Origin of the sequence: Paenibacillus sp. DS2015, from assembly GCF_050433705.1 — a bacterium.
In the GTDB taxonomy this organism is placed as follows: domain Bacteria; phylum Bacillota; class Bacilli; order Paenibacillales; family Paenibacillaceae; genus Paenibacillus_AQ.
Genome location: NZ_JBNPWS010000004.1, coordinates 1 through 115343, shown reverse-complemented (window position 1 = coordinate 115343; position 115343 = coordinate 1). Strand labels below are relative to the sequence as shown.

Genomic DNA, 115343 nt, shown 5'->3' with positions numbered 1-115343 from the left:
CTTCGAGAGCGGAATGGATGATGTCATCTTCGCTTAAGTATATTAAGTCATACCCACGGCAGGAATCATTTATATCTTTTGCTGAGGAGTTACCAGCAGAAGATTTATTCCCGCTTACACCGTTGAAATCGGCTGCTGCTGCCGTTCTATCTAGTAACCCGCTGGCTTTGCAATACGGTGATCCAGAAGGGTATACCCCACTGCGTGAATGGCTTAGAGCGGAATGGAGACTACATAAAGACGTAGAAGTGAAGGTAAGTGAAATTCTACTTACGACAGGTAGCCAACAGGCGATGGATCTGCTTGCGAGAGTGTATGTTGATCCAGGGGATACGGTGCTTGTGGAGAATCCTACGTCCCCGGGATGTCTGCAAATATTAAGGATGCAAGGTGCAGATATAATTCCTGTAGAAGGGAATGAGGACGGAATTCGGGTCGAACATTTACTTCAACAGATTGAAGCTCATCATCCTAAGCTTCTCTTCGTTGCTCCCAATTTTACGAATCCAACAGGTGTTCTCTGGAGCATAGAAAGACGCAACGAGGTACTTGAGTTATGTCGGAGACATAACATTCTCATTGTGGAAGATGACTCGTATGGTGATCTCCATTTCATGAGTGCGAAGGATCCCTCTTTTATGGTGGAGAGTTATCCCTCTCTCTTTGCCTTGGATGGTCATGGAGTTGGTGGACAAGTATTGTATGTAGGTTCGTTCAGCAAGACCGTAGCTCCAGGACTTCGTACGGGCTGGGCGGCAGGTAATCGCCAGCTGATTGAAGTTATGGCTGCAGCTAAACAGCTGGCGGATTGGCAGTCTAGTAACCTGAACCAGAGGCTTCTACATCAGTTACTGGAATCGACATTATTCGATTGGAATAAACATATAGTCCTTCTAAATCGCGAATATAGTATTCGTCTGAAATTAATGAACGAGCTCTTGAAACGCCCAGCCTGGAAAGGTATCCATTATACGCTTCCTGCTGGTGGAATGTTTTTGTGGGTGCAGCTTCCTGCTGGACTGCATAGTGAGTCACTATTGAAGTGCTCAATTGGAAAAGGAGTTAGTTTCTTACCGGGCACTCTTTGTTATGCGGGGGAGGGAGGAATGGATCGCATCCGTCTTAATTTTACTCATCCAGGCCGAGATGAGTTATGGCTAGGAATGAATCTGATTAGTGAGGCAATTCATGAATTCACAGCGCGAAGTTAGTTGGATTCGGAATCTCCAAGAGTCAGGAGTTCTGTGAGTGGGATAGGGTTGGTGGAGCGTGGTTCTAACACGTTTACATATTGTTCTAAGGCTGCAACGCCTACTTGTGTAAGAACATATCGTCCTCGTGAAATTCGTTCAAACCATCCATAGTAATTATTCTGAAGGATGGAGGAGGCAGTACTTAGTCCCGTGAGATTGCGTAAATAAGCAGGGGAGACTCCAGCAGGATCAACATCTCTTAAGGAATGGGCAAGACGTAGTGCCTTCTCACGGTACGCGGTCACCAATTTCGCGCGATTGCTTCCTCCCGTATTGTAGTCACCGCTTCGTTCATGGAATTCTTCAATGAGTTGTGTCTTCCGACGTTTATTGTTTTTTGGATACGTTAGGGCTGCATTAGGGTGTGTAATCATCTCGACAATTGGTTTTTTGGTCTTATAAAAGGTGATGGTGATGAGTCCGAGTCCAAGGCGCTGACATAGATTGGTTAGGTCACCCCAACGTTGATTGACCGCTCCACGCTTTGCGCGACTCCGTTCCACAGCCAAATATACATTCGAACTTAATTTCAGGCGTTCTAACCCTTGCAACAGTAGCGAGAGGTTGAACGTCTTTTTCATTTCAACGATGAGAGGCTCAGGTAGATCATCTCGCACGCCAACGAGGTCACAGTGTCGGACTTCTCCCTTGATAACATATCCTTGTTGCTCAAAAAACTTTTTCAAAGGGTCATACAGCTCGGTCTCATGCTTGACGGCCATATCCGGTCCCCCCTTTCTTATGAATTAAGTACAGCATAAGGCTCTTTATATATTACCACTTTATTGTCGTCTTGCTAGCACACTTTGTACAATCCATTCGAGCCAGCGCCAAGGGAGTATAGACTTCATCCATAACATGAATTGTGCATCCCTACCCACAGCATAACGTAGTTTGGGTGACCTTCGATTCAGAATAGTTGTGATTTTACGTGCGACTTGATGAGGCTCAGGAGCAGATTGACTTAGCTGAGACGCGTATCTCAATATGGATGATACTTGATGATGATAGGGACCGTCTTGAGAAGGAACATATGCTTCCGTAATGCCTTTCTTCCAGATGGGTGTCCGAAATACCCCAGGTTCCAGAATGACAACCTGTATACCATAGGGATGAACCTCTAATCGTAGTGATTCACTGAAGCCTTCTAAAGCAAATTTAGAAGCTGAATAAGGAGCATAAATCGGGATGCCAATGACGCCGGCAACGCTACTCATGTTCAAAATGAGCCCTTTACCTTGTGTACGCATGACAGGCAGTACTAATTGAGTTAAAGCTACCACACCGAAGAAATTTGTCTCCATTTGTCGATGCCATTCAGATAGAGGGATATCCTCAATCGCTCCTGCAATAGCTAGTCCAGCATTGTTAATGAGTACGTCTATACGCCCGTACGTATGGATTAACATGTCTAGAACTTGTGTTCTCTCATCAGAGTTTGTGACATCTAACTGAATGCAATGAATAAGCGATAGATCAATACCCAGACTAGTAGCTGCTTCTATTAAAGACTCAGCCTTAGCAAGCTCTCTCATGCAAGCCGCAACGAGATAGCCTTGAGCGGCTAGCATCAGCGCTGTTTGTTGTCCAATACCTCCAGATGCACCCGTTAGCAATACTACCTTTCTACTCTCAGTTGGCATGTTAGGATCTCCTTCTTGTGGTTCCATTTCGGCATTTTTCAAGGGTTAGCCAATAGAATTCCCTGTAACGGGTGATAAGCCATCTACCTCGTACCTTCTTTCAATACGACGAAGTTTTCGCCCAATGAGATTATCTGTATATTCCGTAAAAGAAATCGTGGGAGCTTCACAGGCCAGCTTATGACAGAGCTGATTCAAGGCAATGGTGATAGCCATTTGTGCCTTCTCAATAGATAGTGTTGGTACACGAAGTGCAATTTCGATGTGATGGGTATCCCACTGGATCATGGTATAATCCTCAACATCAGAAGAAGAATGTACAATAACACGTGAGAGGAAATCTGGAAACACAGGTATAAGAGATGAATTTGAGATATCCTTAAAGTAGAATACATCATCACAGCGCCCTTCAATGGAGGAGAGGGCGGTATGCTGTGAGCCACATGGACACTGAGCTTGCTCTGTGAGTATGTCATCAAGGCGATATCTGATTATGGGCTGAGTCGAACGTGTGAAATCGGTTATGATAGGCACGAATTTCCCGAGTTTGCGATCTACATATTCTTTCTCAATGTGAACGATATCTTCATTTAAATGAAGGGTTCCATGTGAGCACGTAGCTGCGAGGAAACCTTCTGTACATTGATAAATTTGGTGAACCTTTTGATGAAAGGCTTCTTCGATTCGAAGTCGATCGAGGGGATCAAGTACCTCAGCAACGGAAATGACTTTGGTCGGTGTGATCTTTAACTGCTTGTTCATCATAGCATCCGCAAGCATTCTCAAAAGAGAGGCTGGGGCAATTAATAGTGTTGGTTTATAGGTGTTCAATCTAGTGATATGTTGTTCCATATCATCTAGAAGATCATAGAATTCGAATTGCAGGCGTCCTCCGGATACAGATCCATACAAGTTGCTATCAGCCCGAAGGAAGAAGGCAATTCGTTCACTGTGTAACAATGATTTTGGAAGGACCTTAGCGAGTACGGTACCCGCCCAAGCATAACGTTCCTGTTCCCCGACAAGAAAGATGCCCCGATTGCCCGATGTTCCAGAGGATAAGCCGACCGTTATACCATGAATGGACGGCTGAAAGTCACGAGTCTGTTCAGCCATAAGAGCTAACTCAAAGGCTTCCTTCTTGGTGATTCCAGCTGTATTAAGTTGATCGAACCCGTTCATCATCAATTTCTTGTCGATGATCGGAAAGCTTCTCCAAAGTGACGTAGGGATATCTTTCCATAGTTCTCGATAGAAAGGAGAATGTTGGCGAACCCAATCTAGGTGTGTCGTTATTTGGTGTTCCTGCCATTGTTCTAATGAGTGTCTTGATTTATAACGGCGTCCATATCGAGTGGCCATATAATGTTTGATTACAATCCATTTGGAATTCATAAGGTTGCATCTCCTTGAATATATCGTTCCCAGATATCAAGACAATGGGAAGGTACAATTTGTAGTGAAGGGTACTGCTGATGAAGTTGATGCACACGTTCAAATGAATCATCGTGAGCCTTAGAGTCAGCCATAATAAGACGAGATACAGGATGGGGCAGACGATGCTCATGGATGGCACGAGTAGACCAAGCTGCATCTGCACATAAGAAATAATTCTCTGATGTTGTGGAGACAAATAAGCCAATTTGTCCAGTCGCGTGTCCCGAAATATCAACGGCGATGATACTGCCATCACGGAACAGATCATGACCTTGTTCAAAGGGAAAATCACTAGGAAAGGGGTGTACTAGCTTGGGTTGGATTGGAACGGAACGTTCCTCGAAATCCTCAGGTAACAGTCCAGGGAGATAGCCTGCTCGTAATGCAGCTAACCCACGTAAGTTTTTAACAGCATCATAGGCACGAGGCAGATACAATAATTGTGCATCCGGGAAATCACGTAAGCCCGCAATATGGTCAGCATGGAAATGGGATAAGATGATGAATTTAACCTGATTCGGTTCTATTCCTACGATTCTTAATTGGTTAGCTGCGCTATCCCTACTCTGATATCGCACGGGTGTAATTCGGGCATAAATGGAAGCTGGAAATCGACTTGTTTCTGTAAAGAAATGTTCAGAATAGCCCGTATCAAATAGAATAACACCGAGCTCAGGATGTCTAATCGTCGCGAATCCAGCTGGATATTTACTTGGACGAAAGGACCCCCCCTTAATGGTTACGAATTCAGGATGAAGGCAATATCCTGCACTATGTAAGGTTAACTTTATATTCTTTGTTGTTAGTGAGTTCATTTGGCTTTCCACCATTCTGCAAAAAGACGTATTCCTTCTTCCATATCAATTCGAGGACTATATCCCAGCTGATCTCGAGCTAAAGAGAGGTCCAGTGTCTGATGCTTCGCAAGGACGCCTACGGTATATCTAGTAAGCAAAGGTTCACGACGGCTGGAGCTGATTCGAGATTTCCACTCTAGTATCGCTGCTAGTCCATAAGCAATTGGATATGGCATGTTTCTAAGGTTAAGGGGTTGATTTAGTTCAATAAATAGTTGCCTAAGTACGTTAATTAGAGTGACAGGTTCCCCATTAGAGATATTGTAGGCTTGTCCACAAGCCTTTGCTGGAGCAAGTGCACATAGAATTAAGGCATCGACGACATTATCTACATAGGTCAGATCAAGTGTGATATTCCCCGCACGGAAGAGAGGCACACCACCATGATTGTTCGCTTCAATCAGTCTGGGTAGTAAGGTCGTGTCGCCCGGACCGTAGACCGCTCTTGGTCTAATGATTACTGTACTCAATCCTCTAGCATGAGCGTTCCCCACTTCTAATTCTGCTTTTCTTTTCGTGTCGGCATATGCATTAGCAGGTCTACGAGGGAGGGGGGCTGTTTCAGAAATACCCAACCGATCGGTGTAATTGAAATAGATACTTGGTGTGGAGACATGTACTAAACGCTGAATATCGTGTATTTCACAACCTCGTATGACATGTTGGGTACCCTTAACATTAATGTCATAGAAGTCACGGTATTCTCCCCAAGGGGAAGAGAGGGCGCCGCTATGAAAGACGGTATGCTGGTTCTTACAAGCTTGACTTACGCCAGTCTCATCTCTCAAATCACCCTCAATAAATGAAATACCCATCTTCTCAAGTTGCTCCCCAACAACTTTATTTCTACCGAATACCGTAACATTCCACCCCTGTTCTTGTAAGGCAATAGCCAACCTTCGACCGATAAATCCAGTACCGCCAGTAATAAGCGCACTTGTCATCTTCAATCTCCATTCCATTCAATATCATGAGTTGAAGCTTCTAACATTGAAATGCTATATTTACGACTTACCCGTCGAGTTTCTTGCAAAATTCGGAATTGCTCACGAAAAGGATGTGGGTCGATAGCAGAGTACACTACATCACGACTTCTTTTATATGCTTGATACCACATTCGTAACTTGTGGGGACCTAGGTTGGATACAACCCCAAACGAAAGCATAGCTAGCTTAAGCATTGCTGTTGAGTTAGAGCTTGGTGTAAGCGGTAAGGAATTCGTTGACAACAGATGTGGTCCAACAAAGGCAAGGTCTAAGTTATCCTGGGGTCGGAAAAGATGAATCCCGCTTGTTGCCCGTGGATTGCATTCCAAGGGATATAATGTTCCGTCTGCTGTCTGAATAAAGTCGAAGGCAATCTGCCCATTGGATTGATATCTCTGCACGAATTGTTCTACCCAATGAAGTAGCTCAGGATGATCGACAAATTCAAAATAAATGCTAGCACCTCTGCCTGCTGTGAAATCTGATTTATAGGCGCAATGGGCCATGACTTTCCCATCATGAATAACGCTGTAGGAACATAGGACTTGCCCATGAATGAAGCGTTGTGCTATCCATGGATGAGAAGGTGATAGCGAACGCCCGACCTCGGTGATGACTTTATCATTCGATCGTTGTGAACGTGAAGGGTGGATCATCTGAATCCGAGAAGCGAACCTCGAATAAACAGGCTTGAGTATGGTTTGTTTATTGAAAAAACCAGTCTCACCTAACGCCTTCATTTCCTGCGAGGTATGTATTAATCTAGTCTCAGGTACATCGAAACCCATCTCTTGTACTAACTTTATAAATTTCCATTTATGATGCAGTATGTCGAGTCTCTCGATTGGTTCAGAAAATATTTTACAGCCGGTAATGAAACTTGTAATGTGCTTGGAGATATGAAAAATTTCTTCACAGGTTGGAATAAGCATATCAATCTCATATTGATGCACAATATTCTGTAAATCACGAATGTAAGCCTCAGGTTGCTCATTCGGTTTAGCGACTTGAAAACTCTTGATTACCGAATTGGAGACTCGGCATAAATGATGATGTACACTTTCTGCTACATATACATGATGACCTGCTGTAGCGAATATTCTGGCGAGGTCGAGTGTAGCCGGTGCTCTTCCTCCAGTGAGTAGTATATTCATTTTGGACGTACCGGTATGATTAGTAGTCAATAATCATGCCTCCTAGAGATAGACCAGCCGATGTTCCTAGGAGCATGATTCGATCTCCACGGTGAATTCTTGATTGGACAATGGCTTCATGAAGACCCATAGGGATAGATGCTGCGATTGTATTCCCATGATCCGGTGTAATATACATTAATTTATCCTTAGGAATACCTAATTTACGACTAATAAGTTTCATTGCCATGGCGCTCCCTTGGTGGGGAATGACTATTTTCATATCTTCTATTCGAGAATCGGCTTCGGCTAGAAGTTTGTCGACGAACGTAGGCATTTTCTTGTAAGTCATTTTGAAAATTTCTGGACCATCCATATCAAATAAGTAATCCTCTGCGTTGTCCACAGCATATTGTTTGGCATGAAGCTTTGTGCCACCGCCACGAATTTCCGATAAATGAGCCCCATCTCCGTAGGTTTCCATACCAGAACTAAGAATGGCTGAACTAGAATGTTCATTAGAACGACCCACAATCACGGCCGCAGCTCCATCTCCGAATAGGGTAGCACTCTCTTTGTTATTGTAATTCAATCCAACTGAAGCAATCTCGGAAGAAACGATTAGAACTTTATTATATCTACCTGCTTCGATCATGTAAGAAATAACATCTAAAGCTACGACAAAGCTAAGACAAGTTGAGTTAATATCGAAAGAAGGAATGCCAGAAGTTCCTTGTCCCATAGCCCTTTGAATAAGAGAGGCCATACAAGGGAGGGGTTGCTCGGTTGTCCCACTTGCAGAAATAATACAATCGATATTCTCAAACGTTAGATTGGCGGCTTCAAGTGCTGCATGTGCAGCATGTGCACCCATGGAGGAAGCGGTTTCAGTACCTGCGTAATGGCGAGTATGGACATCAGATTTACGCAGCACCCATCCCGAAGGGACATTTAGCATGGTATCCATTTCCTGTGATGTAACAGTCTTACTAGGCAAATATTTACCCGTTCCAAGAATAGATATTTTACGTGTGTTCATGGTGAAACCTCCAATATCATGTGATGTATGTATTTACCCATGTTTGCTGTTTATGAATTTATGCTCAGGCTCTCTATCAAATACTAAGTGATATCTATGATTAAATCTATAGATTGTATATCAAAAGAAATAGACTAACTAAATTTAATCATGCATTTCACAAAAGCCCAACTATAGATGTTGAAAAAAGAGGTCAACTAATCCTACTTTCCTGCATAGGTATGTAATACACTTTTAAACGCTATGGGGTTAACCCTTGACACATTTTTTACAACGATTAGAATCGATGAATTTCATTGCATTCTTTCTAAATCGTCCATTGGTAAACGTACGGCGTTTAATGGATGTCGTAGCAGATTATCCTTGGTGATGCCAGTTCATAACATAGTCATAGGAGGTAGCAATCATGGATATTTTCGAACGCGTGGCTGCATATCGGTCAGAGAGCGGACAGTTAGAGTGGAGTGGCACATTTAAACAATATATTGATTTGCTACGCATTGATCCCACTCCAGCCATGACTGCGCATGCTCGTGTGTATGAAATGATCGAAGCATACGGCGCAGAAGTGGTAAATGGACGTAAACGGTATAAGTTTTTTGAACAGGAGATTTTTGGATTAGATCGTGCGGTTGAGAAGCTTGTGGAAGAGTATTTCCATTCCTCTGCGAGGCGGCTAGATGTTCGTAAACGTATTTTGTTGCTAATGGGCCCTGTTAGTGGTGGTAAATCAACATTAGTTACACTCTTGAAACGTGGATTAGAAAGGTTCTCGAAGACAGAAAAGGGCGCTGTGTACGCAATTGAAGGCTGCCCGATGCATGAAGAACCTCTACATCTCATTCCGTTCGATCTGCGGTCTGAAGTAGAGAAGGAGCTTGGGGTTAGGATTGAGGGAAGCCTATGCCCTTCTTGCCAAATGAGACTGAAGACAGAATACGGTGGAGATATTGAGCAGGTGCGGGTAAACCGTGTAATCATCTCTGAAGAGGGCCGTATCGGGATTGGCACATTCAGTCCTTCTGACCCGAAATCACAAGATATAGCTGATCTTACAGGGAGTATAGATTTCTCAACCATAACGGAATTTGGTTCGGAGTCGGACCCAAGGGCCTATCGTTTCGATGGTGAGTTGAATAAAGCGAATCGTGGTTTAATGGAGTTCCAGGAAATGCTGAAGTGCGATGAGAAATTTCTGTGGAATTTGTTATCACTGACACAGGAAGGGAATTTCAAGGCAGGAAGATTCGCGTTAATTTCGGCGGATGAAATGATTATTGCGCATACGAATGAATCGGAATATAAGTCTTTTATATCTAACAAAAAGAATGAAGCGCTGCAATCACGGATGATTGTTATGCCTATCCCGTACAATCTGAAGGTGTCGGAAGAGGAAAAAATTTATGCGAAATTAATAGGTCAAAGTGACATGAAACATATTCACATCGCCCCACATGCGCTTAGGTCCGCTGCAATATTCTCTATTCTGACAAGACTTAAAGAGACGAAAAAGCAAGGCATGGATCTCGTTAAAAAGATGCGTATGTATGATGGGGAAGAAGTGGAAGGATACAAAGAGGCAGATCTTAAGGAAATGCAGAATGAGTACCTAGAAGAAGGGATGTCAGGTGTCGATCCTCGATATGTCATTAACCGGATTTCGAGTGCACTCATTAAGCAGGACACACAGTGTATCAATGCTCTAGATGTATTACGAGCCATCAAAGACGGGCTAGATCAGCATGCTTCCATTACGAAAGAGGAACGAGATCGTTATCTTAACTTTATCGCCGTTGCACGTAAGGAATATGATGAGTTAGCTAAGAAAGAAATACAGCGAGCCTTTGTTTATTCCTATGAAGAGTCGGCTAAAACACTATTTGAGAATTATCTGGATAACATAGAAGCATTCTGCAATTGGTCTAAAATTCGTGATCCGCTTACCGATGAAGAGATGGATCCGGATGAAAGATTAATGCGTTCCATAGAAGAACAGATTGGCGTATCTGAGAATGCCAAGAAAGCATTTCGAGAAGAAATTCTAATTCGCATCTCTGCATACTCACGTAAAGGGAAGAAATTTGAATACAACAACCATGACAGACTTCGGGAAGCCATCGAGAAGAAGCTTTTCGTAGATCTCAAAGATATCGTCAAAATTACAACATCAACCACGACACCTGACGGAACTCAGCTGAAACGAATTAATGAAGTTAGTAAAAGACTCATTGATGACCATGGGTATTGCCCTGTATGTGCTAATGAATTACTACGATATGTTGGTAGTTTACTTAACAGATAACAGACGAAATATAGCTTGAAATAAAGAGAATCCATATAAACTGCCTTGGGGAGTAAATTCTCTAGGGCGGTTTTTATTAGTACTAAATAAACAAATTTGGAATACTTTTGTTAGTTCTATCACTCTATAGATTTATAGGTTATAATGAGTAAACATAGGCTATTAAGCGGTTGCAGAAAGATGAGAAAGAGAGTAGGTCGAGATGAAGTGGCATCTATATATGATGTAGCAAGGGAAGCAGGCGTGTCTGTCGCAACCGTCTCCAAAGTAATAAACCATTATTCGGATGTTAGTGATAAAACAAGAAAAAAAGTTAAATTAATCATTAAGGAACTAAGATATCAGCCGAATGTAGTAGCAAGAGGACTTGTAAAAGGACGCTCATGGACGGTTGGCGTCTTAATCAACATTTCATTTACGAATCCATTTGTATCGGAACTATTAGATGGAATTAAGACAGCTTTGGAACACAGTGGTTATGATCTCATGCGTCTCTCTACGCGTCTAGATGACCCGGATTATTCTTTTATTGATCATTGTCAGAGTCGTAATTTAGATGGTGTCATTGTGTTTGGAGTAGAACGTGAGAACCCTAGTATGGAGCAACTGGTTCATACGGATATGCCCGTCATGTTCGTGGATACAGCACTTGTAGGTAATCGTGCAGGTTATATTACGACAGATAACCAGAATGCTATAGAATTAGCGGTACAACACTTATATGATCTGGGCCATCGACATATTGCCTATATTTCAGGTGAGTTGGGCCATGCAGTGGCTAATAGTCGCTTTGAAGGCTATAAACAGCAACTAGAGAAATTAGGTATTTCTTATGACAAGTCGTATTTGAAAAAGTGTGACTATTCGTTTGATGGCGGAGCTATCTCCATGCGAAAGCTACTTTCTTTACCTATTCCACCGACAGGAGTATTATGCACCTCGGATATGGCTGCATTTGGGGCAATTCATGAAATTGAAGAGCACGGGCTAAATGTCCCTGGAGATATTTCAGTTGTAGGATTCGATAATACATACTATGCACAGGTATTTAAGCCTGGATTGACGACGATTAATCAGAATATCCACAATATCGGCGTTAGAGCGATAGAGTCCCTGATCACGATGATTGAGAATTCCGAATACTTGCCACCGATCCTAACGGAGCCGTCGAATCTCGTTATTCGTCAGTCGACAGGAACTCCAAGGTTACCTTGAGCTCCCAAAAGGTGAGTCCATGATAGTAACTAGGAATGTTTTGTCTCTGAAATCTATACAAAATCCCCTTTAATATCACTTATTTATGTGATATTGAAGGGGATTTTGTGGTTTTAGCTTTATATAAATTTACGATGATGTTTCGTACCATCATACATGAAAATAGCCTTCTTATCTTCCACTACGGTCTCTAGATGAACACTTTTCCCCCATAGTTTATAAACATAAGGGAGTGTACGTTCCATGTATTTGAGATCAAGTTCAATACCTTCATATTGATGCTTCAGCACCAATTCGCCTGTGCGCATATAGTTAGCATCTTTTACGACTAGATAAGGACTTCCCCCGTTAGTTTTGGCGAATACCATTTGATCACGTATGTTTTCCCATGATTTATCTGTGATTTTCCATTCGGGTCCTTTTTTCTCGAAGATGTATAGGTCGAGGTCTTCTGTTAAATTTTTGGTTAAATAGTTACGCAAGAATGAAATGTCAGAATCGAATTCACGAACCTCAAACATTTTTTCTCGGCCCTGACCTGGTTTACGCCCGGGTATTTCTAGTTCCTTCTTGGTAGGATGTTCCCACCGATGCTCGATATCTTCAAATATTTTGAGTCCCAAATAGTAAGGGTTGAGGCTCTGCTGTGAGGGCTGTACAACGGATGAATTGAGCTTAGCGAACTCAATGGTTTCCTCACTCGTAAGATCTAACTCGCGAAGAATACGTTGATGCCAGTAGGAAGCCCAGCCTTCGTTCATGATCTTTGTTTCCATTTGTGGCCAGAAATATAACATTTCATCTCGAAGCATACTCATAATATCCCGTTGCCACTCTTCGAGAATTTCCGAGTACTCTTGAATAAACCAGACGATATCCTTTTCTGGCTCAGGTGGAAATGTTAATTCAGCTAATGTTTTTTTGATATGAGATTCTTGAGGTTCATCGATCTTCCATATATCATCATACTCACCAGGAGGGGTGCTAGACTGACGGGGATCGCGTTGCTCTCGAATTTTTCTCTCTATATACCGTTGTTTATCAAGGCGCTGTGGTTTAATGATCTGTGGATCGACATGCTCTTGAATGCCAAGAACGGCATCTATGAAGGATTCAACTGCTTCAGTCCCATGTTCCATTTCATAACGACTAATCCGTTCTGCTGTAGCCGACATACTCTCTAGCATATTGCGATTAGAAGCTGAGAAGCGAGCGTTATTCTTGAAAAAATCACAGTGTGCGAGTACGTGGGCGACAATGAGTTTATTCTGAATTAAAGAGTTACCATCTAGAAGAAAGGCATAGCAGGGATTTGAATTGATAACAAGCTCATAAATTTTGCTGAGGCCGAAGTCATACTGCATCTTCATTTTGTGAAAGGTTTTACCGAAACTCCAATGGCTAAAGCGTGTTGGCATACCGTAGGCTCCGAAGGTATAAATGATGTCTGCGGGACAAATTTCATATCTCATGGGATAGAAATCTAGACCAAATCCCACAGCAATCTCCGTAATTTCTGCAATGGCGCGCTCTAGACCCGCCACCTCATCCTGATGCATGTGATCCCCCCATTTTATTGAATTCAAAATGCTTCTTATCATATATATGTAAGAGTAGAAGGGTTATGTGAAGAAGTGGGCCAGATATGCTTTAGGAAGAATTAATGAGCCGAAGATTCATAAGTGGCTTGTTGAGATAGATGATTTATAGGACAAAAATAGCCTAACCCACGAAAGATTCTGTTTGTGGGTTAGGCTATTCTTCATCAGGCTCAATTCCCCAAAACACATAATGAGACAGCCCAGTATTTGCAAAGTAACAAGCATCGACATACACTTCACGAAGATCCTCGTCAATCCTATAAATAATGATTATATTGCCGATTAATACCCAGAAGTAGCCGTTAAACTCAAAACCAGGGAAGTCTGAGACTCCGTCAGCTTTGTATTTTGGCTCATCAGCTAAAACAGCTTTTGAGCGTTTAAATACATTCATGGGGTCAACCTTAAACTCCTTCATTCGCACCAATGCTACCCGTGCATAGGTGGTCCAGAGAACTTTGTAACGGTCATGTATCATTTTCAACCTCATTTAGCAATTTCGCAAACTCTTCCTCGCTGTCATTGTATGTGGAAATGCCATCTGTACGATCCTTTTGAGCATGCTGAAGTTGGGTCAGAACGCCTTCGTCTTTAAAGATTACTGAGGTCATTCTTTTCTTTTGTTTATCTGTAAATGTAGGGTGCTCATCTTTCCTTTGCAGCATAACGTTGAACCCAAAGTTTTCTTCGATTAATTGGACTAGGTCTTCAAGCTCAACGTTAGATTTGTCCCTAAAGCTTTGCTCCAATTGTTCTTTTGAAATGGACATTCTGCTCACCGCCTTTTTGTCATTATAACATTTTATAAAATCTAATTCTTTAAGAAGTTGTAAAATGTTATTATAGACTTAGGAAATTTTTCCTATGCAGCATTTTACATTTTAAGAATAAATCATCCAGAGGTGAAGAAATGAACAATAGCAATTTCACTTTCTTATCGAACCATTGGAACATTCTATCCAATCTTGCCGAAATGGCGGAGCGGAACGTTTATATTGACCCGAATACCTCTCTGATAAAACTTCGTATGTTTGGAGAGACGATAACGAAATACATATGTGCAATTGAAGAACTGCAATTATTAGAGAGAGCGACTCAAGACGATAGGCTCAGACAATTGAAGCAAGAAGATCTTCTGACAGAAGAACTACTGGATATTCTTCATGCAATTCGCAAAATAGGGAATAAAGCCAATCACGAAGAGGGGATTTACGGAACTACGGAGGAAGCCAAGGCTTTGCTGAACATGGCCTTTCGCTTATCCGTCTGGTTCATGCAGGTGTATGGGGAGTGGGACTTCTTAGCTCCCGAGTATGTCGAACCTTCTAAAGAGGAGGACTCACAGAATCAGGAGCAGCTTGAGGTGCTGGCCGCTTCCTATGATGCCAAGGTACAGCAGCTGGAACAGGAATTGTTGAAGCTTACTCAGCAGCAGGATTCCAAAACCTCAGATGAGAAACAGAAACGTCATTCCAAGGCTAGACAGCTGGGCAGTGCGTTAAAGTTTACCGAGGCAGAGACTAGAGTCATTATAGATGATAAGCTTCGTCAAGCTGGCTGGGAATCAGATACATTACAACTCCGTTTTAGCGCAGGGACTCGTCCTGAAAAAGGCAGATACCTTGCTATAGCAGAATGGCCGCTGAAGAACGGTTTTGCAGATTATGCCTTGTTTTATGGTATGGAATTTATCGGTATCGTTGAAGCTAAACGACAGGGCAAAGATGTACAATCCGACATTGAGCAGGCCAAGAAATACGCCTCCTATGTGATTAAACATGGCGAGGAAGTTATTCATGGGCCGTGGGGGAACTATCAGGTGCCGTTTCTTTTTGCGACCAATGGACGCCCATACTTGAAGCAGCTTGAGCACAAGTCGGGAATATGGTTCCTCGATGCGCGTAAGCCTACGAATCATGCCAGAGTATTGCAAACGTGGTATTCGCCTGAAGGTCTAAAAGCTCTTTTGCAGCAGGACATAGATCAGGCGACAAAAGATCTCCGCGACGAATCACTGGATTATCTGCATCTGCGTGAGTATCAGGAGAATGCAATTTTATCGGTAGAACACGCGATAGAAGCTGGACAGCGCAAAATTCTTGTAGCCATGGCTACAGGTACAGGCAAGACAAGGATGGCTATAGGTTTAATCTATCGACTGATCAAACATAATCGTTTTAAAAGAATCTTGTTCCTGGTCGATCGTTCCGCATTAGGCCGTCAGGCTGAGGCTGCGTTTAAGGATTCTAAGCTGGAAAGCTATCATTCGTTTACTGAGATTTTTGAACTTCAGACGCTGGATGACAAGAAGCCCAATGCGGAAACGAAGGTACAGATTGCGACCGTTCAAGGTATGGTCAAGAGACTCTTTTATAGTGATGACGACAAAGGCATTCCTTCCGTAGATCAGTACGATTGTATTATCGTGGATGAAGCCCACCGTGGCTATACGCTAGATAAGGAAATGACAGAGATTGAGCTGGAGTTTCGAGATCATGCCGATTATGTGAGCAAGTATCGGAAGGTTCTGGATTACTTTGATGCTGTGCGTATCGGATTAACGGCTACCCCAGCCCTTCATACCGTTGAGATTTTTGATAAAGCAATCTATAACTACTCCTACCGTGAAGCAGTAATTGATGGATATTTGATCGATCATGAGCCGCCTATTCAGTTTGAAACAGAACTAAAAAAGAACGGCATCAAGTGGCAAATCGGTGAGGAAGTGGCAGTCTATAATGTGGATTTAGGAACCGTGGAGAAAGAAATGTTGGAAGACGAGGTCAGTATCGAAGTGACACAGTTCAATAAGACGGTGATCACGGAGAATTTCAATCGTGTGGTTCTGGAGGCACTGACTGAATATATCGATCCCGAAGCGGACGGCAAGACCTTAATCTTTGCAGCAACAGATGATCATGCGGACATGGTGGTTCGGATGTTTAAGGAAGAATTGGAGAAGAAATATGGTCCTATAGACGATGGTGCAATCTTAAAGATTACAGGTTCGATCAAAGACCCACTACATGCCATTAAACTCTTCAAAAATGAACGGTTTCCGAACATCGTGGTCACCGTGGATTTGCTTACGACTGGAATTGATATCCCGAGTATCTCCCATGTAGTCTTCCTACGGAGGGTCCGTTCCCGTATCCTATATGAACAAATGTTGGGACGGGCTACCCGCCGCTGTGATGAAATCGATAAGGATCATTTTATGATATATGATGCTGTAGGTATCTATGAGTCGCTTAAACCATATACGGACATGAAACCTGTAGTGACGAGACCACAGGTCTCCCTTGATCTCTTGGTCGATGAGCTAAAGCAGATGAAGAGTGAGCATCACATGAAATCACATCAGGAAGAGATCGTTGCAAAGATGCAGCGAAAGAAGCAGCGCTGGACGCCTCAGGATCATGAGGATTTCAAAGCTCTATCTGATGGGAAGAATATTGATGAGTTTATTGATGAGGTGAAAGGGACAAGCGCTGAGCAGGTAAGTGAAACGTTACTGCGCAAGCCGCAATTACTGCAATTTATTGAAGAGAATCGGGGACGGCATAATCGTCAGTTCATCTCGGATCACCAAGATAAATTGATTGGAGTTACACGCGGTTATGGGGATGCAAACAAGCCAGAGGATTATTTGGAAGGATTCAACGATTTTATCCGTGAGAACATTAACCTGATTCCAGCACTAAATATCATCTGCACACGCCCAAATGATCTGACTCGGGAAGAGTTGCGGAAGCTTCGTGTGGCTCTGGATCAGAAGGGATTTACGGAAAAAAATCTGCAAACTGCATGGCGCGATGTGAAGCAACAGGACATTGCCGCAGACATCATCAGTTTTATCCGCCAGCAAGCGCTTGGGGATCCGCTGATCAGTCATGAAGAACGGATCGAGAAAGCGATGAGGAAAATTTATGAGATGAGGGTTTGGCCAAAAGTGCAAAAAGACTGGCTGAAACGGATTGAGAAGCAATTGCTTCAAGAATCGGTCTTAGACCCTAATCCTGAAAAAGCATTTGATGTGGAACCTTTCCGTAGCAAGGGTGGCTATAAGCAGTTGAATAAAATTTTTGATGGTCAATTGGACCAGATTGTTGCTACAATAAACGTTGCGCTATATCCAACCAGACTGAAGGAGCAAGCTTAAAAAATGAGAAATCAGGAAATTGTACAGAAGCTTTGGAACCTGTGTAATGTACTGCGTGATGATGGCATCACGTATCACCAATATGTAACAGAATTAACGTACCTTCTTTTTCTTAAAATGATGAAGGAGACAGACAACGAGGGTATTCTGCCTGAGCAATATCGCTGGGATTCGTTAAAGGAACGTCACGGCTTAGAATTAACTAATCATTATCGCCAACTGCTACTTGATCTTGGCAAAGAGGGCAACGAGATTATTAAGCAGATTTATATGAATGCCAGCTCTAATATCGATGAACCTAAGAATCTGGAAAAAATCGTGCGTTCCATTGATCAACTCGATTGGTATTCCGCCAAGGAAGAAGGTCTTGGGGACCTTTATGAGGGATTGCTAGAGAAGAATGCGAGTGAAACCAAATCAGGGGCTGGTCAATATTTCACACCGCGTCCATTGATAGATGTAATCGTGAAGCTGGTTGATCCACAGCCAGGTGAACGCTGTAATGACCCTGCCGCAGGCACGTTTGGTTTTATGATTGCAGCGGATAGACACATTCGCAGTAAGACGGATGAATATTTCGACCTTGGAGAGAAGAAAGCGGAATTCCAAAGAAATGAAGCTTTTACAGGGGTAGAGTTAGTTAAAGACACTCACCGCTTGGCGATGATGAATGCGATGCTCCATGATCTTCATGGGGAGATCATGCTTGGGGACACACTTTCCGATCTCGGGAAAGGCTTGAAGAATTACGATGTAATCATGACCAACCCACCGTTTGGTACCAAACAAGGCGGAGAAGGACTCACTCGTGATGACTTAACATTTACGACATCCAATAAGCAATTGAACTTCTTGCAGCATATTTATCGGGCGCTAAGGGCAAACGGGAAAGCCCGTGCTGCCGTTGTTCTACCTGACAACGTGTTATTTGAAGGTGGAGTTGGAGCGAAGATTCGTGCTGACTTGATGGACAAATGCAATCTGCATACAATTCTGCGTTTGCCTACGGGTATTTTTTATGCCCAAGGGGTAAAAACCAACGTGTTGTTCTTCAGTCGTGAGAAAGCGGACAAGGACAACACCAAAAATGTTTGGGTGTATGACCTGCGTACAAATATGCCGAAATTCGGAAAACGTACACCTTTGACTTCGACACATTTTGATGCGTTTGTGGAGGCTTACAGGGCTGAGGATCGGGGTAGTGTGCAGGATGAAAGATTTAACATGTTCTCACGCGAGGATATCAGAAATAAGGAAGATAGTTTGGATATTGGTTTGATCGCGGATGATTCATTGTCTGCTTACGATAATTTACCAGATCCAATTGAATCGGCGGAAGAAGCCATTGCTAAGCTGGATGAAGCGATGACATTGCTTCTGGAGGTTGTGGCGGAGCTTAAGGCGGTTGAAAACAAGCCAGAGTATGCTGCTAGAGATCGACAGGATTTATTGCAGGTTGCAGAAGCGCGTGGTGAATATAAGCATGAGTAAGAATAAAGGAAAAACGGCTGAGGAGTTACTGCAAGAGGTGCTGGTGCCTGAGGAGGAGCAGCCTTATAGGGTTCCTGAGAATTGGTTATGGGTAAGATTGGATTCTATTTTTAAGCAAGTAAATGAACAGATTGATCCGACAGGAACTGAAACGTATATCGGCTTAGAACATCTGAAAAAAGGTGGGGGTATAGTCAAGCGTGGAGACTCAGAGGATTTAAAAAGTAAGAAGGTTGTTTTTAAAGAAGGAGATGTATTGTACGGTAAACTTCGGCCATATTTAAATAAACATGCTTTTGTGAATTTTAACGGGGTAGCTTCGACAGATATATTGGTTTTCCGTAATGAAAATGGGGTATTATCCAAATTACTGGATTTATATTTTAGTTTAAATCATGTTATTGAATATGCCAATATGAATAGTAATGGTATTAATTTACCTCGTGTATCGCCTAAGGTTATCGGAAATCTACCTTTTCCACTTCCACCAGTTAATGAACAAGTACGAATTGCCGATAAAGTTGAAGGGTTCTTGAATAAAATCAATCAAGCCAAACAATTAATCGAAGAAGCCAAAGAAACATTTGAACTTCGTCGAGCGGCAATTTTGGATAAGGGTTTTAGAGGGGAATTGACGAAGAAGTGGCGGGAAGAAAATAAAGAGGTTAGTGCCGTAGAAATAAATTCAATTTCTTCGAAATTAAAACCATTGACTTATGAAGAACTACCTTTTGAGGTTCATGGTTCATGGAATTGGTACAAGCTTGGGGAAATCTTGAAAATAACCTCAGGGGGTACTCCAAGCCGGACAAATGCAGAATATTATAATGGGGATATTCCTTGGGTTAAAACAGGCGAGATAAAATGGAATGACATTTTTGATTGCGAAGAGAAAATATCAGAAGACGCAATAAAAAATAGCTCTGCCAAGTTACTTCCTGAAAACACTGTATTAGTCGCTATGTACGGGCAAGGATTAACAAGAGGCCGAGCAGCGATTCTTCGCAAGATTTCTGCTTGTAATCAAGCAGTCTGCGCATTGTTACCTAATGAAAATGTTGATCCCAAATTCTTGTTTTATTATTTTATGGAGGGGTACCACCGTTTCAGAAAAATAGCTCAAGGTGGTAATCAAGAAAATCTAAGTGCTTCATTAATTGCGAACTTTACTATCCCACTTCCTCCAATTGAAGAGCAGTTGGCAATTGTAAGTTATCTAGATGAAATTTTTTCGAAAGAGAATAATATCTCTGCTCTTATTTCTTTTGAATCTCATTTGGACATCCTTGTTAATTCCATCTTGAATAAGGCTTTTCGTGGAGACTTAGGAACTAACGATATTAGTGAAAAAATTAGTTTTAATGAATTACTAGACCACAGAATAACCCGCGCATAGCACGGGTTATTCTGCTATAAAAACTTCCAACTAAGCTGCTTCCCATCATGGACACGATTTTACCTTCGCGTGAATACCGCAACACTTACTTTTACATCTTGGATCGGTATATCGTGTCCTATAAGGTGCAGGATAAGGGTGAGAGATTCGTTATCACTTCGTTCAAGCACGACGCGATGAACGCAATCTTAAATATTGAATCACTTCAACCGGCTCCCAAGTGAGCCTTTTTTTGTCCCAGAATTTAAGCACCTTAGCTGACCGAAGCCCAGCCTTCGTTCATGATCTTCGTTTTCATTTGGGACCAAAAATATAACATTTCATCTCGAAGCATACTCATAATATCCCGTTGCCACTCTTCGAGAATTTCCGAGTACTCCTGAATAAACCAGACGATATCCTTTTCTGGCTCAGGTGGAAATGGTAATTCTGCCAATGTTTTTTTGACATGAGATTCTTGAGGTTCATCAATCTTCCATATATCATCATACTCACCAGGAGCGGTAGTAGACTGACGGGGATCGCGTTGCTCTCGAATTTTTCTCTCTATATACCGTTGTTTATCAAGGCGCTGTGGTTTAATGATCTGTGGATCGACATGCTCTTGAATGCCAAGAACGGCATCTATGAAAGACTCGACTGCCTCGGTCCCATGTTCCATTTCATAACGACTAATCCGTTATGCTGTAGCCGACATACTCTCTAGCATATTGCGATTAGAAGCTGAGAAGCGAGCGTTATTCTTGAAAAAATCACAGTGTGCGAGTACGTGGGCGACAATGAGTTTATTCTGAATTAAAGAGTTACCATCTAGAAGAAAGGCATAGCAGGGATTTGAATTGATAACAAGCTCATAAATTTTGCTGAGGCCGAAGTCATACTGCATCTTCATTTTGTGAAAGGTTTTACCGAAACTCCAATGGCTAAAGCGTGTTGGCATACCGTAGGCTCCGAAGGTATAAATGATGTCTGCGGGACAAATTTCATATCTCATGGGATAGAAATCTAGACCAAATTGCACAGCAATCTCCGTAATTTCTGCAATGGCGCGCTCTAGACCCGCCACCTCATCCTGATGCATGTGATCCCCCCATTTTATTGAATTCAAAATGCTTCTTATCATATATATGTAAGAGTAGATGGGTTATGTGAAGAGAATATAGGGATTTCAATCCCATCTCCTGATGAGAAACAGCCTCGGTGTGATACTGATCATGATCTCATGCCGCTCCTTCACCGACTAAGGTTAGTCTGTTTTATCTATGTTCACAGGAATTTCCCTCGTTGAGATATTACGCATGTGTTACAATATGTTGTGGTTTGTTAAACGGAAGAAAGTTAAACAGAAGAGAATGCTGTACAGGAGGAAAGAAATGAAACAAGGATCGTTTATTGCCGTTGAAGGTCCGATCGGAGCAGGGAAAACAACACTCGCTTCGATGCTATCTGATGAATTAAATATCCCGATCATTAAAGAGATTGTCGAGGCTAATCCATTTCTTGATAAATTTTATGACAATATAGATGAATGGAGCTTCCAGACGGAAATGTTCTTTCTCTGCAATCGCTACAAGCAGCTTGAAGATACTAGATCGCAGTATATTGATCAGGACAAGCCGGTTATTTCCGATTATCATATTTATAAAAATCTTATTTTCTCTGAACGAACACTAAAAGGGGTTAAAAGGGACAAATATCGTCAGATCTACCATCTGCTCACAGATGATTTACCCAAACCCAATATTATCCTCTATATTAAGGCGGATTTAGAGACGTTGTTACAGCGGATTAAGAAACGCGGACGCTCCTTTGAACAGACGATGGATACAGCTTACTTGCAGCAATTAGTGGAAGATTATGATGATGCGATGACATTGCTGGCACAAGATGATTCCATAACGATGATAACCATCGACGGAAATTTAATTGATTTTGTCGAGAATAGAGAGCAGTTCATGCAAATTGCTTCAAATGTAAAGGAGTTCATTTAATGAATAAATACAACATACCTCCCAATGCGCTGATCACGGTAGCTGGAACAGTTGGGGTCGGGAAGTCTACATTAACAGCTGAATTAGCCAAACGTCTTGGCTTTAGGACATCGTTGGAACAAGTCGATCATAACCCTTATCTGGAGAAATTTTATCATGATTTTGAAAGATGGAGTTTTCATTTACAGATTTATTTCTTAGCCGAACGATTTAAAGAACAAAAGGGTATTTTTGAAGCAGGGGGCGGATTTGTTCAAGACCGTTCTATTTATGAAGACACCGGTATTTTCGCAAAGATGCATGCAGATCAAGGAACCATGTCTAAAACAGATTATGAGACGTACACAAGCCTGTTCGAGGCTATGGTGATGACGCCGTATTTTCCACATCCGGATGTGCTTGTCTATCTTGAAGGGAGTCTGCCCTCCATTCTTACCCGTATTCATGAGCGCGGACGTGAGATGGAAATTCAGACTGATCCGTCTTATTGGGAACATATGCATGGCAGGTATTCAACTTGGATAACTGATTTCACGGCATGTCCTGTGCTGCGGCTAAATATTGATGAGTATGATGTTCATAATTCTGATTCTATGGACCATATTATTGAGAAAATCAGTAAGGCAATTACCCAGAAGAATGTGTGCCATTCATAAGGAAATGGAGTCTGGATTACGCTACAGTACGAATTAAGCCCTTGGTCCTCCCAATAGGAGTGCTAAGGGCTTTAATCATGCGGCAGGAGCGTAATTATGCCTCTTCACGTTTACGAAAAAAAGTTTTTAAGGCTTGGTATACCTCACCTTTTTCTTTAATGACATAATACATGAAGGGGTCGAGCTTAATATTTCGATAGGATGACATGAGAGTGCTACTACGATTATATTGGTTGACTTCACCATAACCGAACATATTACATACCTTCAAAAGCTCACCGATCAACTTCACGCACCGGTCGTTATCCGAAGTTAAATTGTCTCCGTCAGAGAAGTGAAAGGGGTAGATGTTATATCTTGTAGGAGGGAAGCGTTGATCAATGATATCAAGAGCCTTCTGATAAGCGGATGAACAGATCGTACCCCCACTCTCGCCACGATTGAAAAACTCCTCTTCAGTTACCTCTTTAGCTTCTGTATGGTGAGCGACGAATACAATTTCAACCTTCTCATATTGACGCCGGAGGAACCGAGTCATCCAGAAAAAGAAGCTACGAGCACAGTATTTCTCGAATGAACCCATGGAGCCTGACGTATCCATCATAGCGATGATGACAGCGTTGGAATCAGGAGTCACTACATCTTCCCATGTTTTGTATCTAAGATCATCGGGGTTAATGCCATGAATACCGGGATCGCCCGCTGAAGCATTTCGGCGTAAGTTCTCTAGAATGGTTCTTTTTTTATCGAGATTGGACATCATGCCTTTCTTGCGTACATCATTAAAAATAACGGTGGTCGTCTCAATCTGGTCCTTTTCCTTCTGTTTTAAATTAGGAAGCTCCATCTGTTCGAACAGCATATCTTCCACGTCTTCAATACTCACTTCAGCTTCCATAATATCCTGTCCGGGTTGGTCGCCAGGTTTCTCGCCACCTTTGCCTGGCTTTTGGGCGGGGTCGCGTCCGAGTATATCTCCAACTTGGCTGTCTCCATCCCCCTGCCCAACGTGTTTTTGCTTCTGATAATTATACACAAAGCGATATTCGTCCAGACTTCGGATGGGCACCTTAATAATTTGTTTACCGTCAGACATGATGATATTCTCTTCGGTAATCAGATCAGGCAGATTCTGCTTAATCACATCGCGCACCTTTTGCTGATGACGGACTTGATCTTGGTACCCTTTGCGGTGCAGGGACCAGTCTTCTTTTGATACGACGAAGCTATATGGATAGCGTGATTCCGGCATGTTAGGCACCTCCGTTATGGTATGTGCTCGGCACAGTATAGTCTGTTGTAAAGTATATTCATGTGGAGGGACGATATGTGATGGTGAAAGAGAATTAATTAGAGGAATAATGGATTGCATGAAATTTTCGAGATCCAAAAGAGGGCTCCTTCATGATCGGAGACCCTCTTTGTGTGGCGTTGATAGAACACATTCACCCAAGCTTTAGTGATTGTGAAAGGATTTCACGATGTTTAACTGTTTGTTCTTGGGGTGCCATAGATGAAGAGGTTCACGGTACTGTGATTGACAGTGGTCAATAATTGCGTCAAATGTTAGGACGAAAGTTTCAACTCCTTTATATAGCGGTTAAGAATGATCAGAACGAACCCTAGATTATTCGATTTCCTATTGATAATTGAACTGAAGGACTGAGAACAAACGGATGTGTTTGTTCTCAGTCCTTTTTGAAACCATGTATGAAAGGACAGGTGTTGATCTCTGTTTTCATAATAAGGTGGGTCTTTAGTTCATTGTATTAATAAAACTACCTATCGGAGGAATGACCATGATTACAACATCAATAGAACAAATAAATCAGATCTCGAGTTACACGGGAAGATTACTTAGAGATCGTTTTGGAAAAGGACCTGAATCGGTCAATGTCTCGCTTAATAAAGAATGTATTACGATACACATTAGAAATTTTATCGGGCCTGTTGAGAAATTTTTACTAAGTAAGGAAGAAGAGCAGGCTTTTAGATATACAAGGGAATTACTTATGAAGTCACTGCTGCCGGAACTGTCAGCTTATTTTAATAATGAACTAGGCATTCGAATTGAAGAATTATATTACGATTGGGGAATACATAACGCGTCGGGTGTGATTGTTGGATTGTTGGCTGAACATAAACATAGTTCTAATCATTATGAGGGTATGGATGAAGTGCATAGACAAATTATTAAGGTGACAGGAAAGGTTCAAAAAGAGCCAGAGCGCATTTACTCATGGTGGGTTAATCCCAAAACATTAATTATTGTACGAGAAGGAATTTTAATTATTATTGAAAAAGAACTGATTGGCTTAGGATTTGAGCAGACACTCCGAACAACCAAAAGAAAAATGGAGAAGAAATATATTGAAGAAGATACGAATTTGGGCCTTGTAGTTGGGAAAGAAGTAACTGATATATATGTGGATTGGGACTTTGAACGTGATAAAAGTGTGATCACATATACTTTTTCTTAGAGAAAATAAACATATAAAGCTTAGCCATAATACGATATAATATGGGTTATTGTATAAAGTTGGTTATACACACGTTCTTCGTTTAAAACTGGAGATGCAATCTCATACCAATAGGTGGAAATGAGTCAGACATTGAGAAATGAGCTGAACATAAGCCAAAGAAGGAGCAGATATGCTCTTTCTTTGGCTTTTTAGTTTTTATTATAGAGAGGGGAAGCTATGAGTACATATAAAATATTGTGTGTGGAGGATAATTCGATCAACATGATTCTAATGCATCATATCTTCAAAAGAATATCCCATGTCGAATTATTGGAGGCAGAAACTGCAGAACTTGGGATTGAAATCGCCATACGAGAACAACCCATTGTTATCATTATGGATATTCAGTTACCTGGAATACATGGGTATGAAGCACTGCAATATTTACAGAAGCATGAGCGAACGAAGCATATCCCCGTTATCGCTGTGAGTTCATTTGCTATGAAGACAGATATTGAGAAGGGTCTGAATGCGGGATTTAAGCAATACATTACGAAGCCAATTAATATAAAAAGGTTTACGCAAATGATTGAACAGTTCATCTCTGTAAACAATGAAGATATGAATATTTAAATAAAGAGATTATAGGATATTTTTACTATACATAATCCCGATCGTATGAGGTCCGCAGTGACTAGAAATAACACACCCAGCTGTTGCTAATGCGACTGTAGCACCCGTCTGTTGCTGTAAGGAAGTTTGTAATACAAGAGCATCTTTCTCAGCAAGGGAATGAGCGACAAAGATGAGATCAGTATCTATCTGTTCTTTTTTCTCAAGTACATTTAGAAGTAACTGCTCAACAGCCTTCTCGCGTTTACCTCGCACTCTATTGGCAGGTATCATGAGACCGTTAGACACTTTAATAATTGGACGAATTTTCAGGAGGCTTCCGATGAAGTTCTGCATACCGGAACAGCGTCCACCTTTGTGTAAATATTCTAGTGTATCAATGACAAACTCCGATTCTATTGTAGGTCTCACAGCATGTAATAGATTTACAATCTCATCTAAGGTGCGACCGGCTTGGGCAGCATGAACCGCTTTCATAATCAATAATCCGATACCTGAAGATAAGTTGAGTGAATCAAATATGGCGATGCTTCCTTCTGGTAATTCCTCGACTGCAATGCATGCATTCTGATAGGTTGAGGATAATTCAGAAGAAAGACAAATATACAAAATCTGATCTCCTTGGTCTATATATGGCGTAAAAGCCGTCAGGAAATCAGTAGGAGAGGGTGCAGCAGTCTTCGGTAGGTTTCCAGTTTCAGACACTCTTTGGTAGAGCTGTGTTGGTGTAATATCGATACCATCTCGTAGAGACTCATCTCCAAAAACGACATAGAGTGGAATAATATCAATGTCATATTTATGTATCCAATCACTAGGTAGATCGCAAGTACTGTCAGCAAATATCTTAATCTTTGGCATGATACCCTCCCTAGTCTTATGTTGTTGCGGTTGCGGAAATAACACTGATCACGAAGAATGCTGCAATAATAACAAGAATGATACTATTCAGGATTAAACCCATAATAGCTAATACTTTCTTTCTGTTCTTTAGTGATACACCAATAATACCTAATAGAGTACCCACGAGATTACTAAGTAACATTACAATAAGAATGATACCTAAAGTGGTTAGGTTCGTAACCAGGTCACGAGTAGGGGACCCAACAAAACCTGTACCACTAGAATCTAAATAAGGACCAATGATAGCACCGGCGACGGCCACAATTACGATATACCCTAACAAGCTAACAAGACTAATAATAAGAGAGGCAATTCCGGGTCCTGAATGTTTCAATTGAAGCGGAGGTTGGAAACTCAACGTTGGATTAAAATGTTCATTCTCTACATAAGGTTGTTGTTGTATATCGTGTGACTCATGTGAATCCATATTCTATCTCTCCTTATACATACTCAATTCTTGATATTCACAATTCTAATTAATACTCTTCCATATTTGGATATAAAAATCAAGGGTTGTTCATTAATAATGTACTTAGATTCCAAGGTGTTGGCAAACTTGAAGCGTATGAGTTAGTATATGGTACAGAAGTTGTCAGATAAGTTTGGAAAGGGGATAAATTGCTGTGCAACGTACATTTATTCAATGGGGAACAGTTTTAATGGCTCTTTCAGTAGCTATAGGTGCTTTCGGAGCCCATTTATTGGAATCTAGAATCGGTCAGGATGCGTTAGAGATATATGAGACGGGTGTTCATTATCATATGATCCACGGAATAGCATTAATTCTAGTCGGATTGGCTGCAGGACAATGGGGTGAGTCTAAGAAACTCAATGTAGCAGGTTGGATGTTTATGGTTGGGGTCATATTGTTTTCAGGTAGTCTTTACGTATTGAGCATTAGTGGGATTACAATGTTGGGTGCGATCACTCCATTGGGTGGGGTTGCCTTCATTATTGGTTGGCTTTATTTCATGGCAGATGTATTTCGTCGAGATAAACATAGTTGAAAGTATATAAATAGTTAATATGAAAAGAGGACCCTAGGGTCCTCTTTTACTGTTCTACCGGGTATCAAATTCAATAATTTCGTTGAGCATGAAGGAGTATACTTGCTTTTCGTCCACATGATAAACATTAATTAATTGATGTTCTTGATCGTAGTTTAATATTCGACATGGAATACTCTTAATTTGCCCCTGTAGATTCGTGGTCATACGAACTAAACGATTGTCTTGAATACAAAGCTTAATCCACTCTGTAGGATCATCAGTATACATTGAGGATGATTCTACAGTCGAAGGAACTATCGCTGCGTTAACTTTAGGTTGGTTTTCTATTATAGGGATAGGCGCTTTGAAAGCCTTCTTTTCACTGCTGATAGGTTTAGGCTTTAAATTATTTTTAGAAATTATTGATTTTTTCTTGGTTTGAATCAGACTTTCGATGATTTCTCCAAGCTCTATGCCAGATTTTACTCGAAAATCAAGTACATCTTCATTTTTGTTGATCATTTCTAGCAATAATTGCAAGGCTATCGCATTTGATTGTTCTTTAATCAGTATATCCACATTGAATAAGTAACCGCTATCTTCATTTCCTTGTTTATTATTCATAATTCCCCCAGCTTAGTGAAATGTTCAACAGCAAATAAACTATACCATTAAACTGGAATAAAAAATAGTCCTTTCGGCGTAGGACTAGCGTTTCCTTTAAATTATTCGACATATTTCGCAAAATAACTTTCGCACCAATGCATTTTGTCCCGAATATGAATAATGTTATGTAGAACATCAGGAGGTGCCAGGCTATGATCAATATTGTACCTATTGTTATCGAAGATCAGACATTGGTTGGAGTCGAAGTGAAACTACCCAAAACAACATTACTGACTATCAATACTTCAAAGGGGTATATTATGTGTGGTGCTTTAGATGTGAATCTATTGAATGAGAAGCTTGCTGACCGACAGATTATTGCAGGCAGAGCTGTAGGCGTAAGAACTCTTCAGGATTTACTTGATGCGCCACTTGAATCCATTACTTTGGAAGCTGAGAAGTTAGGGATCACAACGGGCATGTTAGGTAAAGATGCACTATTGAGAATGTTATGATTTTTTTTAAAAAGACCAATTCATTTGAATTGGTCTTTTTAATTTTTATGAAGTTTGAGTATCTGTAAATATGGCTGCTAAATTTTGTCGGAAAGGGGCTCTGATGATTCCCTTTTCAGTAATAATAGCTGTTACATATTCATTAGGGGTGACATCAAATGCAGGATTATATACTTTTATTCCCTCGGGAGCCGTTCTTTTGCCGAAACCTTCCGTAATTTCTTCCGCGGGTCTCTCTTCAATTGGAATATCATCACCTGTCGCTGTCAATAAATCAATCGTGGAGAGCGGGCAAGCGACATAGAATGGAATACCGTGCGCTTTAGCTAGAACAGCTACACTATAGGTACCTATTTTGTTAGCAACATCGCCATTGGCAGCTACGCGGTCCGTGCCGACAATGACAGCTTGAATCCAACCTTTATTCATGACCATACCGGCCATGTTATCGCAGATGAGTGTGACATCAATACCTGCTTGTTGAAGCTCAAACGCTGTGAGTCGTGCGCCCTGAAGGACTGGGCGAGTCTCATCAGCATACACTTTCAAATGAATCCCTTGTTCATGTGCAAGATACATAGGAGCAAGAGCCGTACCGTATTTGGCTGTGGCTAATCCACCGGCATTGCAGTGTGTTAATACTCCCATACCATCGTGAAAGAGGGGAAGAGCGTGTTCTCCAATAAGTCGACAGACCTCTTCATCTTCTGTTTGTATAGCATGAGCTTCAGATAGCAGCAACTCATTGAGCTGGAGTATCCCATGTCCTTCCTGCACAAGCGAAGTCGCCTTGTCTTTCATACGATCAAGTGCCCAGAACAGGTTTACTGCTGTAGGCCGAGAAGTAGCTAGATAACGACTAACCTCTATAATGTGATTCAGCCAGGCTTTGAGATCGATGTCATTGTTGTTAGTGCTAATGTTTCGTGCACCAAGGACAATACCATAGGCTGCCGCAATTCCGATCGCCGGCGCGCCTCGGACTTTCATCGTATGGATAGCATCCCATACCTCTTCGGCTGTATATAAATTCAACATAATAATGGAATCAGGAAGAAGACGTTGGTCTAGAAGAATTAGATGATCTTCGCCCCATTGAAGAGACGATAAGGGTTGTTGTGAATTTGTTTGGTTATTTGAACTCATGAGTAACTCCTTCTGTTGTAACTTGAGATGTACTCTTAGCGATTAGAATTAGGTCTTGAATAGAATTGATATTTCGATTGCTAAGAACGAGCTGTTTACCTATAGACAATGCTTTACGCTGAGCCGTCTCACGTGCTGTATCGTTACTGATGTTGTCGATATCAACGACGTGGGATAGTCCCACGATACGCCGAATGATTTTGCAACCTGCAAAACCAACGGTATCTTTTAGAATCTGGGCAACATATATATCTTGATAACCAGGAGTTTTAGCCATCACATCTTGTACATCTTTGTTCCAAAGTGTACGAAAGTGTGATTCAAATGAATTCCAAGTCTTCTCTACCATAAGTAGCAGGGAGGATTGTTTTTCTTGAAGAGCAACTTCATCTTTAATCCAACCAGGTTGGGCAGTGTAATTTAGGAGTAAATTAGCAATGATCGCACCGATATCAAATCCCATTGGACCATAATAGGCGAATTCGGGATCAATGACCTTCGTAGACTCCTGTGTTACAAAGATACTACCGGTGTGTAAATCTCCATGAAGAAGCGCTTGTGTCTGGCTTAGAAACTTCTGGCGAAGAAGAGCTACTTCAAGATGAAGAGCTTGGTCTTCACGTAGGGCAAATGCCTCGTCAGCTATGCTGTCAGCATAATTGTTGTTGTCGGATAGCTGATAGGGATCTTCAAAGATGAGATCCTCCGTTATTTTGCACAGATCTGGGTTTGTGAAAATTTTAACTTGTTGTTTTTTTTGCTGTGGATTCATGTTGAGATCGGATGTATAGAATAATGTGTTAGCAAGAAACCTACCTATATGTTCTGTGAACAGTGGATATTCATTTCCCTCAAGTAGACCCTTGCGCATGATGACATGATCGCTAAGATCCTCCATCACTGTAATGGCCATGGATTCATCATAGGCATAGACCTCAGGGACAAGATCAGGACATAATTGATGCTGTTTAATCAGGGCCTCGCGTTCAATACGAGCACGATCCAGTGATAACGGCCAAGATTCTCCTACGACTTTCGCATAAGGAAGGGCTTGTTTGATAATGATACTCTTATGGTTTACTGGGTCTGTAATGTGAAATACTAAATTAAGATTTCCATCTCCAATTTCGGAACATTGAAGGGTAGCAGCATTATCAAAGTATCCGGATAGTGTCTGGGCATAGGTAATTGCTTCATTAACAGTTAATGGGTGATAAGTGGACAAAAAAGTCACCTCCAGAATGAATGATGGATCATAAAAACCAACTCAGTTACTTGGTAATTAAGTATAACGGAAAGTAGAATGGTTTTAAACTGTTTTGTTGGAAGGTTCTTGTTTCACACTCTATTGTAAAGGGTAAATATAGTTATAAGAGATTGAGTGAGAGTAAGAAGTCTACACAATATTATGACTACTTAGTTTAAGGTTCTAACATTAACTTATACTTATGGAAAAGGAAGGGATTACAATGGCAAAAACAACGTCAACTAAATTACAAAATGAGACTTTACAACAGGCACTGAACCAACAGGTCGCAAATTTCAACGTGTTATATGTGAAACTTCATAACTTTCACTGGTTTGTTAGAGGTGAACAGTTTGTAACGCTACATGCGAAGTTTGAAGAGCTCTATAATGATGTAACATTAATAATGGATGAAGTAGCTGAGCGTTTGCTAACTATCAAAGGTAGTCCGTCTGCAACAATGAAGGAATATCTTGAACTGGCAACGATTCAAGAAGCAGGAGGCAAAGAGGATGCTCGTAAAATGGTGCAAGCTATCATTGAGGATTTCGCTACTGTAGCTGAGGAGTTAGATGAGGGTATTACCCTTGCAGAAGATGCTAAGGATCATCCTACGGTTGACATGTTCATTAAGATCAAAGGCGATCTTGAAAAACATATGTGGATTCTTCGCTCGTTATTAGGTTAAGTATAAACATTGAGAGTTTGTTTCAATATATAGAAGGAGGCTTGGCTGATAAATGCGGCCAGGTCTTTTTTTCTTTATCGAAAAATAAGCGGAAGTCGTTGTACAAATGGGAATGTAGCTTATAAAAATTTGATAAGATTAGTCAATTATAATAAAATTAAATGATAATCATTGAGAATCAAGACGAAGTAGTTTAGAATGAGTATAAACACACTTGAAATCGGGGGCATTGTCCCTGTTAATATATTTCCGGTTTCTACAAAATATCGAATATGGGTATAACATCTATATAACGGAGGGAAACAAACATGGCAACAAATTTCGTCATTGAAGGTCTTAAAGCATCAATCGAGGGTAAAGAAATACTGAAGGGAATCAACCTTCAAATTAAGGGTGGAGAAATTCATGCAGTGATGGGACCGAATGGTACAGGTAAAAGTACACTCGCTTCTGCGCTAATGGGACATCCTAAGTACGAAGTAACAGCAGGTTCAGTAACTTTAGATGGTGCAGATGTGCTTGATATGGCAGTAGACGCACGTGCACGTGCGGGTCTTTTCTTAGGGATGCAGTATCCAAGTGAAATTTCGGGTGTTACCAACTCTGATTTCCTTCGCAGTGCTATTAATGCACGTCGTGAAGAAGGTAGTGAAATTTCTTTGATCAAGTTCATTCGTCAAATGGAAGCCAAAATGAAGGAACTAGAAATGAATCCTGAATTTCTTCACCGTTATTTAAATGAAGGCTTCTCAGGTGGAGAAAAGAAACGTAACGAAATTCTACAAATGATGATGCTAGATCCCAAACTTGTCATTCTTGATGAGATTGATTCCGGCTTAGATATTGATGCATTGAGAATCGTAGCTAATGGCGTAAATGCAATGAGAAGTGAAGATCGTGGTTTCCTTGTGATTACCCACTACCAACGTCTACTAAACTACATTAAACCTGACTTTGTACATGTCATGATGCAAGGGGTTATTGTGAAGTCTGGTGGTCCAGAATTGTCTGAACGACTAGAAGCAGAAGGCTATGATTGGGTAAAAGAAGAACTTGGTATTGAAGATGAAACTGTAGGTCAAGAAGCGTAAATATAACGGAAGGAGGACAACGATATGACAACACAAACCATTCTTCCGGTTGACGCCGAAAGCCTGAAAGTAATCTCCAAGCGTAATAATGAACCGGATTGGTTAACAGAATTACGATTCAAAGCATTGGAATTGGCGGCTCAGTTGGAATTACCAAAGCTTGAGAAGACAAGAATAGACAGATGGAATACACAAGCTTACGGAAAGTATCAGGAAGCTACTGTGATTCAGTCTTTGGATGGAGTTCCTAACTCTATTCAAGATTTAATTAAGGATCATGAAGCATCTGGTAGCCTTATCGTTCAACGTAATTCAGGCGTGGTTTACACTAAACTATCTCCTGAATTATCTGCACAGGGTGTTATCTTTACAGATCTTCACACTGCAGCTAGAGAACACGGAGAATTAGTAAAGACTTATTTACACAATGCTGTTAAGAGTGATGAGAATTCCGTTACAGCATTACATGCAGCACTTTGGAATGGAGGTGTATTCCTCTATGTTCCTAAGAATGTAGAAGTAACAACTCCGCTTCAGGCTATATTCCTGACAGATGAAGCTCAAGCAACATTTGCACCGCATATACTAATTGTGGCAGAGATGAATAGTTCAGTCACTTATGTTGATAACTATGTGTCTGGCGAGCTAGATGGAGATATACTTCATAATGGAGCTGCGGAAGTATTCATTAAAGCTGGAGCTAAAGTCCGTTATGCATCTGTTCACCAATTGGGTGAGTCTGTTACAGATTTAAGCTATCGTCGAGCTGTAGTTGAGAATGATGCTTCTATTGAATGGATCGTTGGTGAAATGAACAGCGGAGATACGATGAGTAACACGAATTCGATTCTTAAAGGAAATGGTTCCACGACAGATGCTAAAGTTATTGCTGTCGGATCAGGTGCGCAGAAGTTGAACTATACGACACAAGCACAACATTTTGGCAAAAGTTCGACTAGCCAGATGATCACTCGTGCTGTTATTCGTGAGAAGGCGACTGCCATCATTAATGGGATTACGAAGATTGAGAAAGGGGCCAGCAAATCCGATGGTCAGCAGACAGAGAAAGTATTAATGCTGAGTCCAAAAGCACGTGGAGATGCGAATCCAATTCTACTTATAGATGAAGATGATGTAACAGCAGGGCACGCTGCTTCTGTTGGACAAGTGAATCCTGAACAAATTTTTTATCTTATGTCTCGTGGGATTTCACGTTCTGAGGCTGAAGCGCTAGTTATATACGGCTTCTTAGCTCCAGTGGTATCACAAATTCCGTTGGAAGGATTACAGGCCCAACTTCAGTCATTAGTTGAAAGGAAGTTAGGACAATGAATAATGTAATCCGGGAGCAGTTCCCAATATTGCAGCAGGAGATCAATGGACATCCGTTAGTATATTTGGACAGCGCGGCAACTTCTCAGAAGCCGCGTGTGGTTATTGAGGCACTGCAGCATTATTATGAACGGGATAATGCGAATGTACATCGTGGTGTGCATACACTCGGTAGTCGTGCTACAGATGCGTATGAAGGTGCGCGGGAGAAAGTTGCCAAATTCATTCATGCTCGTAGTACGCAAGAGATTATTTTCACTCGTGGAACTACGACAGCTCTGAATATGATTGCTTCTTCTTATGCTCGAAGTGTCTGCGGTGAGGGTGATGAGATTGTACTTACTCCTATGGAACACCATAGTAATCTCATTCCGTGGCAGCAAGTAGCTAAAGCTACTGGTGCTACTTTGAAATATATAGCATTACAACCTGATGGATCAGTCGATTTGGCAGAAGTTGAGAAGGTGGTTACAGCTCGTACTAAGATTGTAGCTATTGGCTATGTCTCGAATGTCATGGGCGTCGTGAATCCTGTCAAAAAAATCGCTGAAATTGCTCATCGTAACGGCGCAATTATCGTTGTAGATGGAGCACAAAGCACCCCTCATATGGCCGTTGATGTTCAGGACTTGGATTGTGATTTCTATGCCTTTTCGGGTCATAAGATGTGTGGACCGACTGGCATTGGGGTATTGTATGGTAAGAAGGCGTTACTCGAAGCCATGGAACCTGTAGAATTTGGTGGAGAAATGATCGATGATGTTGGGCTCTATGAATCGAATTGGAAGGAACTCCCTTGGAAATTCGAAGGGGGGACTCCTATCATTGCTGGAGCTGTGGGCTTAGCAGCGGCGATTGATTTCCTTGAGGAAGTTGGCATGGATAATATTGAACGCCATGAGCGTAAGCTTGCAGCATATGCGATGGATCGTTTATCTGAGATTGAAGGCATTACATTATATGGTCCACGTCATCGTGAAGTAGGCCTTGTTACCTTCAATTTAGCAGAAGTTCATCCGCATGACGTAGCAACTGTATTAGATGCAAGTGGAATTGCGATTCGTGCGGGGCATCATTGTTGTCAACCGTTGATGCGTTGGTTAGAAGTGAACTCTACTGCTCGTGCTAGCTTCTACCTGTACAATACAGAAAACGACGTTGACAGACTCGTTAGTGCCTTAATTCAGACAAAGGAGTACTTTGGCGATGCAACTTGATGATTTATACCGTCGTGTAATCATGGACCATTATAAAACTCCTCGGAATAAGGGAACTTTTGAAGAGGATGCTGTAACGATTAATTTAAATAATCCGACTTGTGGAGATCGAATCACACTTCAACTCAAGCTTGAAGACGGAATTGTTCGAGATGCTAAATACTCTGGTGACGGGTGCTCGATCAGCATGTCCTCTGCTTCTATGATGACAGCTGCTGTGAAGGGTAAGACTTTCGAAGAAGCACAAGATTTAGCAGCACGTTTCTCAGCTCTTATGAAGGGTGAAGATGTGCAGTTCGACGAATACGAGGATATAGAAGCCTTATCTGGAGTGAACAAATTCCCAGCTCGCATTAAATGTGCAACCTTAGCTTGGAATGCACTGCGTAAAGGAATAGACGATCAGAACAAATAATGTAAGGGAGGCTGAAATCATATGGCTAAACAATTAGAAGAAGTAGAAGAGTATCAATACGGCTTTCGTGATGAGCATGAATCTGTATTTAAATCAGGAAAAGGTTTAACTCGCGAAATCGTGATGGAAATATCCAAAATTAAAAATGAACCAGAATGGATGCTTGATTTCCGTCTAAAAGCATTGGAGCAATTCTTCAAGATGCCAATGCCTAAATGGGGCGGCGATATGGATGACTTGGATTTCAATGAAATCCAATATTTCGTTAGAGCTTCTGATAAGCAAGGAAAGACATGGGAAGAAGTGCCTTCTGAAATTAAAGAAACGTTTGATAAGCTAGGTATTCCTGAAGCTGAGCAGAAATTTCTCGCTGGTGTATCTGCACAGTATGAATCAGAAGTGGTATACCATAGCATGCAGAAGGACCTTGAAGATCAAGGGGTTATCTTCATGGATATGGATACAGCGCTAAGAGAACATCCTGAAATCGTGAAAGAATATATTAGTACTATAATTCCAGTAGCTGATAATAAGTTTTCTGCATTGAATAGTGCTGTATGGTCAGGTGGTAGCTTCATCTATGTTCCAAAAGGAGTGAAATGTGAAGTGCCATTGCAGGCATACTTCCGTATTAACTCTGAGAACATGGGACAATTTGAGCGTACACTCATTATTGCTGACGAAGATAGCATGGTGCATTATGTAGAAGGATGTACAGCTCCAATCTACAGTACGAATTCCCTTCATAGTGCCGTGGTAGAAATTATCGTTAAGAAGAATGCACGCGTTCGTTATACAACGATTCAGAACTGGGCTCCAAATATCTATAACCTAGTGACTAAACGTGCTGTAGCTGAAGAGAATGCAACGATGGAATGGGTTGATGGTAACATCGGTTCCAAACTGACGATGAAATATCCAGCAGTTGTCCTTAAAGGTCGTGGAGCTAAAGGTATGGTTCTTTCTATCGCTGTTGCAGGTAAAGGCCAGCATCAAGATGCAGGAGCTAAGATGATTCACTTAGCACCTGACACCACGTCTACAATCGTCTCGAAGTCGATCAGTAAGCATGGAGGAAAAGTAACTTATCGTGGTCTAGCTTCCTTCGGTCGTCAAGCAGAGGGCGCGAAATCTAACATTAAATGTGATACGCTAATTATGGATAACCTATCTACTTCAGATACTATTCCATATAACGAGATCATGAATGATAATATTACACTTGAGCACGAAGCGACTGTATCTAAGGTATCAGAAGAACAATTGTTCTATCTGATGAGCCGCGGACTTACCGAAGCGGAAGCGACTCAAATGATCGTTATGGGCTTTATCGAGCCATTCACAAAAGAACTTCCAATGGAATATGCAGTTGAAATGAACCGTCTGATCAAACATGAGATGGAAGGGTCTATCGGGTAATTTTGTACAACTAAAGTTTTATTCTTACTCTTAGAAGTAACATAAATACGTGTCTGTAGTGACTTTCACACTCTAGTGTCTAAGCTGCTCGGACACGTATTTTAATTTGCGTAGGCTTTGAAAAGTAATCAATATGGAATATTTGATCGGTACATATTAAAGTTTGGAACTTTACAACTTCTACACCGTATTGTCATCATAGGAAAAATGAACCATTTTTTGGATGCTGAAAAGGTTGATTAGGATCAACGGTCCATATCTTAGGTCTTATTTTTGAGCGAGCAAGGAGCACTGGAATTGCAGATCGATCCTATGTGCAGGTATTCGAAGTATTCATCTGATCTTGCCGAAGTTAACTAGACTTTAGCAGATTTTGATAAATAAAAATGTTAATATAGGGGGAATTAAATTGGAAGAGATCAAAAAGAAAAAAGCATGGTATAAAAAATGGTGGGTGTGGCTCATTATCATCGTGGTGATAGGTGCTATAGGATCGATGAACAGCGAAGACAAAGCGGACAAGCCTGCAGCAGTTGAAAAACAACCTGAATCTGAACCCGCTAAAGAGCCTGCTACTACAGAGCCTAAGAAAGAAGTCGAACCAGTAGAAAAGGTAGAAGAGGTAGATGAGCAAGAAGATAAAACGATTAGTAAAGTCGGAGACAGTATAAGCACCAAGAACTTTAAGCTTACAGTTGAATCATTAAATAAACTAGAAGGAAATGATTTTAACAAACCTGCAGATGGCAACAAGTTCGTAGAAGTCGTTGTACTTATAGAGAATATCTCAGATAAGGATTACACCGTTAGTTCATTAATGATGTTTAATGCGTATCAAGATGGTTTTTCAATAAACGAATCGATAGGTGCGCAGATAGCTGATACCACTATTCCTACGCTTGATGGCGCATTAGCGGCGGGCAAGAAACTTAAGGGTAAACTAGCTTATGAATTACCCAAGGACTGGTCAGAACTTGAGATCGATGTTGACTTGACCGCTTTAAGTTTTAGTAGTGAAGGGGAAGTTAAGATAATTCTGAAGAACAAATAACATACCACACATTAGGTCCTGCCAGCGGCGGGGCCTTTTTACTCGTCGTATCGACGTGTCACGTACACGATCAGGACCTGAGAAATTCAATAGTTTTTTATCCCTATCTATTGTTATTCATAGAGACGTTAGTATAATGAGGTAACACGGTGATTAGGTAAAGGACAAAAGTAACTAGATGAGGGGCAGACAAATGAAACGAATAGCAATCGTAGGCAGCAGCGGGGGAAACCTGTTTAATCTGGGGGGGAAAGACCCGCATAAGTTAATTGGAGAAATCGTTGCACAAAGCAATAGTGCTGGTCTAGAGATGGGCGTGGTGCAATTTATAGCAGCGGCAGAATCTATGGATATTGCAAAAGAGAATACGAGAGCAGTGTTGTATGGATGGGATTCAGCACAAAATAGCCTAAAAAACAATTTTGAGGGATTACTGAAAGATACGAACCAGGCGTCAGTAGCACTCGATGCTGAGATTGCTAGTCAAATCCGAGCAGGTCTCATCGATGGTGTTATAACCATGAGCGCCGACCCAAATCATACGAATAAACAAACGATTATAGCAGCTGCAGAGAAAGGAATACCACTTGTGGGTACAGGTGGGACATCTATGGCTCTGATTAGTTCCAAGGGAGTGAACGTCATTGCTACATCTGGGACAACTGGAACGACGAACCGGACAAGAGCGGTATCCTTTATTCAATCATTGTGCCAATATTGGGGAATGAAGTATTATCCTGTTCTTGGTAGCTCCCAATCACCTGATCCATCGGCAGCCGAAAAACCTTGGAAGAAAATCAATCTAAAAGGTATTATGCAATCTTCCTTACCAGGTTTTATTGCTATGGCTATTGTACTTGCGCTCAGTCAAATTCCCGCTTTAAAAGGATTAAGTGAAGTGTTTGATTTGTTGCTAAAAGCATTACCAGTAGTTCTAGCTGTCATTGCTGCGAAACAGATTTCTGATTTGGACGAGGTATCTATTGTAGCTGGGGTTATTGCAGGAACACTTTCTATTCAAGGGGGTATTATCGGCGGCATCATTGGTGGTATCGGGGCTGGATTACTTGTTCACTACTTCTTTTTAAAATGTGTACAATGGCGTTTCCCGATGACGACCGTGAATATTGTGGCCGGAGGTCTAGCTGGTCTAATATCCGGGCTTATCATGTATTTCTTGATCGCTCCGTTTGCGTTGCAGTTGGGGGAATTCATCAAGTACATCATTGACCTGGCGATATCATTCAATCCTATTGTAGCAGGAGTTATTGCGGGTCTTTTGATCTGGCCAGCTATTCTTGGAGGTGTCTACCACGCTGCTATTCTTCCTATCGTTTTACTTGAAATGGAGAAAACAGGAAATAGCTTCTTAGGAGCTATAGATATGGTTGGTTTGGTTATGGTATCCGCGGGAATTACACTAGCTAACATTATAGCACCTAGAGATAAAGGAGAAGCAGCGGTAGCTACTCCTGGGTTTCTTATTAATATGGGCTTCGGGACTTTTGTTGAGGCAGCATATCCATTCATGTTTTCTAATAAAATGGTCTTTGCAGGTGCGATCTTTGTGTCTGGTGTAGGAGGGGGACTCGTGGGCGTGTTTAACGTTCGTGGCACCGCTTATGTCCCTTCATTTATGGGACCCTTTCTGTCTAATAACTTAATTGGTTTTACTACCTCGATGTTGGTGGCTCTGACTCTATCCCTACTGATTACGTTGGTAGCTAACAAAACCGTAAAGAACAAGAAACAAATAGAACAGAATGTATAGGTAAATCAATCAGAATGTTTATAAAAGAGTGTTACACAAGAAAATAAAAGGACTCTCCACTGTTATCATATCTGATAGCCGGGGGAAGTCCTTTTATTAATATTATATACATCCTACATCAATACTTCATTAATAGATAAAGATCGCTCAATAGATAAATCAATAAAGGTCGTATCAATCTGTACTAGTGGGCGGAAATAATCGACTGGATTTGTCATAATGATGATTCCTGACTGGCCAGATGAAAGTAATACCTTCTTGCCAATAAAATTAGGAAGCATATGTCGTATAAAAGCTTGTGTAGGTCTAGGAGCGAGTTTGCCAAAGCTAAGATTATGAATTTCCCGTAGAACAGCTAGAAGCTCCTGTTTCGATTGGTACACTCGCTTTGTTGTCATTGCGCTGTATACATCGGCAACAGCTGTTATTTGTGAGAATGGATGTATTTCATGCTCTGATCGTTGGAGAGGATATCCGCTACCATCGTCACGTTCGTGATGTTGTAATGCCACAAGTGCAGTCGTAGCATGTGAGGTGGATTCACGAATGATCTCATATCCATAAGTCGTATGAAGTTTTATTTGTTCAAACTCTTCTGGGGTTAATTTTCCAGGTTTATTTAGAATCTCAATGGGAATTCTAGATTTACCTATGTCATGTAAATAGCCTGCCTTACTAGCAATATAACAATCCTCTGGAGAATAGCCAAGCCAAGAGGCTATGTAATAGGATAGCATACCAACTTGCATAGAATGGTGATATGTATAATCATCTTCTTGATCAAGTGCAAGTAATAAGGATACAACATCGGTGTGACCGTTTAGTTGATCGACTAAAGGTTCAAGAATATCATCAACCATGCCATCATTCACTTTACCCGTGTTGGATGCTTCAAGGAAAAGGCTTCCAAAACCCTGTACAACTTGAGATAATTGAGGTTTAGTCTTATAGAGATAATCTTGAAGTGCAGCTGATTCTCTTAGAATTTCATCTTCTGTAACAGGCTCGACGTCGACATAGTCGATACTGTGCTTAACAAGTTGACTAATACCGTCAGCCTTTAATACAGTACCTTTTGATAGGACATGTAATCCAACTCTATTAAACGTGTCCGATAGTAACGTATCACCGGGTTTTAAATCTGTTACATGAACTCTCATTTAGTATAAGTCCCCTTATCAATAGATAGATAGTATTACTAATGATATTATCAGGAAAATACTGGATTAACAATGTTTTTTCATTAATTTTTAGTAGGTAAAGTTGGGTCCCAGTGCCCTTGTGGACCTTTCCACTCTGACCCATCATCCCAGATTTCCTTCTTCCATATCGGGACTGATTGTTTTAATCGTTCTATGGCATATCGACTTGCTTCATAACATGTATCTCTATGACCTGTAGAGACCGCAATAATAACACTAATTTCTTTAATATTAACGGTACCTACTCTATGGGAGATGGCACATTGAATACCGGGCCACTTGACTTGCATCTCTAAGCCTATGTTCTCTAATGTACTGAGTGCCATTGGAATATAGGCTTCATATTCTAAATGAACTGTACGTTGATCGCCGGTCATTTCTCTTGTTGTGCCAATGAATGTGAGGTTGGCACCATGATTATGATTAAGCACTTTCGTCGTAACTTGTTCTATTGAAAGGGGTACCTCTGTTATGACATACATGTCATTTGAGGAACTCTGAGTTAATGGTGTGTCTGACTGACCATCCCCACCAGAGACTGGAGGGATTAACGCTATCTCATCCTTGTCAGTAATGAGATCATGACCTGATGCATATTCCTGATTAATAGCGACAAAGGAACTTGCGATTTGAGAAGTGGCTTGAGGATAGGATGTAGATAGAACTATTTTGAGTTGTTCAGTAGTAATAGGTAGCTCAATGATGTTATATTTCAATAAAGAGGTCCCTAAATTCTCGGCTAGACCAGCGAAGAGTCTAATTGTAATTTGCATTTTTATTCACCTCATGCATGTCTGATATTTCCTTAAATATACCATAACCATCATGAAAATGTTATGATAACGTACTAGAAGAGCCTTCAGTACAGGTGCCCACAATTAGCTCAGAGGAAACTGTGCTCTCTGTAATTAATGTAGAGAGGGGATAGCACAAGATGGCTTTGGATCATAACGGACAATTAACCATTTTGCATACAAATGATATACATAGCCATTTTGAAACGGTGGGCTCTATCGCAGCGTTGATTAAGCGGGAGAAATCTATGGCCATAGAAGATACAGTTTTACTTCTTGATATAGGGGATCACATGGATCGAATGGCGATGGAGACTGAAGGAAGTATGGGACAGGTTAATACAGATATTCTGAATCTTACAGGATATGATGCGATAACGATCGGAAACAATGAAGGACTAACCTTTACTCCAGATGTCCTAAGTCTTGCATATGCTGGATTGTTATGTCCTATTGTCTGCTGCAATATCCGAAATGTAGAGGGGGAAACGACTCCCTCTTGGATGGAAAACTATACAATCTTATCAAAGGGCGGTATTACTATAGGTATTACTGGAGCAACTGCTCCATATGATAATTTCTATAAATTGATTGGTTGGAGGGCTCTTGAGCCTATTTCTGCTCTAGAGGAACAAATTAAATTTCTTAGACCACAAGTGGACGTTGTGATCGTCTTATCCCATTTAGGACTACCTACGGATCGTTTATTGGCAGAGCAGGTTGCAGGGATTGATCTTATTTTGGGAGGGCATACACACCATTTGCTGGAAGAGCCTTTATTTGTTGGGGATACAGCGATTTGCGCGACAGGAAAGTTTGGACAATATGTAGGGAAAGTTAAGATGGAACGAGATCAGGAAGGGCTGTTCAGAGTCATGTCTGGTCAGTGTATACCCGTTGATCTTTCGCTTGTAGAAGAGACGATTAGTGAAGCGCTTATGATACATCAGGAGCAAGCGAAGACGGCCTTAAATCAAACGATTGCTGTGACGGATCGTGCCCTACCATTAAATATGGATGCTCAGGAATCTCCTTTTGGAAATGTACTGGCTCAATCGTTACGTTACTTCACAGGGTGTAAGCTTTCTATGGTGAATACGGGACAACTGCTTGGTTCACTTCATGAGGGGGAGATTACCAAAGGGCTTTTACATCGTTTATGTCCTTCGCCTATTAATGCGAGTGTTCTCAAACTAAAAGGCTCCGACATTCGATATACTCTTGAACAGAGTTTGTTACCTGAGTTTACGGAAAAGAGGATTATAGGGTATGGTTTCCGAGGGAAGGTTCTAGGTAGTATTGCCCTTGATGGTGTCGAAGTCTTGTACGATAGTCGACGAATCCCTTATGATAGAATTATTGAAGTTTATGTACAAGGTGAACGGTTAGTCGATGACAAGGATTATGAAGTAGGTACGATTGACATGTTCACTTTTAGAGTGGGTTATGAGAAAATTGCAGATGGGCATGATGCAAGATACATTCTGCCAGAGTTATTAAGGGACATCCTTCACATGGAGCTCCAGCGGCCGGGAAGTCTTGATGAAGGTTATGAATCGAGATGGATTGACGTATCTCAAACATCATGAAAAAGCGAGATGGGATAGTTATTGTTATTCAATTTAAGTTTCAGTTAGGGAGGAAGAAATGGATACTATTGCAGCAATTATCCTTGGTATTGTGGAGGGAATAACGGAGTTTATTCCGGTCTCTTCAACAGGACATATGATTCTGACATCCAAAGTGTTAGGGTATAACGATCAAGATGAAATTATGAAGACTTTTGAGATCGTCATTCAATTAGGGGCGATACTTGCTATTGCCATTGTGTATTGGCGCCGTATTTTGAATCTTCTAGGTTTAAATCAGAAGAAATCTGTGAATGCTGCAAGACCAAGTTCTAAGCTTAATTTGATTCACGTGATATTAGGGATTTCACCTGCACTTATTGTTGCCTTTTTTGCACGTGATTTTATCAAGAGTTTATTTAATGCGAATACGGTAGTATGGGCGCTTGTTGCAGGTGGTATTTTCATGATTTTTGCAGAGTGGTATAATAAAACAAAAGCTACGATTACGGCAGAAGATATGGATGAGATGACTTATAAGCAAGCTTTATATATTGGATTGTTTCAAATTATCTCGGTCCTTTGGCCAGGGTTCTCCCGTTCAGGATCTACCATTTCAGGGGGGATGATTAGCGGGGTAAGTTACAAAGCATCAGCGGACTTCTCCTTTTTGATCGCAATTCCAATTATGTGTGCTGCATCCGGATATGAGTTACTTGATACTTATAAAGATTTCAATAGCACTAATATTGGCTACTTTGCCATTGGATTTATCATTTCATTTGTTGTTGCTTACGTAGTAGTATTGGCATTTATGAAACTTATTCAAAAAATTAGACTAACGCATTTTGCGATATACAGATTTGTGCTAGCTGCCGTTTTTTGGATTTTTATATTGAACTAATTCATCAATCTCTGACACTAGAAATGGTAACGGGTGAGCAATGAATGACGAGATGAAGTACGAGCAGCTATTGGTTACCAGTTTCATATCTAGGGGTGATGTTGTGTGCGGTTATTACCTGTTCATATGCTGCAGCAGGGGATGAAGATTGGAAAGAAGATATATAGTGAAGAAGGTTTAATTTTATTAGCTGAGGGAGTAGAATTAAGCTCTCCCATTATTCGTCGCTTAAAGGAACTTGATATAGGATATATCTATATCCAGGACGCCATGACGGAAGATATTGAAATTCCAGAGGTGCTTCATGAAGAGACTAGAAGAAAAGCGCTGCAAACGATCCGCGTTCAATTTCAGTCCCTTTCTAGAACATCTACGATTACTAAAGGGGGTCACCATTTAGGTAAGAGTTTCTCAGGAATGATGGACTCCATCCTAGATGATCTAGGATCTCACGATGTTTCCATGATCATGCTGACAGATATGAATATGACAGATCATTATTTATATAAACATTCATTGAATGTATGTGTGTATACTTTAATTCTAGGTATCTCATATGGTTACAGTCGAGATCAGTTATCTGTATTAGGTATGGGCGCTTTACTCCATGATATCGGCAAAACTCAAACATCGCAGAAGTTGTTGTTTAAACCAAGCAAGCTGAGTGATGAGGAATTTCAACAGATGAAAGCTCATACTGAAATTGGGTTCAAAATATTGAAAGATGAGCCTAACATTCCTTTGTTGTCAGCACATTGTGCACTACAACATCATGAACGTCTCAATGGGACGGGGTATCCGCAGGGACTCAAGGGCTCAGAAATTCATGAATATGCTCAGTGGCTTGGGCTGACGGATTCTTATGATGCTATGACATCCCATAGGGTCTATCGTCCAGCTATGTTACCTCATCAAGCGATGGAAGTCATGTATGCAGGATCAGGTACACTCTATAATCAGCAGAAATTGGAGCTGTTTCGTGATAAGGTAGCTATTTACCCTCCGGGAATGTCTGTAAAGTTAAGTACCGGTGAGACGGGGGTTGTCTCTAAAATAGACATTAATATGCCGCAACGGCCCGTAGTTCGTGTTATGACTAACGCATCTGGGGAATCGTATAAAGCTCCTTTTGACTTGGATTTGACTCAGGTTCTATCGGTAGTTGTTACCCATGTTGGGGACATAGAATCTTGATTAATGGATTAGGTGGACTGGGGTAAAGAAAACTTATGAAGTATCGTTAGATAGAAAAACCATTTCAACGGTGGGGAATATTTATATTTCTCTATCGCTGTCCTGTCGTTGCGACATGGTTTTTTTTGCTTTCTTCGTGATATGATTATTTCAAAGTTATATTTGTGGTTAATTAAAGAAATAAGGTGGAAAGATATGATTTCGGATAACAAAACGCTTCAATTGCAGAAAATGTCGCCCAGCTATGATCCATGGGATCCCATTACTTCTCTTCGCACTTATGGTAAACACGTATTAACCAGTGTAGAAATGACCGTTACTCACCTCTGTAATATGCGCTGTGAGCACTGTGCCGTTGGAGATATGCTAGTGATGAAGGAAGCGCCCTATATTCAATTAGATGCTATGTTGAGACGTTTAGATGAAGTTGAGCATCTAGAGACGATAAGTATGACGGGAGGAGAACCCCTTTTCAGTAAAAAAACTCTTGATGAGGTTATTGTACCTCTTCTTAAATATGCTAAAGATCGTGGAATCAAAACGCAAATAAATTCTAACCTGACCTTGGGAATGGATCGTTACGAGAAGCTGCTTCCGTATCTTGATGTTATGCACATTTCATTTAATTATTTAAATGGTGATGATTTCCATGAAGTAGGGTTTGCCAATAGTGGACATCCTGTAAGTAAGCAAGCAGCATACCGCTTATATGATACTATGATCGATAATGCTCGTAAGCTTAGTGAAGCAGGGATGTTTATTTCGGCTGAGTCCATGATTAATTATCGCACACATACGAAGTTAGACCAGATACATCAGTTGATCGTAGATATGGGATGTGTAAGGCATGAAGTTCATCCTATGTATTCATCTAATTTTGCATCGACTCTCCCGGTGTTATCGTTGAATGAGGTTAGAGTAGCCATTCATAAGTTATTGGATGCAAGAGATCAGAATATATGGATGTTGTTTGGGACGTTGCCGTTCTATGCTTGTAGTGGTCTTGAGGAAGATAGAATGTTATTACGTCGTCTATTTCAACAAGAGAATATTACAGTTCGCAATGATCCAGATGGTCGGAATCGTGTAAATGTGAACCTTTTCTCGGGAGATGTTTACGTCACTGACTTTGCTGATATTCCGTCATTTGGTAATATAAGGAATCAAAAGCTTGATGATATCTTTGATCAGTGGACGTATGGTCATCCATTGAATCAAAAGGTTAACTGTCACTGTGATGCGGTCTCCTGTTGTGGTCCAAATCTTATTGTGGCAGACATGTATTATAAAGATATTGACTTCAAGACAAGAAAAGCAAACAGATTATAGAAATGAGGCGTTACTATTGCATGAGTTTGCATTCGGACAGCTAGCATTAAATTTATTTCTAGTTCTGCTGCTTGTAACTCTTAATGGGGTATTCGTTGCAGCCGAGTTTTCACTTGTGAAAATGCGCCAAACTCGACTCACACAGCTTGTCAGTGAAGGAAATCGTTTGGCGGGTTATGCACTCAAGGTAAATAAAAAGCTAGATGCATATCTATCTGCGACGCAATTTGGAATTACGCTTAGCTCATTGGGACTTGGATGGATTGGAGAACCGGCGATTTCTGAACTATTGGTCGAACCCATCATGTTTAGACTAGGTGTTGTAGATACAACATTAATCACAACCGTATCGGTAACGATTGGTTTTGGTATTATTACCTTTTTACATATCGTGCTAGGCGAATTAGCGCCTAAATCGATTGCTATTCAGAGAACAGAACAGACAGCCCTGCTGCTATCTGCTCCTTTGATGTTTTTTTATAAAGTGCTGTTCCCATTTATTTGGGTGTTGAATGCATCTGCTAATGCCCTTTTACGCATTGTTGGTATTCATCCTGCTAGTGAGCTTGAAGCCGCACATTCTGAGCAGGAGATTCGAATTCTGATGGATCAGAGTGCTCGAAGTGGTGTGATTGATAAGGATGAAATGAAGCTAATGGATAATATCTTTGAATTTTCAGATTTATTGGCAAGAGAGGTTATGCTTCCGCGTACAGATATGATCTGCTTATATGCTAACATTAGCTTTGAGGAGAATTTGAAGATCATTACGGAAACGAGACACTCTAGGTATCCTCTGGCCTTAGAAGATAAAGATCACATTGTGGGTTTCATACATATCACTGATTTATTATTGGCAGATGAAGTGCATCAAGCAGATCTCTTATCCATGGTTCGCCCTATACTAAATGTGCCAGAATCGATGGAGATTAGTCATGTGCTTCGATTAATGCAGAAGAAGCACTCGCAGCTGACACTTGTAGTAGATGAGTATGGAGGTACTGCGGGTATGCTCACCGCTGAGGAAATATTAGAAGAAATCGTTGGAGAACTCTATGATGAATTCGAAGACGAACGACCGGATGTAGAGATGAACGGCGATCAGATTTCCGTCGATGGACGGATGATGATTGAAGATGTTAATGATCTGACAAGTGTGATCATTGAGGATCATGAAGTGAATTCCATCGGAGGATGGCTATTCAAAGAGTTGGAGGGGAATCCCTCCAAGGGAATGAGTGTACAAGTCGGAAATATGATATTCAAAGTAGAGGAATCAACTCGTCTTCGAGTGACACGTGTGACGATTCAACGTGCTCCTAAGATTGATGATACAATTGAAGAAGGATCCATTAAGGAGTAAAAGAGATCTAACTATTTCGTGCATGATGTTAACCCTTTTGTTAAGAGGAATAATCCTCGGGCAGAAGGGTTTTTTTTGTTGTGTTTTGATTTAATAGTTCATTTTCTGGGCGCGTGTCATATGTTAATAAAGAAGAGTGTAATCGATGGAGTTAACAACTATAAAGGAGGACTTCTGTTGAACCCTGAGGTACGTAGGTATAAGCCTTTTGTCAGTCCGTTTGACCCATGCCCACCATTACCATTCAAGACTTATGTAGTACCACCCAATCAGTATGTTGTTTTTCAGCCCGCTGATCTACCACAATACAGTTTGCCGGAAGCTTTGAGATTAGGAACGTTATGGCCTGCATACTACAGTCCATATACTTCTAGACGTACACAAAGGGGGGAAAAGATTGATGGAACCCACAGCGTGTGATAAGCAATATTATGAGTGGCTAGAGCAACTACAAGTGGTGGATTTTGCACTTGTTGAACTCAATTTGTTTTTGGATACGCACCCCAATGATCTTAGAAGTATTGAGCAATTTAATCAACTTGTGCAAGAACGTAAGAAATTAGCGAAAAAATTTCAAGAAGTATATGGTCCTCTTCAGAATTTTGGTCGTGCATTTTCTAAATATCCATGGGAGTGGTCACAAAGCCCTTGGCCTTGGCAAGTTTAGAAATTAACGGAGGTGACGTTCGTTCATGTGGGTTTATGAGAAGAAGTTACAATACCCAGTTCGAGTTAGTAAATGTGATCTTCAGATGGCAAAATATTTATCGGAACAGTACGGCGGAGCTGATGGAGAACTGGCTGCTGCATTACGTTATTTGAATCAACGGTATACTATTCCCGATAAAGTGATAGGGCTTTTGACTGATATTGGTACGGAAGAATTTGCTCATCTCGAGATGATCGCCACGATGATCTACAAGTTAACGAAAGATGCGACAGTAGAACAACTGATGGCCGCTGGTCTCGGTGCCCATTATGCGGCCCATGATAGCGCACTATTCTATGAGAATGCAAGCGGCGTCCCTTTCACGGCAGCCTATATTCAAGCCAAGGGTGACCCTATCGCCGACCTTTATGAAGATATAGCCGCAGAAGAGAAGGCTCGTGCTACATACCAGTGGCTGATCGACATGACTGATGATGTGGATTTGCAGGACAGTTTGAAGTTTCTACGGGAGCGTGAGATCATTCATGCGATTCGATTCAGGGAAGCCGTAGAGATTATTAAGGACGATCGGCAAGAGCAGAAGGTGTTCTGAGGAGAGCATATCAAATGATGAAAAGAGAAGTCGCGCTACTATATGCGCGGCTTTTTTGTGTGAAGTTGTGTTCCCTGCAAATAAGCTCCATAGGAAAGAGCCGCTGTTCAATGAGGGCTGTTTGATCGTGAAGACGGAAAGCCAGTGGCAAGGTACTTAAACTTGATATTACACAGAAGGGTTAGCATTTATTTAAACATCCAGTAGAAAGGAATAGCTTCCGGGATTGAGGATCGGATTTGAAGAAAGAATAATGTCCTTTAGAGGGGTATCTCGGGTTACTCTTGTTATACTCATACTTTTTACTTCGGATGGGCGTTCACCCAAGATGCAACGGCTTCGAACACCGTTTTGTGGTCACTACAGTGGCAGACCAGATGGCCGCTTTTTTCTATCATAAGCAGTTTCTTATTCATCGAACCTAGGCGTTCATGAAGGAATGGCCCACTTTTAGGCTTGACCAGATGATCCGAGGCTCCCTGAACGATAAGTACCGGTGACTTCACTTCTTCATATATGTCAAATGACTCATTAACAATTCGATAAAATTCACGCGTGGCTCTCAATGGAGTCACAAGGAAATTACGGACATATGCCTTCAGCATATGTACATCTAGAAGCGTCTTCATGATCTCAGGTCGATTCAAAGGAAACACAGGAGTGGATAACATCGTAATCGTGCCAATCCTACTACTATATTTAACCGATAAGTGTGCAGCAATTAACGATCCGGTTGAGAATCCGATCAGATGCACTTCGTTATACTCATCTAACAAGTTCAACAACTCATGCTCTGCGCCTTCAATCCAATCGGCTCTACCGGCGCTAAGCATGTCCTTTCGACTCCCGCCATGCCCTTTTAAAGTGAAAGTTCGCGTCTTACATCCATGCTCTTGCAGAAAATCGGCAAGGGGCGCAATCTCATGCTCACCTCCAGTAAATCCGTGAATCAGCAAACAGACAGTCACAGCTAATCCTTCTTTCTATTGATATAAGTGCTTTGATTTCTTTATTGTACTTTAAAGTTGGCTAACTCATCCATTGAATTTAGGGTATTACCCTGACGTTGAAATGTGTTTTCCACGGTTATCATTTCTGGAATCAAGATTAATGTATCCTATTGTCCTTTGAATCTATACACGAAATAAAGTAACTTCTTTAGGAATGTCAGAGGTTATAATTAAAATAGGGAAAATTCGAAGAGATTCTTGTCCTTACAAGAGAGGATGCAGATAATGTGAACAAAACAGATCGATTGTTAGCCATCGTACTTGAGTTACAACGCAAGGGGGTTTTACGAGCTGAGGATTTGGCGGTTACATTTGAAACAAGTAGGAGAACTATATATCGAGACATTCAAGCCCTTAGCGAAGCAGGAGTACCTGTCGTGGGTTCGCCTGGACAAGGGTATTCATTAATGGAGGGATATTTCCTTCCTCCCTTAAGCTTTACGGTGGAAGAAGCTGTATCATTGCTGATCGGAACAGATTTCGTTCAACAAAAGTTTGATGTTAGTTACGGTGCAAAGGCTGAAACCTCCCGAAGGAAAATAGAAGCTATTTTACCGGAAGGAGTTCGCAAAGAAGTATCTAGGGCGCGTACAACCATCCGCCTCTTAGCCACTGATGAATCTGCGAATAAGGGTTGGGAGAAAGAATATATAGAGATATTACGCTCTGCTATATTAGAGGAATGTAAGGTGAAGTTCTGTTATTCGAAAGCGATCTCTGAAACCGATGGAAATCGTCACAGTGTGCGTACGGTTTCTCCCTACGGACTAGTGCTTTTAAATGGTTCATGGATGATGATTGCAAAGTGTGATTTGCGGCAAGAACTTCGCCATTTTCGAGTATCAAGAATGAGCGATCTTTTGGTTCTGACAGAACGATTCAAGTATCCGTCCGATTTCATTTTACAGGATTATAGACCCTCTGATGATCGTGACTTACGTGTGCGTATTCAAGCGGACCCAGACATTGCACATCTATTAGTAGAGTCGAAAAACTTTTATATGGAGGAACTAGTGAATCACCAGAATGGTTTGGTTATGACATTTCGTGTCCGCCAAATTGAGGAGTTACTGCCGTGGGTGCTTAGTTGGGGAGCGGATGTCGTGGTGCTTGAACCGGAAACACTTAGGAGTCGAGTTCGAGAAGAAGCTGTAAAAATGATGAAACGCTACTGACACTACTGACATAATGTTGTCATTAGCGTTTTTATATAGTAAGACTAGTTGATGAAAAGGGGTTGTATAAAGGAAATGAATACATAAATAAGACAAGATACTCTTAGAGTAGCTTGTCTTATTTATCGATGATTCTATATTACGATGCGCAACCAGCGCATTCAACGTAGTTATCGCCTACTGCTTTACTAATACTCAGAAGTTGACCCATTTGAATATTTTCCTTTGACGTAAACTCGTAATCAAATGCAGTTTCTAGAGCAAGCTCTTGAGCAGACTCTTTACTGTTAGCAAACACGCTGATTTGTTCTTCTTTTCCTGTAGATAGAACTATATAGGCAAAGGTATAACGAAGTAGTTCATTATCCATTTCTATCACCTCCCTCTACATTGTACACTTATTTTTTATGGATTTGCTACTCCATATATCGATGATTCTTTATTTTGTTTTTTTTCATGGACATTTCTCTTGTTTAACAACATTGCATTCACATACTCCGAGTAGGCACCTCTGTGCCCGTCCGTTCATAGAGTATAGGTAAATACCTATGCGAAGGAGCAAATATCATGATGCAGTACACGTACGGTACGCCTAATTATGCTACAAGGTCAGCGGGGGGCCCAACAGTGCATAGAGAGCATATTCTGGATAGTGGACGTGCAGATGTAACCGGAGACGGTGTTCCTGATGAAGTATGGTTGATAGGAAATCAACAGGATGAGAACAGTCCATTCATTACTGGAATTTCACTTTTAATTAAAGATGGTGCTAGCTCTAAGAGTTACCGGATTTCCCCAAGTGAGAATGCGGGTTATAACCCTCGCTTATTTTTAGGTGATTTTACTGGGGATCGCATCTCAGACATCTTAGTAACCATTGAAAGTGGTGGATCTGGCGCCACAACGTATGATTATTTGTATTCCTTGGTGGGAGGGAAATCGCAACTGCTATTTAACTCTGAATCCTATAATGATTACTGGAAGTACAAAGTGGATTATTTGAATGGTTATAGGTTGCAATTGACCAATACGAATACAAGGCGAGTATATATATTGGATATTACATCACGTGGCAAAGATTATTTGAATGAAATCTATAACCCAGATGGAACCTTGAAAGCCCCCATAGAGGGTTTTGTAGATCCGCTCAGTGGTTTATATCCAGTTGATTTTGATCGAGATGGAATATACGAACTGATGGCGATGCAAGGGGTAAGCGGCCTTTATCATGCGGATCGGTTTGGTTATGTGACGAATATACTGAAATGGCAGAGCGACGGTTGGAAATTACAGGATCAGTGGTTCTCGATATATGGAACAGTTGTCTAACAGGCTAACATTCTACTATATCATTTTAAAATAACAACTGAATTATTGAGGGTGTTGGTGTTCCAAAAGCCATGTCTCCTTAAATAAGTTCTTCATGAATATGTTATTATATAAGAATTAAGGATGTTAGAGCGGGCAGGCAGTATGAACGTACCGCTTATAACCGTTCATACTGCCTTTCTTATTTTTGCTCAGCAACCTTGAGTGAACTAAAATAGAACCTATGATGAGAAACATATTCGGGTACTGTTGGCGGATGACGAGCCCGTTATTATACGGGGACTGAAATAACTGCTTTCCTGGGATCGATATTAATCGGGATATTCACGACTCAAGGAAACAGGTCAAATTTATTTTTGTAAGCGCTTATCAATAATATACATATGTACGGTAGGCACTCCAATATGGAGCCATGGATGATTTAGTCAAGCCAGTCAATAAGAATCAGCTCGCAAAAGTAGTTAGCAGGGCTAGGGTAGAGGGTGATCATAAATGTCAGAGTTAACGGGTATTAAGAGCACTTATAAGGAACGACAAAAAGAAATCATAGTTAGAATAGCGATAGAAGCAGATCGTCAACAATTGCTAGAGAGTGGATTATGGTTCCACGATGATGTACGCAACAACTTTTATTATGGTTCTTATCTTTTCACAGCCGCTATTGATACTACTTTAGAGCTCCCTTTTAATCGTGATGATGCAAAAAAGAAGGCACAGGATGTGCTTCTAGAGACCCTATTGCTGCAGAACAGGCAGCATGGAACGGTGTTGTACGGCCATTGGCCACTCGGTTTAAATCCCGTGCCGAGAGAAGCTACTCCTCATGGGCTGCCCGTAGAAATTATGGGTAGCTTGATGGCTTACTTCTACAGGGAGTACGGCGGGTTATTGAACGATCATCTGCGTGGTGCATTTAATACAGCCTTGGGCCACATCTATCGCAGTGATTTCTTCCGTAAGCCAGTGATAACCTTTAATCATCATGAAGCGAAATATACAGCGGCAAAATTAGTCTTTGGAACAATGTTCGATGATGAGCTTCTCATAGAGGATGGCAGACAGAGCCTGAAAGACACGTTGGCATATATCCGTTCCAAGGGGATGCCGGAATATGGCAGTCTGCCGTGGTTCTGGCATTGGGTGCAGGCGTTTACTTGCGCCTTGGAGCTTGTGAGCACAGAGGATGTTGATCTACAGATAGGTCTTAAGGAGATGCTTGATCACCTGTGGAATGTACGTTCACAGTTTTATCTCCGGGGAGCCTGGGTAGGCGCACATTCCAGAGGGTGGCCGCATGATGTACCGGGGGATAGTAATGTGCTTCATGATTATGTACAGTTTGGTGATTTCAGATTGCCTGAAGCTATGCCGCGGACTGAATACGCAGGACTCTTGTTCTATGAGGCCCATGAACTGGTTCGAGCAGTTGCAATAGATCGTCGAGTACCTGTGGAAGTAACAAAGCTAACTCAAAAGGTCATTTCTGAAGCTACAGAAGCGCAGCCACTGCTTCATTCCTATGCTTATATTACGGAGGACTTTGCAGCCGGAGGCATGTGGGAGCGGGTAGAGGAATTTGATAATGAGCAATTACGCTGGGCTTTCTCACTACCAGTGAGCGGGGAGGGAGGAGCTAATCAGTTATTTTTCTTCCATCCTGGTCAACGATATAATGAGGGGGACCCTCGGCATCAAAGCCGTTATGCAGAGGTTCTCTTCCATAAGAATGTCATTATCTCATTGTATCCGGTACCTGAAGGAGAGGTTGATTCAATAGTTGGCGTACTTCCTAAGGGAGAATGGAAAGAGCAGCCTAAGGCTATTTTCGGTCATGTAGATCAGGCCTACTTCGCCATTTTCTTATCGCATTCATACCAGTTGCAGGAACGTCCCGGATATGTAGAAGTAACAGTCAAAGGAATGCCGGGTGGAGTTGTTGTGGAGGCTATGAGTGTGAAGCAGGCAGCGGAGCTTGGCATTGAGGGGCTGGATGCGTTTATAGAAGCCTTAAATCTTAAAGCCCCGAAGTTTGAAACAGAGAATTCATTAGAAGTGCAATATACTGCCTTAGCAGGTGAACAACTGCAATTGAACCTTAGCGAGAAGGAGTCATCGCAAGCTTGGCTTAACGGAATCCAGATTTCATTAAATAACTACTCCGTTTAATCGGCATTAACTCATGCAAGATCGGAAGTCAGGAACGCGGCATTCGATTCATTCCACTATATGAGGTGAGGGATGAAGCGGATTCGGTTTACATTCCGATACCATGTACCCTGTTATGGTGGGGGTACCCTATGATGGTTTATTTCGGAAAACGGCTATGAGATCCTTAAAAGGGGACCTCATAGCCGTTTTTTGCTTTAACTAGATCTCTTTAAAAAACGTATAAGAGGCTTTAATAACCGCATTTCAATAAACAAATAGAGCTTTATCATTGAGAGATAAGAAGAAGACAAATGGTCTTTCATACCGAGTGATTTTGATGTGTCTGCTGATCGTGTGCTTACCCTCATAATTTTTATTTTCTTCGTAAACCTGTGTTCTAATGATGAATCAGTCCACTATTGTGTTCTCTTTATTTGGTACTGTTTCGATACGATGAAGGTGAAACGCCGGTGTTTTTTTTGAAGTATTTAGAGAAATGTGCCAGCTCCATCCCTACTTGATCTGCAATATCAGAAATGCCGGAAATTGAATAGGACAGCAGTCTTTTGGCTAACTCCATACGTTTTAGCTGGACGTATTGCATGGGGGGGACGCCCATGAATTTTTTGAAATAAGGAATGAAATAATTCGGATGCAAGTGTACGAGCTCTGCTAATTCTTCGACATTCATCGGATCACCTAGACGTTCATCTATGTACTGGAGAACATGTGCCAAGTTGCTCTGTTCACTGGTCTGTATGAATTCTTCCATGAAATCAGTATAGCCTCCGGATTCCAGACATAAGGCCAATAAGTTAAGGAAAGAGGCCTGAATACGCAGTGTGGAGAGAATATCCTTGTTACGAAACTGCTGAATCATGTCTGAGAAGATCGTTCGCACAGAATCTGGATCAGGGGGTTCACTGATATATAACTTGTTAGCAGAGTGGAACAAAGGCCATTCACCAATACGTGCATCAAAGTGGCAATAATAACGGGTATAAGGATTATCCAAAGAAGTATCCGTTGTTTGTGTGGTGCCAGCGGGCATGATCATAAGCTGATTGGGCTTAGGATAGTGAGTGATTCCGTTTAGGGTCACGCTCCCTTCTCCGCTATCTATGAAATAGAACCGGTTGAAGGAAGGAGTCTCCAGGGTACGGTTCCATCCTGGATATTTACTGCTGAGCTGGGCATGCGTCACTGTCACATTTAGATTTTCGATCAGGTGGTTTGTAAGGCCGAATGGATTATTCACTGTCTCACTCCTTGAAAACGTTCTCATTTTATTATAACAGACTTCATTTACCTGAAACATCTTATTTATTTACAAAATAATCTTAACAACGGTCATGTTCATGATCTGGAAAGGGGTATATCCTCTTAATATAAACTCATAAAGGGAAGTGCTCAGAAATGGAAAAAGTCCGTTATGGCATTATTGGAATTGGAAATATGGGTAGAGCTCATGCTGTTAGTCTCCTAAATGAAATTAAGGGTGCTGAACTGACTGCAGTATGTGATATAAGTACGGAACGGCTGGAGTGGGCGAAAGAGCATTTGCCAGACCATGTGATGAAGTACAGTAGCACAACTGATTTATTTGAATCCCAAACCATAGATGCAGTATTAATATCTACGCCACACTACGATCATCCGACACTTGCCATTGAAGCCTTAAGTTATGGATATCACGTGTTAGTGGAAAAGCCTGCTGGTGTATATACAAAGGCAGTGCAGGAGATGAATGATGCTGCCGCCAAGTCTGACCGGAAATTCGGGATCATGTATAACCAGCGCACCAATCCTCTCTACCAAAAGCTGAGAGATCTTATCCAATCAGGAGAATTGGGAGAGATTCGCCGCACGAACTGGATTATTACCAATTGGTATAGAACACAAAAATACTATGATTCCGGAGGCTGGCGGGCTACATGGGCTGGTGAAGGCGGCGGGGTGTTACTTAACCAAGATCCGCATCAACTGGATTTATGGCAATGGACTACGGGGATGATGCCGAAGCGCGTTAGAGCCTTCTGTCATTTTGGTAAATATCGAAATATTGAGGTTGAGGATGATGTAACCGCTTATGTAGAGTATGAGAACGGTGCTACAGGGTTATTTATTACAACTACGGGTGAAGCTCCAGGAACCAATCGGTTTGAGATTACAGGGGACAACGGAAAAATTGTCGTAGAGGATGAAAAGTTGACTTTTTGGCGTTTACGTACACCAGAGCCGAAATTCAATGCTGAATTTACGGCGGGAGGTTTTGGCAATCCGGAATGCTGGAAATGCGAAATCCCGGTGAAGGAAGGCAAGGGCGAGCAACACATAGGAATTCTACGGAATTTTACAAACGCCATATTGCACGATGAGCCTTTGCTTGCACCGGGTGAAGATGGGATTCTGGGCTTAACCCTTTCCAATGCCATGTACCTTTCAGCATGGACTGATAATTGGGTGGAGCTGCCTATCAATGCTGATTTGTTCTATGAGAAGTTGACTGATCAAATTAAGGGCTCCACTTTTAAGAAAGAAAACGTTGAGAATAAGACCTTGGATGTAACGGGAACGCATTAAAAAAAAGGGAGATGATAGAACATGGAACAATCAACAATCGCAGCTCAAATGTATACCTTACGAGATTTCACTAAGACAGCAGAGGATCTTAGATCTTCTTTTCAAAAGCTAGCTGCCATCGGCTATCAAGCCGTTCAAATCTCAGGAATTGGACCCATAGATCCACAGTTGGTAAAAACCTATGCCGAAGAATCTGGTCTTACCCTATGTGCAACTCACGTTCCGTGGGACAGATTAGTGAATGATTTGGATGCGCTTGCGCAGCAACATAAGTTATGGGATTGCAAGTATATTGGACTGGGAGGCTTGCCACAGGAGTATCGAACGAGTCTCGAAGGGTATCGAACTTTTGCAAAGCTGGTTTCCGGGATCGCACGCAAGTTAAAAGAAGAATATGGATTACAATTTATATATCATAATCATGACTTTGAATTTGAACGCTTTGATGATCTCACGGGAATGGATGTACTTTTGAACGAGACGGATCCGGAATTTGTCGGATTTGAACTGGATCTGTATTGGGTTCAATCAGGCGGAGGGAATCCGGTCGAATGGATTCGCAAAGTGAATGGCAGAATGCAGGTTGTGCATCTGAAGGATATGGCAATCGTTTCTAGGAAACAAGTTTTTGCGGAAATAGGGGAGGGAAATATGAACTACAATGAGATTATTGACGTGTGCCGTGAGACAGGTGTGGAATGGTATGTTGTCGAGCAGGATGTGTGTCGACGTGATCCTTTTGATAGTTTAGAGATCAGCCTTAATTACTTACTTCAGAGAGTGTAGGTGGATATCTATGAGCCGAAATGATGGGATGCATTATGCTCCCAGTCATGAAACTAAGCCGGTAGTTGGCCCGGGAGAATTCGTTATTGCTGCGATTGCGCTGGATCACGGACATATCTACGGAATGTGCAATGGACTTGTAGAGGCAGGCGCTCAGTTAAAGTGGGTTTATGATCCTGATCCTGTAAAAGTAAAAGCCTTTATAGCTACGTATCCGGGTGTTAAACTTGCCCGCTCTGCTGAAGAAATATTGGAGGACCCTGAGGTTCGTCTGATTGCAGCGGCAGCTATTCCCGCGGATAGGAGCACGCTAGGTCTAAAGGTCATGGCACATGGTAAGGATTATTTCACGGATAAGACCCCCTTTACTACACTTGCGCAACTGGAAACAGCACGGCTTCAAGCTGGCATAACGAAGCAAAAGTATATGGTCTATTTCAGTGAGCGGTTGCATGTGGAGAGCGCGGTGTATGCGGGTCAGCTTATACATCAGGGGGCTATTGGTCGTGTTCTTCAGGTTATCGGGATCGGACCCCATCGGTTAAATGCGCCAAGTCGTCCGAAATGGTTCTTCGAGCGTCAGAAATACGGAGGTATTCTATGTGATATCGGCAGTCATCAAATTGAGCAGTTTCTTTATTATAGTGACTGCAAAGATGCCAATGTGCTCCATAGCAAGGTTGCCAACTATAATAATAGTGCTTACCCTGAATTTGAAGATTTCGGAGATGCGACGCTTGTAGGCGACAACGGTGCGACACAGTATTTTCGCGTGGATTGGTTCACACCGGCCGGTCTGGGCACGTGGGGGGATGGCCGCACTATTATTATGGGGACTGAAGGCTATATAGAACTTAGAAAATACAGTGATATCGGCCGTTCAAACTCTAAAGATCATGTGTATTGGGTAGATGGAAACGGTGAGCACTATGAGCAAGTTGAGGGTAAGGTCGGCTACCCCTTTTTTGGGGGGTTGATTCTGGATTGTCTGCATAGGACTGAATTTGCGATGACGCAAGCCCATGTCTTTAAAGCAGCGGAGCTATGCCTTAAGGCACAGGTCCAAGCTATCAATCTTACACCAGCTACATTAAGATAACGCGTACAGCATAGAAAGAAGATCGGATGGTGCATAAGATGAATGAACTTGGAGCGGCCATCATAGGCTGCGGATCTATATTTCCTCTCCATGCCAATGCGATAGCTGGACTTGAGGGCATAAAGCTGCTTGCGGTTGCAGATAGTGATATGACGAAAGCAGATCAGGCAGGAGTTGAATATGGATGCCTAGCAACACACGACTACAGAGATATTCTGGACAGAGAAGATATTAAGGTCGTACATTTGTGTACCCCCCATTACCTTCATGCGGAGATGGCTATCGACTTGTTAAATGCCGGGAAGCATGTACTGACCGAGAAGCCATTGGCGGTAGATCTCCCCTCAGCCAGGAGAATGCTGGAAGCAGCAGAACACAGTAAAGGGCAGCTGGGAGTCGTGTTTCAGAACCGCTATAACGATCCTTCCTTCCGCATGAAAGAGATGATAGAGTCGGGTACATTGGGAAATTTGATCTGCATGAAGGGAATCGTTACCTGGCATCGCAATGATGCTTATTATAGGGATAGTACCTGGAGAGGGGCTTGGGATACAGAAGGCGGCGGTGTACTAATCAACCAGACGATCCACACACTGGATTTACTTCAATGGTTTGGTGGAGAGATTGCATCGGTGCGGGGCAGTGTGACGACAGATGTTCTGAATGGGGTTATTGAAGTAGAGGATACGGCCCATGCATGTATTGATTTCAGTAATAACGTCAGAGCAGTATTCTATGCTACCAACGGTTATCTCGTTAATTCACCGGTTGAGATGGAGCTGATTTTTGAACAAGGGACTCTTTTATTACGTAGAGATTGCCTTTATCTCTGGAAGGATGGCAAGGAGACCTTATTATGTGAGCCTTTTTCTGATATTACTACTACTGTAGGTAAATCTTATTGGGGGACAGGACATCGTAGACTCATTCAGGATTTCTACGGACATGTTAGAGAGGGTAAGGCGTTCTGGCTGAATGGGCATGAGGGGATAAAGGCATTAAAACTTGTCTCGGACATCTATAACTCATCGAATCGCACAAAGCCACAAGAAAAATGAAAGAAGAAGGGGCTCACTCTACTTTGAGGGGCCTTCTTCTTTCGTTTGCAAGCCTGGCATGGTTCCGTTATCATTAAACCATATACATAGTTAGAAGGGATGAATTGGAGTGGAAGATAAGATGAAATTAACGAAGCCTGAAGCCATGATCTTTGATATGGATGGTACTTTATTTCAGACAGAAACGGTATTGCTACCTGCATATCATGAAATGTTCAATATTCTTCGTAAAGAAGGATTATTTATAGGGGCTACCCCTCCTGAGGAAATTATTCTGAGTTGTTTAGGTATGCTTCTGGAAGATATCTGGAAAAAAGTAATGCCGGGTACAAATGAGGTAACACGTCGCCGGGCCGATGAACTATTACTGCAACTCCAGCTTGAGTATTTAAGTCGTAATGATGGGACATCACAATTGTATCCTAACGTTGCAGAAACATTGCAGTCACTCAAAGATCAAGGTGTGAAATTATTTGTAGCTAGCAACGGGCTTGAACATTACGTTAAGGGTGTTGCTCAATCACACGCATTGACACCTTTGTTTGATGATCTATATAGTGCTGGAGAATATAATACGCGCTCCAAGGTTGACTTGGTAGATATTCTATTAAAGACTCATCATATTCAATCTGCATGGATGGTAGGTGACCGTTCTTCAGACGTAGAAGCAGGGAAGAAGAATGGGCAATTTGTTGTAGGTTGTCAATATGCAGGATTCGGTGGAGATGAAGAACTAGAGGGTTCGGATGAGATCATCACATCTTTTGAACAGCTCTTATCTTTGTATGAAAGAGCAGATTGATCTGTTGATCAATCTGCTCTATTCTTTACTTATTCACTCTCTTCCTTTTCCGATTTCTTTTCTTTTTCTTCTGGAATAGGGGGAGACTTTTTTCTATGGTATACCCACAGTGCATATTCTAGGGGCGTGATAATAGCTCGCCTATAAATATTCTTTTGTCCACTTTTAGCAAATACCTCTCTGGCTGGTTTGGGGTTTACTTCTAGTAGATAGACATCCCCATTCTTATTAATGGCTAAATCAAGTGCAAGCTCACACAATGCGCCATAAGTTGCTTCTAAGTAAGCCGCAGTTTCTAGTCCTAGTGTTTTAGCTTGTTGTTTGACTTTTAGCCTTTTATTCTCTTCGGGAATCCACTGTGCAAGAAGGATATCCATAGAGACCGCCTTCCCACCTCCATGTAGGTTAGAGGTAACGCTCCGCATCGCCCCTACACGTCCAGCAATTCCGGTTAATGCCCAAGCTCCATCTTTATTCTTCTGAACAAGCATGCGATAGTCGTGGACACGTCCATTGGGTAACTCAACAGGAATTCCTTCCTGAATGAGATATCGATCTTTCATATTCCAAGTATGAAGAATAGAGCCTAGACGAGCTGAATGGACCTTTTGGGGCGTGATAATCTTTCTCTGTTGGTTACGTCCTTGAACGTAATAGTGATTAGAAGAACCCTTTAACTTCTCGATTCGCAGAATTCCACGTCCACCCGTACCATTCACAGGCTTTAGATATAGGATCGATTTGGACTTCAGCATGGCCTTGGCATCGGATAAGTTTTTGAACATTTTGGTTTCAGGTAAATGTTTTCTTAAGTCCGCTCGTTTAGATAGAACCTCATGAATCGTCCATTTGTTGCGTAACGGACGATTCAAGAATAGCAGGTGATTGTAGGTTTTGCGGAATTCCAACAATTGTTGGAACCTGTGGCTATGCTGAATCCGACAACGATCATAGATCATATCGGGAAAATCACGCCACTTTCGATACCATTTCTTTCGCTCTGGGTCATACATCAAAGCATAAATATTTTTTTTAGTATCATTAACATCCATAGGAGTGAATATATAAATGTCGAGGCCTAACTTTGCTCCTTCGATAATCATGCTCTGGTAAACCGGTCGTTCCTCTAGCTGTTTATTATCATTGAGGTATAACGTTAGAATACCTAAGACGGGGTATGACACTTCGGTTCACCTTCTTGGATAGAAGTAGTTGCAGAATAGTGATGCTACGTTTGGCGTGCTAAATATTGGCTGTATTGAAAAATTTGTTCTAATGATCTTTTACGAATGTGGGATTCATCAAACTTCATGGGTTTAGCGTTGGCCTCAAAGAACCAAATTCTTCCTGTGTCATCAATGCCTAAATCCATTGACATTTCGCCTAAATCAAATCCAGAGGCCTTTTCAATCTGACGAGCAATGAGTAGGGAGGAAGTTTTTGCACGATTCATGATGGTGGTCTTCATGTCTGGCCCGAATAAAGTCGAGAGTAGTTTCTGTGGATTCTCAATACTTCCCCCTCTTGGAACATGTGTTGTAATGCTCCTCGAACCAGCCATTCTAGCGCCTATTCCTGTAATTCCCCATTGACCTTTGCCCGTTTTTTGAACCAGAATTCGAAGATCGAAACGACGATTATCTACAGTGGCAAGCTCAATACCTTGTTGGATAATATAAGGAGAGGTCCCGGTTTCCTTTTTGAGTCGAATCCAGAGTCTTTTCATGCTAGCCGCTTTATACGTAATGCTGTTTGTATTGCTTTGAATTTTTAGTCTATAGGGTAGCGTTTTTCCACTTTGATATTTAAGCATCATGATGCCTTTTCCGGCTTTTCCACTCTCAGGCTTGAGATATAAGAAGGAGTACTTTTGAAGCATTTTGGCTAGGGAACTTTCTTTACTGAGTTTCTTCGTCATGGGTACCAAATAGTCAGTGGACTTGGAGGCTTTAAGCCATTTGAAAAGATGCCATTTGTTGAAAAAATAAGGATTATAGAGACGGATATGGGGATGTTGTAAACAAGCACTAATTTTATGCTGAACAGCAGGTCTTTCTTCATCTTCTCGTTGAGGAATGCGATTGTAGATCACTTGAGGTAATGGGAAATACTGCGATTCCCAGTCTTCACCGCTCGTATTCAGGGTATATCCTTTGACCATATGTGCGGATAATTTCAGATCTCGAACCGTGACAACATAGACAGGAAAGCCTAAGTTCTTTCCTGTACGTATAATATCCTCAAAGTTAGCGTAGTTTCCTCTAAACCCTTTGATCGGGTCTGGCATGGTCAATATGGCTACAACGGGTTTGTTGTCCTCAACATATCGCCCATTCACAAGATATCCCTCCTGCGGAACTTGCTTAAGTATAAGCAATGTTCCAGGATATGTTCGACAGAGGCTTTCCCCTCATTTCTTAGGGAGGGATGATTGAATATGGAGCGACCCGGTTTCGCATTGGCTTCAAACATCCAGATCTTCTCGTCTTGGTCAATTCCTAAGTCAAACCCGATTTCGCCAAGAAGATGCTGGTGATGGAATTCGATAGCTTCTGCAAGGGCGATCGCTACTTGCTTGGAATGCTTCAATACTTCCTCTGATTTAGAACCGAAGGTACGACTAAGTGCTTGCTCAGGTGTCATGAGCGAACCACCATTTTTTAAATGTGTGGTTACACTACCGCGTCCGGCTTTTTTAGCTCCGACGCCCACGACGACCCATTGATTGCTACCGTTCTTATGCATATGGAAGCGGAAATCAATAGGACAGTTGTCTATCTCGATCAGACGTATACCTTGCTGAATGACATACCCATGCAATGTTTTTCCGTGTCTGGATTGGAGCATCCGCATAAGACTGTTGAAATTACTAAATCGTAGGAGTACATTCTCCGTGCTTTTACGATAGCGGGCGAAATAACCACGTTTGGGTAGGTAAGTTAGGCGATAAATCCCTTTGCCAAGACTGCCGCCAGAAGGTTTATAATAGACAAATTGATGCCGATCCAACATATCTTTTATTTTGTCTGTGCTTGGGTTCATGATAGATTCTGGGACATAACGATTAACCGTATTATCGTTCTCAATTAAGTTGTAAATATCGGACTTGTTAAAGAAACTCCAATTGAAGAAGGGGATTTTTTTGCGAGCAAATCTCTCCCTCAATTGATGCATAGTCCCGCCTGTTTCTGCTTTTCGGCTCGGTAGCCGGTTGTATACTACGTCAGGGAGAGGGACAACCTTACGCGTGAATTGACCCGATTCACTCAAGAAATATCCGCGGACATTTTCTTGACTCCAGTTGATATCTTTCGGTGTAAAAACAAAGATGTAGCACTTCTTATTTCCTTCCCTAAGCAACTGTTTGATAAAGCCTGTTCTTGAACCGAAGGGTTGGTTAAGAGAGGTCGTCATGCCATCAGATAGAATACCGACAAGAGGACCAATCTGGAATTCATTCTCCTCCAAGTTACGTACATAAACTCCACCTGATTTAGGGACATGAATGTTGTTGCGCACACCCGACCCTAGATAGAGGTGATTCCCGGATTTATTTATCGTTTTGAGCGCTGCTGGAACCACATTTGTACCTAAGCGAAGCTGAATTCTTTTTTTGTCAGATAGCTTTAGACTTTTCCTTAGTGTATTGGAAATGTAGACGACTTTCTCGGGCTGCTGCGAAAAATGAACGTTGCAAAAAGTCAAACTCATGAATTTACCCTCCTAAGTTGTCGAAGCAATAAATAACGGGCGTAACGAAGCGGATTCTCTGCTGCCAGAACTGCGCTACGGGGATCACCTATATGATTAAATGAGGTGCGACCCGGTTTAGAGTTCACTTCAAGAAGCCAAGTATTTCCTTCGCGATCGATACCGAAATCGATGCCAAGTTCGCCCAACCGACCATAATAATTTTCTAGTATTGGTGGGATATCCCTCGATAGTTTGTGTAGAACAGCCACCATCTGCTCGGCTTGTGCATCTCCAAATTCCTGAATTAAGAAGGGCAAGACGGAGGTTGCTGCTCCGCCACCATGCAGGTTAGAGGTAATCTCGCCCGTGTTTCCTTCACGTGCTGCCATACCTGTAAGCATCCAATTTCCATGCGCCTCTTTCTGCATAAGCACACGTACATCGAAAGGATGCTGCTGCTTGTTATACAGATGTAAGTAGGGTTGAATGATAAATGGCGTTTGCTTAATAAAATGCTGAATCCATTCGAATCCATCTCTACGCTTTATAAACTTACGCAAGAATGATTTATTGTGACGATCGCGACCGTGAATAATAAGTAACTCTGTCTGACGATTGTCTAGCCGGATATGAAGAGTTGATTTACCTTGTGAACCTGCTTGGGGCTTCATAAATACTTGGCCCTCATAATGAAGTAGATATTTCTCTAGAGACCTGGGTCCTGAGTAGGGAAAAGTAGGGGGGAGATAGGGATGAATGTTAGGGTCTTGTTTCAGTACGTTATAAACTTTGTATTTGCCGGGTAATCCTCTAGCCCACATCGTGCAAGATTTCCTTCTTGAGGCACTAGCAAGCACCTTTGAAGCTGCATCCTTAGGGCTTCCTTTGTGATAATGAAACCGATCATAGACCATATCTGGCCATGGGAACTGGGCTTTTATCCAGCGACCCTGTTCATATTTATATCCATGTATGGTTGATTGATCATCGAGCACTCCCTCTGGAGAGAATACAACGACCTGTATGCCGTACTTGCCACCTGCAAGGCTTAGATTACGACAGAACTGTTCCTCCGTGAATGGAGGATCCCCGAGTTTACCACAACAGTAAATCCCTAGCGTGCCGATTATAGTAGGAGTCATGACCGTCTCCTTTAAAGGTCTGACAAATAACAGCAATACTGAATGAGCTGCCTGACAGAAGGTCTTATTTTTTGTTCGTTCAGGGGGGTGTTATCGTTCTTAGATGGCTTAGAATTAACCTCTAACAACCATATTCGCCCTGTAGTATCCATCGCTAGGTCGATCCCTAGCTCACCGAAATGCTCTGGGATGAGAGTGTCTAGGCCCGTAGCTATTTGTAAAGCGGCTTGATGTAAATTGGCATAGGCTGAGTTCTTGGAAGCTAAGGGCATATTACTTTTATTAACAGCTTCTTTCACGTTACTGAGACTTCCGCCTCGAGCTAAGTTGGATACGAAATGGTTGCCGCCAGCTATTCGAGCTACGATGGACGTGATATTCCATTTACCTGATCCGTTCTTCTGCACTAAGGCTCGAAAATCGACTGGACGCTTACCGTGGTCAATCAGATTGAGACCTTGTTGAATTTGATACCGTGTACTTTTCATTTTTCCTGAAATGCCGGAGAATAACTTGGGAAGATTGGCATATATTTGCCTGTGAGTCCCGCCCACACTGGTGGATAATGAATGAAAAGTACCGTTAGGTTGTTTGGAAATACGAATAATTCCCTTCCCGAGACTTCCGCGAACTGGCTTGAGAAATACGACAGGATAACGAGTGCACATTTTTTTCAGCACTTCATAACCATTTAGGGAATAAGACTCTGGCATAAAGCGTGTGAGAGAAGAGTTTTGCTTTAAATAATCGAAAACCTCAGTCTTATCTAGAAATTTCTCATTAAAAACATGGCCTCCGTGCAAGGATTTTACTTCTTTCATGAAATGCTGTACGCTTGATTTATTCTCTAATTTTCGTGAAGTCAAGCGGTTGTTCACGACATCTGCGATAGGCATTTCAGTCACACGCCAGCCATTGTCATAGATCCAGCCTTGAATTGTGCTGTGATTTGGGTTGATCTGATCCGGTGTGAAAAAGTAAACATAGGCGCCTTGCTTCTTGCAGGCATTGACCAGTTCTCGACAGAACAGGGAGATGGAACCAAATGGTTTATCAGGTGTGTCAGGGTAATCACGACTGATCATGACGCCGATTAGCGGTCCTATACGAAGCGTCCGGCTTCCTGCGTTATATGAGATTCTCAGAATGGGGGCAGAGTGAATACCCATTTGGCTAGATAACGTTGTACTGATCCTCATACCCGTGAACTTAGGAATAGGTGAGACGATAATCTCCTGTCTGAAGGAACCAAATGCTAATTGCAGAGGGCGGTTTGTGGGAATCTTCCACAGTTTAATAAGCCTCTCGCCGAGCAAGATCGTATGTTCTTGCACAATGCCCGGTTTGAACATATGGACCGATATCTTTTTTTTGGACATCGTGGATCTCCTTCCAACAACAACTTGATGTCTTGAGTCAGATATGGACTGTATCTGAACATTGCATGTAATTCATCATATGAGGACATATATCCCTTGGTGATTGACCATTTTTCGAAATGAAGAGGAATTCAAAGGAGGAAATATACGAATGAATATTTATGACAAAGCACATGATCTAGCTAAGGCACTTAAAGAGAGCGAAGAGGTTACAGAAATTAGCTCTGCTATGAGCATAATTGAGACAGACCCTGAAGGAAAAAAAATGCTTGAGGATTTCCGTGAGCGCCAGATGGAGCTTCAACAACGCATGATGTCTGGAGATATGCCTTCACCAGAAGAGATGGAAAAGATGGAGAAGACGTTTGATGTCCTTACACTGAACCTCAATATCCGTCGATTGTTCGAGGCTGAGCGTCGTCTTAGTGTCATCATTGAGGATGTGAACAAAATCATCTCAGATAGCCTTCAACATGTATACGGACCAACGATGTAAGATGTGATTCTGTTATTCTTGTAAATCTTCTCTCATATTTCATCTGGACTCTTCATAGAATAGAAATATAGATTCAAGATGAAGGAGTGTTATGGTGGATGAAAAAGAAAGGGAAGTTCAAGAATTTCTTGTACATGCTGTTGGCATTAGGAATGTTATTGTATGCTATTCCGAATCTATCCTTTAGCACAGGTAGTGGATGGATTGCCGCATTTGGTTTCGTATGGGTGCTATTTGCTTTTTTGGTGATTGGAGCTCATCTTCATTTCATTCTAGGCGTAGATGAGGAGAAGAAGAAAGCACTTGATCGGATTAGAGCGGCAAAGCTTGCAAAGTGGCAATTGAGCTGGCCTGAAGAACCTGAGAAAAGTAAGAGTGTATAAGAGGTTTCGGCCATTGTTATATGGATATTTGTAGCAGCTCTTTTAATTCAAAGAGCTGCTTTTTGTCATTAGTATTTTATAGGAATAACATGATATAATGAGTACAGTATAGTACAGATTTGAGGGTGGGAGTGTAACAGATGGAGAGCCGAGACGACACGATTACTAAGCATGAACAGTTGCTACAGCACATCGAAGGATTAAGAGTGGGAACGAAGATATCGGTCCGCAAACTGGCTAAAGAAATGGGAGTCAGTGAGGGAACTGCTTATCGCGCAGTCAAGGAAGCAGAGAACCTTGGCATTGTCATCACGAAAGAGCGTATTGGTACCGTTCGGGTTGAGAAGAAGCCTCGTAATATTTCTGAGCAATTGACCTTTGCAGATGTGGTAGATATTGTAGAAGGTCAAGTGCTTGGGGGTGCTGATGGACTCCACAAAAACCTGCATAAATATGTCATCGGGGCGATGAAAATTGATGCGATGGTACGTTATATCGATGCAGGGAGTCTGTTGATCGTGGGTAATCGTGATGATGCTCATTCGCTAGCGTTGGAGCAAGGAGCAGGCGTATTAATCACGGGTGGATTCGGAATCAGTCGTGAAGTGAAAGTGCTTGCCGATCAATTGGGATTACCTATTTTCTCTTCTCGACATGATACATTTACCGTAGCCTCCATGATCAATCGTGCGATATTTGACCGATTAATTAAGAAGAAAATTATGATTGTTGAAGATATTGTTGGAAATAAGCCGAGACTCAATTCTCTCAAAATATCAAGTACCACTGCAGAATGCAAGGCACTAGCAGAACGGACATCTGAACAGAGATTCGCTGTTACAGATGAATGGAATCGCGTGATTGGAATCGTTAATTTACGAGATGTTAGTGATCTACCGGATGATCATAGTATAGAGAAAGTTCTGATTCGGAATCCCATTACGACAAGCTTGCAGACATCGCTCGCATCGGCAGCTCAGATTATGATGTGGGAGGGTATTGATTTCTTACCCATTGTGGATCGTAATCGTAAATTAATAGCTACGGTTCTACGTAAAGAGGTATTGCAGGCGATGAGAAACGCTCAACAGCAGCCACAACTGGGTGAGACCTTTGATCATCTGATATGGAATGGTATGGGTGAAGAACGGGATATGGAAGGGCAGTTGTTTTTTCATGGATTTATAACTCCCCAGATGGCAACGAATTTAGGGACAATCTCTGAGGGTGTGTTATCTAGCGTGATGACACAGGCAGCTTGTAAGTCTGCCAAGGATATTTCAGGTAATGATTATGTGCTGGATAACATGTCAACATACTTCGTACGTCCCGTACAGATTGAAGATCCAATCGTGATTATGCCTAGACTACTCGAAATGAGCCGTCGGACCTGTAAGTTGGAGATTGAAATTACACATCAAGATAGCCTCGTTTCCAAGGCAGTGATGATGTTACAGTCGATTGAACATGGATAAAATTCCAACGCTAAAAAGCCCACATCATCCTGATTTAGGAACGATGTGGGCTTTTTAGCACGTGATGAGATGTTGATGGACCTCTACCTTATATATTCGTTTTCTGATTCGCATAGAAGCCACGATTTCGAATACCCGCGAAGATATTAAAGGCACCTAGGATCAGGAATAAGGCCTCAACAATAATAGCTGGCGTTGAGCCTTTGAATATAAACATGAAAATAATGGACAGAATAACGAGCATAACACCCATAAGGATATTCATCTGCGCACCATACATCCCGCGCTCTGTAGGATTTGAAGAACGGCGTGAACGAAGACTAAAGTATGCTGAAGTGGCACAAGAGGCAATTAATAATATAAACAATAGATATTTAATAACAGTAATCATATCATGTGGCTCTCCTTAGATCATCGTTAAATTTATTTATTATTTTATCACGATTAAGCTAGGAACGTACAGAAACAGTTATTTCGACCCAAACTTGTAATACACCTTCCAAGATCAGCATGGTTTTGATCTGAATTTCATATTCTTTATCACGCACTGTGTAGATTTTTCCATTCAGTAAAGATCTTGTGATTTTGTTATCTGTGTCAATTTCGAATACACTACGTCCCCTTAATACGTCCAAGTCGTTGCTGAGCTTGAGTAGAATCTCTTTTACAACAATAGAATCTAGTGGGGGGTCTTGCTGCTCAGCGCGAGCTCTAATTTCTTTGATCACTGTTTGTTGCTTATTATATTTCTTTAAAGTTTTAATATCTTCTTCGTACTGCTCTATTTGAATTCTTAAATCTTGATATTTGAGCCATAGATTATTATAACTAGCATGAAATATGCCATTATACATAACACTTCCGATGACCATACCTAATACAAAGATAGACGCCAACTGTGAAAAGGGGCGGAATCGCTTAAATGGGGGAACTCGCATTTCTAATCCCTACCATTACATATCCACTTCACTAATTCACTGCCCATATGTGCACCTAGAAAAGCAAATAGGAGATAGAGAATCTGTTTGATTGCTGGAGATAGGTTTCCTCCCAAAAAATTGCTTTCAATGACGCGCATGGGATCAATGGTTCCGCCCACAGCGGCAGCTAACGCCCATATTTTAATACGATCCGCTATATCGAGCATGGTGTGTGTAGGAGGCTGCAGAGAAGCTACGGCCCCTATACCACCCAACATGGCTCCTCCGAATACAATGCCGAAGGCAATGAAGAAGTCCAATATGGCTTTGGTTAAAAAAGTGCTCATGAATCGTTCCCCTTTCCTAGTGCGGAAGGTTACTCATACCGCCTGTCCGAGTGATCTTAATATTCTATTCTATGGGCGCTACCTAGTGGATTATGATAAAATAAGAGAAAGAAATTGAACTATCAGCGAAATGGAGGAGTGACATGGCTTCTTTTGTTCATCTTCATGTTCATAGTGAATATAGCCTCCTGGATGGAGCCGCACGGATAACAGACCTCGTGCAGCAAGCTGTAGATTACGGGATGACGACACTGGCATTGACGGATCACGGAGTCATGTATGGCGCTGTTCCGTTCTACAAAGCATGCAAGGCCAAGGGGATTAAGCCTATTATTGGTTGTGAAGTCTATTTCACTTCAGGATCACGTAAAGAACGAGGCAGCCGTAAGGATCAACCTATTCATCACTTAATATTGTTAGCCAAGAACGAGATCGGTTACCGCAATTTAATGAGATTATGCTCTATTGGGCATTTAGAAGGTTTTCATTATAAACCTAGAATAGATTTAGAATCGCTTAGGAATTATAGCGAAGGTATTATTTGTCTTAGTGCATGTCTGGGAGGAGAAGTTCCTCAACATTTATTGCATGGTAGGTACGAGGAGGCACGTAAGGCGGCCTTGCGTTACCAAGAGATTTTTGGCGAAGATTTCTACCTTGAGTTACAGGATCATGGATTACCTGAGCAGAAAAGAGTGAATCCCAGCTTAGTTCAACTCAGTGAAGAGACAGGAATACAGCTCGTAGCGACGAACGATGTGCATTATCTACAGCGTGAGGATGCGGAAATGCAAGATGTGTTAATCTGCATCGGTACTGGCAAGAACGTTGAGGATGAGGATCGACTAAGAATACCTACAGATCAGTTATATTTCAAAAGTGGGGAGGAGATGTCCCGCTTGTTTCCGCATATTCGGGGGGCTATTGATAACACGCTAGTAATAGCGGATAAGTGTCATTTAGAGCTTGAATTTGGCAAATATATTTTACCTGAATATAATCCGATCCCTGATGGCCTAACTTCAGCGATGTATTTACGTAATCTGTGTCTAGCGGGACTTGAGCAAAGGTATCAAGGAACTATTCGTTGGAACGAGGCGGAGAGTAGGGCAGAGCTTGAGCAACGTCTATCCTATGAGCTTGGAGTCATTGAGAACATGGGATTTGCGGATTACTTCCTTATTGTGTGGGACTTTATATCCTATTCGCATAAAAAAGGGATTGCTGTGGGTCCTGGACGGGGCTCCTCAGCGGGAAGTCTTGTGGCCTATGTGCTTCAGATTACGAATGTTGACCCTATGAGATATAACTTACTCTTCGAACGTTTTCTTAATCCTGAACGAATCAGCATGCCTGATATTGATATTGATTTCAGTGATGAGCGGCGCGATGAAGTGATCGAGTACGTCGTTGATAAATATGGGAAAGATCACGTAGCTCAGATTATTACATTCGGAACGATGGCAGCGAAGGCTGCGGTAAGAGACGTAGGACGAGTATTGAATGTTCCCTATGGCGAGGTAGATAGAGCGGCTAAGCTTATTCCGAATCAATTGGGTATTCATATTGCTCGTGCCATGGAGTTGAGCGTAGAGCTCAAGAAGCTTCATGATGCGGGAGGCAGAGTTGGCAGTATGCTGGATATGGCTATGAAGGTTGAAGGGATGCCACGCCATGCTTCAACGCATGCCGCAGGTGTCGTGATCTCTCGGGATCCTTTGACGGATGTGGTCCCTCTGCAAGTCGGCAGCGAAAAGACCGCCTTAACCCAATATTCAATGGAACATCTGGAGAGTATCGGGTTGTTGAAAATGGACTTTCTAGGATTAAGAACACTCTCTATTATTGAGCGGTCCATGCGATGGATTAAAGAAATGACAGGAAATGTCCCTGATTTCGACCAAATTCCCGATAATGATACACTCACATATAATATGCTGGGGCATGGAGATACGACAGGGGTATTTCAGCTTGAATCTAGCGGAATGAGACGTGTATTGAAAGATCTAAAGCCCACAGAATTTGAAGATATCATTTCTGTGCTAGCGTTGTACCGTCCGGGTCCGATGGAGTTCATTCCTAAATATATTCAGGCCAAGCACGGGTTACTTGAAGTGGAGTATCCGCATGAAGATTTAAAACCTATTCTAAAGGATACCTATGGCATCATCGTTTACCAAGAGCAGATTATGCAGATCGCTTCTCTAATGGCTGGTTTCTCGCTGGGTGAATCGGATCTGTTGCGACGTGCTGTATCTAAAAAGAAACGTGAAGTGCTTGACCGAGAACGAGGTCACTTCGTAGAAGGAAGCCTAAATCAGGGATATGTGGAAGAAGAAGCTAACCGTGTATATGATATGATCGTCAGGTTTGCTGATTATGGCTTTCCACGTGCACATGCTGCTGCATATGGTGTATTGGCATTCCAGACGGCTTATCTAAAAGCACATTATCCAGTCCAGTTTATGGCATCTATGTTGACTGCTGTAATGGGGAGTCATCGTAAAGTTGCTGAATATGTGCTGGAGTGTCGCCGAATGGAGATTGGCGTTCTCTCACCCAATGTGAATGAAAGTGGTGTACTCTTCACCCCGGGACCTGGACATATTCGATTCGGACTAGGTGCCGTCAAGAATGTGGGTACGCAAGCTGTTGAGAATATAATCATTATTAGAGAAGAGAAGCCATTCGAGAGTATGATGGATTTCTGTCGTCGTATTGATCTGCGCGTATGTAATAAACGTGTCATTGAATCTTTAATTCAGGCAGGTGCATTCGATACGTTACCTGGACATAGAGCACAGCTTCTTGCCATGTTGGATGAAACCGTCGATGCCGCTTTGAAATGGCGTAAAGAACGAGATGACTTACAAATTCAATTGTTTGATTTCGTGGAAAGTGCGAATTGGAATATTGAATATCCTGATATTCCTGTATTTAGTGCGGGACAGCAGCTCGAGTTGGAACGTGAATTACTCGGACTATACCTTTCAGGACATCCTTTGGATGATTATGATCTTCAAATAAATGAAGCGGGCGTAGATCGCTTAATGGATCTTAGTGAAGTGCCCGATGATTCCAGAGTCATTGTGGCAGGCATGGTCGTCTCGACCAAGGTTATTATGACGAAGCAAGGCAAAGCGATGGCGTTCATGGATATGGAAGACCAGATTGAGCGCTGTGAAGTGGTTCTTTTTCCTGAAATATGGAAGAAGAGCGCGGCATGGGTTGAGAAAGGGGCTTTGCTTGGATTGCGTGCTAGAGTGCAGCAACAAGATGAGGGCTTTAAGTTGCTGGCAGAAGAAGTAGTGCCACTAGATGCAACGGCCTTTCAGCAATTGGTGAAACGGGGGGCGTCTACTCGCACAGCGGGAACAGCTCCATCTGGAAAGACGACGTCCTCTGCGCAATCAAGAGTTAAGGATAGGGTAGTTAAAGCTAGCTCTAATTCTAATAACAGACCAGTTACGGAGAATGTTACTAAGGGTGGTTCTGTCGAGACTCCTGCCACACAAGCTACAACTAACACTGTGAAAGAACAGAAAAATACGGCTGTAGAACAACGTGTATTTGTTAAGATTGAAGCGCAGGCAGAGAACCCTGAGCTACTTACACGCTTGAAGAAGTTACTCCAGCAGCATCCTGGTTCTGTAGCGACAGTACTATTTTATGAACAAAGTCAGAAGTTGCTGGCGCTTAGTGATCAATATCGTATCGAACCTTCTAAGCAACTGATCCATGAGATGGAACAAATGTTAGGTGAAGGAACGGTACGAATAAAGTAACGATAATGATTGGGCGCTACGCCAATACTGATTTTGAATATAATATGAACATTTCAGACCCCTCTCGCATACACTTAGGAACACCTAAGGACAACATACTCACAGTGGACAAATCTAGTAATAGGTGTTTCCAAATGAGATACTTACGGGAGGAATGACTATGTCATATGCAATAGCTGAAGCTATGCTTAAATCTAGAGGAGTTACCATTGAGGATATAGCGGAGATCGTATATAGACTTCAGATTGTGTATCATCCACAGTTAACGGTAGAAGAATGTTTGCTCAGCGTGAAATCAGTCCTAAATAAACGTGAAGTACAATATACACTGTATACAGGAATTGCCCTCGATCAGCTAGCAGAGCGTAAGCTACTGCCACAGCCTCTTCAATCCATCATGGAAGCGGATGAACCCCTTTATGGCGTTGATGAAACGTTGGCCCTCGGTATTATTAATGTGTATGGGATGATTGGACTTACAAGTTTTGGTTATTTAGATAAAGAAAAAGTAGGCATTATTGATAGACTAAACAGTAAAAAAGATGAGATTCATGTATTTTTAGATGATTTGGTGGCTGGTTTGGCTGCTGCTGCTTCAGCGCGAATTGCACATCGATATGAAGGGGCGACCCTATATTTAATATCTGATGATGTTGAAACAGGCCTGAATTAGGTCTTCTCTGTTGCGGAAAAAAAGATAATTATGGTATCATGAGTTCATTATATGAGCTTGAAAAAATGAGATTAGGGGGCATTTGAATTGTGGACGGTAATCTACATCGCGCCTACCGCTAAGGTTGCGGATAGGATTCAGACCAAGTTAACAGAAGAAGGATTTTTGGTTCAGAGCCGTCCTATCAACCTGTCCAAACAACAATTTGAGATTTTGGTTCCTTCTGGAGAACTAGAGGAAGTTCAGGAAGTGCTAAATTCGATTTTGCAACCGTAGCGATATTTATAGGATTCTTAGAATTGTGTATAATAAAGATTTAAGGGAAAGAACGGCCAACAAATTAACGGCTGGAGAGGTGTAGTGGTGTGTTTAAAGACTTATTTCAGAAGAAAAGAAAATACGCGACCATTCCTTCAGAACGTATGGGACGGGATAGTAACGTAGAAGGCGAACGTCCAAAACGGGAAGTTCCGGAAGGTCTTATGAGCAAATGTAGTAAGTGTGGCACAATCCAGTACAGTAAAGAACTGGAGAAGAATTTGAAGGTTTGTGCTACCTGTGGCTATCATATGCGTCTAAATGCTATAGAACGGATTCAGATCACGCTAGATCCAGAAGGATTTGAAGAGTTTGATAGCCATATGATCTCTGTAGATCCACTTCAGTTCCCAGGTTACGCGACTAAGCTTGAAGAGCAGGCGATGAAATCGGGTCTGCGAGAAGCAGTCATTACGGGACAAGGGACTCTTTCAGGATACGCTGTTATTGTGGCAGTTATGAGCTTTGACTTTTTCAGTGGAAGTATGGGTTCAGTAGTTGGGGAGAAGATTACCCGTGCTATTGAGGCAGCTACTGAAAGACAACTTCCACTCATTATTTTCTCAACATCTGGTGGTGCTAGAATGCAGGAGAGCATACTCAGCCTAATGCAAATGGCCAAGACAAGTGCGGCGCTTGCACGTTTTAATGAACAGGGAGGGCTTTATATTTCTGTTATCACTGACCCCACAACGGGAGGCGTGTCTGCTAGTTTTGCTATGCTTGGTGACATTAATATCGCGGAGCCAGGGGCTGTATTTGGCTTTGCAGGACGACGTGTTATTGAACAGACCATTCGTCAAAAACTTCCAGACGACTTCCAAACAGCGGAATATAATTTGGCTCACGGCCAATTGGATTTAGTGACTCACCGGAAAGAGATGCGTGCAATGCTCGCAAATCTTTTGGAATTTCATTGTTTGAAAGGGGGTATTTAAATGGCAGGAGAGTTGCCTTTTGAATTACCTCTACTCGAAATGCGCAAGAAGATTGATGAACTAAAGACATTCGGGCAAGAAAAAGAAATTGATTTCACGGATGAGATTACCAGGCTAGAAGAACGATATAGCGTGCTTGAGAAAGAAATTTATTCACAAATTTCCGCACCTCAAAAAATGCATCTCGCAAGACATCAACAACGTCCAACATCGCTAGACTTAATGCAACTCATATTTACGGACTTTATTGAGTTACATGGGGATAGAATGTTTGGGGATGACTTAGCTATTGTTGGAGGAATCGCTAAACTGAATGATATTCCTGTAACGGTTATCGGACAACAGCGAGGCAAGGATACGAAGGAGAATATTGCCCGTTTCTTTGGAAGCGCACACCCCGAAGGCTTTAGAAAAGCACTTCGGCTTATGAAGCAAGCGGACAAGTTTAAGCGCCCGATTATTACTTTTATTGATACTAAGGGAGCGTATCCTGGGAATACTGCTGAAGAGAGAGGTCAATCTGAGGCCATAGCGCAAAATTTACGGGAAATGTCGATTTTAGGCGTGCCTGTTATTTGTGTGATTATTGGTGAAGGTGGAAGTGGTGGAGCCCTTGCCATGGCTGTGGGCAACCGTGTGCTGATGCTAGAGCATGCGATCTATTCTGTTATTTCTCCTAATGGAGCAGCTTCGATCCTTTGGAAGGATGCTACTCGAGCTGATCAAGCAGCACAAGCCATGAAAATTACGGCTCAAGATTTGCTTCAACTTGAAGTGATTGAAGATATTATTCCTGAACCTCAAGGCGGAGCACATCGGGACTATGTCGTAACAGCGGATGCAATTAAAAGTAGCCTAACTCGCCATCTGGAAGAGCTCTCCACGATGGATACAGAGGAACTGAAGGAAGATAGATATCTTAAATTCCGCAAGTTAGGTAAGTTCGCTTTTGAACAGACCTTACCCACAGATCCGACTGATCCTCAGCCTTTAATTAATGAGTAGTATGACAAATTTCCTATACAAATTGATGTTTCTGTAGTAAATTTAATAGTTGAAAAGATGATAAAGAGAGATAACACAAAAACGGAGGAAAATCCTTAATGCGCAAAACTAAAATTGTATGTACTATCGGTCCTGCTAGTGAGTCATTAGAAAACACCAAAAAATTGATTCTAGCTGGCATGAATGTAGCTCGCCTGAACTTTTCTCATGGTGACTTTGAAGAACACGGAAATCGTATCAAAGTCATTCGTCAAGCATGTAAGGAACTAGGCAAGACTGTTGCCATCCTGCTTGATACTAAAGGCCCAGAAATTCGTACAGGTAAGCTTGCAGTAGAGCCGATTGAACTGGTACAGGATGAATACATCACCCTGACAACGGAAGAAATTTTGGGAGACAAAGATCGTCTTTCGATTACTTATTCTGAACTTCCAGGAGATGTACAAGCAGGTTCAACTATTCTTATCGATGACGGTTTGATTGGTCTGACAGTTGTAGAAGTTCAGGGAACTGAAATTAAATGCCGTATTGTCAATGGAGGTACGATTAAGAGCAAAAAAGGCGTTAACGTACCCGGTGTTAACATTTCTCTGCCAGGTATTACAGAGAAAGATGCTAATGATATCATTTTTGGTATCGAACAAGACATCGATTTTATTGCGGCTTCTTTCGTTCGTAAAGCTTCTGACGTTCTTGAAATTCGCGAATTGTTGAACCGTCACAATGCAGGTCACATTCATATTATTTCTAAGATTGAGAACCAACAAGGTGTCGATAATCTAGATGAAATTCTAGAAGCTTCTGACGGTTTAATGGTTGCACGTGGAGATCTAGGGGTTGAAATTCCAGCTGAAGAAGTACCTTTGGTACAGAAGAGCATGATTCAAAAATCCAACCGTGCAGGAAAGCCTGTTATCACGGCTACCCAAATGTTGGATTCCATGCAACGCAACCCACGTCCTACTCGCGCTGAAGCGAGTGACGTAGCCAATGCTATTTTTGATGGAACTGACGCTATCATGTTGTCTGGTGAAACAGCTGCTGGTAAATATCCGGTTGAATCTGTATTGACAATGTCCCGCATTGCTGAGAAAGCAGAATCTGCACTTAACTACCGTGATCTTTTCTTGAAACAAAGTACTGCTCAAGAAACAACAATCACGGAAGCAATCAGCCAATCTGTTGCTATTTCAGCATTAGACTTGCACGCTAAGGCGATTATCTCTTCAACAGAGACAGGCCATACGGCTCGTGTTGTATCGAAATATCGTCCTGAAGCGCCTATTATTGCTGTAACGACAGAAGACCGTACAATGCGTCGTTTGGCTCTTACATGGGGAGTTACTCCAGTTAAAGGTTTGCTAGCTTCTACAACGGATGAAATGTTTGACTATGCTCTTAAGGGTGGCCTTGATTCCGGTCTTGTTAAAGAAGGCGATCTAGTTGTCATTACAGCTGGTGTTCCGCTTGGTCGTTCAGGTTCCACGAACCTTGTCAAAATCAGCGTAGTCTAGGATAAACTTAAATTTACTGTTGAAATACAGTTAGATATGTAAAAAAGTAGCCCAATGGGGGCTACTTTTTTTTGAATTCTAAAACGTATATGTGCTATCTACAGACTGTATGGGGCGTCTTTCAAATGAGCTTTTTCGACATGATAGGGTGCCTTCGATGAGCCGAGTGGAAAATTACCTCTGGAAACGTTATGATTTGTTATACGGACTTAAGTAAGGGAGGAATCCTCATGTTGAAATGGATCGTATTAGCCATCATTATGATCCCAGCGGTTGAAATATTTGGAATCAACTGGGTTGCAGATAGAATTGGAGGAACTAACACACTATTGTTGACGATTATGACCTCAGCAATCGGAGTTGTGATGATGCGTTTTGAAGGCCGTAAGGTACTTGAAAATTCTAGGGCTCAGATGAATTCGGGTCAAATCCCGGGTAGAAATGCGGTAGATGGATTGTGTGTTTTTATAGGAGGGCTCTTGTTAGTGTTACCTGGGTTTGTGACTGATATCATCGGATTTACGATGGTATTCCCACTTACTCGGCCGTTGTATCGCTTTATCGTTCTGAAATGGATCAAGAAAAAAATGGATAGTGGTAAGATGACAATTCACCGGAGACTGTAAGAGTTCATTTACTTTCACGTTATCGTAATCTTCCCCCAACAATATAATTACGAAGATCTCTAAACACATTGGCACTATTGAAAGCATTGATAATTATGATAATCACAGGGCCTATTAATAGGCCCAATACCCCGAATAACTTAAGTCCGACGAACATGCCAATAAGTGTTGCCAAAGGATCCAGACCTACGCTGCTTGCTAGAACTTTGGGCTCCATAATCTGTCGAACAACCATTATGACTAGATAAAGAATAGATAATCCGATACCTAGAATCATATTTCCGCTCAGAAGCGTGTAAATGGCCCAAGGAACTAATACAATACCTACACCTAGATACGGTAATAAATCGACCAGACCGATCATGAGGCCAATGGTAAATGCTGAGGGAACCCTGAGAATAAGGAGTCCGGTCATCACAGTTACAGCGGTGATCGAAATGAGAATAAGCTGTGCCCGAATGTATCCATGAAATGCTTTTTTGAGATCACTCCAAATCTCGCTAATCGGTTTGCGTACTCTCGGCGGTACTAAACCAATGAGTCTCGCATTATGTTGATCCCAGTTTTTGCTGAGAAAAAAGGTGGCGAGAAGGATGATGACCAGAATAGTTCCCATAGATGGTAAAGCTGAGATGAATCCAAGCACTATATTAAAAAATCCTGTGATAAAGTCTGTTACTGCTGTACCAACCGTTTGTGTCGTTTTACTAATGTTAGTATTGATAGCGTTCTGATAGTTGGGATTGTCGGTGTAGAAATTATTAATTTGCTCTATGATACCCTGAATATGGGCGTTATCTGTCCATGAGGTAAAAAAGTCCCGCCATGTATCGGTGTGTAAATCAAAGGTCTGGCTTAATCCGATTAATTCTTTAACTATTCGTGTCACTGCTGCAGATAAAATGAGGATAGCCCCTCCAAAGGTAATGAATATAGAGATGATGACAGCTAGCCATCGTGGAAGTTTTATTCTGCGGTGGATAAAGCTCACCAACGGATGGATGAGATAAGCGATAAACCAAGCGATCACGAAGGGGTATAACAGAGGGAGAAGCCAGTAAATGGCGAATCCTAAACTAACAGCAGCTACACATACCCATATCCCTCTTAAAATCCGTTTGGTCATCACTTTGTCCACGAATCACCCTCCTTTTTAATTGGAATTATATAACAAATTAAAATGAATGTAAAAATACAAATTTATTGTTCAATCTATTCTATTGAAAAGGGTTACAAAAAAATATTTATAGTAACGATAAAACAATTTAATGCGATAAAAGGCGACTTCAATGTTCACATATCAGACAAAATCCAGTATGATAATTAGAGGTTCCATCGTTTGGCAGCAATTTTAATATATTAAAATGTAAATGTTTTCATGGTTATTGAGTCCTCGTTTAAATTCCGTTTTTACAAAAGGAGAGATGTACGATGACAGCTACCAAAGGATTGGAAGGCATTGTAGCCGCAACTTCTTCCATTAGTTCAATTGTGGATGGTGTTCTTACATACCGAGGCATAGATATAGATGACCTTGCGGAACATGCGAGCTTTGAAGAAGTAGCTTATTTATTGTGGTTCGGTAAATTGCCTAGCGCTGCTGAATTACAGAAATTACAGCAGGATCTGGATACCTATGCTCCGATTCCTCAGCACCTTATTGAACAAATAAAGTTATACCCTAAAGATGCAAATACAATGGCAGCGCTTCGCTCAGCTGTATCTGCACTTGCCTTGTATGACGAAGAAGCAGACGATATGAGCCGTGAAGCCAATGAGAAGAAGGCTATTAAATTGCAAGCGCAATTGCCAACGATTATTGCTGCACTTTCTCGTATTCGCCAAGGTAAGGAACCCGTAGCTCCTAAGAAGGGGTTAACCATTGCGGAGAACTTCCTCTACATGCTTAGAGACGAGCTACCAGATGAGACTTCGATAAAGGCTTTAGATCAAGCGCTAGTATTACATGCCGATCATGAGCTTAATGCTTCTACCTTTGCTGGACGTGTTACTGTAGCTACACTCTCTGATATTTATTCGGGTGTTACATCGGCTCTTGGAGCACTCAAAGGACCTCTACACGGTGGAGCTAATGAAGCCGTTATGAAGATGCTTGAAGAGATCGGAACCGTTGATCAGGTTGAGAGCTATATTCAACAAAAGTTAGACAATCGCGAGAAGATTATGGGATTTGGTCATCGTGTATACAAAAACGGAGATCCACGTGCTAAGCATCTTCAGCAAATGTCGCGTGAGCTTGGTGAAATGAAAGAAAATATGAATCTATATAACATGTCTATAAAGATCGATGAAATGATAACGAACCAAAAGGGATTGAGACCTAACGTTGATTTCTATTCCGCGTCTGTGTACACTCAGTTAGGTATCGAGCGTGAGCTGTTTACACCGATATTTGCTATTAGTCGTGTATCCGGATGGACCGCACATATCTTGGAACAATGGGTAGATAATCGTATTATTCGTCCACGTGCAGAATACGTAGGTTTGTCAGACCAAAAATATATTCCTATGGAGTTACGTTAAATTTAAGATAGAATGACAAGAGCAGGCATGTCTTGCAATGATAAATAAAACTTTTAAGGAGGAATTTATTTAATATGTTTAAACTTGAAAAGTACGAACTTCCTACTGAGGGAGACAAGATTGAAATTCAAGATGGGGTACTGAAAGTTCCTAATTTCCCGATCATTCCATTTATCGAAGGTGACGGCACAGGCCGTGACATCTGGAAAGCTTCCAAGCGCGTTCTGGATGCAGCTGTAGATAAAGCCTATGGTGGTTCTAAGAAGATTGCTTGGTATGAGGTTTTTGCTGGTGAAAAGGCATTTAATAATTATGGAGAATGGCTACCGAATGATACACTTGAAGCAATCCGTGAATATATCGTAGCGATTAAAGGACCTCTAACAACACCTATTGGTGGGGGAATACGCTCCTTGAACGTGGCGTTGCGCCAAGAGCTAGACTTGTATGTATGTCTACGTCCTGTACGTTATTTCAAAGGTGTTCCGTCTCCAGTGAAACGCCCTGAACTTGTGGATATGGTTATTTTCCGTGAGAATACGGAGGATATTTATGCAGGTATAGAGTATCAAGAAGGTTCGGAAGAAGTTAAGAAAGTGATTAAGTTCCTACAAGATGAAATGGGAGTAAACAAAATTCGCTTCCCGGAAACATCTGGTATTGGGATCAAGCCAGTATCTAAAGAAGGATCTAAGCGTCTTGTACGCGCAGCAATTGAATATGCAATCGAGCATAACCGCAAAACAGTTACACTAGTACACAAAGGTAACATCATGAAGTTTACCGAAGGTGCATTTAAGAACTGGGGATATGAAGTGGCTGAACAAGAGTTTGGCGATAAAGTATTCACTTGGGCTCAATATGACATCATTAAGGAAAAAGACGGCGAAGCGGTAGCTAATGCGGCTCAGAAGGAAGCAGAAGAAGCGGGCAAGATCATCGTGAAAGATGCGATTGCAGATATCGCTTTACAACAAGTGCTTACACGTCCTACGGACTTCGACGTTATTGCTACACTTAACTTGAACGGAGATTACTTATCCGACGCACTAGCAGCACAAATTGGTGGTATTGGTATCGCTCCAGGAGCAAATATCAACTATGTAACAGGGCATGCCATTTTTGAAGCTACGCATGGTACTGCACCGAAATATGCGGATAAAGACCTTGTGAATCCAGGTTCTGTTATTCTATCCGGAGTTATGTTACTTGAACATTTGGGATGGCAAGAAGCTGCTGACCTTATCTATAAAGGAATGGAAACATCGATTAACAAGAAGACAGTTACTTATGACTTCGCCCGTCAAATGGAAGGCGCAACAGAAGTGAAGTGTTCGGAGTTCGCAAACGAAGTCATTAACAATATGTAATCTAGGGGGCTAAATGACTCATGGGTTTGAAACGGAATAAGATTTCAGTAGTAGGTGCCGGATTCACCGGTGCAACGACAGCACTAATGTTAGCACAGAAGGAATTAGGCGATGTTGTACTCATTGATATTCCTGCACTTGAGAATCCAACTAAAGGTAAGGCACTGGATCTGATGGAAGCGAGTCCTGTACAGGGATTTGACAGTCAGATCACAGGGACTTCCAATTATGAGGATGCCGCTGATTCTGATGTCGTTATTATTACAGCGGGTGTTGCTCGTAAGCCAGGCATGAGCCGGGACGACCTAGTCAATATTAATGCTGGAATCGTGAAGTCAGTCTGTGAGAACATCAAGACCTATGCACCGAACTCCATTGTGATTATTCTGAGTAATCCCGTTGATGCTATGACTTATGTAGCTTATCAAGCGTTAGGATTTCCTAAGAATCGCGTTATCGGACAATCCGGTGTGCTAGATACGGCTCGTTATTGTACGTTCATTGCACAAGAACTTAATGTTTCTGTAGAAGATGTACGTGGTTTTGTTCTTGGGGGTCACGGGGATGATATGGTACCTCTTGTACGCTATTCCAGTGTTGGAGGGATTCCAATTGACACACTAATTAGTGCAGAACGTATCGAAGCCATTGTTCAACGAACGCGTGTGGGTGGCGGGGAAATCGTCAATCTTCTAGGAAACGGAAGCGCATATTATGCTCCAGCTGCTTCGCTCGTACAAATGACAGAAGCGGTATTGAAGGATAAGAAACGAATTATACCGGTTATTGCTCTACTTGAAGGAGAGTATGGATACGATAACCTATTTATGGGTGTACCGAGTATTCTGGGCGGTAATGGTATCGAGAAAATCTTTGAATTAGAATTAACATCATCTGAGAAAGCAGCCTTGGATAAATCTGCTGACTCCGTACGGAATGTCATTAAAGTGCTAAGTGCATAGAGTTAAAGTAGTGAAACCCTCTCGGTCGATTTTTAGACTGAGAAGGTTTCTTTTCTTTTATTTATTAGTTTAGTATAATAAGAAGTGATTGATATCACATAAAAGAAATAAGGAGGCGTAAATATGGATTCAGTGATGTATTTCGTACATATTTTGGGGGCACTATCAGTAGGTTTCTATTTGCTATTACCATTCGTAGTTGCGAAAATCTCTAAGTTGTCGTTGCCTGCTCAAGAAGGAAGCGCTGTCGCAATTCGTAGCTTGAATGTGATTGCTCAAATTGGACTATTGGTGCAGTTCATTTCGGGCGGTTATATGATATCTAAGGGTAATTACACGGTTGTATGGATGATTGTTGTATTCGTATTATTAGTTGCTCTATTTGCTGTAAGTGGCATGATGAGCAAACCGTTAAAGTCAGCTATTGCAGGGATTAAGCAAAATAAAAGCATTGCAGTAGAAACAGGTAAACTACGTACTATGAGTACTATCGTCGCAGTGTGTATGCTAGCTATGGTATATTTCATGGTATTTAACCAAGTCATTTAGTACATTATTTGGAATTTGGATTATAGTATAAGTGTGAGTACAAAAACTCGATTTTTTGAGCAACCTCTATTGGGGAATTAAAGGACAGTCCTAGTCGGTCTATAAGATCTTAGGACGGTCTTTTTTTTATGCCCAATTTCCTGATATATAGGAAATAAGGCTGGATTAGTCATCTATGGAATTTGAGTTGGTAAGTATATTAAACCTCACTTATGCCATCCTAAATTAGTATGCATATGAAAGGAGATTGAAACATGCCAGCCAACCAACCTACGAAGAAGACCTTACCTCCGCAGCATCAGAATGAGCAGCCCGGAATTGAGAGTAAGATGAATCCACGTCCGCAGTATGAGGACAAAGAGTATAAGGCTGCAAGTAAGCTAAAAGGTAAAGTCGCTTTAATTACAGGCGGAGATAGCGGCATTGGCCGAGCGGTAGCGGTTGCTTTTGCCAAGGAAGGCGCAGATCTAGCAATCATGTATCTAAATGAGCATGACGATGCGAAGGAAACGAAGCGTCAAGTCGAACAGGAAGGTCGCAAATGCTTATTAATAGCAGGTGATATTGGAGATGAAGATTTCTGTAAATCGTCTATAAAGCAAACGATTGAAGAATTAGGCCAACTAGATACGTTGGTGAATAATGCAGCCGAACAACATCCTCAAGGTCGTATTGAAGATATTAGTAAGGAACAATTAGAGCGCACATTCCGTACTAATATATTTAGTATGTTCTTTCTAACTAAGGCTGCGATGCCGCATCTGAAGAAGGGCAGTACAATTATTAATACGGCTTCAATTACAGCATACAAAGGCAATCCTACACTCATCGACTACTCCTCAACGAAGGGAGCTATCGTAAGCTTCACACGGGCTCTTTCAATGAATGTTATCGAAAAAGGTATTCGTGTGAACGCCGTAGCTCCGGGTCCAATCTGGACGCCGCTCATTCCATCTACATTTGATGAGCAAAAGGTGAGTGAATTCGGATCAACGCAGCCTATGAAGCGTCCTGGACAACCCGAGGAATTAGCACCGGCTTATGTCTATTTAGCATCTGATGATTCTTCTTATGTTAGTGGACAAGTTATGCATGTGAATGGCGGGGAAGTTGTGAACGGATAGTATTTACAGAGTAGAATAACTCAGGATTAACCCAATAGAGACCCTGACCATGAAGTATGGTTAGGGTCTATTTTGAATCGGAATAATACAATGCTGTACAAGTGACTCGATTAATGATGTGCTATTATACTACAGTAGAAGAAATGATGATGAATACATAAACAGCATGAGAAAGGATGATGAAGTTCGTGAGAAGTTGGGGGTTGTCTTTTAGTAAGGGCTACGAAAAATATATGTTTCTCATTATTCCAGCATCGCTTATTATTGGATTTATATTAAGTCATTGGCTAATGCCCTTCGTTTCGTGGTCTCCTTATATATTTGGTTATGTCACGTTCGTTATGGCTCTTGGCTGTGGGATTGAGCATCTGAAATGGGTGGTGAAACGACCGGCACCTATGATATTAACCATTATATTAAGTCATGGGGTTGCCCCATTGTTAGCTTATGGGATAGGTTGGCTATCATTCGGAGCTCACTCGGATTACACGGTAGGCTTAGTCCTGTTTACGATTATTCCGCTCGGCGTTTCCTCTGTGTTATGGGTGGGACTATCCCATGGACATGTTCCTCTCATGTTAGCCATGGTAGTGCTGGATTCTGCATTAAGTTTGTTAGTGGTTCCAGGACTTATCGAAGCTTTCTTTGGCACACAGATTACATTTGACAGCGTGAAGTTAATGAAAGATCTGCTAGTCATTGTTGTTCTTCCCACCGTGGTTGGCGTTACGTTATATGAAATATCTCGTGGTAAGCTTAAGGAGAAGACGGCTCCTATAGCCATTCCTTTGTCCAAACTTGGATTCACTGCGGTTGTTATGTTGAATGCTGCTGCTATTGCCCCTCACGTGACACAGTTAAAGCATGATATGGTGCTTGTGATCCCTTCCGTTGTGCTTGTGGTTGGATTAAGTTACATTCTAGGCTTCTATGGATCGAACCTATTACGTAAGCCTTCTAGAGAAATAAAAATAACCCTATCTTATGCTTCTGGCATGCGTAATATATCACTGGGTATGGTCATTGCGATGACTTATTTTTCTCCCAAGGCATCTGTTCCAGTCGTGCTAGGCATTATGGTTCAACAGCCGTTAGCCACTCTTTTTCATGCCTGTGTAAAGAAATGGGTTCCATCGCATTCGGTTTCACAACCGACAGTTAAGACGATTGAAACGAATAATTAAGCTAAGGGAGAATGATAACATGAGACCCTTTCGTTCTAGGCTAACGTTTATTCTGATGATTATGATTGGAGTAACCATACTTGGAGCCGGTATAGTGATGGGTAAAGTATTTAAAGATTCTCATATCGAAGTGCTTGAAGATAATATGTACAGGGAAATTATGCTTCTGAGTAGCACATTTGAGTTCCACTCTATCGTGGGGGAGGAAGCTGTACAATATTATTCAACTGAGGCTCGGAAAATTGGTGATCAAACGAACTCTAGGGTAACGTTTATTGATCACAATGGTGATGTCATTGGTGATTCTGAGAGTAATGCGGATCAAATGGATAATCATAAAGGACGAAAAGAGATTCAATCAGCAGATAAGAAGAATATTGGATACTCAATTAGATACAGCTCTACACTAGGACAAGACATGTTATATGTAGCTGCACCTGTTAAATCGGGTAATCTATATGATGGGTATATTCGATTGTCTGTAAGTTTGAAATCCGTGGATGAGGGCATGAGACGTGCCTGGACGCTTGTAGCCGTATGGCTAATCGTATTATTCGCAGTAGCAGCCATAGTTAGTTACCGTGTGGCGGGCAGCCTTACCTCTCCACTCGAAAAAATAACCAAGGTCGCCAGACGCTTCTCTCATCTGGATTATACAGCTCGCGTTAAAGTGGAAAGGCATGATGAAGTAGGGCAATTATCTCATGCAATCAATATTATGGCGGATAGTCTCCAGACACAATTGAAGATTATTCAAGATAATGAGGATTTACTACAAAGTGTATTGGATAACATGACCGGCGGTATCGTGATGATTGATGATAAAGATAACATTGCCATGGTAAACCCATTTGCCGAGAAGACGCTCGGTATTAGAAGTTCACAGCTGCTAGGTAAATCGTATTTGGAGATGAAGCAGCATTACGAATTGTCGAAGATTTTTAAAGCAGGGGTCAGCCATCGTGAGCCTATTCATGAAGAACGCACCTTATATAATCCGGATGAGAAAATCATACGTTTGGATGGTGTTCCGATGAATGCAGGGGATGGTCCATATAAGGGCATGTTATTCCTATTTCAGGATGTGACTGCCATACGGCGATTAGAGAATATGCGTAGTGAATTTGTTGCTAATGTGTCGCATGAGTTAAAGACACCTGTAGCAGCTGTGAAGGGGTTCTCTGAGACATTACTCGCTGGCGGCGTGAAAGATGAGAAGACGGCGAGATCCTTTTTACAAATCATATATGATGAAAGCGAAAGATTGAATCGATTAATTGGTGATATTCTAGAATTATCTAAAATTGAATCTAAACGAATTCCACTTTCGTTCTCACCTGTTCATCTCTCTTCATTTGTCGCTTCAATGTTAGAGATGATGGAAGCTGTTGCCGAGAAAAAAAGGATTAGTCTACAAGCGGAAGTACCTGAAGAATTGTATATGGAAGCAGATGAAGATAAATTACGGCAAATATTGATGAACCTTTTAGCTAACGCTATTAATTATACCCAAGATGGAGGTAGAGTTAAGGTGGTTGTGGAACACCATGAACGGTCTGAAGAAGAGGAGACGATTTCTTTTACCGTTACCGATACAGGCATGGGGATTCCCAAAAAAGATTTACCACGTATATTCGAACGATTCTATCGGGTAGATAAGGCTCGTTCACGAATTTCAGGGGGGACAGGATTAGGCTTATCTATTGTGAAGCATCTTGTCGATTTACATCAGGGTTCATTATCCGTAGAAAGTGAGCTTAATATTGGTTCTTCCTTCAGAGTAGAATTGCCCATGCTGCAAGACTCGGAATAAGATGCGGATGACGCGTAAAGGAAAGATAACATTTATTATTAGAATTTACACTCTGTTAACATTGTGGTGATATGATGTGGATGTTAGGATTAACTAAGTTTATTTTAAATGGGGGTACCGCATGTCACAGCGATTATTGGTAATTGAGGATGAGCCTACATTAGCCAGATTACTATCATATAATTTATCTCAAGAGGGCTATGAAGTGACGATGGAAGACCATGGGTTGGTAGGTTATGAGCGGGCATCACAGGAGTCATTTGACCTGATATTGTTGGATCTTATGTTGCCTGGAATGAATGGGTTTGAAATACTGAACAAACTAAGAGGACAAGGTGTTGTTACACCTATCATCATTTTGACAGCTAGGAATGCTGAGGAAGAAGTTGTTCAGGGTCTTAAATCAGGAGCAGATGATTATATTACGAAGCCCTTCGGCGTTTCGGAGCTCTTAGCTAGAGTTAGTGCAGTGATGCGGCGAGTCTCTGGACGGATTGAAGATGAGAAGAATGCAGCTGATTCAACCTCATCTATGATCTCTTTGGGCCAACTTGAAATATTTCCCGAGAAATATGAAGTCATGTTGGGAGGATTGAGTATCAATTTGCGCCCAAAGGAATTCGAAGTATTGCTATATTTAGCGCGTAAGCCGGGCGTAGTTCTTACAAGAGATGATTTAATGAATGAAGTATGGGGATTTGATTATATTGGCGGACAAAGGACAGTGGATGTGCACGTCAGTTCACTCCGTAAAAAACTTGAGCTAGATCCAGAATCGGTACACATTGACTCCATTAGGGGTGTGGGGTACAAGTTAGTTGTTAATAAGAAAAGAAGCTCTCATCATTTGACGTAAATGATGAGAGCTTCTTTTCTTGAAATCTTTGAAATCTTTGAAATCTTTACATTACAATTCATGCGCTTTAACATTCCGATAATCATGATCTGATATATTTCATTTAATGCGTGTTCAAAAAGTCGACTTTTCAGCACCGAGAAGATTGGATGAAGCAAGGGAGTGAGGAGCGGAGCGTAGGCAGTACCTACGTGAGCACCGGAAGGACCGGCTGAATTCAATCTTCGACGTCGATTAGGCCACTTGAAATGCTTCGTGATCAAAAGATGACTTTTTGAACAACCTCATTTAGTTAATGGATTATGAAGATCATAGCGATCTTTTAACACTAATGTATTTTACAATGATACCCTGGGGGAGATCGTCATGACACTCTTACTAGTAGAAGAGGTACGGAAGACTGCTAAGAAAGATAAATTAGATACAGAGCATAGGAAGGATATTCAGATCATTACAGAGAATAAAAATGAAATCGAACAACCTGTGATGTCTTCTGTAGCTATTGATACCTATTCCCGAGCTGTAGCAACGGTGAATTCGGAGACTACTTGTCGTAATGTGATGAATATACTACGCGATCGCCCAGAGTACCCCTGTCTAGTTATAATAGATGAGGATAACAGGCCTAAGGCACTCGTAATGAGGGACGCTTTTAACCGTAGGTTGATGGGACGATTTGCAGCTGATCTATATGAGATGAGGCACATTCATGCATTTGCTAACTACGAGGCACTAGTGATGGATATTCGTGAATCAGCAAGTCAGCTTATCGAGCAAGCGTTGAACCGACCCGAGAAACATTTTTATGACTGTGTGATTTTAGTGGATCAGGGTCAATTTAAAGGTGTGTTAACGGTTCAAGATTTAATGATGGTCTCAGGGCGCTTGAAATTCGAAGCAGAGGAAAGTCGCAAGTTAACAGTCAAAGACAACTATGGTCATGTAGAAAATATAGAAGCTTCTCTTCTTCAAGTAGCTGATGCTGCAAATAGAACGATTATAGAGTGTAGAAATATGAAAGAATGGTCGTTAACGGGGAAGACTAAGTTAGAAGAAGTGCAGCAATCCTATAACAGTGTTGTAGAAAGTCTTACTTCTAGGCAATATCAGGTGAGTAAACTACTGCAGGATGTAGGTGTAATATCTAAATTAACCCAAGACATAGCCGAGGTAGCGGGTAGAAGTGGTCTTCTAGCATTGAATGCTACGATTGAAGCAGCGCATGCAGGTGAGTATGGACGAGGATTTCAGGTTGTCGCGAGTGAGGTTAGAGTTCTTGCACAGCATACGCGCCATCTAGCTGAAGATATTTCAAGTTTATTAAATAACATTAGAAGTATCGCAATCGAAACCAGCGAGTCGACCACAATAGGTATGTTACAAATACAAGAAAGTGCGATGGATGTAAGCGAGGGAAGCCGAATTTTTGGAGAAATGGAGCAGGTGGCTTTATCCGTTGAGTATGCTGGGGAAGTGGTTCATCAACTGGCTGAAGCAACAGCCAAGCAAGCTGCGAATGTACGAAAAGAGCTTGGTAATGATTGTATGGAGAAGTAGTCGCGCTATATTTTACACACAGTTTACAATTCAGGGGCACAGCATTTACATATGAGCTTTAAAATGAAGGATATAAATATAACGTAATGAATAAGGAGACACGAACCGCAAATGGAACCTATTATCCACATTAAGCAATTAAATCTATTCTACGAAGCTTACCACGCTTTAAAGGATATAGATCTTGATATTCCAGAAAAAACGATAACATCATTTATCGGCCCCTCTGGTTGTGGTAAATCCACTTTGCTACGTACGTTGAACCGTATGAACGATATGATTAATGGAACGCAAATTGTAGGTTCTGTGAAGATCAGTGGCAAAGAAATATATGGGGATGATGTTCATGTTGAAGCGCTACGTAAGCAAGTGGGTATGGTATTTCAACAGCCTAATCCTTTCCCAAAGTCTATATATGATAATGTAGCATACGGCCCTAGACTGCATGGTGTCCGGCAGAAGGCGGAACTGGATGAACTTGTAGAGCAAAGTTTACGTCAGGCGGTTCTGTGGGATGAAGTTAAAGATTATTTAAAAAGATCAGCTTTAAGCCTCTCTGGGGGACAACAGCAGCGACTATGTATTGCTCGGGCATTAGCGGTGCAACCGGATATTCTCCTTATGGATGAAGCAACCTCTGCACTTGACCCTATCTCTACACTTAAGATTGAAGAGTTAGTTCAAGAACTGAAGGAGGATTACACCATCGTAATGGTTACGCATAATATGCACCAAGCTGCTCGTGTCTCAGGACGAACTGTATTTTTTCTTAATGGAGAAGTGGTGGAATCTAACGATACAAAGGTTCTTTTCACGAATCCTGTAGACTCACGGACGGAAGACTATATCTCAGGTCGTTTTGGATAAGATGATGTAGCAACTAAAAGAATGAATTCAGGACTAGAATGTATATATAGTAAGAACAGATATAACGAGAAGGGAGATTATTATCCACATGATACAGAGAAAAGAGCTAGATCATAACTTAGGAGAGCTTCGCACACTTCTGCAAAATATGGGGGAGCATGTGATTGCTGCCTTAGAAGGTGCTGTGACAGCGTTGAATACGTTGGATACAGTCAAAGCTCAACAAATCGTGAAAGATGACGCTAAATTGAATGCTATGGAAGAACAGATTATGGAAATTGGTTCACGTTTGATTGTGACTCAGCAGCCCGTTGCGAAAGATTTAAGAAGAATCTTGGTATCCTTCAGAATTGCTAGTGACTTGGAGCGTATGGGGGATTTAGCTCTTGATGTAGCTAAAGTTACGATGCGTTTACAAGGACAGCAATTAATTAAACCACTCATTGACATCCCACATATGGCTGAGCTTGTGAAAGTGATGACTGTAGAGGCTATTACTTCATATTTAGACGAGAATACAGATCTTGCTTACAAAATGGCACAGGATGATGATCAAGTAGATCATCTCTACAGTCAGATGATTACGGAGTTGTATGGAATTATGATAGACCACCCAGATTCCATCTCACAGATTATGTTACTTACATTAGTGGGTCGATATATTGAACGGATCGGTGATCATGCAACCAATATTGGAGAAAGTGTGGTCTATCTTGTCACAGGCCATCGTCCAGATTTGAACCAGTAGTGAAGAATGACACCCAGAGGCTGTGCCAAAGGTCTAACAAGACCCTAGGACAGTCTCTTTTTTGACTGAAAATAGATGGATTTTTCTCTATTTGCATAGTCGTATGTTATCATGAAATAAGGATGTTCTTAAAAAGGGAAGGTGCTTTATGGACAAGTTAATTCTTATTGATGGAAATAGTATTATTTATCGTGCATTTTTTGCAATGCCACCCCTTACCAATACAAAGGGACTACATACGAATGCTGTGTATGGATTTACAAACATGCTTTTACGGCTCATTGAAGACTATAAACCGACGCACATGATGGTCGCTTTTGATGCAGGGAAAGTTACTTTTCGACATAGCGATTATGAGGAATACAAAGGGGGACGTCAAAAGACACCACCTGAACTATCTGAACAATTCCCTTTGCTTAAGGAACTATTACGTGGATTGGGTATCGCACAGTTTGAACTTCCTGGATATGAAGCTGATGATATTATCGGTACGCTTTCTCTAGAAGCAGATAAGGCAGGACGGCAGGTGGTGGTCATCTCAGGCGACAAGGACATGTTCCAGCTAGCATCTGAGAACGTTCAGGTAGGGCTTACTCGTAAAGGAGTAACAGATATTGAACTCTACACACCTGAGAGCATTCAAGAACGGTATGGTTTACAGCCTCATCAAATTATCGATTTAAAGGGATTAATGGGTGATCCGTCAGATAATATTCCTGGCGTTCCGGGTGTTGGAGAGAAGACCGCCCTTAAGTTGTTACATCAATACGGAACAGTTGAGGAAGTCCTTGCGAATACACATGAGTTAAAGGGAAAAATGAAAGAGAAAATGGAGATACATGCGGATGATGCGACGCTCAGCAAGAAACTGGCTACGATTTTCCGTGAAGTACCGCTGGATGAATCACTGGATGAAATGGCATTTACAGGCCTCAAGGAAGAGTCGGCAGGTCCAGCGTTGGCCAAATTAGAATTTAAATCATTGCTTGAACGTTTATCTTTCTCCGCTGGTCATGCTGAGGGGGAAGAGGGTGCGGATGCCCAACCAGCGATAGATGTTGACGTTACAGTCATTACGGTAAGTAATATGAATGAGATACTTGAACGGTTACCAGAGGTTCAGGTATTACATGTAGAGACTCGTGGTGATAATCCGCATCGTGCGGAGGTTATAGGGATTGCATTGTCTACAGAGGATCGACATTATTATATTCCCTTTGAGCTTGTGAAATCGAGTCAAGCGGAGCCAATCATGAACTGGTTACAAGATGCTAATGCGCCGAAGCGAGGATATGATCTACATCGGATGGATCTTGCATTACATTGGCATGGCGTACCTTTTGCAGGGGCTTCCTTCGATATCCAGCTTGCAGCATATATACTGGATCCAACGGAGGCTAACCAGACGGTAAGTGACTTAGCAGCGAAATATGGTCTGTCATCCATGGTCGCTGACGAGGATGTGTTTGGTAAGGGTGCGAAATACAAAGTACCGGATACGGACATTCTAAGCAAACATATAGCAAGCAAAGTGGCTACGTTACTTAACATTATTCCGAAGCAGGAACAAGCTCTAAGTGAGAATGAGATGAGTTCATTGTTTCATGATCTGGAGATGCCGTTATCACGTATCTTGGCAGATATGGAGAAGCAAGGCATTGCAGTCCACGCTGAAGAATTACAACAGTTAGGTAAGGAGTTTGAAGAACGAATCAGCGAACTTACGGAACAAGTTTATAGAATCGCAGGGGTAGAATTTAATCTTAATTCGCCTAAGCAGCTTGGAGAGATTCTGTTCGTGAAGTTAGGTTTACCTGTCATTAAGAAGACAAAAACAGGGTATTCCACGGATGCGGAAGTATTGGAGAAGTTAGCTCCTTACCATGATATTGTTCAACTTATATTGAATTATCGTACGATTGCGAAGTTACAGTCTACTTATGTAGAAGGTCTTCTGAAGGAGATATCTCCGAAGACCGGTAAAGTGCATACGTATTATCGGCAGACCATTGCTGCAACCGGTAGACTTAGCAGTCAATTTCCGAATCTTCAGAACATTCCAATTAGACTTGAAGAAGGACGCAAAATACGTAAAGTCTTCGTACCCTCTGAACCTGGCTGGTCCATTCTAGCGGCCGATTATTCACAGATTGAACTGCGTGTATTAGCTCATATTTCGGATGATGAAGGTTTGAAAGATGCATTTATCCATGACATGGATATTCATACGAAGACGGCAATGGATGTGTTTGGAGTCACAGCTGAAGAGGTAGGAGCCGACATGCGTCGCTCCGCCAAAGCGGTTAATTTCGGTATTGTTTATGGAATCAGTGATTATGGTCTATCACAGAACCTCAATATTCCTCGCAAGGACGCTGCGAAATTTATTGAACAGTATTTCGAGGTGTTCCAAGGTGTACGTAAATATATGGGTGATATCGTAAAAGTAGCCAAAAATGACGGTTATGTCACAACGTTATTGGGTAGACGACGTTATTTACCAGAGATTAATGCTAGTAACTTCAATATTCGTTCTTTTGCAGAACGGACAGCGATGAATACGCCTATTCAAGGAACAGCGGCTGATATTATTAAGTTAGCTATGGTACACATGGATCAGGCACTCTCAGACCGGAAATTGAAAAGCCGCATGCTACTTCAAGTACACGATGAATTAGTCTTTGAAGTGCCTGCAGATGAGCTAGAGTTGATGAAATCATTGGTACCAGAAATCATGGGCCAAGCCTTGAAACTTATTGTGCCGTTGAAGTCGGAAGTTAGTTATGGAATGAACTGGTATGAAGCCAAATAAACACCCTAAATGCTTCATATTCCGTTATAATGGTCAAGAGGTGATGACAGCATGCCGGAATTACCGGAAGTAGAAACGGTTAGAAGAACCTTGAATCAGTTAATCAAAGGTAAAAAGATTGATCATGTAACGGTACACTTGGCGCGAATTATTCAGCGTCCTGATGATATAAAGCAATTTGAAATTATGCTTGCAGGACATACCATTGTCGAAGTAGAGCGACGTGGGAAGTTCCTACGGATCATAATGGATGGTCTGATACTGATCTCCCATTTACGAATGGAAGGACGATATGGTCTCTTTACGAGTTCGGACCCTGTAGCTAAACATACGCATGTTATCTTTCATTTCAATGATGGTACAGAATTACGTTATAAGGACGTACGTCAATTCGGAACGATGCATCTGTTCAATCCAGGTGAGGAATTTCAACTCCCCCCTTTGTCCAAGCTTGGACTTGAACCATTGGAGGAGTCCTTCACGCTAGAACAATTCAAAGCCGTGCTAATAGGTAAGAAGACGAAGATAAAGTCTGTTCTGCTAAATCAAGCATATGTGGTTGGGATTGGGAATATCTATGTGGATGAAGCGTTATTCAAGGCGGGAATTCACCCGGAACAAAGCGTAAATTCCTTGACGGATTCGCAATTTGAACGATTACACAATGCTATTGTAAGCACACTATCGGAATCGGTGGAAGCTGGCGGTTCTTCTATTAAGTCTTATGTGAATGGACAAGGAGAAATGGGCATGTTCCAGCATCAACTTCAGGTGTATGGACGACAGGCTCAACCTTGTGAGAATTGTGGTTCCATGATCGAGAAGACGATTGTAGGAGGGCGAGGAACGCATTATTGCCCTAAGTGCCAGCTGTACAAGTAAATATATAGATGGATGTGCACCCCCTCGATTGTTCTTCCATATAATAACGGAAAGAATATCAACTGGATGCGGATGATTACCGGGTAAAGTCGAATGTTCCGGGAGATCCGCTTGAGACAGGGAGGGGACCGGGGTGCTCAGTCACATGGTTTCAATGATGTTATTGGCTTTCGCGCTTAGTTTGGACAGTTTTGGCGTAGGTATTACATATGGTCTGAGGAAAATGAAAATACCCCTGCTTTCGATTATCATCATTTCGCTGCTTTCTGGAGTGATCATTTTCTTGTCGATGCAGGTGGGCGTTCTTCTCAGTCATGTAGTGTCGGGAGCAGCAGCATCTGCCGTAGGTGCTATTATTTTGATTGTCATGGGATCGTGGTCACTAGTGCAATTACTGATGCAGAAAGAAAAAGGCGTTGTTGCTGATACTGCGAAACCGAATAACATTGTGCATCGTCAAGCAGAGGAAGTCATTGAAATACCTGTATTCTCTCTTGAAATTCGTAAATTTGGACTTGTGATTCAAATATTGCGGACGCCATCATCAGCAGATGTGGATAAGTCAGGAAGTATTTCGGGTTTTGAAGCGATGTGGTTAGGTATTGCGTTGTCCCTTGATGCGTTCGGGGCAGGACTTGGAGCAGCTCTTTTGGGTTTTTCCCCACTATGGACGGCTGCTGTTATAGCTGTGTTCAGTGGAAGCTTCCTAGTCATGGGAATGAGAGCGGGATTCCGCTTCGCAACGAAGTCATGGACACGTCATGTCACGGCATTGCCGGCGTTAATGTTAATTATTATGGGAATAATGAAGCTGTTATGAGGTGAAATCATGCATATCGGGTTAACCGGCGGTATAGCCACAGGTAAGAGTACCGTGTCCTCACTTCTGATCAAGAAAGGGGCTATGCTTGTTGATGCGGATGTTATTGCTCGGGAGGTTATGCTCCCGGGTCATCCCGTATTGGCGGCAGTGGCTGAACATTTTGGACAAGTTATACTACAAAGTGACGGGACACTTGATCGGAAGAAGCTCGGTAGCATCGTATTTAGCGATCCTGAAGAACTTAAGGCTCTAAATGCTATAAGTCATCCAGCGATTCGTCAAGAAATAAGAACAAGAATGGTGACATTGGAAGAGAATGATCCAGATCGGCTGGTTGTGGTAGATATTCCACTACTGTATGAGTCAGGGTATGAGTCTGTAATTCATGAAGTCATGGTTGTCTATACCCCTCGTGCCCTTCAGAAGGAACGGCTCATGAAGCGGGATCAATTGGTTTCTGGACAAGCAGATCTGCGTCTGGGGGCTCAAATGGATATTGAAGATAAGAGAAATAGGGCCGATTGGGTCATTGATAATAGCCACAGCTTAGTGGACACAGAGCGACAAGTGGATGAATTCTGGCTTCGAAAAGGTCTTGTATGAGGCTGTTACGTAAAAAGAGAGTCTTGTTACTTCTTTTTCTGTCCTTTGTCATACTCCTTTTTTTCAATACGAATTGGATGTCTTGGTTCTATCCGATCTCTTATAAAGAAGAAATTATTGAACAAGCTGAGATGTATGAAGTCGATCCATTCTTAATTGCCGCTATCATACGAGCGGAGTCTAACTTTAAGCCAGGTAAAGAGTCGAAGAAGGGTGCACTTGGCATTATGCAACTGATGCCAGATACGGCTAAATGGGCTATGGAAATGGCCAAGCTTCCTGATGTGTCTTTGGATCGTATCAAGCATGAAGTGAGGCCTAATATTCAACTGGGTACCTGGTACATTTCTTTCTTATCTAAGCAATTTGATAATAATAGGACATTAGCTATTGCAGCCTATAATGCAGGTCAAGGAAATGTACGAAGTTGGATGGACAAGGGTCTGTGGGATGGTCAAGAAGAAACGATTAAGGAAATTCCTATTGGTGAGACTAGGCATTATGTACAACGTGTATTATATTATTATGAGAAATATACCGATATTTACGATGAATTCTAATTGAATATGACAAAAAGTGTTGGTGCGGCTTCTCAGCCTGACCCAACACTTTGCTTGTTAGTCTACATTGATTATTTAAATTGACCAGCTAGTTGTTGTTCACCAATCGTTACTAAGCGTTTAGTGATATAACCTCCGATGGAACCATTCTCGTAAGAAGTCATATTACCTTGATATCCGTCTTGAGGAATGCTAATTCCTAGTTCTTGAGCGATTTCGTACTTCAATTGTTCTAGTGCGGCAGTAGCTTTGGTTACAACTAAGTTGTTGGAGTTGCTTGTGCTCATTATCGTTCACCTCCTCGCTGTTGGTAAAAGTATTATGTGTCATAAATACAATCTTCATAACCTATAAGATATACTTAATTTATGGAAAAAAAGTAATTATTTTGATAAATCCAACGAAAAGGAAGTGAAACACCTAATGAAATGCCCATACTGTGATTATGCGGGTACCAAAGTGCTTGATTCACGTCCAGCGAATGAGAACAAATCTATTCGTCGCCGACGCGAATGTGAGCAATGTAGTCGTAGATTCACTACATTCGAGAAAGTGGAAGAAACACCACTGATCGTCATTAAGAAGAATGGTAACCGCGAAGAATTTAGTCGTGACAAAATACTACGGGGGTTAATCCGTGCATGCGAGAAGCGCCCAGTGTCCGTGGAGCAACTTGATATGATTGTATCTGAAGTGGAGAAGGCGCTTCGTAATACCGCTGTAGCCGAAGTAGATAGCCAGCAAATAGGTGAGCTCGTGATGCTAGAACTTCATCCTGTCGATGAAGTAGCATATGTTCGTTTTGCCTCTGTATACAGACAGTTCAAGGATATTAATATGTTCATGAAGGAACTGAAAGGTCTTCTATCCAAAGGAACATTCGAGGAATGAGAAGTTCACGAAATTTATGAAATACATGCAATTAATTTGATATGACAATGAATTTCTGGCGAATTATTGAGGGTTGCTGAATGTAATGGAACCTTGGCTCGAGTATAAGCAACGTTGATTTATCTCGGGAACTTAGCTCAGCTGGGAGAGCGCAACGCTGAAAGATGGCGTCACTGGCAGTGATTTAGGTCAGGGCTGAGGGTCTCCAGGTTCCCAAGGTTCCCAAGGTTCCCAAGGTTCCCAAGGTTCCCGAGGTTCCAAGTCCCCAGACTCCCCAGATTCCTCCGATAATGGATTCTTAGCTTAGTCTCAGTACAACAGTTGACTCTTAATCATCAGGTCGAGGTGAGGGCTCAAACCTCTCAGAACCCACCATACTTAATTATTTAAACCACCTTTACATGTGGTTTTTTTGTTGTAAATTATTTGTTCCTTTAGGCTAGGCATCTAATCTTAATGAGAAAAAACACATTATTAGTGGTGTGAGGACTGCCGTTCCTATGGAAGCTTCATATATTACGCCGGAAATAACCGTTCACAGTTATAGGATTTTATAGTTGTAGTGTATTGACATTACTTGTAGAATGATGGCTATGCATATTCTATAAAAAGGGGACTTTATATGACAAGAAAGCTTATGATTCTGCTATGCCTTACACTACTGCTTCCCATCTTGAACGTCGCCAATGCTGAGAGCAAGATCCAAATTTCAGTAGAAGGAGAAAAACTATCTTTATCACAGCCTCCTATCGTAGTTAAAGGAACGACTTTGGTCCCAATCACACCTGTTTTAAAAAAACTAGGTCTGTCGGTAGAAGCAAAGAACAATATCATAACTGCAAAAAAGGAAGGAATCGTTATTACCCTACAACCTGGCAGCAAGGTAGCAACCGTTAATGGAATTTCCTTTATATTGAGTGAGCCAGTACAAATTATTAAAGGCACTACAATGGCCCCTCTTCGACTCCTTTCGGAAACTTTAGGCAGCAACATCACTTCAAACGGAAATACAATTTCGATCTCTGACAAACAAGGTAACAGTATTTATTACAATAATTTGCCCCTCACCCTATCCGGAAAGTACGTAGTTAATAAAACAAAAGACCTTCTCGAAGTTAAAATCGTGGACTTTTTTTATAATCCAGGCACCCAAAGGGTAAATGAATATGACTATTTTTCTAGTATAATTGGTTTTAATTCAGGTACCTCAAAAAAATACAATGACTATGTTGTCGCTCAATCAACTCATGAGGGTGGAATTTATTTAGGTAGTGCGATTAAACTTATTGATCATTATGATGAGCCTGATATAAAAAGCACCAGTTACGAAAAAGCCAGAGAACATTACCGTTCCAAGGAGTATTTGGCTCAAGTCATAAAGTTGGTGCAAACCCAAATTGATACATTTAATGCGAATCTCAAGAAAGAGCTAATAGCCAACAAAAACATCCCATTAAAAGTCGAACAAGCAACCGTGACCTATAATTCTATTGGTAATCCAGAAGTGAACCTAACCATTAAAAACCTTACGAGTAAGACCATTATAGCTTACGAAATGAGTCTTAGAACCTATGATGATTTCGATAGACGGGCTAACAATTGGTTAAGCACAAGTAATTTGTTTGAAGGTATATCACAAGACAATAGCATTGGCTCAGGCAGCTACCAAACAGATACTTGGACCTTAAACTTCTACGATTTAGCGACCCAAGTTAAATCTGTGAAAATAACTGCCGTTAGGTTTTCAGATGGAACTACCTGGAGATAAGTTAATGTCTCATGACTGTGCTCTTTTTTCTTAGGTGTATCGCGTCGCAATTCCGTGCAGATACACACAGGTAATAGTTGCAGCGATGCGCTCTGTATGCTATAATACATGGGCAAGAAGGAGTCGTAGATTACATACGAATCAGTGAAAACCTTGACAGAACGTCAACTGTACGCTGAATGTGCGTATATCGGAGTAATCAAACGGGGAATTAGCTCAGCTGGGAGAGCGCATCGCTGGCAGCGATGAGGTCAGGGGTTCGATCCCCCTATTTTCCACCAACACCTTAAACATAACGGCAGAGATGCCGTTTTTATTTTGAATTTTGTTTATATTAAGACATGTGGAGGCTGTATGTCACTCTATAAAAAGTGATATGATATTAGGGTGATGGTATCCACGTTATTTTAGGATTAACAAGTTAGTTTGAAATAGTATTATGACAATTAGGAGTGGTAATTTGAGAAGACAAAAACCAATGACAATGGAAGAACTAATGAATGATTTACAAGGTCAAAAAACGATTCAAGCAGATCCAAATCATATATCTTTGGAGAATTTGTTTAATGAAGCGTTCATGAGTAAGTATTCCAGTTACAAGAATTTCGATGAGTTTTTAATCAAAGGGAACTTTCAAGTAAAAACAGAAGAAGATGTCAATAACATACCTGATGAACTTTTTGATCGGCATGTGAATAGGGAAACGAAATTTGCTAATTGGGAATCCATGTTGGAAACAGCAAATAAGGAATACCAACGTAAATAATGAGCATATAAATCACCCACGTCCTCTGGACGTGGTTTTTTTTTATGAAGGAATCCTCAGTTTCACTGCAGATAAACGACAATTCATTCAGATACCTTTCCCACGTAAATTTGATGCGAGACCGTAATTAAGATAGTGAAGGATGTTGACCGATAAATATGAGTAGTGATTGAAGAGCGTTAGGTGCAGTCCTAACGAAAGACGGACACGGTCAATGGGGCTGGCAGCTGCTTTCACAAAATTAATGTACATAATGGAGGAGACGAAGAATGAAACGGATGTTTAGTTTATTTCTTATTCTATTAATGGCTTCACCGATGATTAGTACCACAACCTTTGCGGACAACACTGTGAAGGCTACAGTGACGGAAAGCAGTACATATTTTGACGGAGAACAGAGAGAGGGTCACGGATTCAATATAGCGGGGAGTAATTATTTTAGGTTGCGTGATATTGCCAACAATTTCTCGGGTACCCCCAGTCAATTCGATGTGTCTTGGAATAGTAAGAGCAACGCTATTGAGATCACAACAGGACATCCCTATACTTCAGAGGATCAAGAAGACTCGGTATATTATAGCCGCAGCAGAACTTATACAGCCAAGCTCTCCACATCGAAAGTTCTGGTCGACGGGCAGCCGCAACTGATTACCGCATACAATATTGACGGGAACAATTATTTTCAATTGAGAGATTTGGCTGGTCAAGTTCCATTTGATCTTGAATATGACAATCAATCCAATCAAATATCTATGTTCTCTAAGACTGCCAACAATACGTATCGGGTTAAGACGGCAAGTGAAGGCAAGAGTAACGCTGTATCTTCTGATTTTCCCAGATGGCAGAGTACGGTTACATCATATCTTGTAAATAATAATGATCAGACGTTAAGTGTGATCAAGGCTGACAAAGAGGTTACGATTGAAACGTATGACGAAAAATATGAATTAATCGCCAATAAAAGTATAGCTAACGAGCTTCCGCTGTTCGGCGGTTTCTATAACGGTGAGCAGTATAATTATATTGCTTTTGGACAAGAAAACCGTGAAGAGGATAATAATAAAGAAGTGATCCGTATTGTACGTTATGATAAAAGCTTCAAACGGATCGACAGTGTCTCTATCAAAGGCGGGGAGAGCTTCACAGTAGAACCTTTTGATGCGGGCTCTGGACGGATGGAGGAGCAGGGGAATACGCTTGTATTTCACACCTCTCGTACTAGATATACGACAGATGATGGATTGAATCATCAATCCCAGTTCACGATTATAGTCAATACATCCAATATGACCGTAACTAATAATATGGGAAAGTTTCAAAAAAATCATGTCAGCCATTCTTTCGATCAATATGTATTGTTTGATGGAAATACACATGTCCTTGTAGATCATGGTGACGCTTATCCCCGTTCGATCGTATTGAACAAAGGAGACGGCACCAGCTACAGTGAGGTAGACCTGTTTGATATTCCGGGTAATACCGGGGCTAATAGCACCGGCGTTTCTATAGGTGGATTCGAGATGTCGACGAATAACTATATTGTCGCAATGAATACCATTGACCATTCACTGGTCAGGGAGTATACCTCTTATGAGATGGTTGGTTTGGAAACAGACCAGAGGGATATCATCCTTAGTGTATTGCCAAAGACTAGCATGACTAGTGCTGCGGTTAACCATATTACCCTGGCTAAATATGTAGGCAGTGACCTTATCGCATCCATACCTAAACTGGTAAAGATAACAGACGACAAGATGATGGTGCTCTGGCAGGAATTCGATAAGAAGAATAATCCGGGTGACTTGAAATATGTACTCATTGATGGGAACGGAGACGCCACCGGTGATATTCAAACCATTCAGAATTTTCTATTATCGGAATGCGACCCAATCCTTAGTGGAGATAAAGTTGTCTGGTTTACCAACAGCAATGGATACCGGTTGTTCTATTCCATCCCGTTAGTGGATTAACAAGCACTTTTATTGGGAACAAGTCAATCAATGTGATGTGAGATAGTGGCAGTGTTATTCAGCTGAAAAGAGCTGGCTACCAACGTTTGAGCTAACGCGAACTAAAATAACTTTAGCTTATATAGAATAAGGGCTCTTGCTTAATCTGGTCAAGAACCCAATTAGTAGACATTGTAAAAACATCTAGGCTACAAGCTGGTTCCTGTATTTCTACAGGAATCAGCTTGTTTAGTTTTGGTTGGGCTCGCATGTTGTGATATGCATATTTAGATTGAGTTTCATGACCGTATGACCGTAATAAGGTTTTTTCAGAATCATCGAAGGTTACTCCATTGTTACAGATTGATGTATGGAATTGACCTAATCAACATAATGGAAACAAGTTTTTGGGTATTGCAACTAACCAATGCGGTAGAGCGAGTTGGTTGTTTACAATACCCCAAAAGAATTGAATGCAGTTTAAGATTTATCTCAGCTGGGAGAGCGCATCGCTGGCAGTGATGAGGTCAGGGGTTCGATCCCCCTAGGCTCCACCTTAAATTTTAACCTTCAAACCCTTACTATGTAAGGGTTTTTTTGTTTTATATAAATGCTTTATTAGTTAATTAGTTTTTTGAATTTGGTGTATTGGGGACGAATTGGGGACGAAATAATATGGAGAGTAATTTTCTCTAATTTTTAATGAATTCTCAATAGGAGAGAATGTAAAGTATATTTTCTTCAAGGGAGGTACTTCAAGTGGCTAGTATAGAAAAGCGAGGGAAACATTCATTTAGACTTATTGTAGAAGCTGGATATGATGCTCGAGGTAAGAGAATTAAAAGATCAAAGTCCATAAAGGCTAACGGTGTAAGAGAAGCGGAAAAGGAACTAGTCAAATTCCAGACAGAAGTTGAAGCAGGAGAATACATAGCTCCAGAAAAGATGACTTTTTCAGCATTCCTTGAAGAATGGAAGGGGAAATACGGAAGTAAACATCTTGAGCTAAAAACTATTGAAACCTATAATCACATGTTAAAAAATCATATTATACCTTACTTTGGAATGCGTCGAATTTCCGATGTGAAACCAATTCAGATCTTGAATTTTCTGGACGAGTTATCACGTGAAGGTTCACGTAAAGATGGTAAACCTGGAGGGCTTTCATCTACTACGATTCGCTTCATTCATAGAATCTTAAAGGATATCTTTGAAAGAGCTGTTGATTGGCGGATTATTAAGATTAATCCAGTTTCTGCTGTGAAACGGCCAAAAGTTCAAGAACGAGTCGTAGATGTATATAGCGAACACGAAGTTGAAATAATTTTTAAAGCTTTAAATAAAGAGCCTGTCCATTGGCGTATTATGATCACATTAGCGTTAACAACCGGACTTCGTCGTGGTGAATTGTTGGCATTGGAGTGGAAAAATGTTGATTTTGAAGAATGCACGATAGATGTGGTTCAATCTTTAAGCTATAGTTACGGTCAGAATATCATAAAAGAACCAAAAACTAAAAATTCAAAACGTAAAGTATCGATTCCAGACTCTCTTTTACCGGAATTGAAAGAATATTTCTTGTATGCTGAGCAATACAAACAAGCCATCGGGGAGGCATGGCAGTCTGGTGATAAATTGTTTATATTCTTTTCAGAGTTTGGTAAACCGTTTTTTCATACTGCTCCTGGAAAATGGTTTTCTCGTTTCACAATACGTACTAATATTAGACGGATTCGATTTCACGATTTACGTCACACATCAGCTACTTTACTTATAAATCAAGGAGTTCATGCAAAATTAATTTCAAGCCGCCTCGGACATGCGGATATTAGAACCACGATGAATATTTATGGACATGCCCTGCAAACTGCTGACCAAGCAGCTGCGAATACTTTTAATAATCTTCTTCAAAGAAGAAGTATAGATTCATACTCGAAATAAAAGGGTTTGTAGAGTTTGAAAATACATGAATTTTAATTCTTACCATACTTTCATCGCATTTTTTAAGCTATAGTTGTGTAATCATGGCTTAGTGAGGGATCCAATCTTGACCATATGAATTTGCAACTTGCCGATTTGATAGTTCATTGTATGCAATTCCATCTTATTTTGGCTGATGTTATGGGGTTGGAAAAATTCAGCACAAATAAAATTAGTTTTCAGTACTAGTCAAAACATTCTGGGTTCGAACACTACCAGCTTATTTTTAGTTGAACATGTTCTTCTTACACTGTGAAACATATTAATCTATTTCTCCATTATCATGTGTCCTTTTTATTTGAATAAATATTTTCCATAACAGAAGAGTGTATTCGACCCTATTGGGCTATTATAGTATTAGGAGGCTAAGTATATGAATTTTAATGAGCTTAAACGAATCCTCAATCAAAGCAAAAACATTGTCTTTTTTGGAGGAGCGGGAACATCAACTGAGAGTGGAATTCAGGATTTCAGATCCGCTGGTGGTTTATATAGCGCTGAATTGGAAGGTGATTATACTCCAGAAGACATCTTGAGTAGAGACTTTTTTTTAGAGAACACGGAGATGTTTTATAAATTCTAAAAATCCAAAATGATCTATCCAGATGCTAAGCCTAACCCGGCTCATGAGGCCTTAGTAACGTTGGAGAAAAGAGGAGATCTTAAAGCGATAATTACACAAAATATTGACGGTCTGCATCAATGTGCTGGAAGCAATAACGTGATTGAGTTACATGGCTCTATACAAAGAAACCATTGTATAAATTGTCAGATGAAATATTCATTAGCCACGATCTCTGAATGTAGTGATCCCGTACCTTTATGTCAAAAATGTGGCGGATATATAAAGCCAGATGTGGTACTGTATCAGGAGAACTTGGATTCGAACCTTTTGGATATCGCTGCTAAATATATTAAACAAGCCGATGTTCTTATTGTGGCTGGGACTTCACTTACCGTTCATCCAGCAGCAGGTCTAATTCGGAACTATGATGGAGACAAGTTCCTTTTAATCAATAATAGTCCAACACCCATGGATGGATTAGCCAACTTTATTATTTCTGATAGCATTTCTAAAGTGTTAAGTGCGTTATTTGCTGAATAACATAATTCTGAGAAATGTGATACAAATTAATTAAGTGGGGAACTCTAATTTTGGATTGACAACACTAAATTAGCCATTTTTTTATGTTTCTCTATCTTGCAATCAATAGGGTTCTTGTAGTCAAGTGTACGGGAATACGAATCTGAATAAAAATAATAGGAATCCTTCGCATAAGTAGCTTCGCAAAAGATTCCGATTTGATTTACATAGATCTATACAGTGGCCTTTGAAATCAGGAGTCATTTTTTTTATCAAGCCTCTTCATATTGTTGATTTTCTTAGTGAACTTGAGAAAGACGGTAGTCGCGGAGATAGAAAGAGCAGAGGACTAGCTTGGTTTTTGCACATCCCCTGCGGGATTACGCTTAATAACTTGCCATTCAACTGCGCGATTAAAGATGTTCCTTAATATGCGATGCTGCATTTGAATGGTTCCACACAGAATCAACAATTCCTGGCGTCATCTTTATGTTCATTTAGGTTGTACTCCGACCAATTTTTACATCAATTTTACATCAATGCACTTTTCAGCCTTCTGTACTACCAATATCACTGATACTGTTCCACACACTAAACCCAGCATTTATAAGAGTCTTATCATTTGTATGAAGAATTACTACGCTTACCGCTTACATGAACGTAATGAAATAAGCCATGATTGGCGGGGATTGGTTTTTCTTGTTCTCCCATCTTAATGGGCAGCCTTTCCATCACGAGCGGCCCTATCTTTGGTTTAGACAATTCATTAAGAAAAGTGGGTTCAGATATATTCGATTTCATGACCTGCGGCATACATCTGCTACAATTCTAATTAACAAGGGTATACATGCCCAAATTATATCGGAGCGGCTTGGTCATGGAAGCATTACCACAACAATGAATATCTATGGTCTTGCTCTTCGACCAGCTGATCAAGCTGCTACAGATAAATTTGAATCGTTATTAAAAAAATAAAACTTACGAACAACAAAGATGAAGCTCCTTTAGTAGAGTTGATACTTCTCTTATTCAACGATTATGTTTACATTTTCTCCATAAAGTTGATAAGCGAAACATAAGGAGTATGTTACAGAGCCATTGGACAAGAAAAAGCCCCCGTCATTTAGACGCGAACTCGCAATCTCAAATTCTTTAGAAAATTGATTAAGCTAGATCATTTCGGATCATGTCGCCAGGAGTATCAGTAACGATGGGCTTTACTGGTTTACTTTCTTACTGGCGCTTTTCCAGTTCAAACCTCAAATTAATTTATTGCAGGCGTGCTCCCAAATACATAAAGTATACTTCTCAATCTGTCTCTTGTAAGATTTTTGCGAGGTCCACTAAAGGTGGAACGTAACGCATAGTTGTTGCTAGTATCTCGTGACCCAATTGTTTTTGGATTGCAATAATGTTCATTCCACCTGCTTGCATCAGATAACCCGAAGTACGTCTAAGGTCGTGAGGCGTAACTTTTTGTTCAATCCCAGATTCACTACAAAGCGTTTTTATTAATCTGGAGAGTTTTTGATGTGACATAGGTCTGCCTTTATGATTAAACAAGTACTCGTCCCCGTTGTTTGCATAACGCAAGTAATCAGGATGGTTTACATATCTTGCTAACTCAATTGCAAGCGCAGGGGTTATTGCAACTATCCGGATTGCATTTTTTTGCCCTTCATTGATTAGTACTATATTACTGAAAGAACAAATTTTGATGAATTACAATGATCACGTAAATATGCTACAAATTCATCAATATCCTTTTCGTTGATTGGCAGGAACCTTCCTGGATACTTAAGACTACCGTGAAAGTTGTCAAAATCAAGTTCGCCAGAAAATCCCTTACAGCTAAGAAAAGATTCAAATTTACGTAAGTGCGTAATAACATTGTCTTTGGCACTTAGTCTCACGTTATTTAGCCAAAAATCAAAGTACTTTGATTCAAACAATACCTTATTCATAAACAACACCTCCATAGAGATCACTAACCTTTAATTGAGCTAATGGATGTTTATTAATAGCATTTACTAAAGTTTTATTAAATAGCTTTAAGTACACTTCGGTTGAACTTAGCCATTTATGGCGCATCAATTCTTTTATTACGTAAATGTTAACACCAGATTCTAACAAGTATAACGCGAAAGAATGACGTAATGAGTGGACAGATAACTGATAATTATTTTTATCTTTGTCATTTATCGATTTTGCCTCTTTAATAAGAGATGTCATCATTTTCTGGATAGTACTTTCATGAAGGGGGGAAATTCCTTTGTCATCTGAAAAGATGTAAAGGTTCCTATAATTGGACTGGTTTTCTATAGTTCCATATCGAAACTTTACATATGAGTTAAGAAAGTCAAGTGCTGACTTTGTTATTGTGTTGGCCACTTTGAAGTTTTTATTACCTTTTCCAAATACCCAAATTTCTTGACTTGAGGAGTTAATGTCTCCGATCTGGAGACTGCAGAGTTCACTTAAGCGTATACCAGACCCAAGAAATACCCATATAGTATAGTGAAATTTCGTTGTGACTCCCGACCTAATCTAGCTAATGACAAGAGTTCATCAATCTGTTGACTTTCAAATGCTCGAGGAACGTTACGAGACTTATCAGTCGTTACACGTAGTGTTTTTTTTAGATTGTTAATATCTTGATTAAAAAAATGACTAAGTGTTTCTCTGAGTATACTTCGAAGGAAGGCTGATTTTTTGGAACGGGTATTATCCTTTTTTACGGGTTTTAAATATTCCTGTAGAAATAAAGCAGAAGCAACTGCCTTGATGTTAGGATCTTGTCCCGTTTTTTCTTTGCAGTATTTTACAAGCATATTTATTTCATATTTGTATACCTCCTTGGAAGACGGTGCTAATGATTGGAATGAATCACTTTCTAGGTAATGTTCAACAGCATCACTGAGAAGGACTAGTTTTTGTTCACTTTCGGATCTTGCATAAGTTGGTAGAAGATCTTGATTGTAAAGAGCTTGTTGAATTTGAATAGGTCCGAATTTCTCAGCCAACTGCATTAGACTAAGCTCAAGTTCTACAATTTGATCCACTTCATCATCAAACATAGGCACGATAGGTACTCTCCTTTTAATTAAATTTAAGTTTATTTATTTCATTAGCTAGAAATTGGCTATGTTGGGATACATGTAAGTAAAGGCTTACCGTATCCATTTTATCAAATCTTCCAAGTTCCTTTAACAATTGAGGTAATACGCTTTGCTTTGCTAATCTAGTTACAAATGTGTGCCGAAATATATGCAAAGATCCAGGAAATGACCATCCTGCGATGAGAGAATATAACTGGTAATTTTGTCTGAGTTTTCTTTGAATAGAAACTGGCTTATTACCGAAAAGATATCTCGAAGTTGGGGGGGCTCCCTGTAGTGAATGTATATCTTCAAGCAGTTTTCCAGATAAGGGTAAAAGATGTTCTTTACCTCCTTTGCTATGAACAATGATCGTTTTTGTGTAGATATTAATGTCCGACCATTTAACTTGAGCTGTTTCACTAGATCTAAAACCAAGTCTTAGCATGAGTCTAAACGCTATACGTTCAAGTGTGGGATGATTGGAATATTTATTTATTACATCAAAAAGCTCGTTGCATTGTTTCTCTGATGGCAATTTTCTAAATCGATATCGAGGAGCTGTAATAGACCTTAGCCTCAGAGCAGGATTGGGATTTCCCCAATGTTGATTTAAAAAGAAAAAAAACGATTTTATGCAATAGATACATTCGCTTATGTATCTGTTAACTTAAAAGTACGCCAACGTAATCATTTAAAACTCCCCCACCCAAACCGATATAACCCATAGAATCATAACGATGATGTGGGGGTTGGGAGAGATGATTAGCTTGATTCAAAAACAAAATATTATCTTGATGAATTATCGAGAAGGGAGATCACAGAGAGAGATAGGCCGAATGACAGGTGTGGATCGTAAAACCATTCGTAAATACATTGAGAAGTATGAAGAACAAAGAAAGGAACTACTAAATGGAGATGGTGGGCAAATTGAACTTATCCGTAGTATTGTAGAAACCCCAACGTATACAACAGGAAAACGACCCAAGCGTAAGTTGACGGAAGCCATGGAGCAAACCATTCAGAAGCATCTAAATGAGAATGAAGAGAAACGACAAAAAGGGCAACGTAAGCAACAAAAGAAGCCGATGGATATATATGAGACCATGGCAGCAGATGGCGCAGACATCAGTTACAGCACTGTGTTACGTGTCATTAGACAACTAGAACAACAAACGAAAGAAGCCTACATTAAAGCCTCATACGAACCTGGTGATGTATGTGAATTCGATTGGGGTGAAGTCAAAATTACGGTGAATGGAACGCTTCGTGTATTCCAAATGGCCGCTTTCACCTCTGCTTATGGAAACTATCGCTATGCATACCTGTTCACTAAACAAACCACAGAGTGCTTTCAAGAAGCCCATGCCAGATTCTTCGAACAAGTTAACGGTGTGTATAAAACGCTCGTCTACGACAATATGAAAGTTGCGGTCAAACGCTTTGTCGGTACAGAGAAAGAACCCACGGATGGACTACTACAACTGTCTCTTTAATATGGCTTTGGGTTTCGATTCTGTAACGTCCGCAGTGGCAACGAAAAAGGCCATGTAGAGCGAACCATTGAGGTCGCACGTCGTAAAGCATTCGCCTTTCGGGATACGTTTGAGACCTTGGAGGAAGCTAATATCTATCTACAAGATGTATGTGATCGACTGAACAATAAGTCTCAAAACCTCCGGGAAGGTAAGTCAGCGACCTTTTGTTTAGAGGAGGAACGACCTTTCTTATTAGCGAAAGGGCCTATCTTTGACGCAGCACGTGTCACACATGCACGGGTAGATAAATATGCAACCGTCGTTGTGGACCAGAACCATTACTCCGTTCCCGACCATCTTGTGGGCAAGCTCGTCTTCGTGAAAATCTACTCTGGTCTTATTCAATGTTTTGTTGAGGAAACGAAGGTAGCTGAACATCACCGACTGGTTGGATGTCATGAATGGCGATTGGAACTTTCTCATTACCTTGAAACCCTAAAGAAAAAGCCTGGCGCATTAGCCGGTAGCACGGCACTTGCGCAGGCTCAATCCCACATCAAACAAATATATGAGACTTATTATACCAGACATGAGAAGGATTTTGTAGAGTTGCTACAATATATGTTTAACGAAGCCAACCTGCAAGAAGTGCAACATAGCATTCAGCAACTATGTAATATACACCCAAGCCATGTAACGACAGATAAAATAAAAGCGTTATGTGCAAAAAGGCGAGATATAACAGTGCCTCTTCTACAATCTTCACAAGCCTCTCAGGCCATATTAAGGCATGCTAAAGCACAATTACGTCAATATGACGAACTGTTTGGCACACATACACTACAAATGAAAGAGGTGATTGCATGAGTCAATCCCCACGAAAAGCATGGATGGAATCCGTCATGACATCATGTACAGAGTTGAAACTCTCCATGATACGACAACATGTCGAGGAGCAGATTCAAGAAGCAAACCAAAAGGAAATGTGCTATGAAGAGCTTTTGGCACATCTACTGCAAAAGGAATGTGATGCAAGGCTTGAAGCCTCCCGGTACAACCGTATTCGTTCAGCCAAATTCACACACAAGAAATATCTGGAGGATTTGTCCATCAACGATTTGCCTGAAGATGCGCAGAAGAAGCTGAAGCAATTGAAAAGCCTGGACTTTATTAAGGAGGGACGCAACGTTATTTTATCTGGAAATCCAGGGACGGGTAAGACCCATCTTGCTTTGGGACTTGGAATTAAGGCTTGTATGGAGGGCTATAAGGTGTGGTTCACGACAGTCCCCTTACTAATTAACCAGATTAAAGAATGTCGATCACAGCAGACACTTCGGGCTTTTCAAAATAGGTTTGAGAAATATGATTTGGTTATTGCTGATGAGATGGGTTACATTTCATTTGATAAAGAAGGCTCGGAACTCTTATTTACCCATTTATCCCTTCGTGCCGGTCACAAATCTACCATTATTACAACCAACCTATCTTTTGAACCTTGGGAGGAGATATTTCATGATCCCGTCATGACTGCAGCTATGATTGATCGTTTAACACATCAATCCTAGTACGTCCTAGCAGGGCACACAATCTAGCAGGGGGAGATCCTGTCAGGGTAAGGTATAGCCAACCGCCCTGTATCGAGTCTTGGAGTGTTGACGGTAACGGCAACATTTAAGTGTAGACAGAAAGTCAGCGAGGTAGAATTGACTGGGTGGTATCCCAGCGGTGAACGGGATTGAGCCCCGAAAATAGTGTAAATAAAGATAGTGGCTGAAGCGGTTAGGAACGTGGAAAGCAACATTGGACTAAGCGACAAGGGCAAGCCTAGTCTGACCTATCCGGGGTCGAAGACCCTACCTAGCTGAACATTACGAGAGTGTGGAAACCTAGGGAGATCCCAAAAAGTCTCTCTCGAAAAGAAAAGAAAAAAAAAAGAGAGTAATACCCGACAAGCTGAAGAGGCAAGAAAGGTGGAAGCTAATGGGAAGTCGGACACTCTCATAGTACCCAAGAGGCTGGGTAATGCCAGAAGAGGGAAGGAGAGTGACATATGAGACCGCTTGCGGAGGAAACAAGGACCAGACACAGAACTGGAGAAACCGTGAGAACGAAACTCGCAAGCATAG

At 41.4% G+C, this 115343-nt stretch carries 105 protein-coding genes, 2 tRNA genes and 3 pseudogenes (1 of these 110 running past the window's edge); 73 read left to right on the top strand and 37 right to left on the bottom strand.

The window, feature by feature from the left end:
• Positions 1-1211 carry the 3' portion of a PLP-dependent aminotransferase family protein gene (locus J2T13_RS05570; RefSeq protein ID WP_429369139.1) on the top strand. Its footprint begins 16 nt before the window's first position, so 1211 of the gene's 1227 nt are visible here — the last part of the coding sequence; the start codon falls outside the window, past its left edge; the stop codon is at positions 1209-1211.
• Here the strand turns inward: J2T13_RS05570 and J2T13_RS05565 are convergent.
• The 7 genes from J2T13_RS05565 to J2T13_RS05535 are packed head-to-tail and all read right to left on the bottom strand — an operon-like array spanning position 1208 to position 8348.
• The gene (locus J2T13_RS05565) at positions 1208-1975 is read right to left on the bottom strand and encodes a DUF2161 domain-containing phosphodiesterase (RefSeq protein ID WP_429369138.1); all 768 of its coding nucleotides are present in this window, start codon (positions 1973-1975) and stop codon (positions 1208-1210) included. The genes J2T13_RS05570 and J2T13_RS05565 overlap by 4 nt on opposite strands.
• 60 nt (positions 1976-2035) lie before the next feature.
• Positions 2036-2896, bottom strand: a complete 861-nt coding sequence (locus tag J2T13_RS05560; RefSeq protein WP_429369136.1) for an SDR family oxidoreductase — start codon at positions 2894-2896, stop codon at positions 2036-2038.
• A gap of 45 nt (positions 2897-2941) precedes the next feature.
• Positions 2942-4291 (bottom strand): F390 synthetase-related protein, encoded by a 1350-nt coding sequence (locus J2T13_RS05555; protein WP_429369134.1) that lies wholly within the window; start codon positions 4289-4291, stop codon positions 2942-2944.
• A complete protein-coding gene (locus J2T13_RS05550) occupies positions 4288-5148 on the bottom strand; it encodes an MBL fold metallo-hydrolase (RefSeq protein ID WP_429369132.1) in 861 nt (286 codons plus the stop codon). The genes J2T13_RS05555 and J2T13_RS05550 overlap by 4 nt, the downstream gene beginning before the upstream one ends.
• Complete coding sequence (locus tag J2T13_RS05545; RefSeq protein WP_429369130.1) at positions 5145-6134, bottom strand: NAD-dependent epimerase/dehydratase family protein; 990 nt, start codon at positions 6132-6134, stop codon at positions 5145-5147. The genes J2T13_RS05550 and J2T13_RS05545 overlap by 4 nt, the downstream gene beginning before the upstream one ends.
• Before the next feature lie 2 nt (positions 6135-6136).
• A complete protein-coding gene (locus tag J2T13_RS05540) occupies positions 6137-7360 on the bottom strand; it encodes an ATP-grasp domain-containing protein (protein WP_429369128.1) in 1224 nt (407 codons plus the stop codon).
• A complete protein-coding gene (locus tag J2T13_RS05535) occupies positions 7350-8348 on the bottom strand; it encodes a beta-ketoacyl-ACP synthase III (RefSeq protein ID WP_429369126.1) in 999 nt (332 codons plus the stop codon). The genes J2T13_RS05540 and J2T13_RS05535 overlap by 11 nt, the downstream gene beginning before the upstream one ends.
• Before the next feature lie 406 nt (positions 8349-8754).
• Between J2T13_RS05535 and J2T13_RS05530 the strand changes: the two genes are divergently transcribed.
• A complete protein-coding gene (locus J2T13_RS05530; protein WP_429369124.1) occupies positions 8755-10650 on the top strand; it encodes a PrkA family serine protein kinase in 1896 nt (631 codons plus the stop codon).
• Positions 10651-10830: 180 nt separating this feature from the next.
• Complete coding sequence (locus tag J2T13_RS05525; RefSeq protein WP_429369122.1) at positions 10831-11865, top strand: LacI family DNA-binding transcriptional regulator; 1035 nt, start codon at positions 10831-10833, stop codon at positions 11863-11865.
• Between the two features lie 119 nt (positions 11866-11984).
• Here the strand turns inward: J2T13_RS05525 and J2T13_RS05520 are convergent, their stop codons facing one another.
• From J2T13_RS05520 to J2T13_RS05510, 3 genes are all read right to left on the bottom strand, one after another.
• Positions 11985-13424, bottom strand: a complete 1440-nt coding sequence (locus J2T13_RS05520; RefSeq protein ID WP_429369120.1) for a SpoVR family protein — start codon at positions 13422-13424, stop codon at positions 11985-11987.
• Positions 13425-13620: 196 nt separating this feature from the next.
• The gene (locus J2T13_RS05515; protein WP_429369118.1) at positions 13621-13944 is read right to left on the bottom strand and encodes a hypothetical protein; all 324 of its coding nucleotides are present in this window, start codon (positions 13942-13944) and stop codon (positions 13621-13623) included.
• Complete coding sequence (locus J2T13_RS05510; protein ID WP_429369116.1) at positions 13934-14236, bottom strand: hypothetical protein; 303 nt, start codon at positions 14234-14236, stop codon at positions 13934-13936. Before J2T13_RS05510 ends, J2T13_RS05515 begins: the two co-directional genes overlap by 11 nt.
• 140 nt (positions 14237-14376) lie before the next feature.
• On the opposite strand from J2T13_RS05510, the gene hsdR reads away from it, so the two are divergent.
• Genes hsdR through J2T13_RS05495 form a run of 3 tightly spaced genes read left to right on the top strand, consistent with a single transcriptional unit; the run spans position 14377 to position 20515 of the window.
• Positions 14377-17628 carry a type I restriction-modification system endonuclease gene (hsdR, locus tag J2T13_RS05505; RefSeq protein WP_429369114.1) on the top strand — a complete coding sequence of 1084 codons (3252 nt, stop codon included), beginning with the start codon at positions 14377-14379 and terminating at the stop codon, positions 17626-17628.
• 3 nt (positions 17629-17631) lie between these two features.
• A complete protein-coding gene (locus J2T13_RS05500) occupies positions 17632-19119 on the top strand; it encodes an N-6 DNA methylase (RefSeq protein ID WP_429369113.1) in 1488 nt (495 codons plus the stop codon).
• Positions 19112-20515, top strand: coding sequence for a restriction endonuclease subunit S (locus J2T13_RS05495; RefSeq protein WP_429369111.1), 1404 nt, complete (start codon positions 19112-19114; stop codon positions 20513-20515). The genes J2T13_RS05500 and J2T13_RS05495 overlap by 8 nt, the downstream gene beginning before the upstream one ends.
• Before the next feature lie 262 nt (positions 20516-20777).
• Here J2T13_RS05495 and J2T13_RS05490 read toward each other — a convergent pair.
• A pseudogene (locus J2T13_RS05490) lies at positions 20778-21596 on the bottom strand (SpoVR family protein); the annotation flags it as partial.
• A gap of 292 nt (positions 21597-21888) precedes the next feature.
• On the opposite strand from J2T13_RS05490, the gene J2T13_RS05485 reads away from it, so the two are divergent.
• Together J2T13_RS05485 and J2T13_RS05480 are read left to right on the top strand one after the other, a co-directional pair.
• Positions 21889-22506 carry a deoxynucleoside kinase gene (locus J2T13_RS05485; RefSeq protein ID WP_429369110.1) on the top strand — a complete coding sequence of 206 codons (618 nt, stop codon included), beginning with the start codon at positions 21889-21891 and terminating at the stop codon, positions 22504-22506.
• Positions 22506-23162 carry a deoxynucleoside kinase gene (locus J2T13_RS05480; RefSeq protein WP_429369108.1) on the top strand — a complete coding sequence of 219 codons (657 nt, stop codon included), beginning with the start codon at positions 22506-22508 and terminating at the stop codon, positions 23160-23162. The genes J2T13_RS05485 and J2T13_RS05480 overlap by 1 nt, the downstream gene beginning before the upstream one ends.
• A gap of 94 nt (positions 23163-23256) precedes the next feature.
• Here the strand turns inward: J2T13_RS05480 and yhbH are convergent, their stop codons facing one another.
• Positions 23257-24414, bottom strand: coding sequence for a sporulation protein YhbH (yhbH, locus tag J2T13_RS05475; RefSeq protein WP_429369106.1), 1158 nt, complete (start codon positions 24412-24414; stop codon positions 23257-23259).
• 547 nt (positions 24415-24961) lie between these two features.
• On the opposite strand from yhbH, the gene J2T13_RS05470 reads away from it, so the two are divergent.
• Both J2T13_RS05470 and J2T13_RS05465 read left to right on the top strand, forming a co-directional pair.
• Complete coding sequence (locus tag J2T13_RS05470) at positions 24962-25642, top strand: DUF2294 domain-containing protein (protein WP_429369104.1); 681 nt, start codon at positions 24962-24964, stop codon at positions 25640-25642.
• A gap of 219 nt (positions 25643-25861) precedes the next feature.
• On the top strand, positions 25862-26257 hold the full coding sequence (locus tag J2T13_RS05465; protein ID WP_429369102.1) for a response regulator: 396 nt from the start codon (positions 25862-25864) through the stop codon (positions 26255-26257).
• A 9-nt stretch (positions 26258-26266) separates the two neighbouring features.
• Here J2T13_RS05465 and J2T13_RS05460 read toward each other — a convergent pair whose 3' ends face one another.
• Together J2T13_RS05460 and J2T13_RS05455 are read right to left on the bottom strand one after the other, a co-directional pair.
• On the bottom strand, positions 26267-27118 hold the full coding sequence (locus J2T13_RS05460; RefSeq protein ID WP_429369100.1) for a DegV family protein: 852 nt from the start codon (positions 27116-27118) through the stop codon (positions 26267-26269).
• A 16-nt stretch (positions 27119-27134) separates the two neighbouring features.
• A complete protein-coding gene (locus tag J2T13_RS05455; protein WP_429369098.1) occupies positions 27135-27587 on the bottom strand; it encodes a hypothetical protein in 453 nt (150 codons plus the stop codon).
• Positions 27588-27783: 196 nt separating this feature from the next.
• On the opposite strand from J2T13_RS05455, the gene J2T13_RS05450 reads away from it, so the two are divergent.
• Positions 27784-28167 (top strand): DUF423 domain-containing protein, encoded by a 384-nt coding sequence (locus J2T13_RS05450; RefSeq protein WP_429369096.1) that lies wholly within the window; start codon positions 27784-27786, stop codon positions 28165-28167.
• 54 nt (positions 28168-28221) lie between these two features.
• On the opposite strand, the gene J2T13_RS05445 is transcribed toward J2T13_RS05450, so the two are convergent.
• Entirely contained in the window at positions 28222-28773 is a 552-nt protein-coding gene (locus J2T13_RS05445; protein WP_429369094.1) for a hypothetical protein, read from the bottom strand.
• Between the two features lie 194 nt (positions 28774-28967).
• Here J2T13_RS05445 and J2T13_RS05440 point away from each other — a divergent pair, with 194 nt between their 5' ends.
• Positions 28968-29270: a YunC family protein gene (locus tag J2T13_RS05440; protein ID WP_429369093.1), complete on the top strand. Its 303-nt coding sequence runs from the start codon at positions 28968-28970 to the stop codon at positions 29268-29270.
• Between the two features lie 45 nt (positions 29271-29315).
• Here the strand turns inward: J2T13_RS05440 and mtnA are convergent, their stop codons facing one another.
• Complete coding sequence (gene mtnA, locus J2T13_RS05435; protein ID WP_429369091.1) at positions 29316-30416, bottom strand: S-methyl-5-thioribose-1-phosphate isomerase; 1101 nt, start codon at positions 30414-30416, stop codon at positions 29316-29318.
• Positions 30403-31641 (bottom strand): S-methyl-5-thioribose kinase, encoded by a 1239-nt coding sequence (gene mtnK, locus J2T13_RS05430; RefSeq protein ID WP_429369089.1) that lies wholly within the window; start codon positions 31639-31641, stop codon positions 30403-30405. Before mtnK ends, mtnA begins: the two co-directional genes overlap by 14 nt.
• Before the next feature lie 244 nt (positions 31642-31885).
• On the opposite strand from mtnK, the gene J2T13_RS05425 reads away from it, so the two are divergent.
• From J2T13_RS05425 to J2T13_RS05390, 8 genes are all read left to right on the top strand, one after another.
• Complete coding sequence (locus J2T13_RS05425; RefSeq protein WP_429369087.1) at positions 31886-32350, top strand: Dps family protein; 465 nt, start codon at positions 31886-31888, stop codon at positions 32348-32350.
• Between the two features lie 308 nt (positions 32351-32658).
• Positions 32659-33441, top strand: a complete 783-nt coding sequence (gene sufC / locus J2T13_RS05420) for a Fe-S cluster assembly ATPase SufC (RefSeq protein ID WP_429369085.1) — start codon at positions 32659-32661, stop codon at positions 33439-33441.
• A gap of 24 nt (positions 33442-33465) precedes the next feature.
• Positions 33466-34773 (top strand): Fe-S cluster assembly protein SufD, encoded by a 1308-nt coding sequence (gene sufD, locus J2T13_RS05415; protein ID WP_429369084.1) that lies wholly within the window; start codon positions 33466-33468, stop codon positions 34771-34773.
• Complete coding sequence (locus tag J2T13_RS05410) at positions 34770-35990, top strand: cysteine desulfurase (protein WP_429369082.1); 1221 nt, start codon at positions 34770-34772, stop codon at positions 35988-35990. The genes sufD and J2T13_RS05410 overlap by 4 nt, the downstream gene beginning before the upstream one ends.
• On the top strand, positions 35980-36405 hold the full coding sequence (sufU, locus tag J2T13_RS05405; protein WP_429369080.1) for a Fe-S cluster assembly sulfur transfer protein SufU: 426 nt from the start codon (positions 35980-35982) through the stop codon (positions 36403-36405). Before J2T13_RS05410 ends, sufU begins: the two co-directional genes overlap by 11 nt.
• 21 nt (positions 36406-36426) lie before the next feature.
• Positions 36427-37824 (top strand): Fe-S cluster assembly protein SufB, encoded by a 1398-nt coding sequence (gene sufB, locus J2T13_RS05400; protein ID WP_429369078.1) that lies wholly within the window; start codon positions 36427-36429, stop codon positions 37822-37824.
• A 409-nt stretch (positions 37825-38233) separates the two neighbouring features.
• Positions 38234-38875 (top strand): DUF4352 domain-containing protein, encoded by a 642-nt coding sequence (locus tag J2T13_RS05395; RefSeq protein WP_429369076.1) that lies wholly within the window; start codon positions 38234-38236, stop codon positions 38873-38875.
• Positions 38876-39068: 193 nt separating this feature from the next.
• Complete coding sequence (locus J2T13_RS05390) at positions 39069-40646, top strand: PTS sugar transporter (protein ID WP_429369074.1); 1578 nt, start codon at positions 39069-39071, stop codon at positions 40644-40646.
• A 113-nt stretch (positions 40647-40759) separates the two neighbouring features.
• On the opposite strand, the gene J2T13_RS05385 is transcribed toward J2T13_RS05390, so the two are convergent.
• Both J2T13_RS05385 and J2T13_RS05380 read right to left on the bottom strand, forming a co-directional pair.
• Positions 40760-41806: an HD-GYP domain-containing protein gene (locus tag J2T13_RS05385; protein ID WP_429369072.1), complete on the bottom strand. Its 1047-nt coding sequence runs from the start codon at positions 41804-41806 to the stop codon at positions 40760-40762.
• 83 nt (positions 41807-41889) lie between these two features.
• Complete coding sequence (locus tag J2T13_RS05380) at positions 41890-42621, bottom strand: molybdenum cofactor biosynthesis protein MoaE (RefSeq protein WP_429369070.1); 732 nt, start codon at positions 42619-42621, stop codon at positions 41890-41892.
• Positions 42622-42782: 161 nt separating this feature from the next.
• On the opposite strand from J2T13_RS05380, the gene J2T13_RS05375 reads away from it, so the two are divergent.
• The 8 genes from J2T13_RS05375 (at position 42783) to J2T13_RS05340 (ending at position 50262) form a co-directional block, all read left to right on the top strand.
• Positions 42783-44231 carry a bifunctional metallophosphatase/5'-nucleotidase gene (locus J2T13_RS05375; protein ID WP_429369068.1) on the top strand — a complete coding sequence of 483 codons (1449 nt, stop codon included), beginning with the start codon at positions 42783-42785 and terminating at the stop codon, positions 44229-44231.
• Positions 44232-44289: 58 nt separating this feature from the next.
• Positions 44290-45114 (top strand): undecaprenyl-diphosphate phosphatase, encoded by an 825-nt coding sequence (locus tag J2T13_RS05370; protein ID WP_429369066.1) that lies wholly within the window; start codon positions 44290-44292, stop codon positions 45112-45114.
• A gap of 105 nt (positions 45115-45219) precedes the next feature.
• Complete coding sequence (locus J2T13_RS05365; protein WP_429369065.1) at positions 45220-46308, top strand: HD-GYP domain-containing protein; 1089 nt, start codon at positions 45220-45222, stop codon at positions 46306-46308.
• A 195-nt stretch (positions 46309-46503) separates the two neighbouring features.
• Entirely contained in the window at positions 46504-47637 is a 1134-nt protein-coding gene (gene yfkAB, locus J2T13_RS05360) for a radical SAM/CxCxxxxC motif protein YfkAB (RefSeq protein ID WP_429369063.1), read from the top strand.
• Between the two features lie 16 nt (positions 47638-47653).
• The gene (locus tag J2T13_RS05355) at positions 47654-49000 is read left to right on the top strand and encodes a hemolysin family protein (RefSeq protein ID WP_429369062.1); all 1347 of its coding nucleotides are present in this window, start codon (positions 47654-47656) and stop codon (positions 48998-49000) included.
• Positions 49001-49120: 120 nt separating this feature from the next.
• Complete coding sequence (locus J2T13_RS05350) at positions 49121-49420, top strand: spore coat associated protein CotJA (RefSeq protein WP_429369061.1); 300 nt, start codon at positions 49121-49123, stop codon at positions 49418-49420.
• Positions 49401-49667: a spore coat protein CotJB gene (locus J2T13_RS05345; RefSeq protein ID WP_429369059.1), complete on the top strand. Its 267-nt coding sequence runs from the start codon at positions 49401-49403 to the stop codon at positions 49665-49667. Before J2T13_RS05350 ends, J2T13_RS05345 begins: the two co-directional genes overlap by 20 nt.
• A 25-nt stretch (positions 49668-49692) precedes the next feature.
• On the top strand, positions 49693-50262 hold the full coding sequence (locus J2T13_RS05340) for a manganese catalase family protein (RefSeq protein WP_429369058.1): 570 nt from the start codon (positions 49693-49695) through the stop codon (positions 50260-50262).
• 302 nt (positions 50263-50564) lie between these two features.
• Here J2T13_RS05340 and J2T13_RS05335 read toward each other — a convergent pair whose 3' ends face one another.
• A complete protein-coding gene (locus tag J2T13_RS05335; protein WP_429369056.1) occupies positions 50565-51230 on the bottom strand; it encodes an alpha/beta hydrolase in 666 nt (221 codons plus the stop codon).
• A 269-nt stretch (positions 51231-51499) separates the two neighbouring features.
• Here J2T13_RS05335 and J2T13_RS05330 point away from each other — a divergent pair, with 269 nt between their 5' ends.
• Positions 51500-52447: a helix-turn-helix transcriptional regulator gene (locus J2T13_RS05330; protein ID WP_429369054.1), complete on the top strand. Its 948-nt coding sequence runs from the start codon at positions 51500-51502 to the stop codon at positions 52445-52447.
• Between the two features lie 139 nt (positions 52448-52586).
• Here J2T13_RS05330 and J2T13_RS05325 read toward each other — a convergent pair whose 3' ends face one another.
• Entirely contained in the window at positions 52587-52817 is a 231-nt protein-coding gene (locus tag J2T13_RS05325; RefSeq protein ID WP_429369052.1) for a hypothetical protein, read from the bottom strand.
• Positions 52818-53014: 197 nt separating this feature from the next.
• Between J2T13_RS05325 and J2T13_RS05320 the strand changes: the two genes are divergently transcribed.
• Together J2T13_RS05320 and J2T13_RS05315 are read left to right on the top strand one after the other, a co-directional pair.
• A complete protein-coding gene (locus J2T13_RS05320) occupies positions 53015-53776 on the top strand; it encodes a VCBS repeat-containing protein (protein WP_429369050.1) in 762 nt (253 codons plus the stop codon).
• 492 nt (positions 53777-54268) lie between these two features.
• Positions 54269-55942, top strand: coding sequence for a hypothetical protein (locus tag J2T13_RS05315; protein WP_429369048.1), 1674 nt, complete (start codon positions 54269-54271; stop codon positions 55940-55942).
• A 412-nt stretch (positions 55943-56354) separates the two neighbouring features.
• On the opposite strand, the gene J2T13_RS05310 is transcribed toward J2T13_RS05315, so the two are convergent.
• Complete coding sequence (locus J2T13_RS05310) at positions 56355-57182, bottom strand: helix-turn-helix domain-containing protein (RefSeq protein ID WP_429369046.1); 828 nt, start codon at positions 57180-57182, stop codon at positions 56355-56357.
• 158 nt (positions 57183-57340) lie between these two features.
• Between J2T13_RS05310 and J2T13_RS05305 the strand changes: the two genes are divergently transcribed.
• From J2T13_RS05305 to J2T13_RS05285, 5 genes are all read left to right on the top strand, one after another.
• A complete protein-coding gene (locus tag J2T13_RS05305) occupies positions 57341-58507 on the top strand; it encodes a Gfo/Idh/MocA family protein (RefSeq protein ID WP_429369044.1) in 1167 nt (388 codons plus the stop codon).
• Positions 58508-58528: 21 nt separating this feature from the next.
• On the top strand, positions 58529-59293 hold the full coding sequence (locus J2T13_RS05300; protein ID WP_429369042.1) for a sugar phosphate isomerase/epimerase family protein: 765 nt from the start codon (positions 58529-58531) through the stop codon (positions 59291-59293).
• A gap of 10 nt (positions 59294-59303) precedes the next feature.
• The gene (locus tag J2T13_RS05295) at positions 59304-60392 is read left to right on the top strand and encodes a Gfo/Idh/MocA family protein (protein WP_429369040.1); all 1089 of its coding nucleotides are present in this window, start codon (positions 59304-59306) and stop codon (positions 60390-60392) included.
• Positions 60393-60430: 38 nt separating this feature from the next.
• A complete protein-coding gene (locus J2T13_RS05290; RefSeq protein ID WP_429369038.1) occupies positions 60431-61450 on the top strand; it encodes a Gfo/Idh/MocA family protein in 1020 nt (339 codons plus the stop codon).
• A gap of 121 nt (positions 61451-61571) precedes the next feature.
• Positions 61572-62252 carry an HAD family hydrolase gene (locus J2T13_RS05285; RefSeq protein WP_429369036.1) on the top strand — a complete coding sequence of 227 codons (681 nt, stop codon included), beginning with the start codon at positions 61572-61574 and terminating at the stop codon, positions 62250-62252.
• A 29-nt stretch (positions 62253-62281) separates the two neighbouring features.
• Here J2T13_RS05285 and J2T13_RS05280 read toward each other — a convergent pair whose 3' ends face one another.
• From J2T13_RS05280 to J2T13_RS05260, 5 genes are read right to left on the bottom strand one after another with little or no spacing between them, the layout of a single operon-like run.
• On the bottom strand, positions 62282-63436 hold the full coding sequence (locus tag J2T13_RS05280) for a YheC/YheD family protein (RefSeq protein WP_429369034.1): 1155 nt from the start codon (positions 63434-63436) through the stop codon (positions 62282-62284).
• Between the two features lie 44 nt (positions 63437-63480).
• Positions 63481-64590, bottom strand: a complete 1110-nt coding sequence (locus J2T13_RS05275) for a YheC/YheD family protein (RefSeq protein ID WP_429369032.1) — start codon at positions 64588-64590, stop codon at positions 63481-63483.
• Complete coding sequence (locus J2T13_RS05270) at positions 64587-65963, bottom strand: YheC/YheD family protein (protein WP_429369030.1); 1377 nt, start codon at positions 65961-65963, stop codon at positions 64587-64589. Before J2T13_RS05270 ends, J2T13_RS05275 begins: the two co-directional genes overlap by 4 nt.
• Positions 65960-67087 carry a YheC/YheD family protein gene (locus J2T13_RS05265; protein ID WP_429369028.1) on the bottom strand — a complete coding sequence of 376 codons (1128 nt, stop codon included), beginning with the start codon at positions 67085-67087 and terminating at the stop codon, positions 65960-65962. Before J2T13_RS05265 ends, J2T13_RS05270 begins: the two co-directional genes overlap by 4 nt.
• 11 nt (positions 67088-67098) lie before the next feature.
• On the bottom strand, positions 67099-68466 hold the full coding sequence (locus J2T13_RS05260) for a YheC/YheD family protein (RefSeq protein WP_429369026.1): 1368 nt from the start codon (positions 68464-68466) through the stop codon (positions 67099-67101).
• Between the two features lie 151 nt (positions 68467-68617).
• On the opposite strand from J2T13_RS05260, the gene J2T13_RS05255 reads away from it, so the two are divergent.
• The 3 genes from J2T13_RS05255 (at position 68618) to J2T13_RS05245 (ending at position 70820) form a co-directional block, all read left to right on the top strand.
• Positions 68618-68962, top strand: a complete 345-nt coding sequence (locus J2T13_RS05255) for a YlbF family regulator (protein ID WP_429369024.1) — start codon at positions 68618-68620, stop codon at positions 68960-68962.
• 98 nt (positions 68963-69060) lie between these two features.
• Positions 69061-69345, top strand: coding sequence for a hypothetical protein (locus J2T13_RS05250; RefSeq protein WP_429369022.1), 285 nt, complete (start codon positions 69061-69063; stop codon positions 69343-69345).
• A 140-nt stretch (positions 69346-69485) separates the two neighbouring features.
• Entirely contained in the window at positions 69486-70820 is a 1335-nt protein-coding gene (locus tag J2T13_RS05245) for a DRTGG domain-containing protein (RefSeq protein ID WP_429369020.1), read from the top strand.
• A gap of 88 nt (positions 70821-70908) precedes the next feature.
• Here the strand turns inward: J2T13_RS05245 and J2T13_RS05240 are convergent, their stop codons facing one another.
• Genes J2T13_RS05240 through J2T13_RS05230 form a run of 3 tightly spaced genes read right to left on the bottom strand, consistent with a single transcriptional unit; the run spans position 70909 to position 72087 of the window.
• Positions 70909-71211, bottom strand: a complete 303-nt coding sequence (locus J2T13_RS05240) for a YtpI family protein (RefSeq protein ID WP_429369018.1) — start codon at positions 71209-71211, stop codon at positions 70909-70911.
• Positions 71212-71269: 58 nt separating this feature from the next.
• Entirely contained in the window at positions 71270-71758 is a 489-nt protein-coding gene (locus tag J2T13_RS05235; RefSeq protein WP_429369016.1) for a hypothetical protein, read from the bottom strand.
• Between the two features lie 2 nt (positions 71759-71760).
• On the bottom strand, positions 71761-72087 hold the full coding sequence (locus J2T13_RS05230; RefSeq protein WP_429369014.1) for a YtrH family sporulation protein: 327 nt from the start codon (positions 72085-72087) through the stop codon (positions 71761-71763).
• A 143-nt stretch (positions 72088-72230) separates the two neighbouring features.
• On the opposite strand from J2T13_RS05230, the gene J2T13_RS05225 reads away from it, so the two are divergent.
• From J2T13_RS05225 to J2T13_RS05195, 7 genes are all read left to right on the top strand, one after another.
• A complete protein-coding gene (locus tag J2T13_RS05225; RefSeq protein ID WP_429369012.1) occupies positions 72231-75872 on the top strand; it encodes a DNA polymerase III subunit alpha in 3642 nt (1213 codons plus the stop codon).
• A gap of 160 nt (positions 75873-76032) precedes the next feature.
• Positions 76033-76545 carry a phosphatidylglycerophosphatase A family protein gene (locus J2T13_RS05220; protein ID WP_429369010.1) on the top strand — a complete coding sequence of 171 codons (513 nt, stop codon included), beginning with the start codon at positions 76033-76035 and terminating at the stop codon, positions 76543-76545.
• A gap of 87 nt (positions 76546-76632) precedes the next feature.
• Positions 76633-76821: a glutamate decarboxylase gene (locus J2T13_RS05215; RefSeq protein WP_429369008.1), complete on the top strand. Its 189-nt coding sequence runs from the start codon at positions 76633-76635 to the stop codon at positions 76819-76821.
• An 89-nt stretch (positions 76822-76910) separates the two neighbouring features.
• Positions 76911-77801, top strand: a complete 891-nt coding sequence (gene accD, locus J2T13_RS05210) for an acetyl-CoA carboxylase, carboxyltransferase subunit beta (protein WP_429369006.1) — start codon at positions 76911-76913, stop codon at positions 77799-77801.
• Entirely contained in the window at positions 77802-78806 is a 1005-nt protein-coding gene (locus J2T13_RS05205) for an acetyl-CoA carboxylase carboxyltransferase subunit alpha (protein WP_429369004.1), read from the top strand. It begins immediately after the preceding gene.
• A gap of 98 nt (positions 78807-78904) precedes the next feature.
• Positions 78905-80320, top strand: coding sequence for a pyruvate kinase (gene pyk / locus J2T13_RS05200; protein WP_429369002.1), 1416 nt, complete (start codon positions 78905-78907; stop codon positions 80318-80320).
• Between the two features lie 230 nt (positions 80321-80550).
• Entirely contained in the window at positions 80551-80946 is a 396-nt protein-coding gene (locus J2T13_RS05195) for an FxsA family protein (protein ID WP_429369000.1), read from the top strand.
• A 19-nt stretch (positions 80947-80965) separates the two neighbouring features.
• Here J2T13_RS05195 and ytvI read toward each other — a convergent pair whose 3' ends face one another.
• Entirely contained in the window at positions 80966-82084 is a 1119-nt protein-coding gene (ytvI, locus tag J2T13_RS05190) for a sporulation integral membrane protein YtvI (RefSeq protein ID WP_429368998.1), read from the bottom strand.
• Between the two features lie 293 nt (positions 82085-82377).
• On the opposite strand from ytvI, the gene J2T13_RS05185 reads away from it, so the two are divergent.
• From J2T13_RS05185 to J2T13_RS05110, 16 genes are all read left to right on the top strand, one after another.
• Positions 82378-83490, top strand: coding sequence for a citrate/2-methylcitrate synthase (locus tag J2T13_RS05185; protein WP_429368996.1), 1113 nt, complete (start codon positions 82378-82380; stop codon positions 83488-83490).
• 74 nt (positions 83491-83564) lie between these two features.
• On the top strand, positions 83565-84860 hold the full coding sequence (icd, locus tag J2T13_RS05180) for an NADP-dependent isocitrate dehydrogenase (protein WP_429368994.1): 1296 nt from the start codon (positions 83565-83567) through the stop codon (positions 84858-84860).
• 20 nt (positions 84861-84880) lie between these two features.
• On the top strand, positions 84881-85822 hold the full coding sequence (gene mdh, locus J2T13_RS05175) for a malate dehydrogenase (RefSeq protein ID WP_429368992.1): 942 nt from the start codon (positions 84881-84883) through the stop codon (positions 85820-85822).
• Between the two features lie 123 nt (positions 85823-85945).
• Positions 85946-86371, top strand: coding sequence for a hypothetical protein (locus J2T13_RS05170; protein ID WP_429368990.1), 426 nt, complete (start codon positions 85946-85948; stop codon positions 86369-86371).
• 254 nt (positions 86372-86625) lie between these two features.
• Entirely contained in the window at positions 86626-87495 is an 870-nt protein-coding gene (locus tag J2T13_RS05165; RefSeq protein WP_429368988.1) for an SDR family oxidoreductase, read from the top strand.
• Positions 87496-87683: 188 nt separating this feature from the next.
• Positions 87684-88679, top strand: a complete 996-nt coding sequence (locus tag J2T13_RS05160) for a bile acid:sodium symporter family protein (RefSeq protein ID WP_429368986.1) — start codon at positions 87684-87686, stop codon at positions 88677-88679.
• A 19-nt stretch (positions 88680-88698) separates the two neighbouring features.
• Positions 88699-90492 carry a two-component system histidine kinase PnpS gene (gene pnpS / locus J2T13_RS05155; RefSeq protein WP_429368984.1) on the top strand — a complete coding sequence of 598 codons (1794 nt, stop codon included), beginning with the start codon at positions 88699-88701 and terminating at the stop codon, positions 90490-90492.
• A gap of 121 nt (positions 90493-90613) precedes the next feature.
• Entirely contained in the window at positions 90614-91348 is a 735-nt protein-coding gene (locus J2T13_RS05150; RefSeq protein ID WP_429368982.1) for a response regulator transcription factor, read from the top strand.
• A 366-nt stretch (positions 91349-91714) separates the two neighbouring features.
• The gene (locus tag J2T13_RS05145) at positions 91715-92905 is read left to right on the top strand and encodes a methyl-accepting chemotaxis protein (protein WP_429368980.1); all 1191 of its coding nucleotides are present in this window, start codon (positions 91715-91717) and stop codon (positions 92903-92905) included.
• A gap of 111 nt (positions 92906-93016) precedes the next feature.
• Complete coding sequence (gene pstB, locus J2T13_RS05140) at positions 93017-93772, top strand: phosphate ABC transporter ATP-binding protein PstB (protein WP_429368978.1); 756 nt, start codon at positions 93017-93019, stop codon at positions 93770-93772.
• A gap of 88 nt (positions 93773-93860) precedes the next feature.
• Positions 93861-94520 carry a phosphate signaling complex protein PhoU gene (phoU, locus tag J2T13_RS05135; RefSeq protein WP_429368976.1) on the top strand — a complete coding sequence of 220 codons (660 nt, stop codon included), beginning with the start codon at positions 93861-93863 and terminating at the stop codon, positions 94518-94520.
• Between the two features lie 148 nt (positions 94521-94668).
• A complete protein-coding gene (gene polA / locus J2T13_RS05130) occupies positions 94669-97332 on the top strand; it encodes a DNA polymerase I (protein WP_429368974.1) in 2664 nt (887 codons plus the stop codon).
• A gap of 51 nt (positions 97333-97383) precedes the next feature.
• Positions 97384-98214 carry a DNA-formamidopyrimidine glycosylase gene (mutM, locus tag J2T13_RS05125; RefSeq protein ID WP_429368972.1) on the top strand — a complete coding sequence of 277 codons (831 nt, stop codon included), beginning with the start codon at positions 97384-97386 and terminating at the stop codon, positions 98212-98214.
• 133 nt (positions 98215-98347) lie between these two features.
• Positions 98348-99034 (top strand): sporulation membrane protein YtaF, encoded by a 687-nt coding sequence (gene ytaF / locus J2T13_RS05120; protein WP_429368970.1) that lies wholly within the window; start codon positions 98348-98350, stop codon positions 99032-99034.
• A gap of 9 nt (positions 99035-99043) precedes the next feature.
• Entirely contained in the window at positions 99044-99640 is a 597-nt protein-coding gene (coaE, locus tag J2T13_RS05115) for a dephospho-CoA kinase (RefSeq protein ID WP_429368968.1), read from the top strand.
• Positions 99637-100200 (top strand): lytic transglycosylase domain-containing protein, encoded by a 564-nt coding sequence (locus tag J2T13_RS05110; RefSeq protein WP_429368966.1) that lies wholly within the window; start codon positions 99637-99639, stop codon positions 100198-100200. Before coaE ends, J2T13_RS05110 begins: the two co-directional genes overlap by 4 nt.
• 71 nt (positions 100201-100271) lie before the next feature.
• Here J2T13_RS05110 and J2T13_RS05105 read toward each other — a convergent pair whose 3' ends face one another.
• Entirely contained in the window at positions 100272-100487 is a 216-nt protein-coding gene (locus J2T13_RS05105) for a small, acid-soluble spore protein, alpha/beta type (protein ID WP_429368964.1), read from the bottom strand.
• A 136-nt stretch (positions 100488-100623) separates the two neighbouring features.
• Between J2T13_RS05105 and nrdR the strand changes: the two genes are divergently transcribed.
• The 9 genes and pseudogenes from nrdR to J2T13_RS05060 all read left to right on the top strand — a co-directional run bounded on the left by nrdR (position 100624) and on the right by J2T13_RS05060 (position 109613).
• Positions 100624-101091, top strand: coding sequence for a transcriptional regulator NrdR (gene nrdR, locus J2T13_RS05100; protein WP_429368962.1), 468 nt, complete (start codon positions 100624-100626; stop codon positions 101089-101091).
• A 622-nt stretch (positions 101092-101713) separates the two neighbouring features.
• Positions 101714-102859, top strand: coding sequence for a copper amine oxidase N-terminal domain-containing protein (locus J2T13_RS05095; RefSeq protein WP_429368960.1), 1146 nt, complete (start codon positions 101714-101716; stop codon positions 102857-102859).
• 205 nt (positions 102860-103064) lie between these two features.
• A tRNA-Ala gene (locus J2T13_RS05090) sits at positions 103065-103140 on the top strand.
• A gap of 197 nt (positions 103141-103337) precedes the next feature.
• Positions 103338-103625: a hypothetical protein gene (locus tag J2T13_RS05085; RefSeq protein ID WP_429369440.1), complete on the top strand. Its 288-nt coding sequence runs from the start codon at positions 103338-103340 to the stop codon at positions 103623-103625.
• Between the two features lie 269 nt (positions 103626-103894).
• Positions 103895-105595 (top strand): hypothetical protein, encoded by a 1701-nt coding sequence (locus J2T13_RS05080; protein WP_429368958.1) that lies wholly within the window; start codon positions 103895-103897, stop codon positions 105593-105595.
• Positions 105596-106061: 466 nt separating this feature from the next.
• Positions 106062-106128, top strand: a tRNA-Ala gene (locus J2T13_RS05075).
• Positions 106129-106333: 205 nt separating this feature from the next.
• The gene (locus J2T13_RS05070; RefSeq protein ID WP_429368956.1) at positions 106334-107515 is read left to right on the top strand and encodes a tyrosine-type recombinase/integrase; all 1182 of its coding nucleotides are present in this window, start codon (positions 106334-106336) and stop codon (positions 107513-107515) included.
• A 412-nt stretch (positions 107516-107927) separates the two neighbouring features.
• Positions 107928-108659: pseudogene (locus J2T13_RS05065) on the top strand (NAD-dependent protein deacylase).
• Positions 108660-109313: 654 nt separating this feature from the next.
• Positions 109314-109613, top strand: a complete 300-nt coding sequence (locus tag J2T13_RS05060) for a tyrosine-type recombinase/integrase (protein WP_429368954.1) — start codon at positions 109314-109316, stop codon at positions 109611-109613.
• Between the two features lie 333 nt (positions 109614-109946).
• On the opposite strand, the gene J2T13_RS05055 is transcribed toward J2T13_RS05060, so the two are convergent.
• Genes J2T13_RS05055 through J2T13_RS05035 form a run of 5 tightly spaced genes read right to left on the bottom strand, consistent with a single transcriptional unit; the run spans position 109947 to position 112274 of the window.
• A complete protein-coding gene (locus J2T13_RS05055) occupies positions 109947-110285 on the bottom strand; it encodes a tyrosine-type recombinase/integrase (protein WP_429369438.1) in 339 nt (112 codons plus the stop codon).
• Between the two features lie 44 nt (positions 110286-110329).
• Positions 110330-110602, bottom strand: coding sequence for a hypothetical protein (locus J2T13_RS05050; protein ID WP_429368952.1), 273 nt, complete (start codon positions 110600-110602; stop codon positions 110330-110332).
• Positions 110595-111086, bottom strand: a complete 492-nt coding sequence (locus J2T13_RS05045; RefSeq protein ID WP_429369436.1) for a tyrosine-type recombinase/integrase — start codon at positions 111084-111086, stop codon at positions 110595-110597. Before J2T13_RS05045 ends, J2T13_RS05050 begins: the two co-directional genes overlap by 8 nt.
• 29 nt (positions 111087-111115) lie before the next feature.
• On the bottom strand, positions 111116-111721 hold the full coding sequence (locus tag J2T13_RS05040; protein WP_429368950.1) for a hypothetical protein: 606 nt from the start codon (positions 111719-111721) through the stop codon (positions 111116-111118).
• Between the two features lie 16 nt (positions 111722-111737).
• Positions 111738-112274 carry a tyrosine-type recombinase/integrase gene (locus tag J2T13_RS05035; protein WP_429368948.1) on the bottom strand — a complete coding sequence of 179 codons (537 nt, stop codon included), beginning with the start codon at positions 112272-112274 and terminating at the stop codon, positions 111738-111740.
• Positions 112275-112497: 223 nt separating this feature from the next.
• On the opposite strand from J2T13_RS05035, the pseudogene istA reads away from it, so the two are divergent.
• Both istA and istB read left to right on the top strand, forming a co-directional pair.
• A pseudogene (gene istA / locus J2T13_RS05030) lies at positions 112498-114081 on the top strand (IS21 family transposase).
• Complete coding sequence (gene istB / locus J2T13_RS05025; protein ID WP_429368946.1) at positions 114078-114782, top strand: IS21-like element helper ATPase IstB; 705 nt, start codon at positions 114078-114080, stop codon at positions 114780-114782. Before istA ends, istB begins: the two are co-directional and overlap by 4 nt.
• Positions 114783-115343: the final 561 nt, after the last annotated feature.

Excerpts from the sequence above, each read along its gene's own strand:
- J2T13_RS05170 (WP_429368990.1), top strand. The coding sequence starts at position 85,946 with ATGGATTCAGTGATGTATTTCGTACATATTTTGGGGGCACTATCAGTA.
- J2T13_RS05525 (WP_429369122.1), top strand. The coding sequence starts at position 10,831 with ATGAGAAAGAGAGTAGGTCGAGATGAAGTGGCATCTATATATGATGTA.
- mtnA (WP_429369091.1), bottom strand. The coding sequence starts at position 30,416 with ATGAGTTCAAATAACCAAACAAATTCACAACAACCCTTATCGTCTCTT.
- J2T13_RS05245 (WP_429369020.1), top strand. The coding sequence starts at position 69,486 with ATGGAGAGCCGAGACGACACGATTACTAAGCATGAACAGTTGCTACAG.
- J2T13_RS05375 (WP_429369068.1), top strand. The coding sequence starts at position 42,783 with ATGGCTTTGGATCATAACGGACAATTAACCATTTTGCATACAAATGAT.
- J2T13_RS05370 (WP_429369066.1), top strand. The coding sequence starts at position 44,290 with ATGGATACTATTGCAGCAATTATCCTTGGTATTGTGGAGGGAATAACG.
- J2T13_RS05105 (WP_429368964.1), bottom strand. The coding sequence starts at position 100,487 with ATGAGCACAAGCAACTCCAACAACTTAGTTGTAACCAAAGCTACTGCC.
- J2T13_RS05290 (WP_429369038.1), top strand. The coding sequence starts at position 60,431 with ATGAATGAACTTGGAGCGGCCATCATAGGCTGCGGATCTATATTTCCT.
- istB (WP_429368946.1), top strand. The coding sequence starts at position 114,078 with ATGAGTCAATCCCCACGAAAAGCATGGATGGAATCCGTCATGACATCA.
- J2T13_RS05315 (WP_429369048.1), top strand. The coding sequence starts at position 54,269 with ATGTCAGAGTTAACGGGTATTAAGAGCACTTATAAGGAACGACAAAAA.
- J2T13_RS05095 (WP_429368960.1), top strand. The coding sequence starts at position 101,714 with ATGACAAGAAAGCTTATGATTCTGCTATGCCTTACACTACTGCTTCCC.
- icd (WP_429368994.1), top strand. The coding sequence starts at position 83,565 with ATGTTTAAACTTGAAAAGTACGAACTTCCTACTGAGGGAGACAAGATT.
- J2T13_RS05495 (WP_429369111.1), top strand. The coding sequence starts at position 19,112 with ATGAGTAAGAATAAAGGAAAAACGGCTGAGGAGTTACTGCAAGAGGTG.
- J2T13_RS05440 (WP_429369093.1), top strand. The coding sequence starts at position 28,968 with ATGATCAATATTGTACCTATTGTTATCGAAGATCAGACATTGGTTGGA.
- J2T13_RS05520 (WP_429369120.1), bottom strand. The coding sequence starts at position 13,424 with ATGCATCAGGATGAGGTGGCGGGTCTAGAGCGCGCCATTGCAGAAATT.
- J2T13_RS05425 (WP_429369087.1), top strand. The coding sequence starts at position 31,886 with ATGGCAAAAACAACGTCAACTAAATTACAAAATGAGACTTTACAACAG.
- J2T13_RS05390 (WP_429369074.1), top strand. The coding sequence starts at position 39,069 with ATGAAACGAATAGCAATCGTAGGCAGCAGCGGGGGAAACCTGTTTAAT.
- J2T13_RS05565 (WP_429369138.1), bottom strand. The coding sequence starts at position 1,975 with ATGGCCGTCAAGCATGAGACCGAGCTGTATGACCCTTTGAAAAAGTTT.
- sufD (WP_429369084.1), top strand. The coding sequence starts at position 33,466 with ATGACAACACAAACCATTCTTCCGGTTGACGCCGAAAGCCTGAAAGTA.
- J2T13_RS05285 (WP_429369036.1), top strand. The coding sequence starts at position 61,572 with ATGAAATTAACGAAGCCTGAAGCCATGATCTTTGATATGGATGGTACT.
- J2T13_RS05460 (WP_429369100.1), bottom strand. The coding sequence starts at position 27,118 with ATGCCAAAGATTAAGATATTTGCTGACAGTACTTGCGATCTACCTAGT.
- J2T13_RS05255 (WP_429369024.1), top strand. The coding sequence starts at position 68,618 with ATGAATATTTATGACAAAGCACATGATCTAGCTAAGGCACTTAAAGAG.
- J2T13_RS05240 (WP_429369018.1), bottom strand. The coding sequence starts at position 71,211 with ATGATTACTGTTATTAAATATCTATTGTTTATATTATTAATTGCCTCT.
- J2T13_RS05250 (WP_429369022.1), top strand. The coding sequence starts at position 69,061 with ATGAAAAAGAAAGGGAAGTTCAAGAATTTCTTGTACATGCTGTTGGCA.
- J2T13_RS05295 (WP_429369040.1), top strand. The coding sequence starts at position 59,304 with ATGAGCCGAAATGATGGGATGCATTATGCTCCCAGTCATGAAACTAAG.
- J2T13_RS05470 (WP_429369104.1), top strand. The coding sequence starts at position 24,962 with ATGATTACAACATCAATAGAACAAATAAATCAGATCTCGAGTTACACG.
- J2T13_RS05220 (WP_429369010.1), top strand. The coding sequence starts at position 76,033 with ATGTCATATGCAATAGCTGAAGCTATGCTTAAATCTAGAGGAGTTACC.
- J2T13_RS05265 (WP_429369028.1), bottom strand. The coding sequence starts at position 67,087 with ATGACTCCTACTATAATCGGCACGCTAGGGATTTACTGTTGTGGTAAA.
- J2T13_RS05110 (WP_429368966.1), top strand. The coding sequence starts at position 99,637 with ATGAGGCTGTTACGTAAAAAGAGAGTCTTGTTACTTCTTTTTCTGTCC.
- J2T13_RS05445 (WP_429369094.1), bottom strand. The coding sequence starts at position 28,773 with ATGAATAATAAACAAGGAAATGAAGATAGCGGTTACTTATTCAATGTG.
- J2T13_RS05545 (WP_429369130.1), bottom strand. The coding sequence starts at position 6,134 with ATGACAAGTGCGCTTATTACTGGCGGTACTGGATTTATCGGTCGAAGG.
- J2T13_RS05205 (WP_429369004.1), top strand. The coding sequence starts at position 77,802 with ATGGCAGGAGAGTTGCCTTTTGAATTACCTCTACTCGAAATGCGCAAG.
- J2T13_RS05165 (WP_429368988.1), top strand. The coding sequence starts at position 86,626 with ATGCCAGCCAACCAACCTACGAAGAAGACCTTACCTCCGCAGCATCAG.
- coaE (WP_429368968.1), top strand. The coding sequence starts at position 99,044 with ATGCATATCGGGTTAACCGGCGGTATAGCCACAGGTAAGAGTACCGTG.
- J2T13_RS05085 (WP_429369440.1), top strand. The coding sequence starts at position 103,338 with ATGACAATGGAAGAACTAATGAATGATTTACAAGGTCAAAAAACGATT.
- J2T13_RS05535 (WP_429369126.1), bottom strand. The coding sequence starts at position 8,348 with ATGAACACACGTAAAATATCTATTCTTGGAACGGGTAAATATTTGCCT.
- polA (WP_429368974.1), top strand. The coding sequence starts at position 94,669 with ATGGACAAGTTAATTCTTATTGATGGAAATAGTATTATTTATCGTGCA.
- J2T13_RS05380 (WP_429369070.1), bottom strand. The coding sequence starts at position 42,621 with ATGCAAATTACAATTAGACTCTTCGCTGGTCTAGCCGAGAATTTAGGG.
- mutM (WP_429368972.1), top strand. The coding sequence starts at position 97,384 with ATGCCGGAATTACCGGAAGTAGAAACGGTTAGAAGAACCTTGAATCAG.
- J2T13_RS05300 (WP_429369042.1), top strand. The coding sequence starts at position 58,529 with ATGGAACAATCAACAATCGCAGCTCAAATGTATACCTTACGAGATTTC.
- J2T13_RS05530 (WP_429369124.1), top strand. The coding sequence starts at position 8,755 with ATGGATATTTTCGAACGCGTGGCTGCATATCGGTCAGAGAGCGGACAG.
- J2T13_RS05500 (WP_429369113.1), top strand. The coding sequence starts at position 17,632 with ATGAGAAATCAGGAAATTGTACAGAAGCTTTGGAACCTGTGTAATGTA.
- hsdR (WP_429369114.1), top strand. The coding sequence starts at position 14,377 with ATGAACAATAGCAATTTCACTTTCTTATCGAACCATTGGAACATTCTA.
- J2T13_RS05150 (WP_429368982.1), top strand. The coding sequence starts at position 90,614 with ATGTCACAGCGATTATTGGTAATTGAGGATGAGCCTACATTAGCCAGA.
- J2T13_RS05195 (WP_429369000.1), top strand. The coding sequence starts at position 80,551 with ATGTTGAAATGGATCGTATTAGCCATCATTATGATCCCAGCGGTTGAA.
- sufB (WP_429369078.1), top strand. The coding sequence starts at position 36,427 with ATGGCTAAACAATTAGAAGAAGTAGAAGAGTATCAATACGGCTTTCGT.
- J2T13_RS05480 (WP_429369108.1), top strand. The coding sequence starts at position 22,506 with ATGAATAAATACAACATACCTCCCAATGCGCTGATCACGGTAGCTGGA.
- J2T13_RS05235 (WP_429369016.1), bottom strand. The coding sequence starts at position 71,758 with ATGCGAGTTCCCCCATTTAAGCGATTCCGCCCCTTTTCACAGTTGGCG.
- yfkAB (WP_429369063.1), top strand. The coding sequence starts at position 46,504 with ATGATTTCGGATAACAAAACGCTTCAATTGCAGAAAATGTCGCCCAGC.
- J2T13_RS05320 (WP_429369050.1), top strand. The coding sequence starts at position 53,015 with ATGATGCAGTACACGTACGGTACGCCTAATTATGCTACAAGGTCAGCG.
- J2T13_RS05340 (WP_429369058.1), top strand. The coding sequence starts at position 49,693 with ATGTGGGTTTATGAGAAGAAGTTACAATACCCAGTTCGAGTTAGTAAA.
- J2T13_RS05270 (WP_429369030.1), bottom strand. The coding sequence starts at position 65,963 with ATGAGTTTGACTTTTTGCAACGTTCATTTTTCGCAGCAGCCCGAGAAA.
- J2T13_RS05145 (WP_429368980.1), top strand. The coding sequence starts at position 91,715 with ATGACACTCTTACTAGTAGAAGAGGTACGGAAGACTGCTAAGAAAGAT.
- pyk (WP_429369002.1), top strand. The coding sequence starts at position 78,905 with ATGCGCAAAACTAAAATTGTATGTACTATCGGTCCTGCTAGTGAGTCA.
- J2T13_RS05485 (WP_429369110.1), top strand. The coding sequence starts at position 21,889 with ATGAAACAAGGATCGTTTATTGCCGTTGAAGGTCCGATCGGAGCAGGG.
- J2T13_RS05260 (WP_429369026.1), bottom strand. The coding sequence starts at position 68,466 with ATGTCCAAAAAAAAGATATCGGTCCATATGTTCAAACCGGGCATTGTG.
- yhbH (WP_429369106.1), bottom strand. The coding sequence starts at position 24,414 with ATGCCGGAATCACGCTATCCATATAGCTTCGTCGTATCAAAAGAAGAC.
- phoU (WP_429368976.1), top strand. The coding sequence starts at position 93,861 with ATGATACAGAGAAAAGAGCTAGATCATAACTTAGGAGAGCTTCGCACA.
- J2T13_RS05225 (WP_429369012.1), top strand. The coding sequence starts at position 72,231 with ATGGCTTCTTTTGTTCATCTTCATGTTCATAGTGAATATAGCCTCCTG.
- J2T13_RS05345 (WP_429369059.1), top strand. The coding sequence starts at position 49,401 with ATGGAACCCACAGCGTGTGATAAGCAATATTATGAGTGGCTAGAGCAA.
- J2T13_RS05185 (WP_429368996.1), top strand. The coding sequence starts at position 82,378 with ATGACAGCTACCAAAGGATTGGAAGGCATTGTAGCCGCAACTTCTTCC.
- J2T13_RS05060 (WP_429368954.1), top strand. The coding sequence starts at position 109,314 with ATGATTGGCGGGGATTGGTTTTTCTTGTTCTCCCATCTTAATGGGCAG.
- J2T13_RS05560 (WP_429369136.1), bottom strand. The coding sequence starts at position 2,896 with ATGCCAACTGAGAGTAGAAAGGTAGTATTGCTAACGGGTGCATCTGGA.
- J2T13_RS05050 (WP_429368952.1), bottom strand. The coding sequence starts at position 110,602 with ATGAATAAGGTATTGTTTGAATCAAAGTACTTTGATTTTTGGCTAAAT.
- J2T13_RS05555 (WP_429369134.1), bottom strand. The coding sequence starts at position 4,291 with ATGAATTCCAAATGGATTGTAATCAAACATTATATGGCCACTCGATAT.
- J2T13_RS05230 (WP_429369014.1), bottom strand. The coding sequence starts at position 72,087 with ATGAGCACTTTTTTAACCAAAGCCATATTGGACTTCTTCATTGCCTTC.
- J2T13_RS05510 (WP_429369116.1), bottom strand. The coding sequence starts at position 14,236 with ATGTCCATTTCAAAAGAACAATTGGAGCAAAGCTTTAGGGACAAATCT.
- J2T13_RS05350 (WP_429369061.1), top strand. The coding sequence starts at position 49,121 with ATGTTAATAAAGAAGAGTGTAATCGATGGAGTTAACAACTATAAAGGA.
- pstB (WP_429368978.1), top strand. The coding sequence starts at position 93,017 with ATGGAACCTATTATCCACATTAAGCAATTAAATCTATTCTACGAAGCT.
- J2T13_RS05515 (WP_429369118.1), bottom strand. The coding sequence starts at position 13,944 with ATGATACATGACCGTTACAAAGTTCTCTGGACCACCTATGCACGGGTA.
- J2T13_RS05455 (WP_429369098.1), bottom strand. The coding sequence starts at position 27,587 with ATGGATTCACATGAGTCACACGATATACAACAACAACCTTATGTAGAG.
- sufC (WP_429369085.1), top strand. The coding sequence starts at position 32,659 with ATGGCAACAAATTTCGTCATTGAAGGTCTTAAAGCATCAATCGAGGGT.
- mdh (WP_429368992.1), top strand. The coding sequence starts at position 84,881 with ATGGGTTTGAAACGGAATAAGATTTCAGTAGTAGGTGCCGGATTCACC.
- J2T13_RS05385 (WP_429369072.1), bottom strand. The coding sequence starts at position 41,806 with ATGAGAGTTCATGTAACAGATTTAAAACCCGGTGATACGTTACTATCG.
- J2T13_RS05305 (WP_429369044.1), top strand. The coding sequence starts at position 57,341 with ATGGAAAAAGTCCGTTATGGCATTATTGGAATTGGAAATATGGGTAGA.
- J2T13_RS05325 (WP_429369052.1), bottom strand. The coding sequence starts at position 52,817 with ATGGATAATGAACTACTTCGTTATACCTTTGCCTATATAGTTCTATCT.
- pnpS (WP_429368984.1), top strand. The coding sequence starts at position 88,699 with ATGAGACCCTTTCGTTCTAGGCTAACGTTTATTCTGATGATTATGATT.
- sufU (WP_429369080.1), top strand. The coding sequence starts at position 35,980 with ATGCAACTTGATGATTTATACCGTCGTGTAATCATGGACCATTATAAA.
- nrdR (WP_429368962.1), top strand. The coding sequence starts at position 100,624 with ATGAAATGCCCATACTGTGATTATGCGGGTACCAAAGTGCTTGATTCA.
- J2T13_RS05410 (WP_429369082.1), top strand. The coding sequence starts at position 34,770 with ATGAATAATGTAATCCGGGAGCAGTTCCCAATATTGCAGCAGGAGATC.
- J2T13_RS05550 (WP_429369132.1), bottom strand. The coding sequence starts at position 5,148 with ATGAACTCACTAACAACAAAGAATATAAAGTTAACCTTACATAGTGCA.
- J2T13_RS05080 (WP_429368958.1), top strand. The coding sequence starts at position 103,895 with ATGAAACGGATGTTTAGTTTATTTCTTATTCTATTAATGGCTTCACCG.
- J2T13_RS05465 (WP_429369102.1), top strand. The coding sequence starts at position 25,862 with ATGAGTACATATAAAATATTGTGTGTGGAGGATAATTCGATCAACATG.